Raw genomic sequence first — 115,343 nt, forward strand, 5'->3', positions numbered from 1 at the left:
CTGTTTGGGAGGACATTTATTTTTAGGAATAGAAAACCTAGAACCTCAGCAAAATATTTCTTTATTGATTCAAGTTCTTGAAGGAAGTGAAAATCCAGAAGTGGAGAGTTTTAAAGAAAATGAAAAAGTAAACTGGTCAATTTTATGTAATAATAAATGGAAAAGCCTTGAAAATGAGATTATTTCTAATAATACCGATAACTTTTTAAAATCTGGAATTGTAAAATTTTCTATACCAAAAGAAGCTAGTTTAAATAATACACTATTACCAGAAGGATATATTTGGATAAAAGCTCAAATGAATAAATCATTTGATGCAGTATGTAAGGTTATTAATATTCATGCTCAGGCAGTTCTTGCTACTTTTAAAAATAATGAAAATGAAGTAAGTCATTTAAAAAACGGATTAGCTGGTGACACTATAAAGAAAATGGTAACTCGTATACCACAAATTAAATCGATATCACAACCGTATAATACTTTTGGAGGAAGCACCCTAGAGTCTGACGATAATTTCTATCGAAGAATTAGTGAACGTCTTCGCCATAAGAATAGAGCTATAACTCTTTGGGATTACGAGCATTTAATTCTTCAACAATTTCCTGAAATCTATAAAGTAAAATGTTTAAATCATACTTCAAAAACAAGTTTTACTGCGGCAGGTCATGTTACACTTGTAGTAATTCCTGATACAGTAAATAAAAATGTGTTTGATATTTATCAACCAAGGGTAAGTAAAGCAACATTAAATAGTATTACTAATTATATAAATTCATTAAATACATTACATGTAAATGCAGTAGTAATGAACCCTATTTATGAAGAGGTAAGTATAGGATTAGAGGTTAGCTTCTATAAAGGTTTTGACGATAATTTTTATACAGAACAATTAAAATTAGATATCACAAAATTTTTATCTCCTTGGGCTTATGATGAAGCAAAAGAAATAACTTTTGGGCTTACATTACATAAAAGTGTATTGATTGATTATATAGAAAAACTATCCTATGTAGATTATTTACAAAATGTAAAAATGAATGGGGATGCTACTATTTATAAGATTACACCTAGTAATCCAAAGTCAATAGTAGTATCAGCAAAAAAACATACGGTAAGCACAGTATTAACTACCTGTAAAGGAACTAAAAAAATTATAGAGCAAACATGTCAGTTATAAACGAACCTATAAGTATTCCAAAAAATATTACTACTAAAGATGATTTAGATTTTTCTTTTTTAAGAAAAGAGGGGATTTCATATCTAGAAAGTTTTGGAGGTAAGTTATGGACTGATTTTAATTCTCACGACCCAGGAGTCACTATTTTAGAAATGTTATGCTATGCAATTACTGATTTAGGAATGCGAATGAATACACCTTTAGAAGATTTGTTGGCTTCTAAAAACCCTGATTTATCATTACAAGCTCAGTTTTATAAAGCTTCTGAAATTCTTCCGTCTAAACCAGTTAATGAGTTAGATTATAGAAAGCTATTTATTGATATAAAAGGAGTGAAAAATTGTTGGCTACGAATTTATGATAAACAAGTACATGTAGATTGTAAAAACAACAAATTAGCCTATAAAAAGTTTACTAATATTTTACCAGAATTTCAAAAGAAATTCAAATTAAAAGGGCTGTACACTTTATTAGTTGATTTAGAAGAAGGGTACTCAGATGAGTTGTTTTCAACTATTAAAACAATATATCATCAAAATAGAAATTTATGTGAAGATTTAATTGAAGTAAAACAAGTAGAAGAACAGCCAATAGCTATTTGTGCTAATGTAGATGTAGTTCCTGAAGCAGATGAAGAAAAGATATATGCCACTATTCTGTTTGAAATTGAAAATTATTTATCGCCTTCATTACAAGTTTATTCTGTTCAGCAAATGTTAGATAAAGAATATACTACTGATGAAATATTTGATGGCCCTATTTTAAAAAATGGATTTATTAATACTGAGGAACTTAAAAATGCAGATTTAAGAAAAGAAGTACGCCTTTCAGATATAATGAAATTGATTATGAATGTAGAAGGGGTTAAGCTTATTAAAGATATTTCAGTTGGTTTTTGTGATGAGAGTTTAACTCAAGAAAACAAGTGGGTAGTTTGTATTGATAAAGATAAAAAACCTGTTTTATGTGATAAGAGTTCTTTTAATTTTAGTAAGGGGTTTCTTCCTTTAAATTTAAATTATGAAAGAGTAAATACATATTTAGAACAACTAAAAGAAGACGATAAAGAAGCGCAAAAAATAGCTGATGCTGATAAAGATTTACCACTTCCTAAAGGAAATGTTGTGGCATCAAATGAGTATACTACAATTCAAAATGATTTTCCAGATACGTATGGGATTGGGCAAGAAGGATTGTCTGTTCATGTTACAAATGAAAGAAAATCAAAAGCAAAGCAATTAAAAGGATATTTAACTTTCTTTGATCAAATTTTAGCAACTTATTTTAAACATTTATCAGAGGTAAGAACACTATTGTCTGTTAGTGGGCAAGAGAAAAGAACTTACTTTACGCAAGCGATAAAAGATATTAAAGATTTTGAATCCATAGCTAATGAATACCCAGAATCAAATGATGCTGAGTTAACAAAATTACTATTAAGTCAGTTTGATAATAATATAGAAAGAAGAAATTCTATTTTAGATCATTTATTAGCACGTTTTGCTGAAAGGTTTGGTGAGTACACATTTATAATGAAAGCTTTGTATGGAACTGCTACTGATGAAATTGTATTATCAAATAAAGAAGCGTTTTTAAAAGATTACAAAGTAATAAGTAGTGACAGGGGATTGGCTTTTAATTATTATAAACAATCTGAAGAAGGGTTATGGGGTACAAATAATGTTTCAGGTTTTCAAAAGCGTATAGCTCGTTTAATGGGGATTTCTAATGAAAAAAGAAGGCATTTAACAGAAACTAACGTTGAAGTATATGACTTATTAAATAGCCATAATAAAACTGTTTATAGATGGAGGTTAAAAGATAATGATGGTGCTATTTTATTGTCAGCTACAGAAAGCTATACGAAGGTGGCATTTGCTATAGAGGAATTATATTTTGCAGTATTACAAATAGTTCAAACTAGTGAAAGTGAAATAGAAAAAGCGTTCGAAATTGGGATAAAAGATAATACAGAAATAGGATTTATAAGAATACATAAATCAACACCTTCAAAACCTTCTATTCCAGTAAAATATTCTTTTGATGTTATCAACCCTGAAAAACCAGAAAGTAGTTCTGATTATATTATAGCAAAACAATTCAAGTATCATACGAGTCTTAATGATTTAAAAGAGGCATTACTTGCTGTAGTTTCTTTTATGAAAAAAGATTTTACAGAAGAAGGAATGTTTTTAGTAGAGCATATGTTATTACGACCTGATGTAAATAGTAATGATTCAGTAAACTTTTTACCTATTTGTGCAGATGATTGTGCAGATTGTGGAACAATAGACCCATATTCATATAGAGTAAGTATTGTACTTCCAGGTTATACATATCGCTTTTCAAACCCTGATTTTAGACGCTACATGGAAGATGTTATTAGGCAAGAACTGCCAGCTCATGTTCTACCAAGAATATGTTGGGTAGGAGAACGAAAAGGTACAGTTGCTGATGATGATAACGATTTGCTACAATTTGAAGACTCTTATAAAAAATACTTGTTTGCTAAAACGAATTCGGAACAAAAACAACCTATAGAAGGGAATGAACTACAAGATTTAATGAACGCAATGCAAAAGTTAAATACTATTTATCCTGTAGGGAGATTAACAGATTGTAATGCGGAAGATGAAGCTTTAGATGGAAGAATCATATTAGGTCAATCTAGTATAGGAAATATAGCAGTAGAAAAAGAAAATAATAAAGAAATAAAGTCATAAAAATAGTACGTGTTTATTAATTAACACTGCCAAAACTTATTAGGTATGGAAACTAAACTAAAGCTAAAAGATATAACAACAGAGTACAGTAAATTTAATGCAAATCAGGTATTAACTGAAAAACAGTTAAATACATTCATTGATTATTTTGAAGATCAAAATCGTTTATCTAAATTAGGTTTAAGTGGTGTAGGACTTGTTTGTGGTTTTGAAGTATTACCTCTATTTAATACTGATAAAAATGCAGTTACTAGTATTGAAATTACTCAAGGAACTGCGGTTACAACTGATGGAGATTTAGTACAGTTTTTTGATTTAATAGCAAATAAAATTAAATCAAAAACATTTTCATTTTTTAAAAAATATGAAGATGATAAAGGTCAATATCCACGTTTTTTAAATTCTCAAGAAAAGCAGTTTAATTTATGGGAGTTACATAGTGAAAAGGATGATTCGTATACTGATTTAGCAAGTTTTGAAAACATACAAAAAATGACTGTTTTATTGTATCTAGAACAGTATTCAAAAGAAGATGTATTATGTAATAAACTAACCTGTGATAATCAAGGAATAGAGCAAATAAATAATTTACGTGTACTACTTGTAGATAGTGAAGATTTAGAAGCTATAGCTACTAGAGATGCTATTTTTTTAAAGCATAATTGGTATAAAATTAATAATGAATTACCAATAGTTGAGGCTAAAAGAGTTGTATTACATGAAAAAAACACTGAAACATTTTCTGATTTAAAAGCACAATTTAATGACGTTGTTAAAGACGAAAGTATTAGTACAGATTTAATTTTAGGATATGATGTATTACTATCAAAATTTCAAAAACCTTCAATTTCAGCAAAAATAAAATCATTGTTTAGCTTTAGTTCTTTAGCTGTTCCTTTAGATTTTCAATATAGATATGATGTTTTAAAAGATTTAATAGATACTTATAATGAAATAAAGGAACTATTACTTCATATTAATGTAAACTGTTGTCCGAGTATAGGAGCATTTCCTAAACATATTATGCTTGGTAAACTAAAAAAAGCTACAGTATATCCAGAGTTACGCCACCGTTTTTATAAATCAACTATTATAGGTAATGAAGATGAAAATCTTCAAAAAGTAGCGCTTTTAATAAATAGAGCAATTGCTATAGCTAATAGTTATATAGGAAAAGAAAAATCAGGAGAAATTGTAATTACTCCATCTCAAGCTCATACTTTTTTAAGTAACAAAGCTGTTCCTTTTTATTACAATGTCTCTTCAGATTTTTTAAAGAAATGGGATTTCAATAAAACAAAGAATTACAGGGAAAATCAAAATTTAAGCTATCATAAAAGTAAGTTGTCTTCAGCCTTAGCTATTCAAAAACCATTATCATACAATATAGATAAAAATGATTTTTACAGAATTGAAGGGCATCAAGGTAAAATGTATCGAGAGGCATTAGAAAAAATACTAAAACTTAAAAAAGATAATGGATTAAGTTTTGATGTTAAAACACTTTCAATTAATGCTACCGAACAAAATATTAATATTAATAAATACGAGTGTGAGTTTGAAGATTTGAAAATGCTTTTGAATGCATGGAGAACAGAACAGAATTGTATTTTATCAGAAGTAAGCAAAACATTTTCAGCATTCAAATTAACAGACCCTAAAGTTAATTCAGAGGTAGATAAAGTTATTTCTAGAAAAAACAAAGGTGATTTTCTTGACAAAGAATTAATGGTTGATTCTGTTCTAATGGATCGTACAGAAAGGTTCTCAAGAGAGTTAGATTTTAAAGAAGAAGTTAAACACCAATATGATACTAGTGTAAAAGAATATGAACTTTTTTTAGAAGAAGAAAATATAATTAAAAAGAGTTTGACTAAAGATAAAGACTCTCTTGGTTTTTTGATAGAACAAGTATTTGATAAAAATAAAAAAGGATCTGCAAGTGATATTATTGTAGCGTTAAATAAAGAAACTGTAGCTATTCGAGATAAAGATCTATGGAAAAAAGAACCAGAATTAAGCGATTTTATTTTAAAAGACGTTACTGAAACACTGGTGCATGCGTATGTTTTAGATGCTAAAGTGCCACTAAATATACGAGATATTGATACTAATGTTTTAGTGAATTATAAGTTAACAATTGAAGAGCTATGTAAACAAGTAAAAACATTACAAGCAAAGTATAATAGCACATCTTTAAAACTAACAATTAAACAAATATTGGGTTTATTAATAAATCAATTGTCAATTGTTTGCTGTTCAGGAAAAAAATTAGAGACACTACTTGTAGAAATAGATAAAAGAAAGAAGAAAATTTTAAAGAAAATACAACTTTCTGAATTTGTAAAACAACATCCAGGGTTAGAGCATAAAGCAGGTGTTATGCCTGGAGGAACTTTTGTAATGGTGTATGTTACAGAAAATGCTGCTGATAAAAACACATTTGATGATGTAGTGTTAAATATTGTATTTAGAAGACAACCTATTGATACAGGAAAAGAATTAGAAGAATTTTCAAAAAAAGAAAAAAAAGTATTAGGTAACACTAAAATTTTATATAAAAACGGGGGAGTAATTAATTTATGGAGTAAAAATTCAAGTGTAGAATTTTCGTTTGTAGACCGTAACTTTTTTGACTTTAAAAAAGAACGTTTTTTAGATAGAGATGTCGTTTTAGTGGGGAAAACACTTCCTGAAACGGTTAGCAATTTTTCAACTTTTTTAAATAGAACATGGTCTAGAGCAGGTTTGTCTAAAATCCTTAAGGCTGAAGAAACTTTAATGTTCAAAGACGGTTCAGTAGGAATGCAAATTTCAATTAAAGATCATTTAGTACCTAAAGATGAATACTTTTTTCAAATGTTTAATCCAGCAGTTTTAGGCAGTAATAAAAGGTTATTTTTTGATGAAAATCAAGTGATTATTGATAACGCAACATTGAAAAATACTGTAGTTGCAGATTTTTCTTTGCCATATATGTGTTGTTCAGATTGTACTCCAGTAAATTTTGTGATACCTAAAGAACCAGCATTTTTAAGTCTTCCTGTAAAAAGTGTTTGTTTGAAAAAAGATACAGAAGTAGTTCCTTTAGAGTTTTTAGTTAGGCCAATTGATGGAGAGGTGAAAGCAATACTACCTAAAGATATTCAATCTGGTGTTTTTAAAGATCCAAATGATAATAAGTATAAAATTGATATTACTAAAATAGCTAAAAGTGCATTAGCTAAACCCATCAAGTTTACGGTAAATGATGAACCTACAGATTGTGAATTAATAGTATACCCAGAATTAGAATTGTTTGTTGGTATAGAAGAACCTATTGAGTATAATAAAGAGAAAACATTAGCAAGAGTTACTTATGTTTTAGAATGGAAAGATACTGAGTTTGTAAATGAAGATTTTTTTAACTCAATTACCTATAGTTGGGATTTTATGGGGAATGGAACAAAAGTAAAACGCTCTCCTGTAAATAATAGAGTTATTGAAAATTATAAATTACCAATAAGTGAATTGTCTAATGAAGTTAATCCAGTATTAGAAATTTCATTGGGACCATGTCAAAAAAGTATTCCAATAAAAACGATAATTTTTGACACATTTACTCCTTCTGAATTAGCCATTCAGTCTTCATATTGTTTAGATTCTATGATTGAAAAAACAGCTAGAATTAAATTTTCTAATGTTAAAGGAGGCATAATACTTTTAGGAGATGATATCAAAGGATTAAAAATTGAGGGTGAAGAGTTAGTGATAGATGTGGCTGTATTTAGAGCGTTTGAACAAACTATAGAGTTTTTAGAAGATGGACAATCAACCAATGCAAGAATTGTAATTCATGAAGTAAAACAAATTTCAATTTTAGAAAGAAAAGAGTCAAGATTTATTTGGAAAAACGGACAATTGTTTTACGAAGCTGCTTTTGAAGGAGTGTTACCTGATGGTATTAAACCAATAGGTTTAACATATGGATGGAATGTTAATGGTGTAAAATCTAGTAATGAATTGTTTAATCCACATTTGTTGATTAAAGAGGGAGCAGAAAATGTATTTACAATATCATTAACCATTACAGATAATAATGGTTGCTCATCAACTGCTGAATTTATTAAAAGTATTTCATTTCCAAATTTCACAGTAACATTACCTGATGTAACATATTGTTTAAACGATAATACTCCGTATAAAGTAACTGTTGAGCCTGATTATGAAGGGGTACAGCTGTCAGGAGGAAATGTGAAGTTTAATAATGATAATAAAATTTGGGAGTTCATTCCTGCTAATTCAGGAATAACAAAATCAGGAGTAGTGACTATTAATATTATTGGAGCTTTTGCTTCAGGAACAGCTAATTTAATAGCAGCGCCTAAAGCTAATTTTACTCACAGTTTTGATGAAACTACCAAGAAGTTATCATTAACAAATAGTTCTGAAAAAGCAGATGAATATGTATGGACTATCAATGGAGATAAGAGAGATCCTCAAACTAAAAGAGTAACCATAACTGAAGACTTAAACAATTTTAATGAAGATACGATTGAAGTATCATTGACTGTGTTTAGCAAATGTGATGAGAATACTAAAACAGAGACTATTGAAATTAGAAATCCAAAAGAAAAGACATGTGAGGATAAAATTAAAAGTATTTTAATTCAAGAACAAAATACCTTTAAAGAGGAAGATAAATTAATTGAGTTAGATGATTTAGAAATAAAAAGAATAGTTGATAATGTAATAATACCAACTAAAGGGTTATATGGTTTGGTATTAGAAGAACTATCTGCTTATTTAAACGGCTCAAAGAATTCAATTTTAGAAAAGCAGTTTTTAATTTTATTAGATAATACTTCTGTATTATTAAATAAAGATAAAAGTAGTAGTGTTCTTAAAAAATATTATAGAAGTCAAGTAAAATTATTTATGAGTATTCTTCATTGTCAAGAAGTAAAGACTTTAGAAGATGCTGAGAAAAATATAAGTACTAGGTTAAAAAATATATTGAATACTATTGATACAGATTTAAGTGGCTTTAAAGAATCTGGAATTAAGTTAGATATAAATGACGTGTTACCAGAAATAATTTCTTTAAAAACATTTTTAGAAAACTGCGCTGAAATCAATAAATCGGAAAGTTTAAAGAATTTTATAACCAAGAATTTAATAACTAAGCTATGATTGCGAAAACTGAACATAGCATAGAAAAAGTTTTTGTTGAGGTAAACACAAAAAGTAAAAAAGTAGCGAATGAATATAAAAATTCAATGGAAGCTTTTTTACAGGAAGAAGTTTTTCCTCTAATCAATGAATATTTTAATTCGTTAGAAGTTGAATCAAATTCAGAAATGATTATTCAACAAATATCGAAACTGGCTATTGAAGTTAACGTGTCAAAAAGAAATAAATCATTATGTTTTAAAAATACAAAACAACAAATAAGGCAACAGTTTTTAGAAAAGTTAGAAGCAGTTTTAAATAAACCTGAGATGAATGAATTGGAAATTAATTCAGTAACTGTTTCGAATTCTAAAGTAAATACATTTTTTTATTTTTTAGAGAATGGCACTTTTCCTTGGTGGAATAATAATAATAATAAAGATTTTTTTTCTAAAAAAATATTATTTCAAATTACCGAAAACGAAAATTTTCAAATTAAGTTTTTAAAAGCTATTCAAAATGAAAAAGTAAAAAAACGATTAGTCAATCAATTTTTTGATAATGAACTTTGTTTGTTATTTCTAGGGATATTAAATAAACCAAAAGGATTAAATGAGGTTTTGTCATTCATTTCTAAAGCAAAAAAAATACCAGAAGAAAAGAGAAAAAGCATATGGTTTTATGTTGTGGAAGCAGTATTGGTAAAAGATTTTTTGAAGGTAGTTAAAGCAATTGAAAAAAATGATATTCAATTAAAAGATAAAAAGCAGCTGAATAAAATAGGTATTGAATTAAATGAAAAGCATACAGAATTACAAGGTGGATTTAATATAACTAGAGATGACTTAGGTAAGAAGAGTAATTTAAATTATGTTTTAGAATTTTTTTATGCAGCCTTGCCAGAATTAAAAGAGAATAAAGAAAGTGAAAAAGAAGATTTTGTTAATTCTAGTAGAGATAAGCTAAATGAAAAAAATATTAAAGAACAAATATTTAAAAAAGGAAAAGAGGCTATAAAAATAAATGATGTAGAGAAAGAAAAAGACTTTTTTTTAAGAAGCAAGGAGAAGTCATTACTTCAAGAAAAGGGAAGTTTTTTGCCTGAAAAGCCAGAAGAGTTAGTTTTAAAAACAAAAATAAACAAAGAGAATTTAAAATTAGAAGGGTTTCAAAAAATAAAAGAATCAACGAAAGAAGAGTTCAATAGAGCAAATGATAATTCGAAGACAGAAGAAATCAATCGTAGTACTAATAGAAAACCAAGGGAAGAGTCTGAAGTTTTGTCAAAGGGTGGTATAAATAAAGAACTTCTTTTTGAGAAAGAGAATGTGAAAATTAAGAAGGAAAATAAGGTTGATGTGGTTGATCAAAAAACTAATACAGTAACAAATAAATTAAACGTAGATAAATCTTCTGAAAAAAAAATAGCTAAAACACATAAAAAAGAACAAAAGGAGAAATTAAAGAATAAAACAGAAAACAGGAAAGAAAATGAATCCTCTAAAACAGTTAAAAAAGTTGAGAATGAGATAGAGAAGAGAGAGGATGAAATTCTAGAAAATAGAAAGAGAATTATTCATGATAGATTGTATTCTAATAATTTTAAGAAAACTGAAAGAAAGTTTGAATTAGATGTAAACAAAAGTGTAAAGAAGAATGAAGAAAGTGAATTAATAGTTCAAGAGAGAATTAACATTCAAGAGTCGTTTGATGAATTAAATATTCAAATAGTAAAAAATGAAACAGGAGTTGCTAATCAAGCAAAATCATATTTTGTAGAAAACGCAGGGTTAATTTTAATACATCCATTTTTAAAGCAGTTTTTTAATTCGTGTAATTTTTTAAATGCTGAGAATAAGATAATAAAACCAATTCAAGCAGTTCACTTGTTACATTATGTAGCTACAAAGAAAGAAAGACAGGTAGAGAGTAATTTAGTCTTTGAAAAATTTTTGTGCAATGTTCCAATAAATCATTCAATACCTAGAAATATTAAGTTGTCTGAAGAATTAAAAGAGAAAGCAGAAGAACTAATGAAAGCTGTAACTCAAAATTGGGAAGTGCTTAAAAAATCGTCTCCAGATCTTATTAGAAATGAATTTATACAAAGGGTAGGTAAATTAGATTTAACTAAAGATAACCCGAATATTACTATTGAAAGAAAAGTGCATGATATATTGTTAGATAAGTTACCATGGAATTATAGTATGTGTAAACTACCATGGATGAAGGGGTTAATTTTTACAAACTGGTAATTTTAAAATTGATGTAATGAAACGAAGAATAAGAAAAATACAACCACAAATAGTAAAAAAAGACTCTCTTTTCTTTAAACCAAATATCCAAACAAAATTAAAAATGGGTAGTTCTGGAGATAAGTATGAGGTAGAAGCTGATAAAATGGCTGATAAAGTGGTTAATAGTAAAAATGAAGGAGGTTTATTACAAAGAAAAAAGGTGGATGATGAGATCCAAAAGAAATCATTAGCATCTGAAGTAACACCATTAATCCAGAAAATGGAAAGTTCAGAAGAAGAAATAGTTCAAAAGCAAGAAGAAGAATCTGTTCAAACAAAGGAAGAGGAAAATATTCAAGAAAAAGAAGAGGAAGAAATACAATCTAAAATAAAAAATTCAAAATCAATAGCTAAACCACAGTCTTCTTTTGAAGGTAAATTAAGAAAAGGAAGTGGAGGCCAAAAAATGGATGCTCAAACGCTAAGTGAAATGGAGTCAGGCTTTGGTGCAGATTTTAATAACGTAAAAATACATAATGATTTGGGCGCATCTCAAATGAGTAAAAAAATAGGCGCGCAGGCATTTACACATGGAAATGATATTTATTTTAATAAAGGAAAATATAACCCTAATTCAAGAGAAGGAAAGCATTTATTAGTTCATGAATTAACGCATACTATTCAACAAAAGGGAATGGTACAAAAGAAGGTTCAAAGAAAACCTGACTCAGCAGTTCCTGCTAATAATCAAAAAGATAAAAATACTTTAGAAAAATATAAAACAGCATTTCCTTTTTTCTATGCTTATATGAATGATCACTTTGGAGAGTATTTAACTGGGAGTGAAAAAATAAAAAAGGCTTTACTTAAAAATTCCGTAGGTATTTTAACTCCTGAAAAAATTAAAGAAACAACTGATTTTGAAAATGGAAATGGTCCTAAAATAGAATTAGTAGAGTTTTCGAACCCAAATCAAAACGGAGAATATTTTTATCAAGGGAATACAATTAAACTAAATTACAAACTAGTAGAGAAGTATGAAGAAGTACTCTCTAATCCTAATGCAACTGCTGAGCAAAAAAATGCGATTAGTATAAGTTTGAATCAAGTTTTGATAAATGAATTTACTCATTATGGAGATGCTTTAGATGGTATAGATGCTATACAAAATAATCAAGGACAGGTGATAAATAATCCATTACCAGGAGAAGGGGCTGAGGGTAATTTTACTTCGACTTATGATGAAGGGAATGAAGCCGTAGCAGAAATTTTTGAATTTTATGGTTCGTCAATGATATATGGTTTACAAAACTATGCAGCACACGAAAAAGGTATTTACCTTGACCCTAACACCCTTAAAGAAATAGAAAAAGATCCTTCATTGATTGATAAAAGTTTAATACCTCCAATACCTAAAATAAAATAAAAAATGTTTGTAGCTAAACAAAATAATTCAAGTAAACCATCTTCATCATCGACTTCAAAGTCGAATAATTTTATACAGCCTAAACTAAAGGTGGTAAAGTCAGAAGATCAACAAGAAGCTACAAAAAACAAAAAACAAGAAAAAAATAAGAAAACTAAAGAAACACCAAAATTCTTTGCGGCAAAAGCACAAACAAAAGGATTAGATACGGTAATTAATTCTAAAAATAAACAAAAAGAAGAAGGTAAGGAGAATTCAAAAGAGAAAGAAACTGGAGATGAATTAGTCGTAAAAGAGGTAAGTGCAAAACAAGTTACTATAGAGAGCAGCAGTGGTGAAAATACAATAAAAGATGTAGCAAAAGGAAAAGGTGGAAAAGGATTGGTAGAAGCTAAAAATAAAGAAGAAAAACAAAAAGCTGAAGGTGAAAAAGAAAAAGGAGCTTTAGGTAAAAAAGTCGCAGAAAAAACAACACCAAGAAATCCAAAAGAAGATCCGAATTTTAAAAAGCTTGAAGGAAAACTAAAAAAAACATCAAAACAACAACAACAACACGAAGATTCAAAAACGTCAGCATCAGTAGCACAAAGTGCTGCGGTTTCTCCAGAGAATGAACGTGTGAGTATGGCACAATCTGGACAGGTTGAAGTAATGGCTGAAGCAGAACCAGGTACATTTAATGCGGTAGATTTTAAAGCAAAATTAATGAAACGCATTGAAGGAATGCAGTTGCCTAAAAATCAAGATGAAGCTGCTAATTTTGATGAGAATAATAATATTGATGAGGTAAATCAGTCTGCTACGCAAGATGTAGAAAATGAAAAAACTGCAGCAGCAGGGCCAGTAGAACAAACATCACAACAAGAGCCCAATGTTGGAGCAATACCACAACGAGAAGTAACACCATTACCTGCGGCTCCAATAGGGAATAAACCAGCAACGGCAAATCCAAAAAAGGCAATGCCTCCAAAACGAGGAAATGCAGAAGTTAATAAACCACTTGAAGATAATGTTGCTGAGGTAGACCAACAAATGGCAATGAATAAAGTAACTGATGAACAGTTAGAAAAATCTAACGAACCATCTTTTACGCAAGGTTTAGATGCTAAAAATGAAGCTAAAAAAGATGCGGCAACTGCGCCAGCACAATTACGTCAGAAAGAAAAAGGAGTACTTCAAAATGCTAAAGCTGGAGCGGCTGGAAAAGAGCAAGTAGGTTTAGCAGGAATGCATCAAGATAGAAGTAAACTATTAACTCAGGTTACAGGATCACAAACCAAAACAGGGGGGAAAGATACTTCGGAGCGTACCCGAATTGCAACTGAAATAAATAAAATTTATGAAAACTCTAAAACAGCTGTTGAAAAAATACTTACTGATCTAGATACTACTGTAAAAGCAACTTTTAAAGCAGGAACGGAACTCGCTAAAATGAAATTTGAAAATCATGTAGCTTCTAAAATGAGAGCTTATAAAGCGAGGCGTTATAGTGGTGTGTCAGGAAAGTTAAAATGGGTTAAAGATAAGTTCGCTGGGATGCCAGATGAAGTAAATGATTTCTTTGTTACTGGTCGTAAAGAGTATATTAATACGATGGATAAGGTAATAACTAAAGTAGCAGAGTATGTAGCAACTAAGTTAACTGAAGCCAAAACAAGAGTTACTACAGGTAAACAAGAAGTTCAGGAATATGTAACATCGTTGCCTCAAAACCTTCAAAAATTAGGAAAAGAAGCCGCAGAAGAAATCAATGATAAATTTGACGAATTAGAAGATTCTGTAAATAGTAAACAAGACGAACTAATTGATAGTTTAGCAGAGCAATACATGGAGGGGTTAAATGCTGTTGATGCACGAATCGAAGAAATGAAAGCTGCAAATAGAGGACTTATAGATGCAGCATTAGGATTTATAAATGGTATTATAGAAACCATTAAAAAGCTGAGAGATTTAATAGCAACATTATTAGCAGAAATTCAGAATGCTATGGATGTTATTATGGAAGATCCTATAGGTTTTGTTGCTACATTATTTGACGGAGTAGGAAAAGGAATTGATATGTTCATGGCTAACATTCAAAAACATATGTTAGGTGGTTTTGTAACGTGGCTAACAGGAGCTATGGGACCGGTAGGAATTACTATTCCAGATAATTTATTTAGTCTCAAAGGAATTTTCAGTTTGGTAATGCAAGTACTTGGATTGTCATGGGATTTTGTACGTAAAAAATCAGTACTACTCATGGGTGAACCAATGGTAGCTGCTATGGAAAAAGGCTTTGAAATGTTTCAGATTATTAGAGAAAAAGGAGTTTCTGGAATCTGGGAATATATCAAAGAGCAGTTTACAGATCTTAAAGAAACTATTATAGAATCTATAAAGAGCATGTTAATTACGCAAGTAATAGAAGCCGGTATAAAATGGTTATTAAGTTTATTAATTCCAGGAGCAGGGTTTATAAAAGCTATTATGGCAATTAAAGATCTTATTGTATTTTTTGTACAGTCTGCAATTATGTTAATTCCATCATTAATTCAAGCTATTAAATCGTTAGCCAGTGGTAATGTAGCAGGTGTTGCAAAAGCAATTGAAAAAGGATTAGCAATGCTATTACCACTTGTTATAAGTCTTTTTGCTAAACTAATAGGTTTAGGGGGGCTTGTGAAAAAAGTACAGAAAATAATTAAAAAAGTACGTAAACGTATAGATCGTGCGGTTACAAAAATGATTAAGAAAGCGAAGAAGAAATTCAATAAAATTTTAGGGAAAAAGAAGCCTAAAAAAGGACAAGCTAAAAAAATTAAAAAAGATAATAAAAAACAAAAACCAGATAAAATTACTGCCAAAGACAAGGCAAAGCATAAAAAAATAATTAATAAAATAGAAAAAAAGTTAAAACCAAAAGCGAAAAAAGGAGAAGCTTTTGATAAATTTTATGCGAGAAAGAAAAAAGAAGCAAAAACATTAGAAAACAAATATCAACCCCAATTAAAAAAAGGCATTAACCTAGATATTAAATTTAATGAATTAGCAAATGACAGAAAAGATAATGATGTTGATATAAATATAAAAATAGCTCCAAATACAGCAAGAGGTAAGTTTAAAGCAGATGGAGACGATTCAAAAGAACAAAAATTTAATCCATTATTACTAGAAAAAGTAGGTAAACTAATAACCAATAAAGACGGAACAATAGATAAAAGAAAGCTAGCAGTATTTAGAAAAGGAAGCCCTCAAAATAAATTTAAGCCAGAAACAGGTTCCGATTTTCAAGCGTATAGAATTGTAGAAGAAACAGAAGGCAAAAAAGTAAAATCTGTAATTATTTACCTTATGCCAAAAGCTAAAAAAGCAGGACTTAAACAAGTCTATATTGATGATAATGGTCATTTAAAAGAAGGGAAATCAAAAAAATATATTGCACCCCATAATCATTTCATTCCAAATGAAATAACATTAACAGAAAGTGGTGGAGTTTACAAAGCGGTGTATACCACAAAATATGCAGATGGATCAGATAAAAAAGATGGTAAAGTACCAGAGTTTGAAATTAATATTTCGTTTGATGAAGCAATTAAAGAAGTTCCAGACGCTACAGAATCTAGAAGTGTTAAAGGAAAGAACTTAAAATTAAAAGATGCTGATGGAATAGGAAGAGGTAAATGGGATGGAGGAAAAGCAGGAAAAAATAGTGATTTTCCAGGTTTTGATAACGCACATATTATTGGGGATCAATTTGGAGGGTCAGGTAAAAATTGGGCATTAAACATTCACCCATCATCTTCTACCTATAATCAAAAAGAAATGGCTTCTGTAGAAAATAGAATGTCAACTGCTTTTGGAGCTAGCTTTTTTAATATGGAAGTAAACGCTTTTCTTAAAGATGATGTTAATGTTTCTAGTTCTCTTAAAAAAATATTAGAAAATGAGTTTTTTGAAGATAATAAAGGAGAAAAAGTAAAAAAGAAAGAAAACGCAAAAATACAAAGTAAAGCAAAAAGCTCATTAAAAACAGCGCTACATAAAGCAATGTTGGTAGATATAGAAAAAGCACCTGCTAAATTTATGAAAACTAAATATAGTGCTAGAAGTATTTCGGGAGACGGAAAAACAGCACAAATTAAATTACAAGATAAATTAAAAAAACAAGGTGAAAGTAAAAAAGAATTTGATGGTTTCACAAAAAGAAATGAAATACATGAAGGAAAAGATAGAAGTAAATTACAAAAAGAGTTTTTTAACGATGAAAATAAAGAAATAGAAGCTTATGACGATTTTAAATTTGAAAATAAAGGAAAAGATGTATCAATAGGAAAGGATGCAGATTATGAAATAGCTTTAGAAAATTATAAAAAACGAGTAGCATCTGATGGAACCAAGACTACAAAAGCCAAATAATTAATGGAAAAACTAAAAACAGCATTAATAGAAAATAAGACTACTGGATTAATCGGATTTTTAAAGCAAATTATTTTAAAAAGGTTTGAAAAAGAATTTTATAATAATGATATAGTGGTAGGAGAAATAGTTTTTGAAGATTCCGACAAAGAGTTAGTTGATTTTATAAGAAAAAAGAAATTATCAGAAACAGAAGTGGTACTTCTTTTGTTAACTTATATTCCAAATATTTTACCAAACTTACTTTCAGAAAGTATATCTAAATACCTGCCAGAAGGAGGAGATTTTCCTGGTTTTGGAGGAGTCAAAGGAAAAAATCATAGAGGGATTTTACCCACCGGAGAATCGTTTTTGTATATCCTCTCAGGAAATGATATTGAATACAGAGGTGTATTGATAAATTTTATTTTAAATAATAGCGTTTTGTTTAAAGATAGTATAATAGAACTTGAAAAAGTTCCTTATGGAGAACCTAAAATGTCAGGTAAATTAATATTATCCGAAGAATATGTTCATTTGTTTTTAACAGGAAAAGAATTAAAACCACAATTAAGTCAAGATTTCCCTGCAAGTTTAATAACTACTGATATGGAATGGGGTGATTTAGTATTACAAGAAAAAACACTTAGTGATGTTAAAGAAATTGAGAATTGGCTAGCTTATAAAGAAGTGTTAATGAACGATTGGGGTATGGGAGCTAAAATTAAACCAGGATATCGAGTGTTGTTTTGTGGTGCTCCTGGTACAGGAAAAACATTAACGGCCAGTTTGTTGGGTAAGTATACTGAGCGTGATGTGTATCGAGTAGATTTGTCAATGGTTGTCTCAAAGTATATTGGAGAAACAGAAAAAAACCTGTCTAAATTATTTGATAAATCTATTGATCAAGATTGGATTCTGTTTTTTGATGAAGCTGACTCTATATTTGGTAAACGTACAAGTGTTAGAGATGCTCATGATAAATACGCAAATCAAGAAGTGTCGTATCTGTTGCAACGTATTGAAGCACATCCAGGGCTTATTATACTAGCATCGAATTTTAAAAATAATATAGACTCAGCTTTTACTCGTCGTTTTCATAATATTATAGAATTCGAAGCTCCAGGTTATGAAGAGAGAATTCAGTTATGGAGAAAGAATTTACCGATAAATATTGAGTTAGAGTCATCAATAACAGTTGAAGAACTAGCAAAAAAATATAGTATTACAGGGTCAAATATTGTAAATATTATTCAATATGCTTGTTTACAAACCATAGCAAATAACAAAAATAAAATTCAAAGGAAATATTTATTAGAAGGTGTAAAAAGAGAGTATTCAAAAGAAGGTAAAACAATTAATATTAGCATGTGATTTTCTGTTATTTCATTATAAAAAACTAATGAAAACTGAATATTTATTTTAGAATTGTGTAACTATAAAAATAATAAATTATGAAAAAAATAAATCAAGTAAACGGTATTCCTTTGCACTATGCAAGATTAACTAATCACCCTTATGGAACAAGAGGAGAGCAACGTGATTTTTTAATAGAGGAAAGTTTTTTTAAAGTATTGGAACAAGCTTTGCAAGAAGTATTTGAAAATTGCCCATTAGGAGTTCCTGAAGTAATAACTACGGCAGGAATATTTGTTAATAAACCAGGGCAACACGGTCATGGAAAGGCGTTTGATTTAGACGCAATTTTTTGGAAAGATAAAACCTTGGTTACAATGAATTTTGTACATCAAAAAGAATTGTATTTAGGAATAGAATCTTTTTTAAGAAAACATTTTGGGATTGTATTAAACTATCATTATCCAAATCATAAAGATCATTGGCATGTTGATACTAGTGTACCGGTAGATTACAATGAAAATTCAAAATCTGAAACATTATATCTTCAATTAGTTTTAAAACATATTTATAAAGAAGAAATTTTGGTAGATGGTATTTGGGGGCGACAAACTGCAGGAGTTGTGAAGGAGGTTTTTAATAAATTAAGGATTAATACACCTATTACAACCAAAAAAAACTATTTACAGTTTCTTGAAATCACAGGTAAAATAGCTTTCAAACTTTGTGAAGAACAAATATCAGCAACACATCTTTTAGATAACTTAACTGAGGTAATTGAAGATTTACCCGAACAAAACCGTATTACTGTTAGAGAAGCGTTTAATAGCTTTCTAGATCATAATGATACAGCACAGTGGCTTAATACTATTAAAGAAGAACATGATATAGATAGTTTAATTAATAGTTTTATAAATTAAGTAACTATATATTAGTTTAATGCTTAGTTTTGCTAGAAAAAGATTATGATATTGAAAAACTTAAAATTTGTAATAGCGTTTATTTGTAGTATAAATGTTTTTTCTCAAGAATATAATTTGCCAAGCGGACCCGTTGGTGGAGGAATAGGATATTCAAAAGTAATTAATGATACTTCAGGTTTTTATAGTGTTTCTAACTATGGAGATTTAGTTGAAGCGCTTAAGAGTAAACAAAAAATATATGTAAATGGTACAATTGAGGTTCCAGAAAATGTCATAATAAACATTCCTAATGGAGTTGTTTTAGCAGGTAATAGAGGAACAAAAGATACAGAAATTAGTAAGATAATTAAATCTATAGGTAATTTATCAAGTGATCCATTTATTATAACCAAAGGGATAGTAAGGATAACTGGTTTAATAATTGAAGGACCTTATAAAGATGTTAAAGCTGTAGATATACTTTCAAGAGGAATAAGTTCACGTGGAGAAGGTTTAGAAGTTGATAATTGTGAATTATTAGGATGGCCAAATTCAGCGATAGAATTAAAAACAGGTAAAACTACTAAAATACATCATAATTTTATACACCATAATTCACGAACTGGTTATGGTTATGGTGTTGAAGTAGATGGGGATTCAACACCACTTATTGCATATAATAAATTTGATTATAATAGACATAGTATTGCTGGATCTGGTAAATCAGGGCAAAAATATACTGCTGCATATAATTTGATTTTACCAAATGGAGAAGATCATAGTTTTGATATGCATTCTAATAAATATAATAATGACCCAAATAATGATTGTTTTTATTTAGATCCAACATGTAATTTTGCAGGGAATTCAGTACTAATTCATAATAATACTTTTCTATATAAAGGAGATAGACCAGATGTTAACTCTTCACCAGAATCTACTTATCCAACAATTAAAATAAGGGCTATTCCACAAAATAAAGCAACTATTTACAATAATTATTTTTCTGATTCTTCAAGAAAGCATGCGGTTAAAATCCAAATGACAGCAATAAACAATCAAGTTATAGAACAAAAATATGCAAAAGGATATTTTAATAACGATGGTTTAATAGATTATTTTCGAGCAGATAGAGGTATATGGTGGGTGAATTATGGAGGTACTCAAAATTGGGTAAAATATTCAACAAGTGGTTATAAACTTGATAATTTAATTATAAAGGATTTTAATAATGATGGTTTTGATGATATAATGCATCATGTATCTGATGATAAATGGACCGTTTCATATGGAAGTTTAAATGGTACTTCATCATGGGAAGATATTAATTCATCTAACAGTCATGAAAATAAATATCCCTTAGAAAAGGATGTCTCGTTGACTTATTCAACCCCAACTACTAAAGGTTGGAATCATTGTTATGGTGATATCGATAATTCTAAATATAAAATGAATGTGAATAACAATAAGTTTAACTCAACTATAACTATGATGTATGTTTCATGGAGTGGACGAAGTAATTGGAATATTATCTCTTCTTCATTATTTTATGGGGCAGATCAACCAATACTATTAGGAGATTTTAATGGTGATGGTAAAACTGATCTTTTTAGAGGAGATGGTGAAAATTGGTTAGTTTCATGGAGCGGAATGTCTGAATGGAAAATATACACGTCCAGTGGTTATAAGAGTAACGATCTTGTTATTAGAGATTATAATAATGATAATTATTCAGATGTATTAAGACAAGTGGATGGGAATTGGTGGCAGGTTTCTGAGGGAAGTGCTAATGGAACTAGTGAATGGAAAAGTATATATAATGGGCCCTATACAAATGAAGAGCATGTTAAAGATTTTGATGGAGATGGAATAGAGGATATGTTTACCGCAAATGGAATAAATTGGACTACAGTTTTAAGTACCTCTAACTCTGAGGTTGTATTAGGAGCAAGTGGTTATTTAATAAATGATTTGAAATTTGGAGATTTTGATGGAGATGGTATAACAGATATTTTGCATATGGGGAATCCACCAAAGTATAACCGTAGTTATTATAAATCTCAAGAGGCTAAAGAAAAAGATGAAGTAATAAATAGTACAAAACAAAAAAGGTTACCCCTAACAAAAAAGGGGGAATATAAAATATACCCTAATCCAACTTCAGAAAGAATAATTATAGATTTACCTATTCATAAGAAGTATAAGTTTAATCTGTTTGATAGTCAGGGTAAATTACTTCTACAGTTTTCTGAACATTGTGTTAAAAAGGAGATTGATATTTCAAATTTTAGTAAAGGTCTTTATTTGTTGCATATCATAGATGATGAATTAACAGTTAGTAAAAAAGTATTAATTTCAAATAAGAAATAAATACTTAAATAGAAAAGAGCAATTTATTAATTCAATTTATAGTTAATAAATTGTTCATCTAAAGCTTTTAGAAACTCATTAGAAATTTTAATTTTTGTTGTTCTACTAGGTAAATTTAACTCTATTTTTTCGTCAGCATCCCATATGGTAAAGTTTAACCCTTGTGATCCTTTATTAGTGGCAAATAAATGTTGTAAATCTTTAATAATATCTTCTTTTACCTTATCTAAAGGCATTGTAATGGTGATTTTTTTACACATTTTATCCATAATGTCATGAAGTAAATTAAAATCTGTAAAAGAAACTCTAGGATCCCCTTTTACTCCTTCTTTATTTGTCCAACCAGGTTTAATCATGGTTTTGACAAATAAGAATGAATTTGGAACCAAAAAATGTTTAAATTTCAAGTATTCTTCACCAAAAACTCTAAATTCAAAGCTGTCATTATAGTCTTCAACAATGTAAGAAGCCCATCCTTTACCAGCTTTAGATACTCGATGTTGAACATCGGTAACAATTCCTGCAAAAGTTAAAGCCAAACCTTCATATTTAGCAATATCTTTAAAATGTGAAAGAGAAGCATTACAAAATTTTAACTCATTTTTAAAATCATCTAAAGGGTGAGCAGAAATATACATTCCAATTACTTCTTTTTCTTTGGCTAGTAATTCCATTGTACCCCATGTTTCGCATTCAGGAATAATAGGTTCGGGTAGTTCTACAGCAGAGGCTTCCCCAAATAATGAAACTTGCGAAGAATTTTTGTTTTCTTGATATTTATTACCAAAACGAAGTGCTTTTTCTAAAAAAGTTTGATTTTTTTCGTCTTCAACAAAGTATTGTGCTCTATGTGTATTAGCAAAAGAATCAAAACCGCCTGCTAAAATTAACCCTTCAAAAGCTTTTTTGTTGGCTACACGTAAATCTACACGTTTAGAAGCATCGAAAATAGAATTGAAATTTCCATTTTCTCTACGTTCATCAATAATAGCTCGTACAGCATTAGCACCAACTCCTTTAATTGCAGCCATTCCAAAACGAACAGCCCCTTCTTTATTTACAGAGAACTTAGAAAAAGATTCATTAATATCTGGACCTAAAACCTCTAATCCCATGCGTTTACATTCTTCCATGAAAAATGATACAGATTTTATATCATTCATATTATTAGAAAGTACTGCAGCCATATATTCAGCAGGGTAATGGGCTTTTAAATATGCAGTTTGGTAGGCAATCCAAGCATAACATGTAGAGTGAGATTTGTTAAATGCATACGAGGCAAAGGCTTCCCAGTCTTTCCAAATTTTCTCTAACTTCTCTTCATCATGTCCGTTAGTTTTTGCCTGTTCAACAAATTTTGGTTTCATTTTAGCTAAAACAGCAATTTGTTTTTTACCCATGGCTTTACGAAGTACATCAGCTTCACCTTTTGTAAAATCTGCTAGTTTTTGAGATAAAAGCATTACTTGCTCTTGATAAACAGTAATTCCATATGTCTCAGCTAAGTACTCTTCCATAACAGGAAGGTCATATTCTATTTCTTCATCTCCATGTTTTCTTCTAATAAACGAAGGAATATATTCTAAAGGTCCAGGCCTATATAAGGCATTCATGGCAATTAAATCGGCAAAAACTGTTGGTTTCAGTTCTCGCATATATTTTTGCATTCCTGCAGATTCATATTGAAAAATACCAATAGTCTCTCCACGTTGGAACAATTCGTATGTTTTTACGTCGTCAATAGGGAAATTTTCAGGGTCTAAATCTACATCATGTCTAGCTTTAACAATCTTAACAGTATCTTTAATAAGGGTTAATGTTTTTAACCCTAAGAAATCCATTTTTAGAAGTCCAGCACTCTCAACTACCGAGTTGTCAAATTGAGTAACATACATGTCTGAATCCTTAGCAAGAGCTACAGGTACAAACTTTGTAATATCATCAGGAGTAATAATAACACCACAGGCATGTATACCAGTATTACGAACTGAACCTTCTAAAATTCGTGCTTTATTAATGGTTTCTGCCATTAAATCAGAACCATTAGATAAGCGTTTTAATTCGTTAACTAATTCAATTTCTTCTGAACGAAGTTTTTCTTTTAATCCTTTCTCATCTAAAGAAAAGATTTTTTTTAACTTCATTCCAGGAATTAATTTGGCAATTCGATCAGCTTCAAATAATGGTAAATCTAAAACTCTGGCCGTATCTCTAATAGATGATTTGGCAGCCATGGTACCATAAGTGATAATTTGGGCTACTTGATTTGCTCCGTATTTATCAATTACATAATCCATTACTCGACTTCTTCCTTCGTCATCAAAATCAATATCAATATCGGGCATTGATACACGTTCAGGATTTAAGAAACGCTCAAAAAGTAAATCATACTTAATTGGATCTATATTGGTTATCCATAAACAAAAAGCTACTACACTACCAGCAGCTGAACCACGTCCAGGACCAACAGAAACATCCATGTTTCTTGCCTCTCGAATAAAATCTTCTACAATTAAGAAATATCCAGGATACCCGGTTTTTTCAATAACTTCAAGTTCAAAATCTAAACGCTCACGAATACTTTCAGTAATTTCTCCGTATCGCTTTTTTGCACCTTCATATGTTAAATGGCGTAAAAAATTATTTTCACCACGTTTTCCTCCATCATCATTATCTTTTTCATCTCTAAACTCCTCAGGAATATCAAAGGCAGGTAATAATACATCACGAGCTAAGGTAAATGGTTCAACTTTATCTACAATTTCTTGAATATTTATGATAGCCTCTGGAAGATCAGCAAACAAGGTTTTCATTTCTTCCGAAGATTTAAAGTAATACTCGTCATTAGGTAAACCATAACGATATCCTCTTCCTCTTCCTTTTGGTGTTGCTTGTTTTTCTCCATCTTTAACACATAATAAAATATCATGTGCATTGGCATCTTCTTTTCCTAAATAAAAAGTGTTGTTTGTGGCAACGATTTTTACATCATGCTTCTTGGAAAATTCTAAGAGTGTTTTGTTAACTACTTTTTCATCTTCTTGCCCATGACGCATTAACTCGATGTATAAATTCTCGCCAAATTGTTCTTTCCACCAAAGTAAGGCTTCTTCAGCTTGAGCCTCTCCAACATTTAATATTTTACTAGGAACTTCTCCATAAAGATTTCCTGTTAAAACAATAACATCTTCTTTGTATTTTTTTATAACCTCTCTATCAATTCTAGGAATATAGTAAAAGCCATCAACAAAAGCGATAGAAGACATTTTCGCTAGGTTATGATATCCGTTTTTGTTTTTAGCTAATAGTACAACTTGATGTCCATTATCTTTCTGGCTTTTATTGGTGTGATCGGTACAAACATTAAATTCACAACCTATAATTGGTTTTATAATTTGTCCGTTTGGTTCTTCTCCTTTTTCAATAGCTTCTTTATTCGCAGCTTCTATTGATTTATTATGATTTAATACCGCTTGAACAAAATGAAAGGCAGCCATCATATTACCAGTATCAGTCATTGCAATTGCAGACATGTTGTCTTTTGCAGCTGCTTTTATAATGTTTCCAATTTGTATGGTAGATTGAAGAACCGAGTATTGAGTATGATTGTGTAAATGAGCAAACTGAACATCCTTTAAAGTTGCTAATCCTTCAGAAGTTGAAATAGTATCGCTAGCTTCTTCTTGAGAAGAATTTTGCTTGCGTATTTTTTCACTTTCCCTTTTAAGGTTTAAATGCTTTAACCCTATTACTTTAATTGGCATTGGGTTTACTTCCGAAAAACGTTTAAAGTAATCAGAAGGTACATCAAGTTTTTCTTCAGTATATTGACGTAAACGAATAAGTTCTAAAAAACATCTTGTTGTAGCTTCTACATCGGCAGTAGCATTGTGGGCTTCTCCAAACCCGCTACCAAATAAATGTTTATGTAGTTCGGTAAGTGTTGGTAATTTAAATTTACCTCCACGTCCTCCAGGTATTTGACAAAGTGTTGCGGTGTGTTCTGTACAGGTATCTAAAACAGGTAATTTTGTTAAGTTGTTTTCAACACCCAAACGATGGAACTCACACCCCATGATGTTTACATCAAAACCTACATTTTGACCAACAACAAATTTTGTTTTTCCTAAAGCTTCATTAAATAATTGTAACCCTTCATCTAAAGAGATCCCTTGTTCAATAGCTAAATCAGTTGAAATACCATGAATACGTTCAGCATCATAAGGAATGTTAAATCCATCAGGTTTTATAAGAAAATCATTATGTTCAATTAAATTACCCATTTCATCATGCAATTGCCATGCAATTTGAATACATCTAGGCCAATTATCAGTATCAGTAATTGGAGCATTCCAACTTTTTGGTAATCCAGTAGTTTCAGTATCAAAAATTAAGTACATCGGTATAGTTTTCTTATTGAAGAATTTCAAAAAACAATGTGTAAAAATACAAAGAATTTAGAATGTTTTCTCTAGAAGTTATTAACGATTAATTTTATAGAGAGAATATTGTTTTTTAGATAGCTGAAACCTGTGTTAGTTAGTGTGTTATCAAGATGTTAAGTTTTAAATAAATAAAAAAAAATCGATAAATTATCAGTTAATAAAAGTATATTTGTGCTTTAATATAATATTTTTTACAATGAAACAAGGAACAGTAAAGTTCTTCAATGAATCTAAAGGTTTTGGATTTATTACAGAAACAGGATCAAACACAGAGCACTTTGTACACGTATCAGGATTAATCGATGAGATTAGAGAAGGTGATACAGTTGAGTTTGAACTAAAAGAAGGAAAAAAAGGATTAAACGCAGTTAGCGTTAGAGTGATATAATTTTCACACTGATTTTATTTTCTTAAGAGCTTGTTTTTCAGGCTCTTTTTTTTATTTTAAATAGATGTATTTTTATAGTTGTATATGAGAAATATTTTATAAATTTGCGCACTTAATTAATAATCAAGGTACGTGTACCTTACAAATTAAAATTATGCCTGTAAAAATTAGATTACAAAGACACGGTAAAAAAGGAAAACCATTTTACTGGGTAGTAGCTGCAGATTCAAGAGCTAAAAGAGATGGACGTTTCTTAGAGAAATTAGGAACTTACAATCCAAACACTAACCCTGCTACCATCGATTTAGATGTTGATGGAACTGTACAATGGTTACAAAATGGAGCACAGCCAACTGATACTGCTAGAACAATTTTATCTTACAAAGGAGCTTTATTGAAAAACCATTTAGCTGGTGGAGTAAAAAAAGGAGCTTTAACTGAAGAGCAAGCTGAAGCAAAATTTACTGCTTGGTTAGATGAAAAAGCTGGTAAAGTAGCTGGTAAAGTTGATGGTTTAGCTAAAGCTCAAGCTGATGCTAAAGCAAAAGCATTAGAAGCTGAAAAAGCTGTTAATGAAGCGCGTATCGCTGCTAACACACCTGCTGTTGATAGTGAGGATGCTGTAGCAGAAAGCGGAGCAGATAGCGAAGAATAAAAACTATAGAGAGCGATGATGCAAAAAGAAGAATGCTTTTATCTTGGCAAAATCGTTAAAAAACATAGTTTTAAGGGCGAGGTAGTTATTAAGTTAGATACTGATGAGCCTGAACTTTATAGAGATTTGGAATCAGTTTTTGTCGATTTAGGCAATAACTTGATTCCATTTTTTATTGAAAAATCATCTTTAAGTAAAAGCACCATGTTTCGTGTTAAGTTTGAAGATGTAAATACTGAGCAAGATGCAGATGCTATTATGCGTGCAGGTATTTATTTACCATTAAACTTATTGCCTAAGCTTACCGGAAATAAATTTTATTATCATGAAGTAATTGGTTTTACTGTTATAGATACTAATTTTGGTGAGGTAGGTGAAATACAAAGTATTAATGATACTTCAGCTCAACCTCTATTTGAGATAGATAGAGATGGGAATGAAGTTTTTATCCCTATGATAGATGATTTTATCAAAAAAATAGATAGAGATAATAAAATTGTTGAAGTTACTACACCAGAAGGTTTAATAGATTTATACTTAGATTAAAAAGCAAATAATATCTTATTATTAAATATAAAGAGAAAAGTAAAACAAAAATAAGGGGAAAACTTTTTTTTGTAAGCTTACATATTCTTTATTCTTATAACATCGGTAATTTGGTAAGACATTCCGTTAAAGTTTTTTTTAATAAGAACGTTTTCTAACCAATAAACAGATCCTCTATAAAATAATGGAAAAAGTAAAAACTTCTCACGCTTCTTTTTAGAAGAATATGTAGCTCTTTTTTTAAATAATCTCATTTTAGTTTGGTTTGATTAAAAAAAAGGCTTGGTAATTATGGCGCGAAACTAGTTAATTTGATTTAGTTTAAAAAAAAACAAAAGTTAAATTTTAGGCACCAAAAGTTAAAAAATGTATTCAAAGAGGCTATCCTTATTGCCTTCTTGAATTTCTTTTAATCCAACATAGTTAAATCCGAGTTTTGTTAATAGTCTTTTTGATGCTTGGTTTTGAGGCATAGTAAAAGCTATTATTTTATCTTGTTTTAAAACTTCTTTAGTGTATATCATAATACATTCAGTAGCTTCAAAAGCATAGCCTTTTCCTCTTCCTATAGGCAGAAAAGCATAGCCTACATCATAATAATCAGTTTTTTCTCTACTTAGTAAGCTTGATACTCCAATTGGAATATTTCTTTCATTTTCGTAAACAGTAAAAAATCCTAGTCCATCTTTACATAAGTTTGGAATCATTTTTTGTTGTAAAAAAGTATGAGTTTCTTCTACTGATTTTAAGTTTTTATCATTGATGTTTTTAATAAAATCAGGGTCATTAAATAGCTCAAAATAAAAGGGAGCATCGTTTGCTTCAACCATTTTTAATGTTAGTCTTTCTGTACTCAATATCATGATTTAAAAATAGATAAATTCATTTAAAAATGTACATTTGTTTCTTTAATTTATAAGAAATGAGTTTACTACAGGAATTACAAGAAAGAAGTGGAAATCAATGTGAGTTGTGTGCTGCAAAAAATGATTTAAAAATATATGAAGTGCCACCAATTTCAACAGGAGGTGTAGATGGTAGTTTACTAGCTTGTGGTACTTGTATAGGGCAAATTGAAGAACCAGAAACTACAGAAGCAAATCATTGGCGTTGTTTAAATGATAGCATGTGGAGTGAGTTCAGGGCTGTAAAAGTGGTAGCATGGAGAATGTTACATCGTTTAAAAAGTCAAGGATGGCCACAAGACTTATTAGATATGATGTATTTAGAAGATGAAGAATTACGTTTTGCTCAATCTACCGGAGAGCATTTAGATGAAAGTGAAAAAATAATACATCGTGATGTTAATGGAGCTATTTTAGAAGCCGGAGATAGTGTTGTACTGATAAAAGATTTAAAGGTGAAAGGATCAAGCATGGTAGCAAAACAAGGTACTGCTGTTCGTAGAATTTCTTTAGACCATGAAAATGCAAAGTATATTGAAGGAAAAGTAGGGCCTACTCAAATTGTAATCATTACAGATTATGTAAAGAAAATGGCAGAGAAAGAATAAGGGAACAATTTGTAAATTGAAAAAAATAAACGGGTAAATTGTTACTAGTGAAATATTGTAGAGTGAAAGAATTAATTTTAAAAAAAAATACATTTGTAGCTAAATTACAGTGGATTAATTAAAAATTGCTAGAAGAATTAGAAATGTAAAAGAGGAATAAAAAAGTATTGCTAATTACCAAAAACAAACCAAGTACAAGAGAGGTAAAATTAACAGCTTCTTTTTATGTGAAATTAATGTTAAACTTTTATAAGAATAAAAGAATTAGCATAGTGTTGTTATTCAGCAAAGAAAAACTAAAATAAATAGTTATTTATATAAAAGGGCTTAAACAAAAACAAAAACAAAAACAAAAATTAAAATGAAAACAATAAAACAATTTTTTTTAGGATTAATATTGTTAATAGGTAATCAAGGGTATGCTCAATGGAGTAATACAAGTACTAATATAACATCAGGAACTGTTCAAGCAAATCAATTTAATATCATAGCTACAGGAGGCAGAGGGTTTTATCTTCAAAATTCAACTAGTGCAAACGAACCTTTTAGGATTGCTTTAGGAGGTAATTCAATATCTGGAGGAATCATGTTAGGAAGGGAAGATCGGATGAGTAAAATAATAACTCTATGGAATGTAGGTATTGGTACCACTTCGCCAAATGCAAAACTAGAAGTACAACACAGTAGTGTTAGAACAGTAGAGGTGAATCCTCAAAACCAGTTGGATGTTACAGGGAATTCTTCAATTACTATTAAAGAATTTGTTCCTAGTATTGAATTTAATGATTCTTCAAGTTCTTCGAGGTCAGCTTTAGCTTTCGCAAATAACAATAAATTTTTCATAGGTAAAAAAACAGGAACTAAAGTTACAGAAAGTAACTTGTTTAATGTAGATTTAAATAGTGGTAATGTAGGTATAGGTACAACAACTCCAGAATCGAACTTACAAATAGGTAGGTCAACTACAAGAGGTCTTATTATGCTTGGTGGTGGTAAAGGGTATTCTTCAATCGGTTCAACTAGATCAGATGGCGGGTTGATTTTAGGAAAAAATGTTTATGCTAGATATCAAGATGCTACTGATAATTTCAATGGGCGAGTAGGTAAAACTGCATCTACTGGTTTCACAGGGATTAAGATAGGTCAAAATGGTTTGATTAACTTTTTTGGTAAATCTGGAAATGTTACAGCAGATGAAATAGCTAATACAAGCCAAACAAGTAGAATGATGATACATACTAATGGTAATGTAGGCATAGGTACAACAACTCCAGATGAGAAATTAGCAGTAAACGGAAAAATACATACTAAAGAAGTAAAAGTAGATTTAGTAGGTTGGCCAGATTATGTATTTACAAAAGAGTATAACTTACCAACATTAACAGAAGTAGAAAACCATATTAAAACAAAAGGTCATTTAGCTAATATTCCATCGGCTAAAGAAGTGGAGAAAGCAGGAGGAATAGAATTAGGGTCAATGAATAAAAAGTTATTACAGAAAGTTGAAGAATTAACATTGTATACTATTCAGCAAGAAAAGAAAATAGAGAATTCAGAGAGAAATAATAAAAAACTACTTTCTATTATTGAAAAATTAGAAGAAAGAATGACCAATCTAGAAAATAATAATAAATAAATTTTAAACATCAAATTGATAATGAAAAAATTCTTATTTACGATAACATTTATATTAGCGGTTAATCTAGTCGCTCAAAACACCATTAATCAAAATGGACTTCAATCAACAGTAACAAACCCTTTTTCAGCAGATGCGGCACAACCAAAGCGGTATAAAATAGCTACCGTTTTGTATAACTCTCAGCATTGGCAAAATAGTAGTATTATTCAAGTTGAATTATTTAATATCCTCAGTGCATCTGGTTACGAAAAATATATTATTGAGTTAGGTAATGGTCAAGGAACAGGCGCTACATTACCAAAAACAATTCTTGTTGAATCTAAAGGTATTCAAAGACATACTAGATTGATATTGGGTAGTTCTGTTAATCATACTACTACATATGCTGGGTATATTAATAAAACTATTGATATATATGTAGATGTTAAATATTACAGTATTTATCAAGCTAAAATCACTCATTTAAGAAACAAAGTAGATTCATTTACTGCTCAAGGTCAAATAATAATTAACGAAATTCCTACTGGGGTTAATACAGCTGACTTTCAACCTCCAGTTGTAGAAAATACCAATATAAGTAATGTTTGGGAAAAAAATGGAAATGACATTACATATGACAATGGAAATGTTGGGATTGGAATTTCAAGTCTTACTACAGAGTTTAAATTAGATGTTAATGGTTTTGTTAAATTAGATGCATTAGCTTCACCTCATACAAATCTTAGAATTGGACATGATATAAATGATCGAATTTTTGCAGATAACAGTTCGAACAAACTCTATGGAGGTGGATTGTTTTTTAGAGTAACACCTGATGCTTCTGTATATGCACCTTTTAATTATATTGATTTAATGGCATTAACAGACAAAGGTACAGTAGGTATCGGAACTACAGATACCAAAGGTTTCAAATTAGGAGTAAATGGTAAAATAGCAGCTACAGAAGTTAAAATTGCTACGTACACTAATTGGTCAGATTTTGTTTTTGCTAAAGACTATAACTTACCAACACTTACCGAAGTAGAAAATCATATTAAAACAAAAGGGCATTTACAAAATATACCTAGTGCGACCGAAGTGAAAAAACACGGTTTCTTTTTAGGTGAAATGGATGCCAAATTGTTGCAAAAAATCGAGGAGTTAACCCTATACACAATACAACAAGAAAAGAAGTTAGATAAGCAGGCTAAAGAAATTGAAACCTTAAAATTACTAGTGAAACAGGTGCTAGAAAAGAAGGAATAGTCAAAAAATTAAAAATAAAAAAACTCGAAGTTATAAGGCTTCGAGTTTTTTATTTTTTGAAAGTATCTTTTGTTAGAGGAAACTATGCGGTAATATTTATTTTTCAGCGTTATAGTATACTTTATAAAACTTCATTTTTTTATCCTCATCATATCCTTGTTCTAAATATTCGGTAGAGGCATCAGGAGCATCAACATCAATTTTAATTTGGATATTTGTATCTAGTTTAATTTCAGTTTTAAATTTACTTTTTTCCTTTTTTAAAACAGGGTCTGATACTTCAAAATTATTTCTAATTAAAACATCGTTCAATTTTTCAAAATGTTTCTTGTAATCTTCGAACATGTCTTTGTGTTTATCATCTTCAAAAACTTCATCTTTAAAGCCATGATAATCTACACTTTCATGTTCCTTAAAATAGTCAACAGTATTTGCTAAAAATGAACTTTGTTCTTGCTTTCCTAATTCAGGTTTTATAATTTCTTCAGAAAAGTCTTTACACATTTCTAGATAATTTTGAGTATGTAGGTTTCTATCATCTGCAAACTTTACACTTAAAAAATTTTTTATCCAATATTGAGCATCGTAATTATTATTGTCAATAGATAAAACAACAGTTCCTTCTGTATCAGAAGAATTTAAAATTAAACAACCTTTATCTAATTTTTTTGTTGAAATACCTTTTTGTACTACAACATCAAAGCTTTCATCATCTAAATATGTTTGAAAAAAGTCAACCTTACTTTCAATTTTAAAAATACCAACAGCTTCTGTTAACACATCTTTATACTCAATTCCTTCAAAGTAAGCAACAATAACATCTCCGGTTTTTATATTGGCAGAGTTAGATTGTTCATATAGGTGGTTGACAATATTTTTTGAATTTTCAATAAAAACTTCATTATTGTCATCTTCAAAAATATCAGAAGTGTATTTATTAATTTCGTTTAAACGAACGTCAGCATGATGACTAAAGCGATAGCTTTGAGTAACAGTACCAAAATTTTTTAATAAAAAAGGCATTAATAATTCATAACTTTCTTCGTCAAAACGTACTAGACTTTCTGATAAAGCATTCTGGCCACTATTGTATTTATTAGCAACTTTATGAATAATACATTTATTAATTTCTGCACGTGTTCTTTTAATCATTTTCTAAAAAATTGAAAGACAAAAATAAGTATTTTAGTACCGTTAAAAATAATAGAATATGAAATTATTAGGAATAGGATCAAGAATTAATCACTCAGAATATGGTTTTGGTGTAGTTACTAATGTAGATAGTAAGCATTATTGGGTTACTTTTCAAGAAAATGGTTTAGAAACAATAGCTTTAAATGATGATTTTGATATTATTGAAGCTGTAAATCAGGAAGTAGATTCTGTAAGTTTTTATGAAGTTGAAAGTTCTTTGAGAAAAATTTTAAAGCAATGGAGTGATGTTACTGAGATAGTACCTATAGCTGATAAATTTAAAGGAGGTAATTTAATTATACAGCCAGCCGATACTAACTTAAGTTCAAAAGAAATACCTATTGATACTTTTTTTCATAAAGTGGTAATGGTTCGTGATCGGATTAGAGTAATGGAGCAAAAAATAAATGCTAGTAAAACTTTAGCAGATCAAGATAAAGTAGATTTACAACAATATATTACTCGAATTTATGGTAGTTTAACAACTTTTAATGTGTTATTTAAGTTAAAGTCTGATCATTTTGTAGGAGCAAAATCAAAATAGGCTATAATTTAAGTGTTAATTGCTCAGGTAATAACTTAAATGATTTTCTATGATGTATTGTTGCTCCAAATTCACGAATAGCATTACGGTGCTCTTTTGTTGGATAACCTTTATTTTTTTTCCAATTATATTGTGGAAATTCTTGATGAATTTTTTCCATATAATCATCTCTATATGTTTTAGCTAAAACAGAGGCAGCAGCAATACTCATATATTTAGCATCTCCTTTAATTATGGTTTCATGAGGGATTTCTTTATATTGTTTAAACTTATTTCCGTCAACAATAATAAATTCTGGTTCTACGCTTAATTGCTCTATAGAGCGATGCATTCCAGTAATAGAAGCTTGTAAAACATTAATCTCATCAACTTCATCTTGATAAATAAAAGATACTCCAAAAGCTAGAGCTTCTTTTTCAATATAAGGACGTAGTTCATAGCGCTTTTTTTCTGAAAGTTGTTTAGAGTCATTTAATAAATCATGGTTAAAATTAGGAGGTAAAATAACCGCTGCAGCAACTACAGGTCCAGATAAACAACCCCTTCCAGCTTCGTCAGTGCCAACCTCTAAAGAAAATCCGCTATAATTTAGTTTCAACATACTACAAATTAACAGTTTTCAAAGAAAATATTCACATTTTTTCTCATTTTATTATTATACTTTTGTAGATATGAAAAAAAGTTTCTTAGTATTATTTTGTGTAATAAGTGTGCAACTTGTTTTTTCTCAGGTTAGAGAATTAGATGGAGGTTTTGGAGGATTAGGAGGTGTTAATCAAAATAGAGATTCATTACCTGGAGGTGAAATTGATGTTGAGTTAAGTGGAAGAACAAAGTATACAGATTATAAAATTATTTCACATAAAAGGGATACTACTATTATTGATACAACTTTAACGATACAAAAAAACTATAAATTTAATTTTTTAAGGAAAGATAATTTTGAACTATTAGCATTTCATAACCAAGGACAGACTTTTAATAATTTAGGATATGATTTTAATACTACTTCTCAATTTCCTGATATAGGTTTTAGGGCAAAGCAATTTAATTATATAAATATTGAAGATGTAAAATATTATCATGTGCCTACCCCAACTACTGAAATTTTGTATAGAGGTGGTTTGGAACAAGGGCAGGTTTTAGAAACGTTGTTTACAGCAAACTTTTCCAAACGATTAAATGTGGCGTTAACGTATAAAGGAATACGGTCATTAGGTGCTTATAGGCGATCATTGGCTAGCACTGGAAATTTTAGAGTTTCTTTTCACTACGTAACACCAAAAGGGCAATACGCTATAAGAGGACATGCAGTAAATCAAGACTTTACAAATCAAGAGAATGGAGGATTAACAGCAGAATCGTTATTGAATTTTTTAACAGATAATCCTAATTTTAGCGGTAGTAGAGGTAGATTAGATGTTGAATTAAATGATACAGAAAGTGTTCTTGAAGGGAAGAGACTATTCTTCGAGCATACATTTAAATTACTCTCCTCAAAAGATTCACTTAATAATAGAGATTTTTCTAATTTAAAAGTAGGACACCAATTTACTAGAGATTCTAAATATTTTGAATTTAAACAAGTTACACCTTCAGATATATTTGACACTGATAGAGCAGTAGGGGTTTTAAACAACCAAACGGATTATTTACTTTATAATAATGAATTGTTTTTAGATTTTAACTCTAAATATGTCTTAGGACGTTTTAGAGTTAAGACAAGCTATACTAATTATGATTACGGGTATAAATATTTGCAGAATAATTTAGTTGGAATTGCAAACAATAAATTAAAAGGTAGTGCTATTTCATTTGGAGCAGATTGGAACGGGAAAATAAATAATTTTTATGTAAATGCTACAGGTTCTTTAACCCCTGGAAGTGGAAGATTAGCTGGAAATAATTTATATGCCGAAGCATATTATAAAAAAGATAGTTTATTTACTGTTAAAGCAAAACTTAGGATTAATAATAAATTACCTAATTTTAATTTCTTACTGCATCAAAGTATTTATAATAAGTTTAATTGGGAAAATAATTTTGCTTCTACTGGAACTAGAATTTTAGGAGGAGAGATTAAAAGTAAATGGGGAAATGCTTCTGTTGATTTAACCAATATAGATAATTATACTTATTTTGATGAACAAGGGCTTCCAAAGCAACATTCAGGAACTGTTAATTATTTAAAATTAAAGGTATCAAAAGAATTTTCATTAGGTAAATTTTCGCTAGATAATACCCTAATGTATCAAAAAGTAGCAAGTGGAGGTGAAGTGTTAAGAGTACCAGAATTGGTAAGTAGAAATACATTGTATTTTTCGGATAACTGGTTTAGAGGAAACCCTCTTTTTGTTCAAATAGGAGCTACTTTTAAATACTTTTCAAAATATAAGGCTAATGCATATAATCCATTACTTGGAGAATTTACGTTGCAAAACACCACTGATATTGGGTATCCAACTATTGATTTATTTTTTAACGGTAGGGTTAGAAGAACTCGAATATATTTTAAAGCAGAAAACATAAGCTCATTTTTCCTTGACAAGAACTACTTATCTGCTCCTTCTCATCCTTATCGTGATTTTACAATTCGTTTTGGAGTAGTTTGGAACTGGTTTATTTAATATATGGAAAAAGAACTTAGACAACATTGGAAATTATTTTTAATTGCTAGCTTAACATTGGGTTTAGCGCCTTTTAATCCACCTCATATAGTTGGGAAAATAAATTGGATTATGGGTGGAGGTGCTTTTTCAGGAGATAACCCAATGAAACTTATGGATTGGTTTGATGTTTTACTTCATGGTTTACCATGGATTTTACTACTTATTTCTATTTTACTAAATAGTAAAAGAAAAAGAAGTTAGTTTTAATAGGAGTAATACATGTTTATTATTATCATTAAAAAGAGTTTTTTAAAATATATTTTGTTTTTTTATTTACTAGTTAAATTTATGCTTAAAAAGTATAATTCTGTTTTATAATAAGCAAACAGCTAAGTTATTGGTTTATAAGGAGTATGAAAATTCGTTAAATCTACTAATTATTAACTTGTCTATATTTAATAGTACTTACAAGGCAATTGTCAAATTAGTTGTTTTATGTTTTTTAGTAGGATGTTAACCCTGTTTTTACAGTTTTTTAATATTTGAAGATAATTTTTAATTTAAAAATTAGTATAATTGTACCTGTAAAAAAACGATAGTTATTTAAATTTATCTACTACACATAAATAACTTTTTTATCAAATATTTTTTTAAAAATAGTATGCCTCATGTAATTGAGAGAGGCGAAGCCATGCTTAAAAATTAAACTGTAAAAAAATAAAGAAAAACTATAAGAAAAACGTGTTTTAATTTTTCAAAAAAGAATAAGAACTTTATGAAGTAGACTTGTTTAATTTTTAAAGAGAGTTTGACTATATTAAAAACAACTTTTTTTAAATTTCCTTCTAAATGGTTTCTTTAAGGAACTATAAATAACTCTAAAACATATCGATAAAAACTAGGTGAATAAGAAAAACAAAACGTGTTTTTTTTGTTAAACTACTGTTTTGTATTAGAGTAATGAGTTGTTGTTTTCATGATTTCTTAACAATTAAGAATATTTTTTGAAGAAATAAATACTAAAATTGTACCTATAATAAATTAATAGTTATTTAAATTTTACCTACTACAAATAAATAACTATTTACAAAAAACTATTGCATTTATAAAACAAACAAAAAGTACCTCATGTAAGTGAGAAAGGCGAAGCCTTGCATAAAAACAAACAAACAACTATAATCAATTTAAATAATGAACTACACTAGCGGTTGGCATGTAATATATGTCAAATCTCGTTGGGAAAAAAAGGTATATGAGTCTCTAAAAGAGATTTGTTTAGATACTTTTTTTCCACAAATTAAAACACTTAAACAATGGAGCGATAGGAAAAAAGTAATTTTAAAGCCATTACTTCCGTCTTACTTATTTGTTAATTTAAATTCTCCTACTGAATTCCATAAAGCATTGTCAGTTAATGGTGTATGCTCTTATATCCGTTTTGGTAAAGAGTACGCAAGAGTTACAGAAAATGAAATAGAAAAAATGAAATTATTAGTAAGTGATCAAAACATTACAGGAATTGAAGTTAATACAGAATTGCCAAAAATAGGAGAGGTTAGAAAAATAACTAACGGTCCTTTAAATGGTTTAGAGTGTGAAATTTTAAAAATAAATAGTACTAATAAAATTATTGTACGGATAGATTCATTACGACAAAATTTTATAGCAACATTACCTATAAGTTATATGAATCAACTTGAAAACGTATAACTATTAATGTAATAACTAACTTTTAGTATACATTATTTTACTTCTTATGAATAATAAAGCACATGTACTCTGTGTACATAATGGTGATCAAATGAAAGATAAAATTTGGTTAGAATGCTTACAATTAATACCAAATAAATATCACGCTGAAATTAATAAATTTCGATTTTGGGAAAGACGTCAGTCAAGCTTAATAGGAAAGCTATTATTAAAAAAGGCATTAAATTTTTTTTCAGTTGATAAAACACTTCTAGATATAAAGTATACTACTTATAAAAAGCCTTATTTAGAAGATGATTTTTCGTTCAGTATATCACATTCAGGTGAGTTTGTTGTTTGTGCATTTACTCCAAATAAAGAACCAATAGGTGTAGATATAGAAAAAATTGAAAGAAAAATTGATTTAAACAATTTTTCATCAGTATTAACTAAAAGAGAAAAGAATTCAATTACTCAGTCGAGAGAACCAATAACAACTTTTTATAACATTTGGACAATCAAAGAGGCGGTTTCTAAAGCCGATGGAAGAGGTTTGAATTTACCATTAAATACAATTGATACCTGTCAGAATTATATATCACTTGGAACTAAAAAATGGTACTACAAACCAATATCTGTTGAAGATAATTATAAATGTAATATAACAACTACCTGCAAAGATTTTGAAGTTAAACTGAAACTAACAACAATTAGTGAGTTGTTAGAATAAATATAGGGACTAGGCATGAAAATTCATCTACTATAAATCTAAAATTTCATTATTCAACAAAAGAAAACTTATGTAAAACTCATGCTTTACTTTTTTAGTAAAGATGTAAATAACTAAAACAATATAAACAAACTTATTATTATGGAAATATTAAAGAAATATCACTTATCTGAAACACCTAAAATTATCTCATCTTCTTTACCAGGAGAAAAATCAAAAAAAATATTAGAGTTACAAAAACAGATAGAAGGAAGTATCGTATCATACCCTAAAAATATGCCGATAGCTATAAAAAGAGCAAAAGGAAGTATCGTTGAAGATTTAGATGGAAATCAATTCATCGATTTCTTTGCCGGCTGTGGTGTTTTAAATGTAGGACATTGTAATGATTTTGTTTTAGAATATGTGAAAAAACAGCAAGAAGAATTAATTCACGCTCTTGATTTTCCAACAGAGAATAAGATAAGTTTGATTCAGAAAATAATAAAAAACCTTCCGAAAGAAATTAGAGATGACTATAAAGTGTGTTTTGGAGGACCAACAGGATCAGATGCAGTAGAAGCTGCTATAAAATTAGCTAAAATAAAAACAGGAAGAGATGGTATAATTTCTTTTAAAGGAGGTTACCATGGTATGACATGTGGAGCGTTAGCTGTTACTTCTGATATTGGTTTTAGAAATCATATTTCTTCACTGATGCCAAATGTTCATTTTGCTCCCTATAATTATTCTTATAGAAATGAAGATGGAAATAAAAATAATGAACTAGTTGCTTTTGAAGAGATGTTAACAAATAGTCATTCTGGAATATCTAAACCAGCAGCTATTATTGTAGAACCTATTCAAGGAGAGGGTGGGAATATTGTTCCTGAAGATGGTTATTTAGAAGAGTTAGTAAGAATAGCACATGAAAATGATGTGTTAGTTATTTTCGATGAAATTCAGTGTGGTTTTTTTAGAACAGGATCTTTTTTAGAATTTATGAATACCAAAGCGGTGCCCGATATTATAACTTTTTCTAAAGGCTTTGGAGGAATAGGCTTTCCTATAGCTGGTTTAATTTATAAGAGAGAAGTTGAAGCATGGAATCCAGGAGCTCATATTGGTACTTTTAGAGGGAATCAAGTTAGTATTTCTGCGGCAATTGGAGCTTTAGATTTTATAGAAAAGTATGACATCGCTGAGCATACTAAAACTATTGGGAGCTATTTAATGGATAAGTTAGAATTATTAAAAATAGATAACCCTTTTATAGGAGAAGTAAGAGGTAGAGGAATGATGATAGGTGTTGAGTTTGTTAAAAATAAAGAAAGTAAAGTGCCTTTTCCTGAGTTTGTAAAGAAATATAGGAAAGAATGTTTTGAAAGAGGACTATTATTTGAAGTAGGAGGACATTATGATAATGTTTTAAGACTAGTACCACCATTAGTAACTACAAAAGCTATTGTAGATGCAGCCATAGAAATAATGAAAGAGGCTATTACTGCTTGTACAGAAGAATACATGGAACAAACTTTAGCTTAACAAAATTACCTTACCTAACTAAAAAACATCCAAAAAAATGTTACCATTTAACGATTTGAATTCTGAAAAAAAACTTTCAGAAGATACATTAATGCATATTTTTAAAAAGCATTTAGATGAATCACCAAATAAAATTTTATACAGGTTTTTTGCCAATGGAGAAGAAGAAAATGATTCAAGAACATTTTTAGAATTATATAAAAAAGCTGAAATAATAGCTTCAAATATATTAAGATATGCTAAGCCAGGAGATCGTGTTTTATTATTGTATCCTTCTGGTTTGGAGTTTGCAGATGCTTTTTTTGGATGTTTATTAGCAGGTGTAATAGCTGTTCCTGCTTTTCCACCTCAAGGAAAACGAAGAATAGGACGATTAGAAAAAATAACAATAGATTGTAAAGCAACATTAGTACTTACAACTGATGTTGTTTATACTAAAAATATTAAGTGGTTTAGTAATGAGGTTTTTGCAAATGTTTCTTGGTTAAAAACAAATACGTTAGAGTTTGTTTTCAACCAAGTCTTTCCAAAAATAAATACGAGCACAATTGCATTTTTGCAGTACACTTCTGGTTCTACAGGAGATCCAAAAGGAGTAATTGTTAATCATGCTAACATAATCGATAACAGTGAAATATTTCAAGATTGTTTTAAAACAACAAAAAAATCAATAGGTGTTTCTTGGTTACCAATATACCATGATATGGGGTTAATTGGTAATATTATTCAGGCATTATTTGTAGGGTTTGAACTAATTATTTTACCGCCAACAGCTTTTATTCAAAAGCCTATAAGATGGTTAAGATTAATTTCTAAATATAAAGGGACAATGAGTTGTGCTCCAAACTTTGCGTATGACCTTTGTACAAATCAAATTAAAGAAGAAGATTTAAAAGAAATAGACTTAAGTAGCTGGGAAGTTGCTATTAATGGATCTGAACCAATTCGCCCAGGCACAATGGCAAAGTTTGCAGATCGATTTACGAACTACGGATTTAAAAGAGCAACATTATTTCCAGGTTATGGTATGGCTGAAACTACGCTGGTAGTTAGTGGTTGTGAGTACGATAAGGAACCAACTATTATTTCATTAAAGAAAAATGAACTTCATGAGGGGAAAGTACTTCTCAATTCTACACCTGAAAATTCCATTCAGTTAGTAGGAAACGGACCTATACATAAAAAGTTAAAAACAAGAATTGTAAACCCAGAAACAAAACAAATTTGTAAAGAAGATGAAGTAGGTGAAATATGGTTAAAAGGGAATAGCGTTACAAAAGGATATTGGAACAAAAGCGAATTGTCAAAAGAAATATTTGAAGCCTATACAAATAATGTAGAAGGAATAAAAAACGAGAATGATGGCCCTTATTTGCGTACTGGAGACATTGGTTTTTTAAATGGTAATGAAATATATATTTCAGGGCGTTTAAAGGAAATGATGATTTTTAATGGTGTAAACCATTTTCCTCAGGATATAGAAAGAACTGTACAGTTTGGTCATCCTGATTTACAAAATAATGCAGGAGCTGCGGCAACAATAAAAGTTAATGGAGTTGATAAGCTATTAATAATACAAGAGGTAAAACGTACTAGTATACGTGATTATGATGCTGAAAAAATTATAAAAACAGTTTGTCAGCTAGTATTAGCAGAACATGAGTTGTCTATATATAAAATTGTGTTAGTAAACCCTGGACGTATAAAGAAAACATCAAGTGGGAAAATACAACGATTAGGAACTAAAACAGCATATGAATCTGGCGATTTAGGTGGTGTTTTAGAAGAGTGGACAGCTGGTGAACAAATAGAGAAAAAAGAAAAAGAGTTAATAGAGAGTTGTAGTCAAAAAGCAGATAATAAAACTGAACTTATAACTTGGTTACGAGAAGAAATAAGTGATTTATTACAGATTACTCCTTCTCAGATTAATTTAAATGATTCATTTGCAACTTTAGGATTAAGTTCACTACAAGTAGTTCGTTTATCCGGAGTATTATCAGAATATATTAAAAAAGAGGTGTCTCCAACACTTTTTTTTGAATTGGAGACTTTGTTAGATGTTGTTGTTTATGTTGAAGCTGAATTAATAGATGACGAAAAAACGAATCATAATACGATTCATTCAATTACTCCTAGAATAGTTACAAATAGAGACAAGATACCGGCTTCTTTTGCTCAAAAAAGTATGTGGGTCATTGATCAAATAGCAGGAAGTATAGAGTATCATGTTTTTAAAGCTTTTACTATTCCTCAATCTATTGATGTGAATTTACTAAAAAGAGCGTCAAAGAAATTGGTAAAGCGGCATGAAGCTTTACGTACTGTATTGCAACCAAACGAAGAAGGAGATTTACATCAAAATATTCTTTCTGAGGATTCATTTGAAATGGAGTATGTAGAGTTAGATTCAAATGAAAACAGTAAAATTCAGGAATTAATTAGCTTACCTTTTGATTTATCATCAGATTATCCATTTAGGTTATTTTTAATAAAAGGTACTTCTAATGGATATAAATTACTTTTAGTAGCACATCATATAGCGTTAGACGGATGGTCAGGAAAGATAGTTTTAGATGAATTAACTACAATTTATTCTGCTTTATTAGAAGGAGAAAAAGATGGTTTAAAACCTTTATCAATTAACTATGTTGATTATTCGTTTTGGCAAGAAGAATATTTTAAAGGAAATGTTTTAGAAAATTTATTGAAATACTGGGAAGTTCAATTAAAAGGAGTTACTCCTTTAACATTACCCTATGATTTTCCAAGGCCAATAGTTCAAAGTAAAAAAGGAAGAAGAGTTGCTTTAGCCTTAGATGATCAATTGATTTATAGTTTAAAAAAGTGTGCTAAAAAAGAAGAAGTTACATTGTTTATGTTAATGATGTCTGCTTTTAAAGTGCTCTTGTATAGATATAGTGGAGAAACAGATATCTGCGTAGGTACACCAGTAGCGAATAGAACAACTAAAGATCTAGAATCCTTAGTAGGAATGTTTGTAAATACATTAGCATTAAGAAGTGATTTAGACAACAATCCATCTTTTACTACTTTGTTGAAGCAAGTAAAACAAACCAGTATTCAGGCTTATGCACATCAATTGGTTCCGTTTGAAAAAATAGTAGAGAAAATAGCTCCAGAAAGAAACATGGGATATAATCCTGTGTTCCAAGTAATGTTTGATATGCAAATAGATTTGGATATGGAGAACTTAAAGTTTGGAACTGAACAAATAGCTAGATACAATATAGACCATACTACAAGTATGTTTGATTTAACTTTTACAGTTGAAGATCATGGTGATGGATTATTACTTCAGGCAGAATATTGTACTGATTTATTTACAGAAGGTACTATCAGTCGAATGCTTAGTAATTATCAAAAATTACTTAAAAGTATAGTTAGTAATTCTACTCAAAAAATTAATTCATTATCGCTTTTATCTTCTTTCGAAGAAAATTTATTATTAGGAAGAATATCTACATCTGAAGGATTTAATTTTAATCCGAAGGCTGTTGATTTGAATAATGATTTACCAATAAATATACATTTTGAAAATGTAGTAGAAGAAAATTTAACATCGATAGCAATACTTCATAATGAAATATCATGGACTTATAACAATTTAAATATCTATGCTAATCAAATTGCTCATCTGTTATTAAGTTTAAATATTCAAGAAGAAAATTGTGTAGGAGTATATTTAGAAAGAAATGCAGAGTTTGTAGGTAGCATGATGGGAATAATAAAATCAGGAGGAGTATATACTCCTTTAGATACACTGAATCCACCATCACGAATTGAAAAAATGTTAAAGGAGAATACTTTTTCAGTTTTAATTACAACATCGAAACTATTGTCAGAATTAAAAATAATTAAGGATATTCCTATTGTTTTAATTGATGAGGCCTTTATTGAATTAAAAGAAGTTTACGAAAAAGAGGAGTTATTTCTATATGATAAAGAAAATTTAAAAAACCAAAAAACAACAAATCCAGTAAATAAGAATCGAATGGATAGTTGGGCCTATGTATTGTATACTTCAGGTTCAACTGGAGCACCTAAAGGAGCGATTACTAAACATGCTGGTGCAATGAATCACCTCTTAGCAGAATATAGATTATTAGACTTGTCAGATGGTTTCCGTTTTTTACAAAGTGCAGGTATTGGGTCAGATATCTCAGTATGGCAAATTTTAGGACCTTTATTAAAAGGAGGGATAAGTGTTATTGTTGATAAATTTGAATTACTAGATTATGAAATGTTAATATCAACAATAAATCAAACCAAAGTAGATATCGTAGAATTTGTTCCTACTTATATGTGGGGTTTATTGTCTTATATTAAAGAAACTAAAAAACCAGTAGCCTTAGATTTACAGTGGGTTATGTTGGTTGGAGAAGCTATTCCTGTAGCTTTAGTTAATGAGTTAAGAGAGCTTTACCCAGAAGTTCGCCTTTTGAATGCTTATGGACCATGTGAAGCTTCAGATGATGTAATTCAATATGAAATTAAACAGGAGTTACTTGAGCAGCAGTCAAAAGTGCCAATTGGTAGAGTAATACCAAATATGAATGTTGCTATTTTAAATGATAGTTTAGGTTTATGCCCAATAGGAGTTGTTGGAGAAATTTGCGTTAGTGGTATAGGTGTTGGGGCTGGTTACTTAGGGTTACCAGAAAAAACTGCGAATAGTTTTATAAATAACCCATTTCCTGATTTGTTAGGAGATGTTATGTATAAAACAGGCGATATGGGACGATGGTTACCAGATGGAAATATCGAATTTTTAGGAAGAGAAGATCATCAGGTAAAAGTTCGTGGACATCGTGTTGAGTTAGAAGGAATCGCTTCAGTAATTAGGAAATCTGATAGGGTAGAAGATAGTTATGTACTAGTATATAATGATGACAAAGGAGAGGAATTAGTATTGTGCTTTTTAGTGTTAAGTAAAATAGGGAAAAATTACGATGAACATACAATAGCTAAGGTGTTAAATGATTTGTGTAGTAAAGAGCTACCAATTTATATGCACCCTTCACAATATTGTATTATTGAAGACTTTCCTTTGAACTTAAGTGATAAAGTAGATGGTAAGAAATTATTAACTATATATGAATCAGATTTTTCGGGTGATAGAGTACTACAAACAAATAACTACCAAGCACCGAGCACTAAATTAGAAGAAAAATTAACAGCTATATGGCAGAATTTATTAGGCATTTCTCAAATAGGTATTTATGATAATTTCTTTGAGTTAGGAGGTCACTCGTTGTTAGCAACTCGTCTGGTATCAGTAATTCGTAAAGAAATGGATACTGAAGTTACTATAAGGTCGATTTTTATGAATCCTACAATTGAAAGATTGAGCCTTCATATAGAAGAGTCTTCTGAGCAAGCTGTATTGCCAAGTCTTGTAACTCAAGTAAGAGGAAACCGTATTCCATTGTCTTTTAGTCAAGAGCGCTTGTGGTTTATAGACCAATTACAAGGAAGTAGAGAGTACCATATGTCTGGTAGGTTAAAACTCAAAGGAGCCTTAAACATTTCAATACTAGAAAAATCATTAAATAAAATTATAGATCGTCATGAAGTATTACGAACAATAATAAAGTCAGAAGATGGTATAGGATATCAAGAAGTTCTTTCACTTAATGAATGGAAATTAAGTTCAGCTATTGTAAATGAAAAAGAAGAAATTGAAAATGATATTATTGAGTTTTCTGCAATTCCTTTTGATCTTTCTAAAGATTATATGTTTCGAGCACGTGTTTATGATGATGGAACAAACGATTATGTATTAGCTGTTGTTTTTCACCACATAGCTTGTGATGGTTGGTCAGAAAGTATTTTCACCCAAGAGTTAGTTACAATATATAGTGCATTAGTAAAACAGGAAGAAATAAATATACCTCCATTATCATTACAATATGCTGATTACGCAATATGGCAACGTAAATATTTACAAGGTGAAATATTAGAAAATCAGTTGTCTTATTGGGAAAAAGCGTTATTAGATGTATCCTCATTGTCGTTACCTTTAGATTATTCAAGACCGTCAGTTCAAGATACTTCAGGTAAAATGGTAACTTTTGAATTAGATAAAAGTTTAAAGAATAAAATTAATACACTTTGTAAGCAAGAAGAAGTAACCTTATTTATGCTTCTACTATCTGCTTTTAAGGTGCTTTTATCAAAATATAGTGGGCAAGATGATATTTGTGTGGGTACTCCAATAGCTAATAGAACGCAATCAGGAGTTGAAAGTATGATTGGCTTCTTCATAAATACGTTAGCATTACGAACTGATTTAAGTGAAAATCCAACTTTTAAAGAAGTTTTACAACGTGTGAAAGAAGTAACCTTAAAAGGTTATGATAATCAGTTAGTTCCTTTTGAGAAAGTAGTAGATAGAGTGGTAGAAACTCGAGATATGAGTATATCTCCTTTATTTCAAACAGTATTTGTTTTGCAAAATACACCAGATGTATTAGATACGAATCTTGATGGATTGGATGTTTCATTACATGCCGATGAAAACACCAATGCAAAATTTGATATTACATTAAATGCAGAAGAGCATAGTGAAGGAATTTCATTGAGTATAGAATATTGTACAGCTTTATTTAAAGAAGAAACAATTCATCGCTTATTTGCTCACTATAAAGAATTATTAGAAAATGTAGTTGTTGATAATAATCAACCAATAAATGAACTATCAATACTTACAAAAAAAGAAGAAAATAGTTTGTTGAATGTTTTTAATACTCCATCAGTTTTATATCCAAAAGATAAAACTATAATAAGTCTGTTTGAAGAACAAGTCCAAAAAACACCACAAAAAGTGGCTTTGGTATTTGAGGGAAAAGAAATGACCTATGAAATGTTAGATAAACAATCTAATCAGTTAGCTAGGTTTTTACAAAAGCAAGGAGTAACTGTAGAGGATTTAGTAGGGATTTGCATTGAACGTTCTTTTGAAATGATAATAGGATTGTTAGGGATTTTAAAAGCCGGAGGTGCTTATGTACCAGTTGACCCTAATTATCCTAAAGATCGAATTGAATATATTTTAGATGATTCAGAAGTATCTATAGTATTAAGTACAACACAAAGTGTATCTGCTATTGAAAATTTATCAGCGTTAAATATTGTTTTATTAGATAATGATTGGGATTCTATTTCTCTTGAGTTAGAAACTCAATTAAAACCAGAGTATACGCCCGAGAATTTAGCGTATGTAATTTATACATCTGGAAGTACAGGGAAACCAAAAGGAGTGTTATTAACACATTTGAATGTGGTACGATTATTTTTTCATGAAGGTAGTTTGTTTGATTTTAACGAAGATGATGTATGGTCTATGTTTCATTCTTTTTGCTTTGATTTTTCAGTATGGGAAATGTATGGAGCATTATTTTATGGTGGGCGTTTAGTAATTATACGAGATACAGAAACAAGGGATACAACTTCTTTTAAAAATACATTAATAAAAGAAGGTGTTACTGTTTTAAATCAAACCCCAGGAGCGTTTTATACATTACAAGAAGAGTTCTTTAGAACTACTGAAAAACATAAAATTAGGTATGTCGTTTTTGGAGGTGAAGCATTAAATCCTTCGTATTTAAAACAGTGGAAACAATCTTATCCTACATGTAAATTAATTAATATGTATGGAATTACAGAAACTACTGTACATGTTACTTATAAAGAAATAACAGAAAAAGAAGTAGAAGATACCAAAAGTACTATTGGAAGAGCAATTCCAACACTAAATTGTTATATAGTTGATGATAATTTACAGCTTTTACCAGTTGGTATTATTGGAGAATTATGTGTTTCAGGATCTGGGTTGTCTAGAGGGTATTTGAATCGAGAAGAATTAACTGGAGAGAAATTTGTTTCAAATCCGTATGATACAGATAAAGAATCAAAATTATATAAGACAGGAGATTTAGGACGCCTATTGTGTAATGGAGATATTGAATATGTTGGGAGAAAAGATGATCAAGTAAAAATAAGAGGTTATCGTATTGAGTTAGGTGAAATTGAAAATGTATTATCAACTTGTTTAGATGTTAGGCATTGTTGTGTTTTAGCAAAAGAAGATTTGCATAAAGTAAAATATTTAGTTGGGTATGTGGTTGTTGATGGAACTATAGAAAAAGATGCTTTACAAAATTACTTGAGCTTAAAGCTTCCTGATTATATGGTGCCACGAATTTGGGTAGAATTAGAAGAAATGCCTTTAACTAGTAATGGTAAAATAAATAAGAAAAAACTACCATTACCAGATGTTTCTAAATTATCGAGTAATGAATATGTAAGCCCTAGAAATGAAGTAGAATCAGTATTAGTAGAGATTTGGGAAGAGTTATTAGAGTTGGATAAAGTAGGAGTTTATGATGACTTTTTTGAATTAGGAGGACATTCTTTGTTGGCAACACGATTGGTATCGATGATTCGAAAGAAGATGGAAATTGAAGTTGCTATCAAAACTATTTTTATGCATCCTACAATAGCAGGATTAGAAAAATATTTAGTAATAAATTCAAGGAAAACAATATTACCAACTATTGTTTCACAAGATAAAACAGCGCGTATTCCGTTATCTTTTAGCCAAGAAAGATTATGGTTTTTAGATCAGTTACAAGGAACAGATGAATATCATATTGTTGGAGGTTTAAAGTTAAAAGGGAATTTAAATTTAACTGTTTTAGAAGATTCATTAAAAATGATTGTGGATCGTCATGAAGTTTTACGAACAATAATTCATACAATAGAAGGGGTAGGTTATCAGGAAGTTATATCGTCAGAAGCTTGGGAGTTGACAAAAGTTACGCTAACCAATAACGATAATGAAAAAGAAATGGTAGCTAAGTTTATAGGTAGTCCATTTAATATTTCTGATGATTATATGTTTCGAGCATGTATTTTTCAAGTAAGTCAAAATGAGTATACGTTAGCTTGTGCTTTTCATCATATAGCAAGTGATGGATGGTCTATTCCAATTTTTATAAATGAGTTAGTATCCATTTATGAAGCGTTACGATTAAATAAATCAATAACATTACCTAATTTATCAATTCAATATGCTGATTATGCATTATGGCAAAGGAAATTTATTGAGGGAGATTTTTTAGAAAACCAATTAGCATATTGGGAAAATAAATTAAAGGGAGTTTCTGTATTATCGTTACCTACAAATAAAGTACGTCCGTCTGTTCAAAGTACAGTTGGAGCAAGCATTAATTTCGAATTGAATAAATCATTAAAAGAAGCTATTGTAAAAGTTAGCCAAAATGAAGGAGTTACAGTGTTTATGTTTATGTTGTCTGCTTTTAAAGTGTTACTATATAAATATAGTGGGCAAAATGATATTTGTGTAGGAACTTCTATAGCGAATAGAACACAATCTGGAGTAGAAGATATGATAGGCTTTTTTGTAAATACATTAGCCTTAAGAAGTGATGTTAATAATGATCTTAGCTTTAAGAAGTTGTTAGCAGATGTTAAAGAAACAACCTTGGAAGGGTATGATCATCAATTGGCTCCTTTTGAAAAAGTAGTAGATCGAGTAGTAAATACTCGTGATATGAGTATGACTCCATTATTTCAAGTGATGTTTGATTTGCAGAATACTGCTAAAAATGAGCAAATTAAATTAGGGGAATTAACTGCTGCTCCTTGTGACTTTGAAGAAAAAACATCACAGTTTGATATTACGTTAGTAGCTACAGAACATTCATCAGGAATTTCATTGCGTATGGAATATTGTACTGATTTGTTTGAAGAAAGTAGTATAAAACAAATGCTACTACATTATCAAGAGTTATTAATTAATACAACAGAAAACGTTTCTCAGAGCATCGATAATTTATCTGTATTAACGACTGAAGAGGAAGATTTGTTGTTAGGGCGAGTAGCAAATTCAGAAGGAGTAAACTTTAACCCGAAAGAACAAGATTTAGGCAATACTTTACCAATAAATGTTCATTTTGAAAAGATTGTAGAAAAACATTCAACATCTATTGCAGTAATTGATAAGGAGGTAACGTGGAATTATGAAGAACTAAATAGTTATGCCAATCAAATAGCCCATCAATTATTAACAATAGGAGTAAAAGAAGAGAAGAGTGTTGGAGTATACTTAGATAGAAGTGGAGAATTTATAAGTTGTATGCTAGGTATATTAAAATCAGGGGGAGTTTATACTCCTTTAGATACCCAAAATCCATCTTCACGTATAGAGAAAATGTTGTCAGAGAATGAGTTCTCGGTGTTAATAACAAGTTCAGCGTTATTATCAGAGTTAACTAAAGTTTCATTGTCAAATGTTATAGTAATTGATGAGTTACCAACTCATTTATTAGATAGTATAGAGGTTCAAGGAATAAACGTTTATGACTCTTTATTTGTAGAAAAACAACCTACAGTAAATCCACCCAATGTAAATAGAATGGATAGTTGGGCTTATGTATTGTATACATCAGGCTCAACAGGTGCACCAAAAGGAGCGATTACACGTCATGACGGAGCAATGAACCATTTATTAGCAGAGTATAAACTATTAGAGTTAGCAGATGGTTTCCGTTTTTTACAAAGTGCAGGAATAGGTTCAGATATTTCAGTATGGCAAATTTTAGGACCATTATTAAAAGGAGGAGCAAGTGTAATTGTAGATAAATATGAGTTGTTAGATTATGAGTCATTATTAGAAACGATTACCCGAACAAAAGTAAGCTTGGTAGAGTTTGTTCCAACTTATATGTGGGGCTTATTATCTTTTATAAAAGAAAGTAAAAGAGCAATAGCATTAACAACATTAGAATGGATAATGCTAGTTGGTGAAGCAATTCCAGTAGGACTGGTGAATGATTTACGACGTATTTATCCAGAAATTCGTTTGCTTAATGCTTATGGACCTTGTGAGGCATCTGATGATGTAATTCAATTTGAGATAACTGAAGACTTTCCAGAGAGTCAATCAAGAGTTCCAATAGGTCGCGTAATACCAAATATGAATGTTGCTATTTTGGATGATAATTTACAATTATGTCCAATAGGAGTTACTGGTGAGTTATGTGTAAGTGGAGTAGGAGTAGGAGCAGGTTATTTAGGATTACCAGAACGTACATCTCAGAGTTTTATACCCAACCCATACCCAGATTTATTAGGAGAGGTACTTTATAAAACAGGAGATTTAGGAAGATGGTTACCAGATGGAAATATAGAGTTTTTAGGGCGAGAAGATCATCAAGTAAAAATACGAGGACATCGAGTAGAGTTAGAAGGAATCGCTTCTGTATTAAGAAAGCCAGAATCAATAGAGGATATTCATGTTTTAGTTTATAAAGATGAAGCTGATAAAGAATTGTTATTATGCTTTGTGGTATTAAGTACTATAGGTTTAAATCATGATGAGGGTTCAATAACAGAGTTGTTGCATGAGTTGAGTAAGTCTGAATTACCAACATATATGCATCCATCACAATATTGTATAGTAGAAGAGTTTCCTCAGAACTTAAGTGATAAGGTAGATGCAAAGAAGTTATTGTCAATATATGAATCAGAATTTTCAGGAGAACGATCAATTCAAATAAATAATTATGTTTCTCCGCGCAATGAATTAGAAGAACACTTGGTGAATATTTGGCAAGAATTATTAGGAGTTTCACAAGTAGGAGTTGATGATAATTTCTTTGAATTAGGAGGAGATTCTATTATAACCATTCAAGTGGTTAGTCAAATTAAAAGGTTAGGATATCATATTAAACCTCGTGATTTATTTGAAAATCAAACTATTTCAGAGATTTCAAATGTTGTAACTAATGCAGTTTCTGTAAACCTAGGAGAACAAGGAACCTTAAAAGGAGATAGTTTATTATTACCTATTCAACAACTTTATTTTAAAGATGAGTATGTAGAGAGTGTAGCTAATAATCAATCAGTACTGGTTTCAGTTGATAAATTAATTAAACCAAGTTCAATTCAAAAAGCACTAGAATTATTAATGGAGCATCATGATGCTTTACGTTTTCAATATCAACAAATAGATACTAGTTGGAATCAGTCTTATGGAAACGATAAAGGTGTTTTAGAAAAGGTGAACTTATCAAATATCGATTTAGGAAAATTACCAGAATCGATTACTAAAACATGTGAACTATATCAGGAAAGTTTGGCTATTAATTCTGGAAAGGTTTTTAAAATGGTTTTAATAAAGACCCCAGAAGGAGAAGAAAAAAATCGATTGTTTATGGTAGGGCATCATTTGGTTATAGATGGAGTGTCTTGGCGTATTTTATTATCTGATTTAAGTCGTATTGTAGATGGGTTAGAACAAGGAAAAACTTTAAATTTAGGTGTAAAAGGGAATTCTTACCGTGAGTGGGGACTAGCTTTACAAGAGTATGTAACTAAAAAAACTATAGCTTCACAAGTAGGGTATTGGTCTAAAATTCATACATCTTATAAAACACTACCTATAGATAAAAAAACAGTAGCTAAAAATCTATATAGCGATATTGTAGAATATCAAATGATTTTAGATGAAGAAAATACTTCATTGTTGTTGCAAGAAATAAATCAAGCTTATGGTACCACAATCAATGACGTACTATTAGGGTGTTTAGGATTAACAATTAGTAAGTGGAGTAATAATGAAGAGGTTATTATTGGTTTAGAAGGGCATGGAAGAGAGGAAGTTTCTGAAGGAGTTGATGTAAATACTACAATAGGTTGGTTTACTACTTTGTATCCCGTTTGTTTATCTATGAAAAAGGAAATGTCTTTAGGAGATGTATTAACTAGCACAAAAGAGAATTTACGACGTATACCAAATAAAGGACTGGGCTTTGGTCTTTTAAAATATATGCACCCATCTCAAGAAATAAGAAATCGTTTATCAGCAGTTCAATGGGATATTGTGTTTAATTATCTAGGGCAATTAGATAATGCCATTGAAACAAATTCTTGGATAACAGAAGCTACAGAATTTCAAGGAAATGAGATAGGGGGTTCAACACCATTTAATAATAAACTGGAAATTAATGGAGGTGTTAAAAATGGAAAACTTCAACTTTCTTGGAGCTATTCATCAAAAGAATACGATGTTGAAACAATAGTAGAATTAGCAAATTCTTATGTGTCAAATTTGAAAGATTTGATACGTCATTGTAAAGAAAAAGAAACTAGAGTATATACACCTTCAGATTATGGTCTTGAAAAAGAAATAAAACATGAAGAATTAAATAAATTTTTAAGTACTACAACCACAGATTTAGAAGAAATTTTCAAAATCTAAAAACCAACTTCAATATAAAAGTAATGAAAAATTTTATTATAAAATTACAAGGATTACATCTGTTTTTAGTAGAAAAAAATGGAGAATTATCTCTTAATATGGATAAAGAAAAATTTAATAAAGATCCATATGATTTTAATGAAGATCCAGAAGGAATAATTCCTTTTATGAAAAACAATAAATTAGAGTTAATTGCATATTTAAAGGAAAAGCATAAAAAACCAGAAGCTATATATAAATTAAGTCCTTTGCAAGAAGGATTGTTATTTCATAAATTATATGATGAAGATTCAAGCGCCTATGTTGATCAGCTTGTTGTTGATTTACCTAGCGAATTAAATTTAAATGCATTTGAATCTTCATGGAATTATGTAATACAAAATCATACTATTTTAAGAAGTTGTTTTTTGTATGAAGAATTTAGTATTCCTGTGCAATGTGTGTATAAAGATGTAACCATGCCTTTTACTGTGGAAGACTATAGTAGTTTTTCACCAACAAAACAGGATAAGAAGTTAGCAACTTTTTTAGAAGATGATCTTAAAAAAGGGTTTGTGTTTACAGAAGCTCCTTTACTAAGAGTTGCAATTATAAAAATTAGTGATTCGAGTTATAAAATGGTATTCACAAGTCACCATATTATACTTGATGGATGGTCCTTGTCTATTTTATTGGAAGAGTTTTTAGAAACTTATGAATGTTTAGTAAAAGGAAATTCAGTACCGCATAGAAAAGAAGAACAGTATGAAGATTATATAAAATATATTGCTGAAAGAAATATTTTCGATGAAGAAAAGTTTTGGAAAACATATTTAAATGAATTGACTTCACCTTGTTTATTACCGTTTTCAAAAAGTATATCTAGTAATAAAGAAATTGGAAAAGCAAAAGAAAACGTATTAATAATTGATGCTGATTTTACAGAACGTTTAACAAAATATGCTAAACAAAATCATTTAACTATTAACACATTAGTTCAAGGAGCTTGGGCTTTGTTACTTTCTAAATATACTGGCGATTTAGATGTTGTTTTTGGTGTAACAGTTTCTGGACGTCCAGCAGAACTAGAAAACTCTGAAGATCGAATAGGGTTGTATATTAATACATTACCACTTTATGCTAAGTTAGAAGAAGGTGCTTTGGTTTTAGATTGGCTTAAGTCGTTGCAACTAGGACATATGAAATCTAGAGAACATCAGTATACAAATCTTGCAGATATTCAAAGATTTAGTGGTATTCAAGGAGACTTGTTTAATAGTATACTAGTATTTGAAAATTACCCTATTTCTGAAGCATTAAAAGAGGAAGATAGTATTCTTGATATTGGGAATATTATGGTTCAAGAGCAAACTAATTACCCATTAACTATTGATGTTAATCTTGGAGGAAAAGAGTTGAATATTCAATTTAGTTATAATGTAGCTTTATTTGATGCTAGTACTATAATGATGATACAAAATCATTTTAATACGGTATTACATCAAATAATAGAAAATCAAGATAAAAAGATATCAGAAGTTTCCATATTAACGACTGAAGAGGAAGATTTGTTGTTAGGGCGAGTAGCAAATTCAGAAGGAGTAAACTTTAACCCGAAAGAACAAGATTTAGGCAATACTTTACCAATAAATGTTCATTTTGAAAAGATTGTAGAAAAACATTCAACATCTATTGCAGTAATTGATAAGGAGGTAACGTGGAATTATGAAGAACTAAATAGTTATGCCAATCAAATAGCCCATCAATTATTAACAATAGGAGTAAAAGAAGAGAAGAGTGTTGGAGTATACTTAGATAGAAGTGGAGAATTTATAAGTTGTATGCTAGGTATATTAAAATCAGGGGGAGTTTATACTCCTTTAGATACCCAAAATCCATCTTCACGTATAGAGAAAATGTTATCAGAGAATGAGTTCTCGGTGTTAATAACAAGTTCAGCGTTATTATCAGGGTTAACTAAAGTTTCATTGTCAAATGTTATAGTAATTGATGAGTTACCAACTCATTTATTAGATAGTATAGAGGTTCAAGGAATAAACGTTTATGACTCTTTAGCTATAGAAAAACAAGCTATTGTTAATCCATTAAATGTAAATAGAATGGATAGTTGGGCTTATGTATTGTATACATCAGGCTCAACAGGAGCACCAAAAGGAGCGATTACTCGTCATGATGGAGCAATGAACCATTTATTAGCAGAGTATAAACTATTAGAATTAGCAGATGGTTTCCGTTTTTTACAAAGTGCAGGAATAGGTTCAGATATTTCAGTATGGCAAATTTTAGGACCATTATTAAAAGGAGGAGCAAGTGTAATTGTAGATAAATATGAGTTGTTAGATTATGAGTCATTATTAGAAACGATTACCCGAACAAAAGTAAGCTTGGTAGAGTTTGTTCCAACTTATATGTGGGGCTTATTATCATATATAAAAGAAAGTAAAAGAGCTATAGCATTAACAACATTAAAATGGATAATGTTAGTTGGTGAAGCAATTCCAGTAGGATTGGTGAATGATTTACGAAGTATTTATCCAGAAATCCGTTTGCTTAATGCTTATGGACCTTGTGAGGCATCTGATGACGTAATTCAATTTGAGATAACTGAAGATTTTCCAGAGAGTCAATCAAGAGTTCCAATAGGTCGCGTAATACCAAATATGAATGTTGCTATTTTGGATGATAATTTACAATTATGTCCAATAGGAGTAACTGGAGAGTTATGTGTAAGTGGAGTAGGAGTAGGAGCAGGTTATTTAGGGTTACCAGAACGTACATCTCAGAGTTTTATACCCAATCCATATCCAGATTTATTAGGAGACGTACTTTATAAAACGGGAGATTTAGGAAGATGGTTACCAGATGGAAATATAGAGTTTTTAGGACGAGAAGATCATCAAGTAAAAATACGAGGACATCGAGTAGAGTTAGAAGGAATCGCTTCTGTATTAAGAAAGCCAGAATCAATAGAGGATATTCATGTTTTAGTTTATAAAGATGAAGCTGATAAAGAATTGTTATTATGCTTTGTGGTATTAAGTACTATAGGTTTAAATCATGATGAGGGTTCAATAACAGAGTTGTTGCATGAGTTGAGTAAGTCTGAATTACCAACATATATGCATCCATCACAATATTGTATAGTAGAAGAGTTTCCTCAGAACTTAAGTGATAAGGTAGATGCAAAGAAGTTATTGTCAATATATGAATCAGAATTTTCAGGAGAACGATCAATTCAAATAAATAATTATGTTTCTCCACGTAATGAGTTAGAAGAACACTTGGTGAATATTTGGCAAGAATTATTAGGAGTTTCACAAGTAGGAGTTTATGATAATTTCTTTGAATTAGGAGGGCATTCTTTATTGGCTACACGTTTAGTGTCAACAATTCGTAGAGAATTGGAACTTGAAATAGCGATAAAAGATGTTTTTGTATATTCAACTATAAATGACTTAGGAATACACTTGTCAAAAAAATCTGAGGGCGTATTATTACCAGTTATTGTTTCTCATAGAAAAGAAGGACGAACTCAATTATCATTTAGTCAAGAGCGTTTATGGTTCTTAGATCAATTGCAAGGTAGTATAGAATATCATATGCCAGTTGTATTAAAGTTAAAAGGAAAAATAGATGCTTCTATTTTGGAAATGACGTTAAAAACAATAATAGAGCGTCATGAAGTATTACGTACCGTTATAAAATCTGAAAATGGTATTGGATTTCAGGAAGTTATTTCTTCTGAAAATTGGCATTTACCTGAAAGTAATTTAGAAAAAGAAAGTGTTGAAAAAACAATTTCCAATTTTATGGAGTCTCCTTTTGATTTGGAAAATGATTATATGCTTAGGGCTAAGATTTACCATTTAGAAGACGATCAATGTTTGTTAGCGATGGTGTTTCATCATATTGCAAGTGATGGTTGGTCAGAAGGTATTTTAATAACTGAATTTGAAGAAATATACAATTCATTAAAATTAAATAAAAATACTGAATTACAAAGTCTAGAATTGCAATATGCAGATTATGCAGTGTGGCAACGTGAATATATAGAAGGAGTTGTATTAGATAAACAATTAACTTATTGGGAAGAAAAGTTAAAAGGAATAACATCTTTGTCATTGCCTACAGATTATCCAAGGCCTTCTATTCAAAGTACTGAAGGGTATAGTGTCGATTTTAAGTTAGATAAAGAAGTAAGCAAAGCAGTAAAAGAGTTGTGTAAAGAAGAAGGGGTTACATTGTTTATGGTATTACTCGCTGCTTTTAAGGTTTTATTATCAAAATATAGTGGACAAGAAGATGTCTGTGTTGGTACACCAATAGCTAACAGAACACAATCAGAGTTAGAAGGAATGATTGGGTTCTTTGTAAATACTTTAGCACTTCGTACTGATTTGAGTAATAATCCTAGTTTTAAGGAAGTATTAAAGGCAGTAAAAAGTACAACTTTAGAAGGGTATGATAATCAACTAGCTTCTTTTGAAAAAGTAGTAGATAGAGTAGTTGATACTCGAGATATGAGTATGTCTCCATTATTTCAAGTTCTATTTATTTTACAAAATACACCTCAAGACTCAGAAATAAAACTAGAAGAATTATCTGTTTCTGATTATGAGTATAAAGAAGTTACTTCACAATTTGATATTACATTAAATGTTGAAGAACAAGCTTCAGATATTATTTTGAGTATGGGCTATTGTACAGCGCTTTTTAAAGAGGAAACTATTAAAAGCATGTTGGTTCATTACCAAGAATTGTTAAGGAGTATTATTACAAATAAAAATCAAAGCATAAATAAATTATCCATATTAACTACTGCAGAAGAAAATGAATTAAAAATTAATTTTAATAATACTTCAGTAGATTCTCCTAAAGAGAAGACATTAGTTGATTTGTTTAGAGAGAATGTAGGTAGAACACCAAATAAAGAAGCGATTATATTTGAAGGAGTTTCATTGACTTATAAACAATTAGATGAAGAATCTAATAGATTGGCTAATTATATTTTATCTAAACATAAAGTTGCTTTAGAAGATTTAATTGTAGTAAAATTAGAAAGAAGTAATGATCTTATCATAAGTTTTTTGGCTGTTTTGAAAACAGGAGCAGCTTACCTACCTATTGACCCTAATTACCCACAAGAACGTATTTCATATATTGAAAAAGATAGTAAAAGTACCATAGTTATTGATAAAGAGTTTTTGGATCTCTTTAAAGAAGAAAAAGCAAATTACCTTTCAAGTGCACCAGAAATAGAAATAACAAAAAAATCTTTAGCATATGTAATTTATACATCAGGTTCTACAGGGAATCCAAAGGGTGTTATGATTGAGCATAAGGGTATTGTGAATACTGTTTATACACAAATTGACGCTTTAAATATTAATGAGAAAACTCATTGTTTGCAGTTTGCTAGTTCATCTTTTGATGCATCAATTTGGGAAATATTCTTACCACTTTTAAGTGGGGCAAAGTTGTTTATTATTGAAGAAGACAAAAAATCTGATTTAGATTATTTTGCAAATTATTTAAGTGAAAATAATATAACTATAGCAACTTTACCTCCTGCTTTTGTAAAGCTAATGCCTATTGATTCTTTACGTTCTTTAGAAGTGTTAATAACAGCAGGGGAGCAAGCTCCAATTGATGAAGCACTTGAATTTGTAAATAAGGGAGGAAAATATATTAATGCCTATGGACCAACAGAAACAAGTATATGTGCTACTACTTTTCAAGATGATTTTACAGATAAAATTCCTATTGGTAAGCCTATAGGAAACACAAGTGCTTATATTTTAAGTGATACTCAACAATTACTTCCAAAGGGTGTTGTTGGAGAATTATGTATTGGAGGAGCAGGATTAGCACGAGGCTATATTGATAGAGAAGAATTAACAGAAGAAAAATTTATAGCTAATCCTTTTGTTAAAGGAGAACGTATATACAGAACAGGAGATTTAGCAAAGTGGTTACCAGATGGAAATATAGAATTTTTTGGTAGAACTGATGATCAGGTTAAAGTTAGAGGGTATCGTATAGAATTAGGAGAGATAGAGGCAGTTTTATCAATGCATTCTGTAATTAAGAACAATTGTGTATTAGCTGTTAGTGATACTGAAGGTACTAAAAGGCTGGTAGGTTATATAGTAAAAGAAGGTCTTGTTGAGAATGAGGAAATAGAAACTTATTTAAAAACAAAGCTTCCTGAATATATGGTTCCAACAACTTGGGTAAGTTTAGAAAAAATGCCATTAACAAGTAATGGTAAAATTGATAAAAAGAGTTTAGAGAAAATCGAATTATCTGGTATATCTCAACAAGAATATGTGGCTCCAAGAAATAAGATTGAAGTAAAACTTGTTAAAATATGGGAAGAGTTATTAGAAATAGATAAAATAGGAATACACAATAACTTTTTTGAGCTAGGAGGTCATTCATTATTGGCAACACGATTAGTTTCTATGATTCGTAGTGAATTAAAATTAGAAGTAAAAATCAAAGCTATTTTTGAACATACAACTATTGCTAATTTAAGTATTCATTTAGCTGAATCATCAAAAACACTCTTACCAGCATTAGTAGTTCAAGAAAAAACAAACGATATACCATTATCATTTAGCCAAGAACGTTTATGGTTTTTAGATCAGTTACAAGGAAGTGCTGAATATCATATACCTATAGTACTTAGATTAAAAGGAAAATTGAGTATAGAGAATATTGAAAAATCATTAAAAACTGTTATTGAAAGACACGAGGTTTTAAGAGCGGTAATATATGCTAAAGAAGGTGTTGGCTATCAACAATTTTTAGAATCAGAAAAATGGAATTTAATCACACATTTATTAGATGAAAAAAATGAAGAGGAAGTAATAACTTCATTTTTAGAAGAACCATTTAATTTATCGGAAGATTTTATGCTTCGTGCCTGTCTATATAATCTTGGAGATAATAATTATGTTCTAGCTTGTGTAATTCATCATATTGCTAGTGATGGATGGTCTCAAGGTGTTTTAGTGTCAGAATTTATGAGCACATATAAAATACTACAAATCAAAGAAGAGCCAGTATTACCAAAGTTGAAAATTCAATATTCAGATTATGCTCTTTGGGAACGAAAATATATTGAAGGAGAAATTTTAGATACTCAATTGTCATATTGGGGAAATAAATTAAAAGATATTACACCTTTAATATTACCAACGGATTATATACGACCATCAATACAAAGTAAAGAAGGAACTGCAATTCAGTATCAGTTAGATAAAGATTTAACAAAAGCTTTAGTTGATTTTAGTAAAAAAGAGGATGTTACTTTATTTATGACATTGCTGGCAGGATTTAAAGTTTTACTATCTAGGTACAGCGGTCAAGAAGATATTTGTATTGGAACAACAATAGCCAATAGAACACAGTCTGACGTGGAAGATATGATTGGCTTTTTTGCAAATACATTAGCATTAAGAACTGATTTAAAAGGAGCTTTGACTTTTACAGAAATTTTATCTAGAGTTAAAGAAACAACTTTAGAGGGTTATGAGCATCAGCAAACACCTTTTGAAAAGGTTGTAGATCGTGTTGTTGATGATAGAGATATGAGTATGAGTCCAATATTCCAAGTGTTGTTTACACTTCAAAATACTCCGGAAGAAAAAGAAGAAATAGAACTAGAAGGAATAACTTTTTCACCATATGAATACGAAGCGAATACATCACAGTTTGATTTAAATTTAACAATAGAAGAAAATGAATTAGGATTGTCGTTAGATATGGAGTATTGCACTGATTTGTTTAAAGAAGAAACAATTAATCGCTTTTTGCTTCATTATCAAGAGTTGTTGAAAAATATAATTACTGGTGCTGATCAAGAGGTAAATAAATTGTCTTTTTTAACAAAAGAAGAAGAGCATCAATTATTACATATTTTTAATGATACGCATGTAAATTATCCTTTAGATAAAACATTTGTTGAGCTCTTTGAGGAACAGGTTCAAAAAGCGCCAAACTCTATAGCGGTTTCTTTTGGAGAAAAGAAAATTACATATAAAGAGTTAGATCAAGAAACCAATCAATTAGGATATTACTTAGAAAGTATAGGAGTTAAAGAAAATGATTTAGTAGGAATATGTTTAGATCGTTCTGAAAATATGCTGATAGGTATATTAGGAATCTTAAAAGCTAAAGGAGCATACGTACCAATGAAACCAGATTTTCCTGAGGCACGAATAGAGCATATATTTGAAGACGCTCAATGCAATGTAATATTGGTAGATGAGAAAGGAAAGGATGCTGTTGGTGAGTTGTCGAATAAAATAAACATGGTAATGCTATCAGAAAGTGATAAAATATACCAAAGTCAACCTCAAGTACCGCTAAAAGTAAAAAGCAAGCCATCTTCATTAGGATATGTCATTTATACATCTGGAAGTACAGGAAAACCCAAAGGAGCAATGATTACGCAGCAAGGAATGTTAAATCATTTACTTCTTATGATAGATGAATTAGAAATGGATGCTACTAGTGTAGTTGCATTTACAGCACCATTTACTTTTGATATTTCTGTTTGGCAAATGTTAAGTGGTTTGTTATGTGGAGGTAAAATAGAAGTGTATAGTGAGCGTCAAATATCTGATCCATTCATATTACAAGAGTCATTATACAATGAAAATGTTAGCATACTTCAATTAGTACCTTCATATGTTTCTGAGTTGTTAAATGCTAATTCAGAAAAGAAGCTAGAAAAATTAAAATATTTCTTAGTAACAGGTGAAGCTGTTCAGTATTCATTATTATCTAAGTGGTTTGAGTATTATCCATCTGTAGCAGTTGTAAATGCTTATGGCCCAGCTGAAGCTGCTGATGATGTAAGTTTACATATTATGAGAGAATTACCTAGTGAAGGAATTGTTTCAATAGGTAAACCTGTAGCAAATATGCAGTTGTATATTGTGGATACTTCAAGTAATTTATGTGCTTTAGGAGTTGTTGGTGAAATATGGGTAGGAGGTATTGGAGTTGGACAAGGTTATATTAATGATAAAGAAAGAACAGTAAAAAGCTTTATTGAAAATCCTTTTATAAAGTCAGAAAGTAAAGTATATAAAACTGGTGATTTAGGAAGGTGGTTACCAGATGGAACTATAGAGTTTTTAGGAAGACAAGACGATCAAATAAAAATTAGAGGATATCGTATTGAGTTAGGAGAAATAGAAAATATATTATCACAAGAACCTACAGTTAACAGTTGTTGCGTTATAGCTAAGCCAGATTCTTTAGGAAATAATAGATTAGTTAGTTATGTTGTAACTGAAGGGAATTTTGATAGACTATCAATACAGAATTATTTAAAAACCAAGCTTCCTGATTATATGGTTCCACAAGTTTGGGTAAATTTAAATGAAATGCCATTAACTAAAAATGGTAAAATTGATAAAAAAGAGTTACCAGAACCAATAGTTTCTTCTGCTTCTGCAATTGATGATGAAGGACCAAGAAATGAAATAGAAGAAAAATTAATAGTTATTTGGCAAGAATTATTAGAAGTTGAAAAAGTTGGGATCAATGATAGTTTTTTTGAACTTGGCGGGCATTCAATACTAGCAATTCAAATGGTAGTTAGGATGAATGATGTATTACCAAGAGAAATAACGATTGCACATATATTTGAATATCCAAGTATAGCTTCTTTGCGTGAATATTATGCAACCGACGTTGAGTTTAAAAAAGATGTTTTAGTTGCTTTACAAAAAGAAGGAACAATGAAACCAATATTTTGTGCACCACCAGCTGGAGGAGACTCGATGGGATATTCTAAGTTGTCAAAACAATTAGGTAATGAACAGCCTTTGTATGGATTTCAATGCCCTGGTTTAGATGGGAAAACGCCTTACATAGAAACTGTAGAGGAACTTGCTACTTTGTTTATAAATGAAATGCAAAGTGTTGATTCTGAAGGGCCGTATCGTTTAGCAGGCTATTCTTTTGGAGGTGATATTATTTATGAGATGATGCAACAATTGTATCGTAATGGGTTTGAAGTAGAAGAGTTGTTTGTATTTGAAGCTGTAGCACCAGATTTTATTGAGGAAGATGAATTAGATGATAAAGCGTTTAATCAAGTAGCACACTTTTTAGTAGAGGAAATAAACGGGTTATTTGATACTAATATTGAAGTTGATAGTAAAATGTTAAGGGGGAAAACAAAAGAAGAACAATTAGAAATTGTTTTTGATTTGGCTAAAGAGTCTCCAAACTTAGAGGCTATTGAAGAGCAAATGCGAGGTAGAGTTAATGTTTTTATAGCGAATAACTTATCTAATTATATTCCTAAGGATATAGAAAAGAGAGATGTGCCTGTGTATGTATTTAAAACTATAGAAGAAGGCATAGAAGGAGAACTTGGCTGGCAAAAATTCATGGATAGAGAGGTAACGGTATTTTCGGTTCCTGGTGATCATGGAACGATGTTAGAAGAACCGCATGTTCAATCGATAGCAACTCACATGAAGCAACTTTCTGTAAAAGAATTTGTAACTGCTTAATTAAAAAAGCAAAATTGTTTTTTACTAATTCTTTCTGATTTTTTAAATAATGAAAAAATATTTCTTGTATTTAGGCCTAATAATGTTTTCATTATTAGGTACTGAATTAACTGATTTTTGTTTAGGTGTTTGGGTGCTTAAACAACCAAACCCGTCAATTACATCTTATTCATTTATTTGGTTTTTTGAAGAAGCTCCAGCAGTTTTGTTAGCTCCATTTATAGGTAGTTTAGTTGATAGGTGGAGTAAAAAGAAAATGATTATTTATGGGCAGGTAGTAGCTGGTATTGGTACTCTTATATTGATGTTATTATATAACAGAGGAGAGCTGAAACCTTGGCATATTATGATAGTTTCTGGTATAGGCTCTATTGCAAGTATGTTTGTTTTTACTGCTTTCTATGTTGCTACTACAGCTTTAGTACCTAAAAGTAAATTAGTAAATGCTCAAGGAATATCATTAGGTTTATTTGGTTTAATAAATGTTGGGGTTCCTATGGCTGCTCCTGCATTGTATAGGCTAATGGGAATGGATAAAGTTTTTTTGATAGATATCGTTACTTTTTCTGTAGCTATACTTGTTTTTTTTATGATACAGTTTGTGGTTGTTGAAAAAACAGAAGAAAAATTTAATATGAAAAACGACTGGAAGCTAGTGAAAGGCTTCTTGGTTGAGCGACAAGGACTTATTAAGTTACTAGCGTTCTTTTTTATTATTCATTTTTTAATTGGTTTAGTACAAGTATTGTTCACTCCTTTAATATTAGATTTTGCCGATGAATATGCTGTTTCAACGATAATGACAATAGTAAGTTTAGGTATGATTGTAGGTGCCTTAATAATGGGAGGAGTAAAGAAATTTAAAAAGCCTATTCAAAAAATTATGTACGCCAATATTTTTGCTGGAATTCTTATAGCTTGTTTATGGACAAGCGTGAATACATATGGTTTAGCAATATTAGGAATGTCAATAATTATACTATTTACAATTTCAGATGTTATAAATGAAGCATTTTATTTAGCAATTGCCCCTGTAAAATTAATTGGAAGATTAGGAGGTTTTGAAGAGTTATTAGTTGGTGCAGCTGGACCATTAGCTTTTTTATTATCCGGAGTATTGGTAGATACTTTAAAAAATATGGTTACAGCTTTTCCAAAAACAGTAGTTAATTATTTTCCAGGAACCAGTGTTACACTAGCTATTATAATTGTTTTTACTGTCTCTGGAGTTTTGCTCTTTTTGATTTCACTATGGTTTAGTAGAACAAAGTCAATAAAAAATCTAGATCTAATGTATGATATAGAGATGGATAAGAGTAGTCAAAAGAACAATGAAGACAAAATAAAAAAGAGAACCAAAATATAGATAAAGAAAAAGAAGTAGCATTCGCTAACACTTTAGATTAAAAAGACAAATAACTAAATAATTAAATAATAATGGATAAGATAGAAGAATTAAAAAAACTAAAGTCTTTTCAACACATTCCTATTGAAAAAAATATGAATAGAAGTATTTTTTATAAGGAATATGTAAATAAAAATAAGCCTGTAGTAATAAGAGGAATGACAAATAAATGGAAAGCTCTGAATTGGGATTCCGAATACTTTAAATCAAAAGGAAAAGAGCAAGAAGTAGCTATAAAAGTAGGAGATATAAGTGAAGGTAAAAAAGAAAAAATGCAGCTTAGTTCTTATGTGGAGCAGCTAGAGGAGTATGAGCAAAATCTTAAAATGGGGTTGAAGGCAACAAAGCCAGGGTATTTACATGACCTTCCTTTTTTTTACATGTTTCCAGAGTATTTATCTGATATAAATCCTTTTCCTAAAGAACTATTACCTAAATGGTACTGGTCTAAATGGCAAAACTATATTCAATTTTTTATGGGGTCAACAGGTAGTTTAACTCCATTGCATTTTGATACGCTATTGACAAATAATTTATTCTTCCAGGTTGCAGGTAGAAAGAAATTTATATTGATAGAAGCAAACCAAAAAAAGGATTGCTATATGGAAGGATGGAGATGGGCAAAATTTGATCCTCAAAATCCAGATTATGAAAAGTTCCCTCAGGCAAAAGGGGTTAAGATAATGGAGGCAATATTAGAGCCTGGAGATATTCTTTTTATGCCTTCAGGAATGCTTCATCAGGTACATGGATTAAGTCAATCGGTATCATTTAATATTGATTGGCATACTTCAAAAAGTGCAAGAAAAGGAGTGGCTACTTTATGGAAAGGAGCGCCTCTTAAAAATGTGTATTACAATGCATTAACATATGCAGGTCTTGGACTTAAAGTTCCAGAAAAAATTATTTTTCCACTTTATAAATCATATTTAAATTATGTTAGTTAATCTAATACTTCTTATAATCAGTTATTTAATAAATTATATCTAATCAAAAAAGAAAAAATGAAAGTACCTAGAGTAAAAAGTATATCAGAAGAAAGTTTTATTGAAAACTATATCGTAGGAAATACACCAGTTATTGTGACTGATGGTATGGAAAACTGGGATATGGAAAAATTTACACCAGAATATCTTATAAAGGAATTTGGTGATGAGAAAGTTCAGGTATATAATGACTTATTTGATTTACAAACTGTACAGTCATTAGAAAAGTATATCAATACTAACTTTTTTAGAAGTGAAGCTGATGGGCCGGCAAAGCAGTACATGAGATGGTATACAAAACTAAAAGAAGTTGAGTTTTATTGGTCAGATAGTGTTTTTGATAGATTAAAAAATGCATGGAGTCAACCTTATTTTATACCAGATACATCATTGGTGATTCCAAGTAATAAAAATGCTGAAAAAAGAACTATTAATGAGTATGGATACCCATATAAAGGATTGTTTATCTCAGGAAAAGGCTCTAGAACAAGATTGCATAAAGATCCATTTGTGAGTAATGCTGTTTTGTGTCAATTTCACGGGCAAAAAGAAATATTTTTATACAGTCCTAAAAAGGAACAGGATGTGATGAGTAAAGGAGCATTTGTTGATGTTAAAAATCCAGATCATATAAAGTTTCCAAATTTTTCTAATATAACACCTGATTATGAAGATATATTATCACCAGGAGAGATTATACTTTTTCCTTCAGGTTGGTTTCATGATGTAACTAGTGTATCTGATAGTATTTCAATTACATGGAACTTTTTGCATGCTACACAAATAGATAAACTTTGTAAGCATATTAAAAATAATCCAGAAGATGATCAATTAGAGATAGCTCGTTTTTTTCTTAAAGACGAAATCTCAAAAGAAATGAAAGCTGAGGAGTTGATAATGTTCTTTAAAAATAAGTTTGAAGCTCAAAATGTAGTACTAGGCTAAGGATAAGTAATTATTTAAAAATGGAACAAGCTTTAACAACAACTAAAACTAAAATAATAGCCTTGCCATATGCAGGGGGGAATAAATATTGTTACAGAGCAATTCAAGAATATGTACCAAAAGATATTGAATGGGTAACATTAGAGTTACCTGGAAGAGGTGAGCGATTTACTGAGGAATTCATTGAAACAATAAATGAAATGGCTGAGGATCTTTTTGTTCAATTAATATCAGCTGTAGGCGGGAGTGAATATATTATTTACGGACATAGTATGGGAACATTATTAGGATATGAATTGCTTAAAAAAGCAAGAGAGGAAAAATTTAAATTACCTAATAGTTTGTTTTTTACGGGAAGAGGAGCTCCAGAATACGACAAAATTGTAAATAAAAAATCTCAACTCTCTGAAAAAATATTTTGGAAAGAAGTAAATGAAATGGGTGGTTTGCCAAAAGAAATTTTAGCAAACGAAAGCTTATTAAATTTGTATTACCCAATCTTAAAATCTGATTTTAAATCAATAGAAAATTATAAATATAAAACGGGGAGCTTACCATTTATGATACCTATTCAAGTATGTTTAGGTACAGAAGAAATAGGAGAGGGAAAGAATAAAACAACGATTACAGAAATGAAAGCATGGGGAAAAGTAACTTCTGGTCCATGTAGTTTTGAAGTATTACACGGTGATCATTTTTTTATTTTCAAACACCCTAAAGCTATTGTTCAAAAATTATGTTATGCTGTTGAAAAAAGTAAGCAGCTGTCTGTGATTTAATTACAAATAAATTTATTTAAAATAACGTATTGAACCTTTTGAATTACTCATAAATTTAAAAGTGTTCAGTAAATAGTAATGCTATAAACTTAACCAAATGAAAGTATTAAAATTCGGAGGAACTTCACTAGGATCAATTGAAAGTTTGTCTCAAGTAAAAGACATCCTTGAAAAAAAGAATGAAGAAATAATTGTTGTTTGTTCTGCAATGTCTGGAGTTACAAACCAATTAGTTTCTATTGTAGAGGATGTTAAAAATAACAATACAATACGTATAAAGGAATATTTATATAATTTAGAAGGAAAACATATTGATGTTATACATTCTTTAATTGTTGATAATGAAGTAAAGGAAAAGCTAAAAAAAGAAATTTCTAATATGATTAAAGAAATTTCAGAATTGACTAAGCAGCAATATTCAGAATCTTTAAAATCTAAAATAATAACTTATGGGGAAGCGCTTTTAACTCAAATATTTTCTGAGTACTTAAATGTTTCAGGAGTACCAAATACATTATTAAAAGCAAAGGATTTTATGCTGGTTGATTCTATAGATAAACCTAATATAGAAAAGGTTTCAACAACATTAAAATCAGTATTAGAGCATTTACCTAAATCTGAAGTATATATCACACAAGGTTTTATTTGTAGAGATGAAAATGGAATTATAACAGATCTTAAGAGAGGAGGGAGTGATTATTCGGCAACAATTATAGGCGCAGCAATAGATGCAGAAGAAATAGAAATTTGGACAGATATAGATGGGCTTCATAATAATGATCCTAGATATGTTAATAATACAGAGTCAGTGCCTTATTTGTCATATGCAGAAGCATCTAAATTGGCACATTTTGGTGCAAAAATATTACACCCAAAAACTGTTTTACCTTTGGCAGGAAAAGATATTCCAGTAATATTAAAGAATACATTTATGCCTAGTAAAACTGGAACAGTTATATCTAGTGATGCTTATACAAAAGGTGTAAAGGCTATTTCTGGAAAAGATAAAATAACCATAGTTAAAATTGAACCTAAAGTTGCTTTAGGTGGACATGGTTTTTTAAAAGAGATATTTGAGATTTTTGATAAACATAAAACTTCTATAGGAGTTGTAATTACCTCAGAAGAGTCAATATCATTAACTATTGATGATACAAGTAATCTTGTAGAAATTGTTAACGAAATTGAGGTTCATGCTGAGGTTAATATTGATTTATTAAATACTATTATTTGTATTGTTGGGAATTCTATAATTGATGATGAAAAAACACATAAAATATTTGATATACTAAAACATATACCTGTTAAAATGATATCTCTTGGTAAAAATGATAATAATGTTTCCGTAGTTATTGATACAGAATCTAAAGTTGAAGCATTAAAGTATTTACAAGAAAAACTTTTTTTACGAGAAAAAGCATTCGCATAATTATTGCGATATAGATAGATTAGATAGAAACAAAAAAGACTTTACAATTTGTAAAGTCTTTTTTTTGCTCCTCCTCTTGGACTCGAACCAAGGGCCCTCTGATTAACAGTCAGATGCTCTAACCAACTGAGCTAAGGAGGAATGTTCATATAGAACAATCTATGTAAAATTTGGAAATTATCGGCTTCCAAGTTGCCTTCTGCTCCTCCTCTTGGACTCGAACCAAGGGCCCTCTGATTAACAGTCAGATGCTCTAACCAACTGAGCTAAGGAGGAATTTAAGATAATGTAAATCTTAAAATGCGAGTGCAAATTTAAGCGTTTTTTTAATATCTGCAAATAAAAAGTGATAAAAAAATAAATAAGAATGAATACTATTTGAAAATCAAATCGTTATTAAACGTTTTTTTGAATAAAATTCTTTCAAAATATATTAGCTTGTGCAAAAAAGTATCAGAAATTAAGAATAAAAAAAAACCTTGTTTTTCTTAAAAGTTGTATTTTTGTGGTCATTATTCTTATATAAAGAAAAGTATAACAAAAAATATGGACAAGTTTTCGTTCTTAAACGCAGTACATACAGGTTTTATAGGTGATTTGTACGAACAGTATCAAAAAAACCCTGATGCGGTAGAACCAAGTTGGAGAAGTTTTTTTCAAGGATATGATTTGGCAAATGAAGATTATTCGTTAACAGACGAAGAAAATTCAATTGAAATTCCTGAAGAAGTACGTAAAGAATTTTTGGTAATTGATTTAATAAATGGATACCGTACTCGCGGGCATTTGTTTACTAAAACAAATCCAGTTAGAGAAAGAAGAAAGTATGAACCTAGCCTAGACTTAGAGAATTTTGGTTTAAATAAATCAGACTTATCAACAGTCTTTAATGCTGGAGATATTTTAGGTATGGGGCCAAGTCCTTTATCACAAATAATCTCTCACCTTAAAGCAATTTATTGTGATAGTATTGGGGTAGAGTATATGTATTTAAGAAACCCTGAAGAATTAAAATGGTGGCAAAGTCGTTTAAATAAAAACGATAATCACCCTATGTATGATTTAGAAGGGAAAAAATATATTCTTACTAAACTAAATCAAGCTTCTACATTTGAAAGTTTTTTACAAACAAAATATGTTGGGCAAAAACGTTTTTCTGTTGAAGGAGGTGAAACATTAATTCCAGGTATAAGTGTAGCACTTCGTGATGCTGCTGAAAAATATGGAGTAGAAGAGTGTGTTTTAGGTATGGCACACCGTGGTCGTTTAAATACATTGGTTAATATATTTAAGAAACCTGTTCGTGATTTATTTAGCGAATTTGAAGGTAAAGATTTTGAAGACCAAGATATTGATGGAGATGTTAAGTATCATTTAGGATTAACATTAAGTAAAGAATATAAAGGCGGACAAAAAATGAAGATGAATTTGGTTCCAAATCCATCACATTTAGAAACCGTAGATGCGGTTGCTGAAGGAATTGTTCGTGCAAAAGTTGATTTAGATTATAAAGGAGATAATGGTAAAATTTTACCAATATTAGTTCATGGTGATGCCGCAATTGCAGGTCAAGGTATAGTGTATGAAGTTGGTCAAATGATGAATTTGAACGGTTATAAAACAGGGGGAACAATTCATGTTGTAGTAAATAACCAGGTTGGATTTACAACCAATTACTTAGACGCTCGTTCAAGTACTTATTGTACAGATGTTGCTAAAGTAACGTTGTCTCCAGTATTACATGTAAATGCTGATGATGCAGAAGCTGTTTGTCATGCTATGGAAATGGCTGTTGAGTACAGAACTAAATTTAAAAAAGATATTTATATTGATTTATTAGGATATCGTAAATATGGTCATAACGAAGGAGATGAACCACGTTTTACTCAACCTAAATTATATAAAGCAATTTCAAAGCATAAAAATGCAAAAGAAATTTATGCTGCAAAATTAATTGAAGAAGGTAGTATTTCTTCTGACTACGTAAAACAGATAACTGATGAATTTAAATCTCATTTAGAAGCTGAATTTACTGAGTCTAAAAAGAAAACTACTTCTAAGATTCAAGAATTCATGCCTGAAGTATGGGATGGTTTTGTTCGTAAGCAATTACAAGATATGCTTCAACCTGTAGATACTTCGTATTCTGTAGAGGCTTTAAAAGGAATTGCAAAAGTAATTTCGACTACACCAACTGGACATAAGTTTGTGCGTAAAGCTGAACGTATTTTAAAAGGACGTGAAAAAATGGTCTTTGAAGATAATTCATTAGACTGGGGAACTGCAGAAAACCTAGCTTACGGAACTTTATTAGAAGAAGGGTATAATATTAGAATTTCAGGAGAAGATGTAGAAAGAGGAACATTCTCTCATCGTCACGCTATTATGCGAGATGAAGAAACTTTAGAACGTGTTAATTTATTAAACACAAATCCTAATAATAAAGGTGAGATGACTATTTTTAACTCTCACTTATCTGAATATGGAGTTTTAGGTTTTGATTATGGATATGCAATGGCAGCTCCAAATACGTTAACTATCTGGGAAGCTCAATTTGGTGATTTTGCTAACGGTGCACAAATAGTGTTTGATCAATATATATCTTCTGCTGAAGATAAATGGAAATTGCAAAACGGATTGGTAATGTTATTACCTCATGGCTATGAAGGTCAAGGACCTGAGCATTCTTCTGCAAGAATTGAACGTTTCTTACAGTCGTCAGCAATAGATAACTGGACTGTAGCAAATTGTTCTACACCTGCTAATATTTATCATATTTTACGTCGTCAGATGAAACGTGATTTTAGAAAACCTTTGGTTGTTTTCACACCAAAAAGTTTATTGCGTTTACCTAAAGCTGTAAATACAATTGAAGAATTAGCAAATGGAACTTTTCAAGAAGTAATAGATGATACTGTTGATACTTCTAAAGTGAGAAAAATGGTGTTTTGTTCAGGGAAATTCTATTATGATTTATTAGCTGAACGTGAAGAACTAAATAGAGAAGATGTTGCTTTAGTTAGAATAGAGCAACTATTCCCATTACATAATGATCAGATTAAAAAAGTGATGGATAGATATCCAAATGTTGAGCGTTATGTTTGGGCACAAGAAGAACCAAAAAATATGGGTTCTTGGGGGTATATGTTAGAGCGTTTTGAATTAGCAAAATTAGAGTGTGCGTCTAGAGACTATCATTCTGCACCTGCTGCAGGTTCAAGTGCACGTTACAAACGTCGTCACCAAAGAGTTTTAGATAAGGTTTTCGATTAAATTAAGAAAGAAAGTATTTCAGAATAAAAATAAAAAACATGAGTGTTTTAGAAATGAAAGTTCCTTCTCCGGGGGAATCAATTACAGAAGTAGAAATAGCAACTTGGTTAGTTGAAGATGGTGATTATGTTGAAAAAGATCAACCAATTGCCGAAGTTGATTCTGATAAAGCAACATTAGAGTTACCTGCGGAAGAAAGTGGAATTATTACTTTAAAAGCTGAAGAAGGTGATGCTGTTGAGGTTGGGGCTGTAGTATGTCTTATTGATATGAGCGCAGCTAAACCAGAAGGAGGGTCTTCTACTGAAGCTAAAAAAGAGGAGGCACCAAAGGCTGAAGCTCCTAAGGTTGAAGTTAAAAAAGAAACCTATGCAACAGGTACTGCTTCTCCAGCTGCTAAAAAAGTATTAGCAGAAAAAGGAATTAGCGCTTCTAGTGTGAAAGGAACAGGAAAAGATGGGCGTGTAACTAAAGAAGATGCTGTAAAAGCTGTACCTTCAATGGGAACCCAACCAGCAAACGGTTCAAGAGGTACTGAACGTAAAAAAATGTCTATGTTGCGTAGAAAAGTTGCGCAACGTTTAGTAGCTGTAAAAAGTGAAACAGCGATGTTAACTACGTTCAACGAAATTAACATGCAGCCAATTTTTGATTTACGTAAGCAGTATAAAGAAGATTTTAAAGCAAAGCATGGAGTTGGGTTAGGGTTTATGTCTTTCTTTACTTTAGCAGTTGTTAGAGCTTTAGAATTATATCCTGATGTAAATTCAATGATTGATGGTGATTTCCAAATTAAACACGATTTTCAAGATATATCTATTGCAGTTTCTGGTCCTAAAGGATTAATGGTTCCTGTAATAAGAAATGCAGAAAATTTATCTTTTAGAGGTGTTGAAAGTGAAGTAAAACGTTTAGCATTACGTGCTCGTGACGGCCAAATTACGGTTGATGAGATGACTGGTGGAACATTTACTATTACTAATGGAGGTGTTTTCGGATCTATGTTATCTACACCAATTATTAATCCTCCTCAAAGTGGAATTTTAGGAATGCATAATATTGTAAACCGCCCAATGGCTGTTAACGGTGAGGTTGTAATTCAACCAATTATGTATGTAGCATTATCTTATGACCATAGAATTATTGACGGACGTGAGTCTGTTGGTTTCTTAGTAGCTGTTAAAGAAGCTTTAGAAAATCCAGTAGAGTTGTTAATGGATAATAATCCTACAAAAGCATTAGAAATGTAAGCCGATTTTAGGTTTCATAAATATAAAAAATCCTGCACAGTTTGTGTAGGATTTTTTATTTCATGAAATTTTGCTACATTGGATATTATTACTAAAAAATCATGATTTTATAACAAATAACTTAAGCTTAAAAAGTTTTAATTTGAAAGTATTTGATTGTAGAGTATTAAGAAAATAAATTGAAAAATACTAAAGTAGAATAAACCTATAGAATGATTGAAAATAAAGAGCTAGAGCTTGCTTTACAGTTTATAGAGAAAACAGACAGGAATCTTTTTATTACAGGAAAAGCTGGTACAGGAAAAACTACTTTTTTGCATAAAATTAAAAGTGAATCCTTAAAAAGAATGGTTATTGTTGCTCCGACTGGTGTTGCAGCAATCAATGCAAAAGGAGTTACTATTCATTCTTTTTTCCAAATGCCATTTGGTCCTATTTTACCAAATCAAATAACAAATACTTCTAATCAACAACGTAAATTTTCGAAAACTAAAATTGATATTATAAAATCGTTAGATTTAGTTGTTATTGATGAAATTAGTATGGTTAGAGCTGATTTATTAGATGGAATAGACCAAGTAATGCGTCGATATAAGAATAGAAATAAAGTGTTTGGTGGTGCTCAGGTTTTAATGATTGGAGATTTACAACAGTTGGCCCCGGTAGTAAAACCAAATGAATGGAGTTTGCTTCAGCAGTATTATAAAACTGTTTATTTTTTTAGTAGTAAAGCATATCAAGAAGCAAATGTAGTTTCTATTGAGTTAAAATATATTTACCGTCAAAAAAATGAGAAATTCATTAAAATTTTAAATGAGATTAGAAATGATTCTTTGTCAAAAGAATCTGCTAGTATTTTAAATGAACATTATAATCCTACCTTTTCTCCAAGTAAAGAAGATGGATATATAACCTTAACAACACATAATAAAAGAGCGAACTCAATTAATGATTCAGAATTAAAGGAATTAAAAACAAGAAGTAGTTATTTTGAAGCTGAAGTTTCTGGAAAGTTTAATGAGAATTCGTATCCTAATAGTGAAAAGTTAGAGTTAAAAGTTGGAGCTCAAGTAATGTTTATAAAAAACGACTCTTCACCTGAAAAAAGATATTTTAATGGGAAAATAGGAATTGTTACTGATATTTCTAGTGATTCAGTTACAGTACAGTGTAGGAATGAGATAGATGAAATTATTACAGAAAAAGAAACTTGGGAAAATATTAATTATTCAATTAATGAAGATACTAAAGAAATTAAAGAAGACATAGCGGGTTCTTTTTCTCAAATTCCATTACGATTAGCATGGGCAATAACTATTCATAAAAGTCAAGGTTTAACGTTTGAAAAAGCTGTTATAGACGCAGAAGCTTCTTTTGCTCATGGACAAACTTATGTGGCTTTGAGTAGATGTACTTCTTTAGAAGGATTGGTATTAAAAACACAAATTTCTAGTAATGCAATAATTAATGATAAAACGGTAAGTTCATTTAATGAAAGTGTTGAAGAGAATCATCCTAATGAACAAGTATTAAATGAATCTGAAAAGCAGTTTCAATTAAATCTAGTTTCTGAATTGTTCGATTATCAGTATTTATTGTATCCAGTTACTCGTTTAATTGATATTTTTTATAAGAATAAAACAAGTATAAAAGGTGAGGTGATTGATTATTTGCAAGTTATAAAAGATGAAGGGGTAGTTACTTTAATGAAGGTTTCCAATGGGTTTAAAAATCAATTAAGTCAAATGTCTAATGATGAAGTTTTACCAGAACATAGTTCAGTTATTCAGGAACGATTTATAAAAGCTGTAGATTATTTTTTAACGCAAACAAATGATAAAATACAAACACCATTAGATGCTATTTCTTTTTCGTCTGATAATAAAGCAGTAAAAAAAGATTTCTCTAAACAGTTTGATGCCTTACAGGAAAAACTTGAAGAAAAGTTATTTGCGTTAAAAAAAATGACAAAGGGTTTTAAAGTACAAGAGTATTTACAAGTAAGGGCGAATGCTGTATTGCAAAAAACAGCACCTACTAAAAAGAAAAAACTTTCTTCAAAAAGAGACCCGATTTTGGCTTTAAAATTACGTGAATTAAGAGATAATATTTCTAAATCTTTAAGTATTCCACATTTTCAAGTATTTACGCAAGAAACATTATATGCAATTTGCGATGCATTACCAAGAACTAAAAAAGAATTGTTAAAGGTAAATGGAATGGGGAAAATTCGTGTTAATAAACACGGGGAAGAAATTTTAGAGGTTGTAGAAGAATACTGTAAAGAGAATGGTATAAATAAGTTAAATGAACAAAAAAAGGAAGATAAAAAGTCAACTAAACAAATTAGTTTTGAGTTGTTTAAATCTGGAATGTCCTTAAAAGAGATAGCAAATGAAAGATCTTTAACAGTGGGTACCATAGAAAGTCATTTGGTTAGTTTTATACCTTCTGGAGAGGTTGATGTTTTAGAGTTAATTTCCTTAGAAAAGTATAAAAAAATAATTAAAGATATTGAAAATACTGAATTTGAAAGCTTGTCTGATCTTAAAGGTAAACTAGATAAAAGTTATTCTTATATGGAACTTCGTATGATTTTACTGTCTATAGAAAAATAAATAACTTTATTGAAGTTGTTAGCTATTTATAGAAGAAAGTGTTGAAGTTAATTGAAGTATTTAAAAAATAAACGAAGCATAAAATATTATTTTATGCTTCGCTTTTTTTTAAGGGGAAAAATTAAAAGGGGAGTTGTCTATTGTTTCATTATTTTTCGTTTAAATCCCAGTTATAATTTAAATAAACAACTTCGGCATTGTCATTAGCTTTTATTTTAGAGTATTTATTGATATAATCTACTAAGCTATTTTTTGAAGTAAAATCTTCTTGATACCATTCAAAAACTTTGGAAACTTCTACTTTATTTAATGAGATTTTATTTTTGGTTGAATCGTTAATGAATTTTTTCATTAATGCTTCTAATTTAGCATTAATGTTTTTTTCAGTAAAAGCATAAGGAGGGAAACATGGTCCAGATTTTGAAGCTGCATTTAATCCAACATGTACTCTTGCATCATCATGCCATCTTCGTAAAATCTTATGTTCAATATAATCTAAAGTGTATTCTTTTTTACCAACTTTAGCAATAGGTAGCTTCCATGCATTTTTACCTTGTCTTTTAATTGCTGTTATTTTTTTAAGAGGGTAACTATCTAAAACTAATTTAATAGTGTACGCATTGTAAGCATTCATCCAAAAAGCTTTAGCTTTATTTGAAGACCATCTCTTGCCTGGTATTGTGTTATCTAAGTGTTTAAGGTATATATCTAAAAGAGCACGATTTTTACGTAGTCCTTTGTAATCAACATTACCCTTGTTGTCAACATATGTTTTTAAAAGTGCATTAAAAACATCAGTTTGAGCTTGTGTTTGTATACTTATAAAAAGTAAGCAGATTATAATAATAGTTTTTCGCATAATTTTTTGATTATTGATAAATTGTATAGTTCCTTGGACGAATAAGAATTTAATTCATTACATGATGGTTCTTAAAATATTGAATTTTAACGTTCCTTTAGGAGCGGTATTATCTTTTAATAATACAGGAAGGTCTATTTAAAGTACTGTATAATAATTTTATGTATGTTGTTGTTAATGAAGTCTTTGTTGTTTTTTTTGTTATGGATTATTGTTTTGATGATTAATACTTTATCATATAAGTTTAGAGTACTTAAGGGGAGGAGTTAATGTTTTTTGTAGTATTACTTTATTTAAATTAATCTAATAATAATCTTTTTCAAATTTAAATAGAAGCCATTTTTTGAGTAAGTAGTAAAATCGATTTTACGATTTTTTATATTGATAACTTTATTAGATTAATTAAAGGAAATAATTACATGAAAAAAAGTGAAATTTAATATTATTAATGGCTTTTTCACTACATAATAATGATGAAGCTAAAAGAAAATTTTTGAAATATTTAATAAAGTGAGAATGAGTTGTAATTGGGTAAATACTGGTGGTTCATGGAAAATAATTGGTTTGTGATTAATCAATAAGAACTTTTTTTTAAGAATAATATTGTAAAAAATTAACGTTTTTTTGTTAAAAACTTTAATAATCAGTAATTTAGTCGTGATTAATTAACTAAATAAACCCTTCAAAAATGAAAAATTACTTTTTAAAAGTAGTCATTTTGACTGCTGTGCTTTTATGTACAAAAAATTTAAATGCCCAGAAGGTATTTAAAATAGGTGATGAGTTCGATTCTGATATTAAAGTCACCAAAAGTTATCAAAAATTTAAAAGAACTGCATCAAAAATTAATGAAAAAGAATTAGTTTACAAAAAAGAATTCTTTTCAGAAAATTCTTCTTACATCAAAATTTATTTTAAAAATTTCGATTTAGCTCCTGGAGATTATGTAAAAATCACAGGTAGTAAAAGTAAAGAGTCTATTATTTATGGTGGACAAGGTAAAATTGTAGATAATAATATGACTATGATCAGTGATTTTTGGTCAAAAGTATTGTTTGATGAGAAAGTAGAAGTTAAGTTGTATTCTTCAGGAAAGGCAAGTAAGCATAATGGATTTGAAATTAGTAAAGTAGCTTATGGTTATAGTGAAGAAAGAATAATGAAAAAATTGGCTAATCAAAGAAGATCTATCTGTTCTAATGACGATAAAGAACGAATTTCTTGTTATCAAGGTACTGAAATGTATGAGAAGGCAAAAGCTGTATGTAGGTTATTAATTGGTGGTAGTTCTTTATGTACTGGATGGTTATTAGGTAATGAAGGTCATTTAATGACTAACAATCACTGTATAGGATCTGCTTCTGATGCTCAAAACACAGATTTTATGTTCAATTATCAATATGATGGATGTTCAGGTTCTACAAATGCACAGTCTAATGTAGTGGCATCTTCAGCTACATTTGTAAAAACAAATTCATCACTTGATTATACATTAGTTAAGTTACCTGTTAATCCTACAAATACTTATGGTTTTTTAAGCTTAAGTTCTGCTGTTACTTCAAAAGGAGATAGAATATATATTCCTCAACACCCAGGAGGAAGAAGAAAAGAGATTTCTGTTAAGTCTGATAGAGATGCTACTCCTGATGGTTTTTCTAGAGTGTTTGAAAGTTCTTCTGGATCTGGTCAACAAGTAAGATATTATGCAGATACTGAAGGAGGAAGTTCTGGGTCTCCAGTATTAGATTATAATTCTAATTTAGTGATAGCAATTCATAACACAGGTGGTTGTCCTAATGGGTCTTATGGAAGGTCAGATAATTTAATTAGTTCAATTGGTTCTGATATGCCAGCTAAAGGAGTTGATAATAATGGTGGTGGAGGAAATCCACCAGGTGGTAGTTGTAGTAATACAGTATCTTCATTTCCTTACAATCAAAGTTTTGAAAACACTATAGGGAACTGGAAGCAAAGTACATCTGACGATTTTAATTGGGCTACTAGATCTGGATCAACACCTTCAAGCAACACAGGACCAACTTCAGCCAATGCAGGGAGTTATTATTTATATATGGAATCTTCCTCTCCAAATTATTCAAACAAGTCAGCAATAATAACTTCTCCTTGTTTTGATTTAAAACAAGCTAGTAATGCTTCTTTATCATTTAAATATCATATGTATGGTACTTCAGCTATGGGTAACTTAAAGGTAGAAGTAAGTATTGATAAAGGTGTAAATTGGACAAGTGTTTGGCAAAAATCAGGAAATCAAGGAAATTCATGGCAAACAGCAAGTGTTAATTTAGATAGTTATGTAGGTAAAGATGTTCAAGTAAGATTTAATGGTGTAACAGGAACAACTTGGCAAGGTGATATGGCTATCGATCAGTTATCTGTTTCAACAGGAAGTACTGGAGGTGGAAACTCTACTGTAAGTTTAGAGATAACTTTTGATAATTATTCTTCTGAAACAAGCTGGGAAATAACTAATAGTTCTAATACTGTTGTTGCTTCTGGTAATAATTATAACAGTCAAGCAAGTGGTTCGAAAATTACTGTAAATAAAACTTTACCTAATGGATGTTATAGTTTAATATTTAAAGATTCTTATGGAGACGGTATATGTTGTAGTTATGGAAATGGATCTTATAAACTAACTAATAGTTCTGGAACTGTTTTAGCATCAGGAGGTCAGTTTACAAGTACAGATACTAAAGCTTTCTGTATTGGAACAAATGCTGTAGAAAATGCGGTAGAAGTTTTTACACCTACTTCAGTTGTTATAGATGACTTAATGGTGTACCCTAATCCTTCTAACAGCGTATTGAATATAATTATACCAGAAAGAAAATTAAACGGTTCTTATCGAATAGTTAACTTAACTGGGGCAGTTATTAAAAAAGGATCATTGTCTAAATCTATATCTGTAGAGGAAATAAAAGCAGGATTTTATGTATTAGAGGTACAAAGTACTAAGCATTCTTATTCTAAGAGTTTTATAAAAACTAATAAAAACTAGTGAATTAAATAAATCAGTCTAACAAAAAAAAGAGCTCAGAAATATTTCTGAGCTCTTTTTATTATAATAGTAAAGAATTGATTATAAATCGAATCCTATGTTAACTCCTAGTTTGTTGGCAATAAGCTTGTTAATTCTCTTTTTAACTTCTGGTATTTTTACGCTTTCTAAAACAGTGTTGGCAAAAGCATACATTAATAAAGCTTGGGCTTCTTTTTTAGGAATCCCTCTTTGCTGCATGTAAAATAATGCTTGGTCATCAAGTTGACCTATAGTACATCCATGAGAACATTTAACATCATCAGCAAATATTTCTAATTGAGGTTTTGCATTAATGGTAGCTTTATCACTTATAAGTACATTGTTGTTTTGTTGGTAAGCGTTCGTTTTTTGAGCTTCTTTCTCTACAACAACTTTTCCATTAAAAACTCCAGTTGAGCGCTCTCCAAAGATACCTTTGTAATCTTGATGACTTTCACAGTTAGGTTCTATATGATGAACTAATGTATGATGGTCAACATGTTGTTTTCCTTCTATAATTGTAATTCCTTTTAATATAGAATCTATTCGCTCTCCCTTTTGGTAAAAATTAAGATTATTTCTTGTAATATTACCTCCAAATGAAAATGTATGAACAGAACAAACGCTTTCTTTTTGTTGCTCAATATAAGTGTTGTCAACTAAAGAAGCATTAATGTTGTCGTTTTGTATTTTGTAGTAATCTACAGTAGCATGAACATCTGTGTAGATTTCAGTAACAGAATTTGTTAAAACAGCATTGTCTGTTAAACTTTGATGGCGTTCAATTATTTGAACATGCGCATTATTTTCTACAACAACTAAGTTACGAGGCTGTAACATAGTTGCATTTTCTTTACCAGTGGTAAAGTTAATAATTTGAATAGGTTTTTCAACTTCAACACCTCTTGGTATGTGTATAAAAGCTCCTTCGTTAGCAAAAGCAGTATTTAAAGATGTTAAATTATCTTGCTTAGCTATTTTATTGAAATAATTTTCAATTATAGGTTTGTATTTACTTTTTGTAAAGGCAGCAGATAATAAACAAATATCCATTCCATCATGAGTTGTGTTTGATAAAAATGAACTGTATTTACCATCTATAAAAACAACAGCATAGCTATCAATTTCATGTATGAAATACTTCTTTACATCAGCTAATTCAATTGCTATGTCATTATCTGGGAAAAGACTATAGTCTTCTTTTAAAACTGAATTTAAAGATGTGTATTTCCAAGCTTCTAATTTTTTAGAAGGGAAGCCTAAGTCTTCAAAGTTTTGTAAAGCTTTTGTGCGAATATCATGAATATCAGAATTGATATTGATTCCGTTTTCAAAAGCTACATATGATGATATTAATTTTTCTTTCAACTCCATTGTTGTTAGTTTAAAAGTGTATAAGTTTAAAAAGTTATTCTTTTAAACTTCTTAACTATTTACCTCTTCCTTAATCCAATCATAACCTTTAGCTTCTAATTCTAAAGCTAAAGAAGCATCACCAGATTTAACAATTTTTCCATTGTGTAAAACGTGTACAAAATCTGGTACGATATAATCTAATAAACGTTGGTAGTGCGTAATTACAATTACAGCATTGTCTTTAGATTTTAATTTATTTACACCATTTGCTACAATACGTAAAGCATCAATATCTAAACCAGAATCAGTTTCATCTAAAATAGCTAGTTTAGGCTCTAACATAGCCATTTGAAATATTTCATTACGCTTCTTTTCTCCTCCAGAAAAACCTTCGTTTAAAGAGCGCGATAAAAATTTACGGTCTATTTCTAATAATTCAGATTTTTCACGAATCATTTTAAGCATATCTTTAGCAGGCATTTCTTCTAAGCCTTTTGCTTTACGAGATTCGTTTATAGCTGTTTTAATAAAATTAGTTACGGTAACACCAGGTATTTCTACTGGATATTGAAAAGATAAAAACACACCGTTATGAGCTCTTTCTTCTGGAGCTAGTTCGCTAATGTCTTCACCATTTAATTCAATAGTTCCGTTAGTAACGTCATATTCTTCTTTACCTGCAACAATGTTTGCAAAAGTACTTTTACCAGCACCATTTGGCCCCATTATAGCATGAACTTCACCAGCTTTTATTTCTAAATTTAGCCCTTTTAAAATAGCTTTATCCTCTATCTGTGCGTGTAAATTTTCTATTTTTAACATCTTAATATTTATGCTGTTTGCTTTTGGTTTTTAAACCACAAGCGTGTGATTTTTACAATTAATATATTATGTGGAATTAATTTTATTGGAATTTATCCAACACTTCCTTCTAGTGAAATCTCTAATAATTTTTGAGCTTCAACAGCAAATTCCATAGGAAGTTTGTTTAAAACTTCTTTACTAAATCCATTAACAATTAAAGCGATTGCCTTTTCAGTGTCAATACCTCTTTGGTTACAATAAAACAATTGATCTTCTCCAATTTTACTTGTAGTAGCTTCATGTTCTATTTGAGCTGATTTGTTTTTTACTTCAATGTAAGGGAATGTATGTGCACCACATTCATTACCCATTAATAAAGAATCACATTGAGAGAAATTACGTGCGTTTTCAGCTCTAGAATTTATTTGAACTAAACCTCTATAGCTATTCTGAGATTTTCCTGCAGAAATACCTTTAGATATAATTGTAGATTTAGTGTTTTTTCCTAAATGAATCATCTTAGTACCAGTATCGGCTTGTTGATGATTGTTAGTTACTGCAATTGAATAAAACTCTCCTACTGAGTTGTTTCCTTTAAGAATACAACTAGGATATTTCCATGTTACAGCAGAACCTGTTTCTACCTGAGTCCAAGAAATTTTTGCATTTGTTTCACACAAACCTCTTTTGGTAACAAAATTGTAAACTCCTCCTTTTCCTTCTGCATTACCAGGATACCAGTTTTGAACTGTAGAATATTTTATTTCGGCATCATCCATTGAAATTAATTCAACAACGGCTGCATGCAATTGGTTTTCATCTCTACTTGGAGCGGTACATCCTTCTAGGTAAGAAACATAACTTCCTTTGTCAGCAACAACTAAAGTTCTTTCGAATTGACCAGTACCTCCTTCATTAATTCTGAAATAGGTAGATAACTCCATTGGACAACGTACCCCTTTTGGAATGTAACAAAAAGAGCCATCAGAGAAAACAGCTGAATTTAAAGCTGCATAGAAATTATCTGTAGTTGGTACTACTGTTCCTAAATATTTTTTAACTAATTCAGGATGTTCTTGAATAGCTTCAGATATAGGCATGAAAATAATACCTTTTTCAGCTAAAGTTTCTTTGAAGGTAGTTGCAACAGATACAGAATCCATTACTATGTCAACAGCAACATTTGCTAACTTCTTTTGTTCATCAATAGAAATTCCTAAACGTTTAAAGGTGTCAAGTAATTCTGGATCAACCTCATCTAAACTATTTAATTTTGGTTTTTCTTTTGGTGCTGAATAATATGCTATTTCTTGGAAGTTTGGTTTTTCATAATGAACATTTGCCCATTCTGGTTCTTCCATTTGTTTCCAAACTCTAAAGGCTTCTAAACGCCATTCAGTCATCCATTCTGGTTCGTTTTTCTTTTTAGAAATTGCACGAACCACTTCTTCATTTAACCCTTTTGCAAAGGTTTCACTTTCTATATCTGTATAAAAACCATATTCATATTCTTTGGTTTTTAATTCTTCTCGTAAATCGTCTTCAGTGTATTTACTCATCAGTTCTAAGTTCTGTTTTCAATAAGTTTATAAAGAGAAACTTTCTCCACACCCACAAGTTCTATTGGCATTAGGATTGTTAAAAACAAAACCTTTACCATTTAAACCCCCTGAGTATTCTAAAGTTGTTCCAACTAAGTATAAAAAGCTTTTTTTATCAACAATAATTTTTACATTATTATCTTCAAAAACTTTATCGTCTTCTTGTTCTTTTTTGTCAAAAGTTAAATCGTATGATAAGCCTGAGCATCCTCCACTTTTTACGCCAACCCTAACAAAATCGCTAGTAGCGTCAAAGCCATCATCAGTCATTAGTTGAACAACTTTCTTTTTTGCTGTGTCTGAAACTTTTATCATAATTTAAAGTAGATTAAATCTAAATGAACTGCAAAGATAATCACAAAATATGATTTTTATCATTTTTTGAAACTAATATCATTTATAAGACTATAAAATTTGTTGATACTTTAAATAGTTATTCTTGAAATTTGGTGTTATTTATGAAGTCATAATCTGATAAGGATAATAAAAAAGCTTTTAAATCTGCTTTGTCTTTTTCAATTAATTGAACGCCTCCTTTATCTACTTTTTTCATTAGAGGGTCAATTGTTGGCGATGATTTTAAGCCTTCTGAGTAATGATTAATAACTTCTTCTAAAGTAGAAAACCTTCCATCATGCATGTATGGAGCAGTAAAAGCTAAATTTCTTAGTGAAGGAGTTTTAAATTTACCATTATCGTTAGAGTCTCCAGTGACTTTTCCGAAACCTAAATCTGCAAAAACATTATCAAGGCCATTGTTATGAAATTTATTATCTGTCCAAAGTGGATTGTTATTACTTCCATGACAGTGAAAACAATCTCCTTTGTTTTCATCCATAAAAACATTGAATCCATTTAATTCTTCTGGAGTTAGTTGTGCTTTACCAAGTAGATGTTTATCGAACTTTGAGTTCGCAGAGATTAATGTTCTTTCAAATTGAGCAATTGCTTTAGTCACGAGTGTAGAATCAATTTTTGAAGTTCCAAATGCTTGTTTAAATAATATAGGATATTCAGGATGTTTTTGTAGTTTTTTTTCAACATCAGCCCAAATACTATGCATTTCTATGGGGTTTCTAACAGGTTCAAAGGCTTGTCTTTCTAAACTAAGCTCTTTTCCATCCCAAGTAAAACGATCATCAAAATTCCACGCTAAATTAAATAAAGGCATAGAATTTCTCTTGCCGAATACTCCATCTACCCCATCACTAAATCGAGTTTCATCACTAAATGCTTTTTGAGGATTATGACAACTGGCACAAGATTGTGTGTTGTTTTTAGATAAAAGTTTATCGAAAAATAATTTTTTACCTAAAGCAATTCCTTCCTCAGTTAAAGGGTTTGTTGAAGGAATTACTGGAGCGATTAGTTTTTGTTTAAGTATTTCTGGTATTTCTAATTCTGTAGGTTTAGGAATATATTCTTCTTCTTCATTTTTTGAAGAACAACTTATAAAAATTATAAAAAGAAATATACTTAGCTTCTTCATTTGATTTTATTGACTAACTCCTCCTAAACTAAATACATTTCGACCGTTGTCAGATATCTGTTTTTGAGCTTCGAAATTACCCATTAACATTACGTTTAAAATATTTAAATCCCATTCATTTGGAACTTTAAACCATTGAGATATGTCCATGTTAATAGTAATAGTAGCATTGTTTTTTATAGATACAGTACCAAGTTCAACAACAAAAAAGGTGTCTTTACTTTCTTTTGTTGTTTGATCGTAAGCTTGAATTGCATGAAAGTTATATGGTTGAGGATTTCCATCTTTATCTGAATACTTCCCGTCAAGTTGCATAAAGTGATAACCACCATTTAGCATAGCAGGAACTTCCCAAGAAGCAGTGTTTAAATCTTTATATACACCATCTTTATTATCTTCAGTATTAAAACCAAAAGTAAAAGAAAGATTATAGGTTCCTTCAGATATTTTTTGTGATAATGCATGTGTTAAGTTGTTAGAGTCATCCAAATCTACTAGCTTATATCCATCAAAATTAATTTCTTTTTTATTTCCATCAGTAAGTGTAATTCTAGAAATCAAATAGCGTAAACGTTCTATGCTTTGTTTAACGCCTTTTGAATTTTCGAATTCTATTTTATTAAAATCACTTTTGGTTACATCAGTTCCCCCCCAATTATGAGTAAATTTAAGGTCAACAGAAACTTCCTTAATTGGTTCGTCATTATCAGAACTACAAGAAAAAAGGAATAAAGATAAAAATAGTATAGCGTAATTTTTCATTGGTTTATTTGTATTTTATTATAAGTAGGTCAGAAAAACCTTTGTTGTTTGTTATATCATTATTGTTACTAGAGCTTTCTCCAACTCCAACAATAGTTCCGTTATTGAGTTCAACTACATCATAGCAAAAATCTATTTCTGTACCTCCAATTGTTTTTTGCCATAATAAGCTTCCATCAGTAGAGATTTTTAAAATCCAAGCATCGTTTTGTCCTTTATTAGTAATACCATTGTCTGCGCTTCTTGAACTACCAGAAAGTAAGTAATTTCCATCGCTCATTTTTTTAATAGAATTTCCAACATCAAAGTTGTTCCCACCAAAATTCTTTTGCCATACTAAACCTCCATTTGAGTTAATTTTAATAACCCAAAGATCTGCTCCTCCTTTATTATTTGTAACATCCTTGTCGGTACTTCTTGTATTTCCAACAATTAAAAAATTATTATCATTGGTAGAAACAATGGCTTTAGCTTCATCAATTTCTGTACCTCCAAAGTTTTTATTCCAAAGAAGTTTTCCTTTTTTGTTAATTTTAATAACCCAAAAGTCATAAGAACCTTTATTGTTTGTGATATCAACATCACTACTGTCAGAAATTCCAGCTATAATGTACCCATCATCTGTTTTTACTATTCCATGTGGTGTATCAGTAAAAGTTCCGCCATAATATTTGCTCCATTCTATAGCACCAAGACTATTTAACTTTAAAGCCCACATGTCACCACCAGCATGTTGAATAGCAGAAGATTTAGAGTTTCCTAAACCTCCTGAAGAAGTGACGTCTAATTCACCAGCAATTAAAAAACCATTATCATCAGTTTCAATAAGAGTAGTGCCAATATCTTTACCAATATATCCAAATGTTTTTTGCCATATGATAGTTCCAGTTGGATTAAGTTTTACTAGCCAAAAATCTCTGTCTCCAGCATTATTAGTAATGTCTATATCATTGCTTTTGGTGTAGCCTAAAATAGCATATCCTCCATCGGAAGTAGAAATGATTTTTTCACCTCTATCATCATTAGATCCCCCATATGTTTTTTTCCATTCTAATTTATCATCTGAAGAAAATTTAAGAACAGTATAATCAAAACTGGTATTGTTTTTCTGAGAGAAATCTATGTCGTTACTTTGAGTGTATCCTAAAATAGCATATCCTCCATCTGGTGTTTTAATTACAGATTTTGCTACTTCATTTTTAGAACCTCCTATAGTTTTTACAAAATCTAATTGTTCTAAAAAAGAAGTAGATTTAAATGTAATACCTTCTTTAGTACAACCTAGAAGAACTAAGAAGAGTAAAATATATTTAAAAATGTTTTTTACCAATTACAGTTATTTAAGAATTAGTTTTTTTGATGTTCTACCGTTTATTTTAACAAGATAAATGCCTTTTGCATTTTGATTTATAGGTAGGACGAATTTTGTTTGATTAATATTTTTCTTAGAAAATATTTTTTTTCCTAAAATACTGTATACTTCAATTGATTTTATAGTGTTGTTTTGAGCAGTAATTATAGGAGAGGTATTAGTTGGGTTTGGATTTATTGAAAAACTACTTTCTTTTAAGTTTTCAGAACTTGAAGAAAGCGTTCCACTTTTTCGAATAACAAAAAGCCCTCTATTAATGTCATTGATAATAATATTACCACTAGCAAAATAAGGGTATACGCTCCAAGCACCGTCAAAAGCTGTATTATCATCAGCAGGATAGGTGTCAAAGTATCCTGTTTCAGTCATTGAGTTTGTTGAAGCTGCTATATTGGTAATATCAAAAACTCTTAATCCAGCTCTATAGCTAGCCATATAAAATTCATTTCCTTTAACGTATCCGTTATGGTCAATAGCTTTTGAAGCTCCAAGATAGGTTGAAGATAATTTTGGAGCATCCAAATCTTGAAGATCAAAAATTAAAGTTCTAGTGTTCATACCAAGATCTTTTTCGTCAGTTTCATCACCAAGAATAAAAAATCGGTGATCATCAGTAAACCAACCTTGATGAGTATATCCAATTTGTGGGTAGTCTATATTTGAAATTTTTTTCACATTTGCTTTATCAGTAACATCTAAAATAACCACTTCATTTTCGTTACTACCTATGTAAATTTCTTTTCCTTTATATGGTGTGTCTGGTCCATTGTAGGTTACAACTTGAGCATCATGAGAATATCCGTCTGCAGTATAATTACCTAAATCTTTAGGGTTTTTAGGGTCTGAAATATCTACAAAAATTGGTCCACCACCATTAGTGCTTTTGCATCCTACTAAATAAGCAACAGCTGTTGCTTCATTAATAACAATGTTATGACAACTACCTACTCCAGTATAAATTTTATCGGCGGTAAAATTTTGTGGTGTAGTAACGTTTCTTAATTTAGTTAAATCAAAAACCTGCATTCCATGATTACCAACATTATCAGCAACAATAAAAGCATGGTTATTGTATATTTTAACATCTCTCCAGTAATGACTGTTCGCATTTGAATCTAATCTTCCTAAAAAAATAGGATTAACAGGGTCAGTAACGTCAACAAAAGCAGTACTATTGGTCATTGCTGCAATAGCATATTCTTTGTTTGTAGTAGAATCTGTCCATCCCCAAATATCACTTCCGTCCGGGTCATTTCCATTAACACTTTTATTACTGTTAGCCAAAGTTGATACAGGTATGTTTGATAGTAAATCAAAACCCTTACAAGGGTAATCGCCAGCTTTTCCACTAGAACAAGGTGTTTGCGAGAAGGAAACACTTGTAAAAAATATAATAGAAGAAAGTAAAAAAAGTATTTTTCTTATCATGATATAATTTTTGGATTAAGACAAATTTATGAAATATATAAAGATTATGTGTATAAGTTTAACAATTAAGTAAGTAAACACCCTAAGAGAAAAATTAAACCTTAAAAAAGGATGTTGTATAATTCTTGTTTAGTTTACATTCCTAGTAGTATCTTTGCAAGATGTTAGAAGATAAAAATCAAGAAAAAACGTCGTTGTCTGAACTAGGTGAGTTTGGCTTAATAAAACATTTAACAAAACACTTTTCATCATATCATAAAACAACAATTAAAAGTGTTGGAGATGATGCAGCTGTAATAGATTCATCTGAAAAACAAACAATAGTAACTACTGACTTATTAATCGAAGGAGTTCATTTTGATTTAAGTTACATGCCTTTAAAGCATTTAGGATACAAAGCAGTAATGGTTAACTTATCTGATGTATATGCAATGAATGCTGAAGCTGAGCAAATAACTGTATCTATAGCTATATCAAATAGGTTTCCATTGGAAGCTTTAGAAGAATTATATGCTGGAATTCAATTAGCATGTAATACTTACAATATTGATTTAATTGGAGGAGATACAACTCCATCTACAAAAGGAATGTTACTTTCAATAACAGCAATAGGTAAGGCTAATAAGGAAGATGTAATTTATAGAAGTGGAGCAAAACCTACTGATTTAGTAGTTGTTTCAGGTGATTTAGGTGGTGCGTATTTAGGATTACAAGTTTTAGAAAGAGAAAAACAAGTATTTCAAGTAAATCCAGAGAATCAACCTGATTTAGATAATTATACCTACATTATTGAAAGGCAATTAAAACCAGAAGCTCGTAAAGATATTCCTGAATTATTAAAAGAATTAGATGTTAAACCAACATCTATGATTGATATTTCAGACGGGCTATCTTCTGAAATAATGCATATTTGTACGCAAAGCAAAACGGGATGTAAATTATATGAAGAGAAATTACCTTTAGACCCTCAAGTAATTTCTACTTGCGAAGAGTTTGAAATTGATGCAACTATGGTAGCTCTAAGTGGTGGAGAAGATTATGAGTTGTTATTTACAATTTCAATAGATGATTATGATAAAATAAAAGGGAATCCTAATTTAAGTGTTATAGGTCATATTACAGAGGAGAATCAAGGTATGAATTTGGTAACAAGAGCAAACCAAGAAATAGAATTAAAAGCTCAAGGTTGGAATTCGTTTAAAGGATAAAAAAATAAGAAGTCGTTTTTAACGGCTTTTTTTTATGCATTGATTTTTTGAAATGATTAAATTAAAAAGAAAACTTATTTAGTTGTTTTGATAAGAACTTATATAACTATCAAAAGTTGATTTATTTGTTATATAGTTGTAGATAGATATGAATTCTTTAATTTTATTTTTTTGGTATAAAAATTGTATATTAGTCAAACGAAAATGAGTATTAATTAACAAAAAATCAAAAAAAGAATGGGAATTTTTTCATTTATTAAGAATGCCGGAGCTAAAGTTTTTGGAATCGGAAAAACAACAGAAGAGGAAGCTGCTGAAAAAGCTTCGAAATTAGTAGATGCTGTTAACGCTTTAGAATTATCTGTAACTGATTTATCAGTAGATATTGACGATGATAAAGCAACAATAAACGGTGAAGCTGCTGATTTAGCAACTAAAGAAAAAGTAGTTTTAGTAGTTGGTAATACTGAAGGTATTGCATCTGTTGAAGATAATATGACTGTTGCTGAAGTTGAAGAGATTAAGGAAGAGGATATGGCACAGTTTCATACTGTTGTTAGTGGTGACACTTTAGGGAAAATAGCGAAAACATTTTACGGAAACGCTATGAAATACCCAGTTATCTTTGAAGCAAACAAGCCAATGTTATCACATCCAGATAAAATTTACCCTGGACAAGTGTTAAGAATACCACCTTTAGTGGACTAATCAAAAGTTAATCAACCAAAGGAAAAAGCACTACATTATGTAGTGCTTTTTTTTTGAAGTTATTTTAGATGAAAAAGAAGTGGAAAGTTGAATTTTATTCTCAATTTTGCACTTTATATTTTTACGTATGAATGGTAGAACTTTAGCCTTAATAGCCCTCTCTATAACTGCTTTAATTTATGGAATAACTTTTACTATAGCTAAAGAGGTAATGCCAAAACATATTTTACCTTACGGTTTTATAGTAGTAAGAATAGGAGGAGCAGCTATTTTTTTCTGGATAACAAGTTTGTTTATTAAACAACAGAAAATTGAGCGTGAAGATTATAAAAGAATAGCCGTTGCAGCTTTTTTTGGTGTTTGTTTAAATATGTTAACTTTTTTTAAAGGGTTAAGTTATACAACGCCTATTAGTGCTTCAGCAATAATGGTAACCGCGCCAATATTGGTTCTAATTTTTTCTTCCATATTAATAAAAGAAAAGATAGTACCTATAAAAATACTAGGAGTTATTATAGGGTTAATAGGAGCAGTTATTCTAATAATTTATGGAAATACATCTAGTAAACATGGAAGTAATGTGGTTTTAGGTAACTTTTTAGTGTTTATAAATGCAGCTTCTTACGGTTTGTACTTAGTGCTAGTAAAAAAACTAATTAATAAATACAATCCGATAATTTTTGTTAGGTGGTTGTACCTCTTCGGTTTTATAATGGTATTGCCTTTCGGATTTACTGAGTTAATGAATATTGATTTTAATACAATGGATACATCAGTTTATTTAAAAATTGGGTATGTTGTATTTTTTTCAACTTGTATTACTTATTTATTTAACCTTTTTGCATTAACAACATTAAAACCAACAACAGTAAGTGTGTTTATATATTTACAGCCAGTATTAGCTACAATGTTTGCTTTGTTTAGAGGAAGTGATAGCCTAAATGTTGTAAAAGTAATAGCAACGTTACTTATATTTTTAGGGGTTGCTTTAGTAACAAAACAAGTGCCAAAAACTACTAATAAATAAGTGTATCTTTGCACTTCATTAAATTGAAAATATGATACAGTCTATGACAGGATACGGTAAATCCGTATTGCAGTTACCTACCAAGAAAGTAACTATTGAAATAAAATCGCTTAACAGTAAAAATTTAGACTTAAATACTCGTATTCCATCTTACTACAAAGAAAAAGAGTTAACGGTAAGAAAAAAGTTAGCTAGTAGTTTGGTTAGAGGAAAGGTAGATTTTTCAATTTATGTAGAAATGACTGCTGATGAAACTTCAACAGCTGTAAATAAAGGAGTTGTTAAAGAGTATATGGAGCAATTAAGAAATATTGTTCAAACAGGTTCAAGTGATGATGTAGAGTTGTTACAAATGGCAATAAAAATGCCAGATGCATTAAAAACTGAAAGAGAAGAATTAGATGTTGAAGAATGGAAACAAATAGAAACTCATATTGAAGTTGCTGTAAAAGAAATTGTTCAATATAGAAAAGACGAAGCAAAATCATTAGAAGAAGATTTTCAACAAAGAATTGAAAATATAAAAACTGCTTTAGAAGAAGTTAAAAAGCTAGATGGTGATAGAATAGATCATGTAAAAGAAAGATTACAAAAAGCGTTAACTGATTTGAAGGTAGAGGTTGATGAAAATCGTTTTGAACAAGAACTTATTTATTATTTAGAGAAGCTAGATATCAATGAAGAAAAAGTGCGTTTAGCAAATCATTTAGATTATTTTTTACAACAATTAGCTACTGCTGACTCTAATGGAAAAAAATTAGGTTTTATTGTTCAAGAAATTGGAAGAGAAATAAATACAACAGGATCTAAAGCTAATTTTGCACCAATTCAAAAAATTGTGATCCAAATGAAAGATGAGTTAGAAAAAATTAAAGAGCAAATTTTAAACGTATTATAAAAATGGTGAAAGATTTTCAAGGTAAATTATTTGTGTTTTCAGCACCTTCAGGATCAGGAAAAACAACAATTGTACGTCATTTATTGGCTCAAGATAGGTTTAATTTAGAATTTTCTATTTCAGCAACCTCTCGTGAACCTAGAAGTAATGAGAAAGATGGAGTAGATTATTATTACATTTCATTAGCAGATTTTAAACAAAAAATTAAAAGTGAAGAGTTTTTAGAGTGGGAAGAAGTATATAGAGATAACTTTTATGGAACACTAAAAACAGAGGTAGAACGTATTTGGGCAAAAGGAAAGCATGTTATTTTTGATATAGATGTTGTAGGAGGACTTCGTATAAAAGAAAAATTTCCAGAACAAACATTAGCTGTGTTTGTAAAACCACCAGATATTAATGAGCTTATTAGACGTTTAAAAAATAGAGGTGAAGAAAGTGAAGATAAAATTAACATGCGTGTAGCAAAAGCTTCTGTAGAACTAGCAACTGCACCTCAGTTTGATAAAATTATAAAAAACTACGATTTAGAAGTAGCATTACAAGATGCTGAAGATTTAGTAGATGAGTTTTTAGGTTTAAAAAAAACTACTAAGCATTAATATACTTATTTTATGAGTAAAAAAGTAGGATTGTATTTCGGAACATTCAACCCTATACACATGGGGCATTTGGTTATAGCAAACCATATGGTTGAAAACTCTGACCTTGATGAAATATGGATGGTGGTAACACCTCATAATCCTTTTAAGAAAAAAAGTTCACTTTTAGATAACCACCATCGTTTAGAAATGGTGTACTTGGCAACTAAAGAGTATGATAATATTAAACCGTCTGATATTGAATTTAGTTTGCCTCAACCTAATTATACAATTAACACTTTAACTCATATTTCTGATAAATTTCCAACATACTCATTTAGTATTATAATGGGAGAGGATAACTTAAAAAGTTTCCATAAATGGAAAAATTATGAAGCTATTTTAGATGATTATAGTGTTTATGTTTATCCTAGAATATCAGAAGGGATTATTGAGACTCAGTTTGATAATCACATAAAAATTAATAGAGTAGAAGCTCCAATTGTTCAAATTTCTTCTACAATGATTCGAAATGCTATAAAGCTAGATAAATCAGTACGTCCACTCCTTTCTAATGAAGTATGGAAGTATATTGATGAGATGAATTTTTATAAAAAATAAACTTTTTTTAAAACTTTTTAAAACTTCTTAGGTCAAAGAACTGATTAACATTAAAAATTAGTAATTATGACTTTAAGATTTGTAAAAAGAAATTTATGTTACCTTGCATTTTTAGGACTTTTAGTATTCACTTCATGTGAGTCAAATAGTAATGAAGAACTATTAAATAATGATTTAACAACCGAAGAAGCATTAAAAGTTGTTTTAGCAGATGATATATCATCAGATGTCGATGATGTTATTGAAGATGATTCTGTAGAAAGTGAGTTAGCGTCAAGAGGAACAACAACTAGTAATCATCCATCTTGTTTAGAAAGAACTGTTGAAAATACCACAAACGGTAAAATAGTAACTTTAGATTTTGGAGCTGGTTGTGAAGGGAAAAAAGGGCGAGTTTTTGCTGGGAAAATTATTATAGAATATGTTCGTGAAAATGATTCATTTTCTAAAACCGTATCATTTGAAAACTTCTCAGTTAATGGAAATGCTATTGAAGGAGGAATGTCGGCAACCAAAGTAAAAGAAAATACAAATGGTAATCCTGAGAGAACGCATACCGTTGATATTACAATTACATTAGAGTCAGGAGAAACTATTGTTAAAAAAGGAGAAAAAGTAAAAGAAAAAATAGCAGGTGCTGATACAAAAGATAGGGGAGATGATGTGTTTTTAATTTCAGGTTTTTGGGAGTCAGTTAATAAAAATGGTGATGCTAAAAAAGCACAAATAACAACTAGCTTAAGAAGAGAATATGCATGTAAATATATTGTTAGTGGTGTAGTTGAATTAACTAAAGGGACTAGCAAATATGTATTGGATTTTGGTGATGGTTCTTGTGATAATTTAGCAACAATTACTGATGAAGCTGGAAGGGTTAAAGAAATAACGTTGAAAAATAGAAAACGTAAATAGCAGCAGTTTAAAAGCCAAATTGAGATACTTAATTTGGCTTTTTAAAATAAATTAACTATTTTATTAAAACTTTTTTCCTTTTAAAGGGTCTAACAATCAACACTATTCTATAAGTACTATGAATGAAGCTAACTTTATAAAAGAACTATCAAGTAAAAAGTATAGAGATAGGGCTTTTACAAAATTATTAGATTTGTATCAGGAAAGATTGTATTGGCATATAAGGAAAATAGTAGGGACTCATGAAAATGCAGATGATGTTCTGCAAAATACTTTTATAAGAGTGTATAAAAGTTTGTCAAAATTTAAACAAGAAAGTTCTTTGCACACTTGGATGTATAGAATAGCTTATAATGAATCTATTCGGTTTTTAGAGAAAGAAAAAAAGAAAAGCTTTTCATCATTACAGGAAGTAGATGATGCTTTTTTAAGTAATTTAAAAAGTGATGTGTTTTTTGATGGGGAACAAGCTCAAATAAAATTACATGAAATATTAAGTGTATTAACTGAAAACCAAAAAAGAGTTTTTCAGATGAAATATTATGATAATTTAAAGTTTAGGGAAATATCTAAGCTTTTGAAAATTAGTGAGAGTACAATTAAAACGCATTATTATGCAGTTGTAAAACACATAGAAAAAAACATTACTACTATTGAATATATAGAAAAAATTAAAGCATAGTTTGTAATGAGCGTACAAAGTGATAACTTTATCTATCGAAATACATTAGATGTGAATTCAGAAAAAATACATAAAAAAGATTTAGGACTAAGTGTGCCAGACGGTTATTTTGAAAAATCAAAAAACTCAATACTTAGTGAAACTATTGGTCAAAATAAAAAAGGAAAAATCATTTTTCTTTCTAAGAAAATGTACATTTGGTCTGCAGCTGCAGTAATAGCATTATTATTTGTTTTGGCTGTATATAATCCTTTTGATAATGTAGGCTATGAATTAGAGAATGACATTTTAATAGCATCTATTATAGAAGAAGAATCTGATATTGATGATTTGTTAGATGAATATGTAAATGAAGAATTACTTACAAAAGAAGTTTTTGTAGAATAGATTACAACTTTTTTAGAATATAAGGGTCTAAAGAATAGAGTTTAATAAGATAAAAGATGAGAAGTTTGAAAGTTATAGGAATTATTTTAATATCACTTTTTTTAAGTGTGTTTAAAGTGTATTCTCAAGATTTACAAGGAGAGTTAAACCTTTCAGAAGAGCAAAAAGAGTTATTAAAGACTCAAAAAAAATTAATAAAAAAACATAGGAAAGCGTTTAAGGAAACACTTTCACAAGAACAATTAACAATATTAAAAAATAGTTCTTTAACAAAAGTAGAAAGACAGATAGCTTTAAAAAATACACTTACTTCTTTCCAAAAAAGAATTATAAAGCAAAATAATGTGAGTGTAAAAAATGTAAAAGCTAAGTTTAGAGCAACATTAACACCAAAGCAACGACAACAATTAAAGCGAAGGGTTGGGAATAAAAAGAAAATGGTTAGAAAAAATATAAAAAAAAATTTAAATAGAGAGAAAAGAAGAAGAATAAGGAATTGATAAGATTTTTTTAAACTTGTTTTATTTTAGTGGTTGAAAGTTCAACCACTTTTTGTATTTTTAAATTATCATGAAAAAACTATGCTTAAAATTTTTGTTACTATTTAGTGTTATAGCATCATATGCTCAAGAAAAACAAAATGAAAGTAATGAAGTAGATGTAATAACAGAAGAAGATGAAATCTTAGATAGTTTATTTAATGATGAAACTATTGAAGACTTATTTAAATTATCTGAAAATTTAGATTTTTTACATTTTTCAATTAATTATAATAACAAAACATATTTTTCTGGAAGAGATATTGGAATAGACCAATTTTCTATAACTCCTCAAATAAACTATATTCATTCGAAAGGGTATTTTGCAGGAATTTTTGGTGTTTATTATAATGAATTAGAACCTAAATGGGATTATACTTCAATAACAGTTGGTTATGGGAAACGATTTGGTAAGAATAAACAATTTAGGTGGTCAACTTATTATGATAGGTATTTTTTTAGTGAACCAAGCAACAATCCTTTGAAGAACGCAATAAATTTTAGTTTAGAGTTAGACAATAAATCAAGAACTTTAGGAACTGAATTAGCTACAAGTTTATTATTTGGAAGTGAGAGTTCTATTCAAATAGTATCGTCTAGTTATGGTGAAATTTCATTAACGAAAGGAAAGAAAAATGAATTAAAATTTAGACCAGAATTACGACTTATTGTAGCTCAACAAACAATTCAATTAGCGCAAACTTTTACTTTTAGAGATCGAGTTTTTACTGTGTATAAACAAAACAATGAATTTGGGTTATTGAATGCACAGTTTTTATTACCTCTTCAATATTCCTATGCCGGATTTGATTTTGAAGCAGGGTATATTTTAAATCTTCCATCAGCTTTAGAAGGAGAATCTAACCTTAAAACTACAGGAACATTTATGTTTTCTGTAGCATATTTATTAGGATTATAACAAAATTTTAATACTTCTGTAAGAAAAGAATTGAAAAATTTTCGTTGTATATTTGAAATCCAAACTTACTATATTACTTAACTGTGGCCAAAAAACATAAAAAAGGAAAGTTAAAACAGAAGCTAACAGACAAATACAGATTGGTTATTTTAAATGAAGATACTTTTCAAGAGCGATTTTCTTTAAAATTATCAAGATTAAATGTATTTGTTTTTGGTGGTTTGTTTTCAATATTATTAGTGATGTTAACAACACTAATAATAGCTTTTACTTCATTAAGAGAATATATACCGGGATATTCTTCAACATCATTAAAAAAGAAAGCAACCCGTTTAATTTATAAGGCAGATTCATTAAAACAAAAATTAACAGTTTTAGAGAATTATACAAGAGCTATTAAGCCAGTTTTAACAGGAGAAATAGAACCAGAAAAAATAGACTCTATTATAAGTGATGGAATGGGAGTAGTTTTAGATGAGAAACTATTACAGCCTACTAAAAAAGATTCAGTTTTTAGAGAAAAAGTAGAAAGTAAAGATAGATTTCCTTTAACCGAAGGAGGTTTAAATAGAGCAAAAAACGTATTCTTTTCTCCATTAAAAGGAAACATGTCTCAAGAATTTGATGTTAACGAAAAACATTTTGCTGTTGATATTGTTGCTCAAACTGGTACTCCTGTTATGGCAATTGCTGATGGTACAGTTATTTTAGCAGAGTGGACTGCTGAAACTGGTTATGTAATTATGTTACAGCATACTAATAAGTTTATTTCTGTTTATAAACACAATGGAACATTGTTAAAAGAACAGGGAGAAATAGTAAAATCAGGTGAGGTAATAGCAAATGTAGGTTCAACAGGTGAGTTATCTACAGGACCGCATTTACATTTTGAGTTATGGAATAATGGGTACCCAGTAAATCCAATAAATTATATAGATTTTCAGTAAATGAGTATTAAATCAAAATTAGCAATACCTTTTGCTAAGCAAGTAAGAAAACGAGTTTATAAATGGGCTAATAATCCGCATCAAACTCAAGAAAAAGTATTTGAGTACTTAATAACTGAAGGGTGTAAAACGGCTTTTGGAAAAGATCATGATTTTATATCTATTAATACTTATGAAGATTTTAAAAAACGTGTGCCTGTAAATGATTATGAAGGTTTACGAAGTTATGTTGATAGAATTGTAGAAGGAGAAGAGAATGTACTTTGGAAAGGTAAACCTATTTATTTTGCAAAAACATCTGGAACAACATCTGGAGCCAAGTATATTCCTATAACTAAAGAGTCAATGCCAACTCATATTAAGGCAGCACGTAACGCATTGTTATTTTATATAGCAGAAACTAAAGATGCTAGTTTTGTTAATGGAAAAATGATATTTCTTCAGGGAAGCCCTGTGTTGGAAGATAAAAATGGTGTAAAATTGGGGCGTTTAAGTGGTATAGCAGCACATTATGTGCCAAATTATTTGTTGAAAAATCGTTTACCAAGTTGGGAAACAAATTGTATTGAAGATTGGGATACAAAAGTAGATAAAGTTGTTGAAGAAACATTACCGGAAGATATGACGGTAATTAGTGGGATTCCATCATGGGTTCAAATGTATTTTGAAAAACTAATTGATAAAACAGGAAAAACAATTTCTGAGATATTTCCGAATTTTAATTTTTTCGTGTATGGGGGAGTGAATTTTGAACCGTATAAGAATAAATTTGAAGCGCTTATAGGAAAGAAAATAGATTATGTAGAGTTGTACCCAGCATCAGAAGGATTTATAGCGTATCAAGATTCTCAAACGGAAAAAGGAATGTTATTACAGTTAAATTCAGGAATTTTTTATGAATTTATTCCAGCCACTGAATTTTTTGAAGATAGTCCAACAAGAATATCATTAAAAGATGTAAAAATTGGAGTTAATTATGTAATCATTTTAAATACTTCTGCCGGTTTATGGGGGTATAATATTGGAGATACAGTAGAGTTTACGTCACTAAAACCTTATAGAATTAAGGTAACTGGACGTATTAAGCATTTTATTTCTGCTTTTGGAGAACATGTTATAGGAAAGGAAGTAGAAAAAGCATTAAATGAAGCTATTATTGGTACCGATATAAATGTTAGTGAATTTACGGTAGCACCGCAAGTAAACCCTGAGGACGGCTTACCTTATCATGAATGGTTTATTGAATTTGAAAATGAACCAAACAATATTGAAGAATTATCTTTAAAGATTGATGCTTCTATGCAAGCACAAAATATATATTATCAAGATCTAATTGAGGGAAAAATATTACGTCCACTAGTTATTAGAAAAGTAAAAAAAGGCGGATTTCATGAGTACATGAAATCTATAGGTAAATTTGGAGGACAGAATAAAATACCTCAGTTGTCAGATAATCGTAAAATTGCAGATGTTTTAAATGATTTTCTGCTTTAATTATAAATAAATAAAGAATGAAAATAATAGCTACAAGTATAGGAGAACGTAAAGAAGTAGATTGGAAAGGAAAAACGATTACTACTGGTATTTTTAAATTTCCTGTTGAAAAAGCTATTTATTTAGATGTTGAAGAAATAAAAGGAGATGCTATTTGTAATAGAGAAAGCCATGGAGGAGTAGATCAAGCTGTATATGGGTATTCTCAAAAACATTATGAGTATTGGAAAGAATTTTATCCAGATTTGGAATGGCAACATGGAATGTTTGGTGAAAATTTAACAATTGACGATTTAGATGAAACTAAGATTCATGTAGGAGATACTTATAAAGTAGGGGAGGCAATATTAGAAGTAACTAAGCCAAGAGAGCCATGTATGAAACTTGGAGTTCGTTTTAATAATATGAAAATTGTAAAGCAATTTTGGCAACAGAATTATTCAGGAATTTATTTTAAAGTTTTAGAAACTGGTTTTGTAAAATCTGGAGATCAGTTTATACAGATAAAATCATGTACTGACGCTAAAACTATTGCTGAGGTATATAATGAAAAAAGAACTAAAAATAAATCTTAATTATCTGACCAAACAGCGAGCTCATTTCCAGAAGGATCAGTAAAATGAAATCTTCTTCCACCAGGAAATGAGAAAATATTTTTAGTTATTTTTCCTTCAAATTTGACAATTAAATTTTGAATGCTTTCTAAGTCTTTATGATATAATACGACCAATACCCCATTTTTTATTTTTTTTTCAGATTTTTCAAACCCTCCTTCTACACCACTATTTGAAAAAGCAACATAGTTAGGGCCATAATCGGTAAAAAATCACTCAAAAGTATTGGTGTAAAATGTTTTTATCTTTTCAAGATTACTAGCTGTAAATTCTATATAATTTATGTGATTGTTGGTATTCATTTACTATAGTTTTAGTCAATGTAATTTCAGTGAAAGATAGAACTAAAAACTAAAGGTTATACATTACTTTTCTCTTTTTTAGTAGGTATTCTTTTTCTAATGAATTATTTACATTTTTTAAAGAAATATCAATATATTTTATAGCTTCTTTAATTTTTCCAGTTTGATAAAAGAACTCGGCTTTGGCTCCAAAATATAAATAAGAGCGTTGCCCTAAATCAAGAGGAGTAATTTTATCAAAATAGTAATTCGCTTTAATATAGTTTTTACTTTGTAAACACACTACAGCCATACTTAATAAATGTGAAGTAGTTGGTTGTAGTTTATATAAGTGTTGATACCATTGTAATATTTTATTCCAATTTGTTTGCTCAAAGTTAGGTGCTTTAATATGTTCAGCTATTATAGCAGCTTCATAATGATAACAAGAAAATTCATCGTTTTCTACAGCTTTATTCATCATTGCATTTCCTAATTGTATTAAAGGAAAAGACCATTTGTTTCTATCTTGAGTTTTTAAATCGAGTAATTCGTTTTCAGTATTTATTTTTGCATCTAAGCGAGCGGCATGAAAACACATTAAAGCAAACAATGCATAACTAGCAGAAATATTTGTGTGCTTATTTTTTAATAACATTTTACATAAACGCATAGCTTCACCGCACAATTCTTTTTGGATTAAAATTTCTTTTTTATTAGAATGAAATCCTTCATTAAAGATGAGGTATAAAATTTCTAGAACACTTTCAATTCTAATAGGTAATTGATTTCCAGTTGGTATTTTGAATTGTAAGTTTGTTTTCTGAATGTTTTGTTTAGCCCTTAATAATCTTTTTTTTATGGTTTCTTCTTTAGTCAATAAAGCAGAGGCTATTTCTTTTATACTAAATCCAGAAATGGTTTTTAAGGCAAATGAAATTCTATCTTTTGCATTTAAACTTGGATGACAAGCAGTGAAAATCATTCGTAATTGAGCATCCTCAATTTCAGTATCTAAAAAAAGGTCATTGATGGAAATAGCTTCAATACCATTTTTAATTTCCGGGATATATTTCTTTTCAGCTTTTAATTTTCTAAATAAATCTAAAACTCTATTTTTTGCAGCATGAGTTAACCATGCTTCAGGATTATCAGGTTGCTGATTACGCCAACTTGTACTTGTTTTTAAAAAAGTATCTTGAACAGCATCTTCTATAATTTCAAGATTAGATAATCCAAAAATTCGAGTTAAAACAGCAACCATCTTCCCGCTATGATGGCGGAAAAGATGATCTATGAGTTTAGAATCCATTAACTGTCAAATACCATAATTTCACGAATTTCTACCGTGTTTCCTAAGTCGTAATCAGGGAAATCTTGCGCAATTTCTTGTACTGAATCAAAATCACTAGCTTCAACTAAATAATAACCCCCTACAATTTCTTTAACTTCAGCTGAAGTTAAATCTGTAACTGTTCTATTTTGTCCAACAATACGTCTTATTTGTGATGTTAAAGCTTCTCCACCACGTAAGATACCAGCCTTTTCCATTTTCTCGCTCCATGCAAACCATTTTTCCATGCGATTTTGTATTTCTTCTGGAGAAAGTCCAAGATCAGTGTATTCAGTTCCAACAAAAAGCATCATAAATTTTTTCATCATTTAAAGTTTTAAAGTTTTGTATTAGTAAGACGTTTTCCAAAAATAAAAAAGGACACTTTTTTTAATTTTATTTCAAAATTAAATTATGAATACTAATTTAACTAAATAATTTTAATGTGGTTTGGCGTAAAAATCTTTTAAAGAGTTTGTATAGATACAATAATTGATTTTAGAACTCCAAAAATCAATTTTCCTTGGATTAGGAGCTTCAGTTGGTACTAGCATTAGGGTTGTTTTATCATTTATTTTCTGTTGATTAATGTCAGTTCCAATTAAGTTTCGATGATCTAGGCTAGTATCTAAATAGTATAAATAATCATATACAAACTCAGTATATGATCTTTTTGATACTTCTTTTAAGCTAGTTAGCTCTAGGTTTTCATAGTTATTAGTTAATGCATTTTGAAACTCAACAGCATTTAAAGGAATATTATTTAAAGCAGGCATAACATTGAACTGACCATCTACAAATGCCCATTTTTGTATATCATTAATAAAAACCTCAGTAGCTACATGTCCGGGAGAAGATTTTCTTGTTTCTACATCTTTAGTTTTTAAATAAATAGTTCTAGCCTTAAAACCTGCATTTTCTAATTGGGCTTTTAGTACGATTGCATAGGCAAAGCAAGGAAATCTACCTCCAGCTTTAGCTTCATCTAAAATAGTAATTGGGTCTGATTTACTTGGTGAGTTATTTCCGCTATGTTTCCATCTAGCATTTGTCCAATCTAAAATTTTCACGATTTTTTCAGTGTCGTTAGATTTTTGATCGATTAAGTTTTGGATAGGGTATTTTGAAGCAAGTTTTGTTAGATATTGATTTTCTTTGTTGTTTTCATACAAAATAAAGAGACTGTCATTTTTAGAAGTAATGTTATGTTTTATTTCTTCCCTCGAAAAAGAAGTCCCTTTAATTATTGTATGTGCATATATAGAATCATTTAAGTGTACATAAAAATCATACGATTTCCCTTCAAAAACATCAAAAGAAATGCTATCCATGTCTGTTTTGAAAACGAACTTTTCAGGATTGGAAAGGCATTGTATTTTCAAAGTATCATGCTTTACTTGTGGAGCAATAGACCATCTTCCGTTATACCAGTTTTCTGCAATTTTAAAGCTAGTATTTACAGTTGATGCATTTATTACTGGATGATTGTTGTATGTTTTTGATTCTTTACAAGAAATAAATAAGCCTGTTAAAATAAGTACTAAAAATAGTTTTTTCATAGTTATATATTGTGTTTATTTTATAGACTATAAATATACTTATAAGGTTGCCTTATTTAAATTTTTCTTAACAGAATATCTCCACTAACGGTTTTTAATTTTAAATAAGCAGTACCGTTTTTTATGGTTCCTTGAATTTTATTACGAGATGATCTTTTGCTTTTTTGATTAAAGTCAATATCTAAATCTGAGTACACAGTACCAGTTAATGTTCTTGCTTCAAAAGTAGCATCAGCTACAGCAACATCAATATCACCACTAACAGTTTTTAAATACATGTTTTCTGAGTGTTTTTTTATATCAATATTACCGCTAACTAAATCTAGCGTTAATTTCCCTTGATATGAAGAAACGGCTACATCACCTGAAATACTTTTAACTTTTAAAGTCATTTTTTTAGGTACATAAATAACATAATTAATAACTATATTATTATGGTTAGAACAAAAATTGTAACTGTTACAACCTTTACCACTGTGAGTTATAGTAACTCCTTTTTTATGTTTTTTAAATAAGTTTCCAAAATCAGATTTTACATTATAAATAGCTCCCGTTTTTTTGGTTTCAAATTTAAAGTAGTCATTGTCTTTATTGTCGTTTATATTAACGTTAGCAACTACTGAGATTTCATTTTTATTCCAATTTTGAACTTCTATAGTGTTAGCAAATTTGGTATTTACATACACTTCTTCAATAGAGTTAGAATTTTGTTTTGTTACTGCTTTTTTTTGAGCGGTTAGGTTACTAAAAGGCAATAGTAATCCTATGAATAAGAATAAACTTTTCATTTTTTTAGATTTTAAATTACGTGTGAATTAGTTTTTTAAGAGACTATTTTTTTCTAAGATAGATGTCTCCCATTGATGATCTTAATTTAATTTGCACACCACCATTATTAATGGTGCTTACAATTCTTTTTCTACCACTTACATTTTTTAAACCTTCTTTTGTAGGAATGTTAATATCAAAGTTGGTATACACTGTTTTGTTAGTTTTTATTTCTAAATCTGCTTTTGTTGAAGCAGGAATAGCAATGTCAATTTCACCAACAGATGAACTTATACTAATAGGAGATGATTGATTTACTTTACTAAAATCGATATTAATTGCTCCTGTACTAGAGTGGGCAGTAATAGGTCCAGTAACATTTTTCATGTTTATTTGACCAACGTTTGAGTCAGCTTCAATTTCAGAAGAAAACCCTTCAATATGAATGCTTCCTAGGTTACCTGAATCTACAAAAAGATTAATGTTTTTTGGAAGCTCAAGCTGAATTCCATGTCGTTGGAAACGAGATTTTAAATCTTTAACAATTAAGGTGCTTCCTTCTTTTGTTATAGAAAAACCAAACCCATTAGTGTTGTCTTTACCTCCTGGGTAAATAGCGGTTAATCCTTTTCTTTTATCTTTTTTCTTTTGATGATGTTTGTTATTTGAGTGTTCACGATCATTATCTTCTTCACATTGATTGTCAGAATGATTACTGTGATTTTTTAATAGTAATGAATTTGTATTCGTTGCTATAACTTTAATTGTAGTGTTTGATAAAATATGTACTTTTTTTACTCCTTGTAAAGAATGTTTGTGTTCTTTGCCTTGAGAAAAAGCAGTGCTTCCAATAAATAATAATAATAGGACTATTTTTTTCATGATGTTTTATAATTTTAATTACAATAAACTTGGTATGTTGTATTGTAGTTCTTGTTTAACATAATTTGGTGTTTCTTCGTTTTCTAGTAGTTTTTTCATGGGTTCGAGCGCTCTTTTTTCTTGTATTTTAGCTAAAATTTGAATTAATTCAATTTGAATAATGGCTTCTTTTTCTGTTTGCAATGCTTTAATTAAAGCTGTTTTCACAAGTTCTAATGATGAAAATTTTGAAAGTGCTTCTGCTGCAGCTAATCGCACATTAACATTTTTATCATAGAATAGCTTATTAACTATGGCTTCAATTATTTCTGTATTATTTTCCGAAAACTTTTTTGAATTTGTTACTCCTAAAATTCGTTTACTAGCCGATTGGTTATCTAATAAAGCAAAAAACTGTTGTTTCTGTTGTGTTTTTTGCTGACTAGCAATTGATGTTTTTTGTTGATTAGACTGCCTACCAATTAAAAAAGCACTTAAAACTATTAAAATACTTGCAGCAATTTTTATATACGATTTCCAATCTGGTTTAGACTTTAATGAAATAACTTTAGTGTTTGCCTCTTTGATTTCTTTAGCTAAAAAGTTTTCAAAGTTCAATTTTAATGTTTCACCAGGTTTTTCTATTTCATCATTAGATATAATTAAAAGAATATCTTCTAATTTTTTTAATTCATTAGTACAATTATCACAAACTCTTATATGAGTTTCTATTTTTAAATGCTCTTCTTTTGAGAGTTTATTATCTATATAATCAATAAGTTGATTTTGTACGTCGTTACAATTCATAATATGTTTTTTTATCAACCTTCTATAGTTTGAAAATACATGTTTTTTAATTTCTTTAAAGCCCTATGTGTTTTGACTTTTATAGCTCCTGCTGAACTTCCTAAAATCTCAGCAATTTGTTCGTAATTTATTCCCTGATATCTATGCATTACAATTAATTCTCTATCAGAAACACTCAACTGTTGTAATGATTTTTGTAAATGCTCAATTGCTTCTTTATTTCCTTCTGAAGCTATTTCTTTATTCGAGCTTATTAAATCATCATTAATAATATTGGCTCTTTCTTTTTTGTTTTTTTGATAGTGACTTGTAAAAATATTTCTTGCTATTGTAAATATCCAAGACGCAAAATTTCCACTTTTATAAGATGATTTATATTTTAATATTTTTATAAATACTTCTTGTGTTAAATCTTCACTAATCGTTTTATCACGTAACATTTTCTTGAAAAAATTATAGATGCGAAGATGATATCTATCAAAAATGATGGATAGCTTTTCTAGGTCTCCATTGGCAACTAGTAACATAAGTTCTTCGTCTGTTAAGTTTTTCAATGTGTTAGTTTTGGTTAGTTTCTATCTTTAAAACCATCAATTTACAAAAAGGTTACACTTAGGGTGAAAAAAAATTAAAGAATAAAAAAACTCACCATTGGGTGAGTTTTAAATTATAGTTGATTAAAGTTAAGTTTTACTTAAAGTTATTTAGTTGTATTACAGCTTTCACAGTATGCTTTGCGTAAGTATTTGTCTTCAAGCAACTGAAAGGTAACACCACCTTCTAGTGAAGGATTAAAAAGTTTACAAAAACGATCTTTATTCATGTTAATGGCATTTAGCATGATAGTTCTGTATTCAGTCGTTTCAGTATATGCTGTATTTATGATCGTTAAATTTAAATAATAAAATAGTAAATCTTCATCTATGGTAATACTTCTAGCTTTTTTATCTAATAGTTCAATAGCACTATCTATATTGGCATAATGAGTTAAAAATTGAGCTAAACTCAAGTAGTCATAGTTTGAAAGAGGAAACTTTTTATAGTTGTTTAAAATATACTTTACAGAAACATCTTTTTTAGCATAGTCTCTTTTCCTCATTTCTTTTTCTGCTTTTACTATATGAAAGTTTACAAGCATTCGGTCTATTAATTTTTGATTAATGCCATGTTTTTTTAAGTTGAAAATTTCCTTTTTAAAATTATTTTCATTGAATGACTTTGCATTGTTTCTCCAAATAACAAACTTTAAAACAGCTAAATTGTATTTTATTCTTTTGTTTTTTGGTGCTATTTTTTCTAATTGCTCTAATTCATGAGTAACAATTAATGTTTGACTAATATTGTTTAAATACTTAACCATACTATTTTTGGTAAGTAGGGTGATGTATTTTTTTTGCCTAGGAATTTCCATTTTAGTTAAAACTTCTGGAGAATATCTTTCAGCTAACTTTCCTATAATAGTATTTTGAATGTTTATTGCTTGTTGTATATCGTTATTAACAATGTTTTCATTAAAAAGCGTTACCAATTTAGTGATTGGCATGTCTTTATATTTATCAATTTTATCGAGTTCTAAAGTAAGTACCGCTTTTCGATGATTTTTTAAATAAGGCTCTAAATCAGTAGCTACTTTACCTACTAATTTCTTTTTTATTTCTTTTTTTGATAAATCTGTAAAATCAGTATAAGCAGTTTCTTCAATGTCATTTAAAAACTCTACCCAATTTTCTGAGGTTTTAACTTCTGTTTGGATATGAGGTTTTTGAAAGGACTGTAGTGCTTTTGCAATACTACTAGCACGTTGATTTTGTAGTTCAGTATTTCTTTTTAAACTTCCTTCAACTGATGCATAAGCTCTAATATTAATTTTTTTAATGTTAAAATCTGTTAGTTGTAAAGAGTCATATAAAGGTTTAATATCTTCAGGTAAATAAGTGGCTTTATTTTTTTTGAAAGGGATAGTGAATTTTAGCGTTTTATATTTTTTTACAAATTTATCTTTTTGAGTAGTTATGCTTTTTGTTTTGTACACTAATGAGTCTAAATATACTCCCATATCTAGTAAATCCCATGGGTATGATTGTAAATTGTATATATAGTAATATTCGCATAATGTTCTATTTGCTAAAAACAAAATATTAAATTCTAATTCATCTTTTGCAAGCGGTTTGGGTATTTGTCCTACATATACTCTATACCTTTTTTGATAGGGCTTTAAACTTCTTCGTAACTGTTTTGCATATACAGGTTTTAATAAAAGACCTCTTACTTGTTGTGGCTTTACATCTTCATTACATTCATATCTTGTTTTTGGTACAATATCTACAGCTATACCATCACCTGTTTGTTTAAAAAGTTGTGTAAACCACTTTTTGTTATTTATTTCAAAATATAGTTTCGTACCTTCTCTTTTAATACCAAACTTTATTTCTTTAGGTTTTTGCCTAAACATTTTTGAAAAGTATTGGCACTGTTGACTTCTTTCACTTTGAGTAGTTTGTATTTTTATACCATGTTGGTTTTGACCAAAACATAGACTGTTTAAAAATAGCGCAATTAGTAGTAGGTAGTTTTTCATAGTTTATTTTATTGAATATAATTTTAAGTAGGATGTTTATTATTTTTAAGTGCAATGCAACTTGATTTTAATTAATTTAAAATTAAAAGAAGTTGTTTAGTCTCTTCTAAAAGAGATAGCAATATTTCAATTTTAATATTAAATTCATCTTCAAAATATGGATGTTTTAAAAAGATTGTGTTATTTTTTATATTATATAAAACAGAAACTGTCATGTCATGTGCTCCAGCAATATGTGCATAAAACTTATCTCCGTAGGAATTAAATCCACCAAGTTTTTTAATTATGTAACTTTCTATTTCTGGTAATGATTTGGCCATTATACATTCAAAACTTTTTAAACGACCTATTTCATAATCAATATTGTCTATTTTTTGATTACTTAAATATTCATTTAAATAGTTTAATTTTCCTTTTGAAGCTATAAAAACTAAACCATTATATTTTGACCAACTTATTTCTTTTGAAATATTTTTTATTTTCATTTTATCATTCTGGAAATATAAACTTTATGCTTTTCTTAAATTAACTAACTATTTTTATTGTTGTTTATTTTTTTGTTACCATTTAAAGTTTTATTGTAAAAAATACTCTTTTCGGTTATCTTGAATTATAAACTTTTCTGTTAAAAGTTCTACTAATCCATTACATAATTCAAGAATTAGTTTGTGGTTGTTATTATTTTTAAGTTTCCTTTCTATTTGATAATAATTCAAATAGCCATCTCTTTCAAATAAAAATGATAGTATTAATGTTTTAAGTTCTTTCATTATTTATACTAAAATAGATGTACTGTTATTATAATGTTGACTATAGTTCGGTTATCTGTCAGTACTTTCTAAAATGGCAAGCCATTCCATAATTAACTCTTTAAAATCAGATGTAGGTAATTCAAAATCAGAATGACCTAAATCACTCTCTATTAATTTAGTATTACTTTGCTCTATATAAGCTAGTCCAACAACATCTGCTCCTATATCATTGAATTCTAATTTTCCATTTATAACGGAATCAATTTCAGGTAATAAATCTTCTTTTATTTCTTCTATATTATCCCAAAAGCTGATAAAGTGAGAAAGAATTTGTTTTTTGTTATCTGTTGTTACAACAGATATGTTCTTATTAATAGATAAGTTATATTTTTTTAATAATTTCATAATTATAAACTTGGAAAGGCTGTTTTTATATCACTTGAATTATCTAAATATATTTTAATTAGTTCTTGAAACTCCAAAACACCAATTAGTATAATATCCGCCTTCTAATTCTATTTTCTCTAAGTCGGCTAGGGTAAAAAACGACTCTCCATACAAGGATATGATATGATTGGGGTTTAACTTTAAGTATTCTAATGAAAAGTCATACATCAAATGATCATAATCTGCCTGATCGGTTACTCCTAGTCTATAATAGGATTTATCTTCATCTTTAACCTCTATTTGGTCGTTTTCAAGATTTAAATAAAAATAATCTTCATTCTCTTGATTAAGAGTTTTATATTTTTTAGAAATATATAATTCAAAATATTTTGGATTAGAAGTTTTTTCAATGCTTAAATTTACCTCACTAGTTTCGCAACATTTCTCAATGCTATCTAGAATGCCCTTGGGTAATACCTTCTTTTTTGTTAAAATAAGTAAAGCCATTAATCTATTATTTTTATGAGTTTATCTAAAAGGGCTTTAATGACTATTTACCAAATTACCTAATTGAAAATCTTCACTATTTGTATGATTTTTAATTTTCAATTTAGTGTTTGATTATGTCTAGTTTACTAGTTTTAGAATTGTTGTTTTTAAGCCCAAGAGATTTTATATCTTTTCTCGTTTTTCAAAAACTGTAGCCAATCTTAACTGGTTTTTTATTTATTAATATTACAATTTTAGTAGAAAGATATTTCCTTATCGAAAACAGCCTGTCTTTAAAAAGGCTGTTCTTACTTTTTATTTTAAATGTTAGTTAGTAGAAGTTATTCTTTTTTTTATACTTTCTAATAGTTTTTTATCTTGCTTTTTTAAATTATACTCTTTGAGTTCATAAAAATTATATAAACTAGGAGAATCTTTGTCGTATGATTTTATTTCTAAAATTAAACCGGTTAAATTAATGTTTTTGTTTAAATCAAGAATTTCATAATTATTAAAAGGAATTTTTATTTTGTCATTAACATAAACTTCATTAACATCTATAAGCTCACCTAAAGAAGATTGTCTTATTTCAGTGATAACTATTTTATAGGCTTCAATACCGTTGATTGTTTTTTTATCATTTCTGTCTACTTCAATTTTATGTTTTATGTTCCATTTCTTTTTTAAACCTTCAGTAACCTCAAAAAACCTTTTGTATTCTTTATTATTTTTATAAAAGAGGGTATGTTTTTTTTGTTTTTCAGGAATAAATAAAATTTTAGTATCAGCAGTTTTTATTAATACAGTATCAGGATAGATATTTAACTCTACATTAAATGAAAGGTTTTTGAAGCTTTTTATTGCTTCAAAAATTCCTTTGGTTATTAAAGTATCTTCTTTGGTTTCGTTTTGAGCATAAAATTCATTTATTGCAGAATTATCCATTTTTAAAGTTAAAGAATACTTTAAATACCCATCTGTTATATTTTGAGTTAAAGCTTTTACACTCAATAAAAATAGGATTATTAAAAATGTTTTTTTTATCATTTTTACTTTAGTTATGATTGTTTTGGGGTTATTCTTTCACTCTCCATGTTTTATCTCCCCAGTTTTTATATAGTTGAGAAAATTTAACACCATCTAAATATTCTTCAGGCTGCATAACTTCTTTAAGTGAACTAACAAAATCAAATATATTATCTGTAATTTTTGTATGAGTATTTGGATATCCATCAGGATCATAATAATAAATGAAATCTTTTTTGTCTCCTTTTAATCCTAGTAAAATGCCTCCAATAGCACAATGACCAATAGTTAGGTAATCAATATCATCTTTATCTTCTATTTCTTTTGAAAATAATATTGAGTCTTCAATGGAGTTAAAACCTGAAAAATCAATTTCAGGTTTTAACGAAAAAGTAAAATAACTAAGATACCTTTCATCTTTAAAAGTAGGATGATAAAACATTTCATATGAAATACTATTCTCTCCAATTAAAAAGTTATTGATAAATATTTTGTATAAAGGAGGGAAACAGATATTATTTTTTTTCTCTAAACAGTTAATGTTATTGAATTCTTTTTCTTCTTTTGCTTTTAATAATTCAAATGATTTTCTCATAAATTTATATTTTCAAAAATCGTAGCCAATCTTAACTGGTTTTTTATTTATTAATATTACAATTTTAGTAGAAAGATATTTCCTTATCGAAAACAACCTGTTTTAAACAGGCAGTTTATTATTGTTTTTTAATTAGTTATTATTTCTAATATAATCTGATAAAGCTTTTTTAATTAATACTTTTAAGCTTTCACCATCATGTCTAATCATTTCTTTGTTAGATTTTGGAAAAGTAATCATAATTGTATTTTGATTATTTTCTCGTTCACCATCCATTTTTAAAATAAAAATATCTCCAGAATTTTTAATTTCTTCTAGACAAGTAAATAGTTCATCGATTGTTGCTTGTTTTTTGTTTATTATTTTTTTTATATTCATTTTAATATTCTGGAAACATAGATTTTATAGCATAAAAGGCAGAATACTTATTACTTAGATATATCATGTTTTCTTAAATTAACTAACTATTTTTTAGATACCATTTAAAGCTTTTTTTAAGATAAAGGCTCTTTTTGGTTGTCTTGAATTATAAACTTTTCTTTTAAAAGTACATTTAACCCATTACCTAATTCAAGAATTAGTTTATACTTGTTGTTATTTATAAGTTTCCTTTCTATTTGATAATAATTCAAATAGCCATCTATTTCAAATAAAAATGATAGTATTAATATTTTAAGTTCTTTGATTATTTATATTAAAATAGATGGCTTGTTATTATAATGTTGACTATAGTTTGGTTATCTGTCAGTACTTTCTAAAATGGCAAGCCATTCTATAATTAACTCTTTAAAATCAGATGTAGGTAATTCAAAATCAGAATACCCCACATCACTACCCAATAATTTAGTAGTAGCTTGCTCTATATAAGCTACTCCAACAACATCAGCTCCTATATCATTGAATTCTAATTCTCCATTTATGACTGAATCAATTTCTGGCAATAAATCTTCTTTTATATCCTTAGAGTTATTCCATAAATCCAGATATTGAGCTAATATTTGAATTTCTTTTGAATCAGATATAATATGGATATAATTACAATCTGTTTTTTTTAGTTTTAATTTATATTTTTTAAGTGCTCTCATAATTATAAATTTGGGAAGGCTGTTTTTATATTTCCTAGATCATCTAAAAATATAGTGATTTTATGACCTGTGGTGGTGAAACCATTATATTTATTTCCATTTATTAGTTTTTTGTTTTTGAATGAGTAGGCTATTTCAGCTTGTATTTTTTCAGTACTCCAGTTATTAGGAAAGAAAGTTGATTTTGTTTTTTTTACTTTCCAGTTTGTACCTTGAGCATTTGTAAAACCATTTATTTGTTTTTCTACTTTTGCTTTATAAAAACCATCTCCTAAATTTTCAATTTGTGTCCCTGGTTTTATTCTTGCAGTACCATTTGAAAAAGCTTTGTTAGAATGAATACCAGTAACCGTATAAATATTTTGACCAGCTGCATTTTTACCTGTTATAGTGATGTCTCCTTTAAATGTATGATCATTAAGTTTAGTGTTTGTTTCAACTTTATTAAAACTCTTTATAAAATCTGGGTCTTTTCTTAACTGTTCAAAAGCTTTGTCACCTAGATCATCTAATTTTTTACTACTTTTGACAAAGGACTCCACAGCATCTTTTCCTGAAACAATAACCCCATCTGATTTGTCTAGTAATTTTAAAGTATTTCCATTTATAGATGTTTTAAATCCTTTAGCAAGTGCTTTTCCTAAATTTCCTACATACTTGTAGGCTATTTTAAATACTTTGGCAACTTTTTTAATGAGTTTACCAAATTTAAGAAGTGCTTTCATTACTTTTCCGGCAGGTATGATTCCTATAATGGCAAAAGCGAGTTCTGTTGTTCCACTAGTATAGCTACCTTTTTTAAAATCAGAAACAGCAGTTACAAAAGATTTTAACTCACTAACACCTGGGATAAGTTCAGGTATCATTTCTTTTAAAACAGACACTATAATTTGCCCAAAAGCTTTCCATTCTTCTACAGTTTTAGGGAGTTCTATTCCTAAACTTTTTAAGCTTGGTAAAAAATTAATGAATAATGAATTTTGAACAACTATATTTTGTTCAAAAAAAGATAAACTTTCAAAGTTAGTAGTATTCTTATTTTTAAGAATGTTAATGATTTCTACAGTTTTTTTAACCATTTCAGAAGCTTCTCCTGAATTTATAGTAGTTGCTTCTAAGGAAAGATTAACTAATGAACTTCCTAATTCTTTAAAACTATTACTTCCTTGAAGAAAATATCCTACATTTCTTAAATAAGCGTATTGAGTTTCTACAGTAGTCATTCTTGATGGTACATTTTTTAATGCGTCATCAATTGAATTAATTCTAGTAAAACCTTTTACTGGAATTGTATTAACAACTGCTGATGTAGATGATGTTGTGTTGTTATCTGGGCTGTATGAGTTTCCTGAGCCACCAGTATTTGTACTTCCCCCTGAAGTTCCTATATCAGTTCCAGAGTTACCACTACTTCCAGTGCCACACACATAGGTTCTAGAGTAATTCCAATTATCTTTACCGTAGTTAGCACATTTTCCGTTAGCACTGTTATATACCCCATGGGTATTACAAAAACGTAATGTTGCACTAGTTTCCCAACCACAATCAGGGTTTGCCATTTTAAATTGCAAAGGATTCTTTATTCTTTCTAAAAGACTT

At 29.5% G+C, this 115,343-nt stretch carries 78 protein-coding genes and 2 tRNA genes (2 of these 80 running past the window's edge); 46 read left to right on the top strand and 34 right to left on the bottom strand.

Going from position 1 to position 115,343, the window contains the following annotated elements:
* The 9 genes from BLV71_RS07570 to BLV71_RS07610 form a co-directional block, all read left to right on the top strand.
* Positions 1-1,177 carry the 3' end of a baseplate J/gp47 family protein gene (locus tag BLV71_RS07570; protein ID WP_093869959.1) on the top strand. The gene continues 2,006 nt to the left of window position 1, outside the view, so the window shows 1,177 of its 3,183 coding nt (coding positions 2,007-3,183); its start codon lies beyond the left edge, outside the window; its stop codon occupies positions 1,175-1,177.
* The gene (locus BLV71_RS07575) at positions 1,165-3,900 is read left to right on the top strand and encodes a hypothetical protein (protein ID WP_093869960.1); all 2,736 of its coding nucleotides are present in this window, start codon (positions 1,165-1,167) and stop codon (positions 3,898-3,900) included. Before BLV71_RS07570 ends, BLV71_RS07575 begins: the two co-directional genes overlap by 13 nt.
* A 45-nt stretch (positions 3,901-3,945) precedes the next feature.
* Entirely contained in the window at positions 3,946-9,072 is a 5,127-nt protein-coding gene (locus BLV71_RS07580) for a PKD domain-containing protein (protein ID WP_093869961.1), read from the top strand.
* Entirely contained in the window at positions 9,069-11,306 is a 2,238-nt protein-coding gene (locus tag BLV71_RS07585) for a contractile injection system tape measure protein (protein ID WP_093869962.1), read from the top strand. Before BLV71_RS07580 ends, BLV71_RS07585 begins: the two co-directional genes overlap by 4 nt.
* A gap of 16 nt (positions 11,307-11,322) precedes the next feature.
* A complete protein-coding gene (locus tag BLV71_RS07590) occupies positions 11,323-12,714 on the top strand; it encodes an eCIS core domain-containing protein (protein WP_093869963.1) in 1,392 nt (463 codons plus the stop codon).
* Positions 12,715-12,717: 3 nt separating this feature from the next.
* The gene (locus tag BLV71_RS07595) at positions 12,718-17,112 is read left to right on the top strand and encodes a DNA/RNA non-specific endonuclease (RefSeq protein WP_093869964.1); all 4,395 of its coding nucleotides are present in this window, start codon (positions 12,718-12,720) and stop codon (positions 17,110-17,112) included.
* Positions 17,113-17,115: 3 nt separating this feature from the next.
* Positions 17,116-18,465 carry an ATP-binding protein gene (locus tag BLV71_RS07600; protein WP_093869965.1) on the top strand — a complete coding sequence of 450 codons (1,350 nt, stop codon included), beginning with the start codon at positions 17,116-17,118 and terminating at the stop codon, positions 18,463-18,465.
* 80 nt (positions 18,466-18,545) lie between these two features.
* Positions 18,546-19,367, top strand: a complete 822-nt coding sequence (locus tag BLV71_RS07605; protein ID WP_093869966.1) for a hypothetical protein — start codon at positions 18,546-18,548, stop codon at positions 19,365-19,367.
* A gap of 51 nt (positions 19,368-19,418) precedes the next feature.
* A complete protein-coding gene (locus tag BLV71_RS07610; RefSeq protein ID WP_176974371.1) occupies positions 19,419-21,719 on the top strand; it encodes a T9SS type A sorting domain-containing protein in 2,301 nt (766 codons plus the stop codon).
* 26 nt (positions 21,720-21,745) lie between these two features.
* Here BLV71_RS07610 and dnaE read toward each other — a convergent pair whose 3' ends face one another.
* Complete coding sequence (gene dnaE, locus BLV71_RS07615; protein WP_093869968.1) at positions 21,746-26,119, bottom strand: DNA polymerase III subunit alpha; 4,374 nt, start codon at positions 26,117-26,119, stop codon at positions 21,746-21,748.
* 241 nt (positions 26,120-26,360) lie between these two features.
* Here dnaE and BLV71_RS07620 point away from each other — a divergent pair, with 241 nt between their 5' ends.
* The 3 genes from BLV71_RS07620 (at position 26,361) to rimM (ending at position 27,753) form a co-directional block, all read left to right on the top strand.
* Positions 26,361-26,552, top strand: coding sequence for a cold-shock protein (locus tag BLV71_RS07620; RefSeq protein ID WP_093869969.1), 192 nt, complete (start codon positions 26,361-26,363; stop codon positions 26,550-26,552).
* 154 nt (positions 26,553-26,706) lie between these two features.
* Complete coding sequence (locus BLV71_RS07625) at positions 26,707-27,207, top strand: 30S ribosomal protein S16 (RefSeq protein WP_093869970.1); 501 nt, start codon at positions 26,707-26,709, stop codon at positions 27,205-27,207.
* Between the two features lie 18 nt (positions 27,208-27,225).
* Positions 27,226-27,753, top strand: coding sequence for a ribosome maturation factor RimM (rimM, locus tag BLV71_RS07630; protein ID WP_093869971.1), 528 nt, complete (start codon positions 27,226-27,228; stop codon positions 27,751-27,753).
* 77 nt (positions 27,754-27,830) lie between these two features.
* Here the strand turns inward: rimM and BLV71_RS18565 are convergent, their stop codons facing one another.
* Positions 27,831-28,007 carry a hypothetical protein gene (locus tag BLV71_RS18565; protein WP_158530874.1) on the bottom strand — a complete coding sequence of 59 codons (177 nt, stop codon included), beginning with the start codon at positions 28,005-28,007 and terminating at the stop codon, positions 27,831-27,833.
* A gap of 105 nt (positions 28,008-28,112) precedes the next feature.
* Entirely contained in the window at positions 28,113-28,610 is a 498-nt protein-coding gene (locus BLV71_RS07635; RefSeq protein ID WP_176974372.1) for a GNAT family N-acetyltransferase, read from the bottom strand.
* Between the two features lie 65 nt (positions 28,611-28,675).
* Between BLV71_RS07635 and BLV71_RS07640 the strand changes: the two genes are divergently transcribed.
* The 3 genes from BLV71_RS07640 (at position 28,676) to BLV71_RS07650 (ending at position 32,150) form a co-directional block, all read left to right on the top strand.
* Positions 28,676-29,266, top strand: a complete 591-nt coding sequence (locus BLV71_RS07640) for a PhnA domain-containing protein (RefSeq protein WP_093869973.1) — start codon at positions 28,676-28,678, stop codon at positions 29,264-29,266.
* A 361-nt stretch (positions 29,267-29,627) separates the two neighbouring features.
* On the top strand, positions 29,628-30,902 hold the full coding sequence (locus BLV71_RS07645) for a tail fiber protein (RefSeq protein WP_093869974.1): 1,275 nt from the start codon (positions 29,628-29,630) through the stop codon (positions 30,900-30,902).
* A 21-nt stretch (positions 30,903-30,923) separates the two neighbouring features.
* Entirely contained in the window at positions 30,924-32,150 is a 1,227-nt protein-coding gene (locus BLV71_RS07650; RefSeq protein ID WP_093869975.1) for a hypothetical protein, read from the top strand.
* A gap of 96 nt (positions 32,151-32,246) precedes the next feature.
* Here BLV71_RS07650 and BLV71_RS07655 read toward each other — a convergent pair whose 3' ends face one another.
* The gene (locus tag BLV71_RS07655) at positions 32,247-33,302 is read right to left on the bottom strand and encodes a nucleoid-associated protein (RefSeq protein WP_093869976.1); all 1,056 of its coding nucleotides are present in this window, start codon (positions 33,300-33,302) and stop codon (positions 32,247-32,249) included.
* A gap of 58 nt (positions 33,303-33,360) precedes the next feature.
* Between BLV71_RS07655 and BLV71_RS07660 the strand changes: the two genes are divergently transcribed.
* Entirely contained in the window at positions 33,361-33,888 is a 528-nt protein-coding gene (locus tag BLV71_RS07660; protein ID WP_093869977.1) for a hypothetical protein, read from the top strand.
* 1 nt (position 33,889) lies between these two features.
* Here the strand turns inward: BLV71_RS07660 and BLV71_RS07665 are convergent, their stop codons facing one another.
* Positions 33,890-34,489 (bottom strand): ribonuclease HII, encoded by a 600-nt coding sequence (locus BLV71_RS07665; RefSeq protein WP_093869978.1) that lies wholly within the window; start codon positions 34,487-34,489, stop codon positions 33,890-33,892.
* Between the two features lie 70 nt (positions 34,490-34,559).
* On the opposite strand from BLV71_RS07665, the gene BLV71_RS07670 reads away from it, so the two are divergent.
* The 12 genes from BLV71_RS07670 to BLV71_RS07725 all read left to right on the top strand — a co-directional run bounded on the left by BLV71_RS07670 (position 34,560) and on the right by BLV71_RS07725 (position 69,834).
* Positions 34,560-36,515, top strand: a complete 1,956-nt coding sequence (locus BLV71_RS07670) for a putative porin (protein ID WP_093869979.1) — start codon at positions 34,560-34,562, stop codon at positions 36,513-36,515.
* 3 nt (positions 36,516-36,518) lie between these two features.
* Positions 36,519-36,758 carry a hypothetical protein gene (locus BLV71_RS07675; RefSeq protein ID WP_093869980.1) on the top strand — a complete coding sequence of 80 codons (240 nt, stop codon included), beginning with the start codon at positions 36,519-36,521 and terminating at the stop codon, positions 36,756-36,758.
* A 930-nt stretch (positions 36,759-37,688) separates the two neighbouring features.
* Positions 37,689-38,207, top strand: a complete 519-nt coding sequence (locus tag BLV71_RS07680) for a UpxY family transcription antiterminator (protein ID WP_093869981.1) — start codon at positions 37,689-37,691, stop codon at positions 38,205-38,207.
* A 91-nt stretch (positions 38,208-38,298) separates the two neighbouring features.
* Positions 38,299-38,916, top strand: a complete 618-nt coding sequence (locus tag BLV71_RS07685; RefSeq protein ID WP_176974373.1) for a 4'-phosphopantetheinyl transferase family protein — start codon at positions 38,299-38,301, stop codon at positions 38,914-38,916.
* 141 nt (positions 38,917-39,057) lie between these two features.
* Positions 39,058-40,440, top strand: coding sequence for an aspartate aminotransferase family protein (locus tag BLV71_RS07690; protein ID WP_093869983.1), 1,383 nt, complete (start codon positions 39,058-39,060; stop codon positions 40,438-40,440).
* A 37-nt stretch (positions 40,441-40,477) separates the two neighbouring features.
* Complete coding sequence (locus BLV71_RS07695; RefSeq protein ID WP_093869984.1) at positions 40,478-53,749, top strand: non-ribosomal peptide synthetase; 13,272 nt, start codon at positions 40,478-40,480, stop codon at positions 53,747-53,749.
* A gap of 23 nt (positions 53,750-53,772) precedes the next feature.
* Positions 53,773-64,290, top strand: coding sequence for an amino acid adenylation domain-containing protein (locus tag BLV71_RS07700; protein ID WP_093869985.1), 10,518 nt, complete (start codon positions 53,773-53,775; stop codon positions 64,288-64,290).
* A 49-nt stretch (positions 64,291-64,339) separates the two neighbouring features.
* Complete coding sequence (locus BLV71_RS07705; RefSeq protein WP_093869986.1) at positions 64,340-65,656, top strand: MFS transporter; 1,317 nt, start codon at positions 64,340-64,342, stop codon at positions 65,654-65,656.
* 71 nt (positions 65,657-65,727) lie between these two features.
* Positions 65,728-66,642 (top strand): cupin-like domain-containing protein, encoded by a 915-nt coding sequence (locus tag BLV71_RS07710; protein WP_093869987.1) that lies wholly within the window; start codon positions 65,728-65,730, stop codon positions 66,640-66,642.
* A gap of 57 nt (positions 66,643-66,699) precedes the next feature.
* Positions 66,700-67,626: a cupin-like domain-containing protein gene (locus BLV71_RS07715; RefSeq protein WP_093869988.1), complete on the top strand. Its 927-nt coding sequence runs from the start codon at positions 66,700-66,702 to the stop codon at positions 67,624-67,626.
* Positions 67,627-67,646: 20 nt separating this feature from the next.
* Positions 67,647-68,405, top strand: a complete 759-nt coding sequence (locus tag BLV71_RS07720; RefSeq protein WP_093869989.1) for a thioesterase II family protein — start codon at positions 67,647-67,649, stop codon at positions 68,403-68,405.
* Between the two features lie 97 nt (positions 68,406-68,502).
* Positions 68,503-69,834, top strand: coding sequence for an aspartate kinase (locus BLV71_RS07725; RefSeq protein WP_093869990.1), 1,332 nt, complete (start codon positions 68,503-68,505; stop codon positions 69,832-69,834).
* A 67-nt stretch (positions 69,835-69,901) separates the two neighbouring features.
* Here the strand turns inward: BLV71_RS07725 and BLV71_RS07730 are convergent.
* A tRNA-Asn gene (locus BLV71_RS07730) sits at positions 69,902-69,975 on the bottom strand.
* A gap of 61 nt (positions 69,976-70,036) precedes the next feature.
* Positions 70,037-70,110 (bottom strand) — tRNA-Asn (locus BLV71_RS07735).
* Positions 70,111-70,368: 258 nt separating this feature from the next.
* Here BLV71_RS07735 and BLV71_RS07740 point away from each other — a divergent pair.
* The 3 genes from BLV71_RS07740 (at position 70,369) to BLV71_RS07750 (ending at position 76,975) form a co-directional block, all read left to right on the top strand.
* Entirely contained in the window at positions 70,369-73,107 is a 2,739-nt protein-coding gene (locus BLV71_RS07740; protein ID WP_255405274.1) for a 2-oxoglutarate dehydrogenase E1 component, read from the top strand.
* A 38-nt stretch (positions 73,108-73,145) separates the two neighbouring features.
* Complete coding sequence (odhB, locus tag BLV71_RS07745; RefSeq protein WP_093869992.1) at positions 73,146-74,357, top strand: 2-oxoglutarate dehydrogenase complex dihydrolipoyllysine-residue succinyltransferase; 1,212 nt, start codon at positions 73,146-73,148, stop codon at positions 74,355-74,357.
* Between the two features lie 212 nt (positions 74,358-74,569).
* Positions 74,570-76,975, top strand: a complete 2,406-nt coding sequence (locus BLV71_RS07750; RefSeq protein ID WP_093869993.1) for a helix-turn-helix domain-containing protein — start codon at positions 74,570-74,572, stop codon at positions 76,973-76,975.
* A gap of 148 nt (positions 76,976-77,123) precedes the next feature.
* Here the strand turns inward: BLV71_RS07750 and BLV71_RS07755 are convergent, their stop codons facing one another.
* Positions 77,124-77,834, bottom strand: a complete 711-nt coding sequence (locus BLV71_RS07755) for a DUF547 domain-containing protein (RefSeq protein WP_093869994.1) — start codon at positions 77,832-77,834, stop codon at positions 77,124-77,126.
* A 688-nt stretch (positions 77,835-78,522) separates the two neighbouring features.
* Here BLV71_RS07755 and BLV71_RS07760 point away from each other — a divergent pair.
* On the top strand, positions 78,523-80,853 hold the full coding sequence (locus BLV71_RS07760) for a trypsin-like peptidase domain-containing protein (protein WP_093869995.1): 2,331 nt from the start codon (positions 78,523-78,525) through the stop codon (positions 80,851-80,853).
* 81 nt (positions 80,854-80,934) lie between these two features.
* Here the strand turns inward: BLV71_RS07760 and sufD are convergent, their stop codons facing one another.
* From sufD to BLV71_RS07800, 8 genes are all read right to left on the bottom strand, one after another.
* Positions 80,935-82,248, bottom strand: a complete 1,314-nt coding sequence (sufD, locus tag BLV71_RS07765; RefSeq protein ID WP_093869996.1) for a Fe-S cluster assembly protein SufD — start codon at positions 82,246-82,248, stop codon at positions 80,935-80,937.
* A 51-nt stretch (positions 82,249-82,299) separates the two neighbouring features.
* Positions 82,300-83,052: a Fe-S cluster assembly ATPase SufC gene (sufC, locus tag BLV71_RS07770; RefSeq protein ID WP_093869997.1), complete on the bottom strand. Its 753-nt coding sequence runs from the start codon at positions 83,050-83,052 to the stop codon at positions 82,300-82,302.
* A 92-nt stretch (positions 83,053-83,144) separates the two neighbouring features.
* Positions 83,145-84,593 carry a Fe-S cluster assembly protein SufB gene (gene sufB / locus BLV71_RS07775; protein ID WP_093869998.1) on the bottom strand — a complete coding sequence of 483 codons (1,449 nt, stop codon included), beginning with the start codon at positions 84,591-84,593 and terminating at the stop codon, positions 83,145-83,147.
* A 27-nt stretch (positions 84,594-84,620) separates the two neighbouring features.
* Positions 84,621-84,950: a HesB/IscA family protein gene (locus BLV71_RS07780; RefSeq protein WP_093869999.1), complete on the bottom strand. Its 330-nt coding sequence runs from the start codon at positions 84,948-84,950 to the stop codon at positions 84,621-84,623.
* Positions 84,951-85,068: 118 nt separating this feature from the next.
* Positions 85,069-86,124, bottom strand: a complete 1,056-nt coding sequence (locus BLV71_RS07785; RefSeq protein WP_176974374.1) for a cytochrome-c peroxidase — start codon at positions 86,122-86,124, stop codon at positions 85,069-85,071.
* A gap of 6 nt (positions 86,125-86,130) precedes the next feature.
* Positions 86,131-86,886 (bottom strand): MbnP family protein, encoded by a 756-nt coding sequence (locus BLV71_RS07790; RefSeq protein WP_093870000.1) that lies wholly within the window; start codon positions 86,884-86,886, stop codon positions 86,131-86,133.
* Positions 86,887-86,890: 4 nt separating this feature from the next.
* The gene (locus BLV71_RS07795) at positions 86,891-88,216 is read right to left on the bottom strand and encodes a hypothetical protein (RefSeq protein WP_255405135.1); all 1,326 of its coding nucleotides are present in this window, start codon (positions 88,214-88,216) and stop codon (positions 86,891-86,893) included.
* 6 nt (positions 88,217-88,222) lie between these two features.
* Positions 88,223-89,686, bottom strand: a complete 1,464-nt coding sequence (locus tag BLV71_RS07800) for a choice-of-anchor B family protein (protein WP_093870001.1) — start codon at positions 89,684-89,686, stop codon at positions 88,223-88,225.
* A gap of 161 nt (positions 89,687-89,847) precedes the next feature.
* Here BLV71_RS07800 and thiL point away from each other — a divergent pair, with 161 nt between their 5' ends.
* The 14 genes from thiL (at position 89,848) to BLV71_RS07870 (ending at position 101,184) form a co-directional block, all read left to right on the top strand.
* Entirely contained in the window at positions 89,848-90,894 is a 1,047-nt protein-coding gene (gene thiL / locus BLV71_RS07805; RefSeq protein WP_093870002.1) for a thiamine-phosphate kinase, read from the top strand.
* 237 nt (positions 90,895-91,131) lie between these two features.
* Positions 91,132-91,602: a peptidoglycan-binding protein LysM gene (lysM, locus tag BLV71_RS07810; RefSeq protein WP_093870003.1), complete on the top strand. Its 471-nt coding sequence runs from the start codon at positions 91,132-91,134 to the stop codon at positions 91,600-91,602.
* A gap of 127 nt (positions 91,603-91,729) precedes the next feature.
* The gene (locus BLV71_RS07815) at positions 91,730-92,629 is read left to right on the top strand and encodes a DMT family transporter (protein WP_093870004.1); all 900 of its coding nucleotides are present in this window, start codon (positions 91,730-91,732) and stop codon (positions 92,627-92,629) included.
* A gap of 43 nt (positions 92,630-92,672) precedes the next feature.
* Positions 92,673-93,527: a YicC/YloC family endoribonuclease gene (locus BLV71_RS07820; RefSeq protein WP_093870005.1), complete on the top strand. Its 855-nt coding sequence runs from the start codon at positions 92,673-92,675 to the stop codon at positions 93,525-93,527.
* Positions 93,528-93,529: 2 nt separating this feature from the next.
* Positions 93,530-94,129, top strand: coding sequence for a guanylate kinase (gmk, locus tag BLV71_RS07825; protein ID WP_093870006.1), 600 nt, complete (start codon positions 93,530-93,532; stop codon positions 94,127-94,129).
* A 12-nt stretch (positions 94,130-94,141) separates the two neighbouring features.
* Positions 94,142-94,729, top strand: coding sequence for a nicotinate (nicotinamide) nucleotide adenylyltransferase (nadD, locus tag BLV71_RS07830; protein WP_093870007.1), 588 nt, complete (start codon positions 94,142-94,144; stop codon positions 94,727-94,729).
* A 66-nt stretch (positions 94,730-94,795) separates the two neighbouring features.
* On the top strand, positions 94,796-95,641 hold the full coding sequence (locus tag BLV71_RS07835; protein ID WP_093870008.1) for a hypothetical protein: 846 nt from the start codon (positions 94,796-94,798) through the stop codon (positions 95,639-95,641).
* Positions 95,642-95,759: 118 nt separating this feature from the next.
* Complete coding sequence (locus tag BLV71_RS07840) at positions 95,760-96,323, top strand: RNA polymerase sigma factor (RefSeq protein WP_093870009.1); 564 nt, start codon at positions 95,760-95,762, stop codon at positions 96,321-96,323.
* A gap of 6 nt (positions 96,324-96,329) precedes the next feature.
* Positions 96,330-96,710, top strand: a complete 381-nt coding sequence (locus tag BLV71_RS07845; RefSeq protein WP_093870010.1) for a hypothetical protein — start codon at positions 96,330-96,332, stop codon at positions 96,708-96,710.
* A 56-nt stretch (positions 96,711-96,766) separates the two neighbouring features.
* Positions 96,767-97,210, top strand: coding sequence for a Spy/CpxP family protein refolding chaperone (locus BLV71_RS07850; protein WP_093870011.1), 444 nt, complete (start codon positions 96,767-96,769; stop codon positions 97,208-97,210).
* Between the two features lie 70 nt (positions 97,211-97,280).
* A complete protein-coding gene (locus tag BLV71_RS07855; RefSeq protein ID WP_093870012.1) occupies positions 97,281-98,168 on the top strand; it encodes a hypothetical protein in 888 nt (295 codons plus the stop codon).
* An 83-nt stretch (positions 98,169-98,251) separates the two neighbouring features.
* On the top strand, positions 98,252-99,115 hold the full coding sequence (locus BLV71_RS07860) for a M23 family metallopeptidase (protein ID WP_093870013.1): 864 nt from the start codon (positions 98,252-98,254) through the stop codon (positions 99,113-99,115).
* On the top strand, positions 99,116-100,609 hold the full coding sequence (locus tag BLV71_RS07865) for a GH3 auxin-responsive promoter family protein (RefSeq protein ID WP_093870014.1): 1,494 nt from the start codon (positions 99,116-99,118) through the stop codon (positions 100,607-100,609). It abuts the gene before it with no gap.
* 17 nt (positions 100,610-100,626) lie between these two features.
* Complete coding sequence (locus tag BLV71_RS07870) at positions 100,627-101,184, top strand: MOSC domain-containing protein (protein WP_093870015.1); 558 nt, start codon at positions 100,627-100,629, stop codon at positions 101,182-101,184.
* Here BLV71_RS07870 and BLV71_RS18830 read toward each other — a convergent pair.
* The 18 genes from BLV71_RS18830 to BLV71_RS07960 all read right to left on the bottom strand — a co-directional run.
* Positions 101,181-101,339, bottom strand: a complete 159-nt coding sequence (locus BLV71_RS18830) for a VOC family protein (RefSeq protein ID WP_255405136.1) — start codon at positions 101,337-101,339, stop codon at positions 101,181-101,183. The two genes, BLV71_RS07870 and BLV71_RS18830, sit on opposite strands and share 4 nt — an antisense overlap.
* Positions 101,340-101,574: 235 nt before the next feature.
* On the bottom strand, positions 101,575-102,816 hold the full coding sequence (locus BLV71_RS07880) for an RNA polymerase sigma factor (protein ID WP_093870016.1): 1,242 nt from the start codon (positions 102,814-102,816) through the stop codon (positions 101,575-101,577).
* Positions 102,816-103,151, bottom strand: coding sequence for a YciI family protein (locus tag BLV71_RS07885; protein WP_255405137.1), 336 nt, complete (start codon positions 103,149-103,151; stop codon positions 102,816-102,818). The genes BLV71_RS07880 and BLV71_RS07885 overlap by 1 nt, the downstream gene beginning before the upstream one ends.
* A gap of 126 nt (positions 103,152-103,277) precedes the next feature.
* The gene (locus tag BLV71_RS07890; RefSeq protein ID WP_093870018.1) at positions 103,278-104,396 is read right to left on the bottom strand and encodes a transglutaminase domain-containing protein; all 1,119 of its coding nucleotides are present in this window, start codon (positions 104,394-104,396) and stop codon (positions 103,278-103,280) included.
* A 56-nt stretch (positions 104,397-104,452) separates the two neighbouring features.
* Entirely contained in the window at positions 104,453-105,184 is a 732-nt protein-coding gene (locus tag BLV71_RS07895; protein ID WP_093870019.1) for a DUF4097 family beta strand repeat-containing protein, read from the bottom strand.
* 43 nt (positions 105,185-105,227) lie between these two features.
* On the bottom strand, positions 105,228-106,046 hold the full coding sequence (locus BLV71_RS07900) for a DUF4097 family beta strand repeat-containing protein (RefSeq protein WP_093870020.1): 819 nt from the start codon (positions 106,044-106,046) through the stop codon (positions 105,228-105,230).
* 18 nt (positions 106,047-106,064) lie between these two features.
* Complete coding sequence (locus tag BLV71_RS07905) at positions 106,065-106,832, bottom strand: HEAT repeat domain-containing protein (RefSeq protein WP_093870021.1); 768 nt, start codon at positions 106,830-106,832, stop codon at positions 106,065-106,067.
* A 14-nt stretch (positions 106,833-106,846) separates the two neighbouring features.
* Positions 106,847-107,386 (bottom strand): RNA polymerase sigma factor, encoded by a 540-nt coding sequence (locus BLV71_RS07910; protein ID WP_093870022.1) that lies wholly within the window; start codon positions 107,384-107,386, stop codon positions 106,847-106,849.
* A gap of 146 nt (positions 107,387-107,532) precedes the next feature.
* Positions 107,533-109,410, bottom strand: coding sequence for a hypothetical protein (locus BLV71_RS07915; protein WP_093870023.1), 1,878 nt, complete (start codon positions 109,408-109,410; stop codon positions 107,533-107,535).
* Between the two features lie 71 nt (positions 109,411-109,481).
* Positions 109,482-109,895, bottom strand: coding sequence for a hypothetical protein (locus tag BLV71_RS07920; RefSeq protein ID WP_093870024.1), 414 nt, complete (start codon positions 109,893-109,895; stop codon positions 109,482-109,484).
* A 90-nt stretch (positions 109,896-109,985) separates the two neighbouring features.
* Complete coding sequence (locus BLV71_RS07925) at positions 109,986-110,180, bottom strand: hypothetical protein (protein WP_093870025.1); 195 nt, start codon at positions 110,178-110,180, stop codon at positions 109,986-109,988.
* A 51-nt stretch (positions 110,181-110,231) separates the two neighbouring features.
* Positions 110,232-110,567 carry a hypothetical protein gene (locus BLV71_RS07930; RefSeq protein ID WP_093870026.1) on the bottom strand — a complete coding sequence of 112 codons (336 nt, stop codon included), beginning with the start codon at positions 110,565-110,567 and terminating at the stop codon, positions 110,232-110,234.
* Between the two features lie 54 nt (positions 110,568-110,621).
* Positions 110,622-111,056 carry a hypothetical protein gene (locus BLV71_RS07935; RefSeq protein ID WP_093870027.1) on the bottom strand — a complete coding sequence of 145 codons (435 nt, stop codon included), beginning with the start codon at positions 111,054-111,056 and terminating at the stop codon, positions 110,622-110,624.
* 309 nt (positions 111,057-111,365) lie between these two features.
* Positions 111,366-112,085, bottom strand: a complete 720-nt coding sequence (locus BLV71_RS07940) for a hypothetical protein (protein WP_143032769.1) — start codon at positions 112,083-112,085, stop codon at positions 111,366-111,368.
* Between the two features lie 28 nt (positions 112,086-112,113).
* Entirely contained in the window at positions 112,114-112,659 is a 546-nt protein-coding gene (locus tag BLV71_RS07945) for a hypothetical protein (protein ID WP_093870029.1), read from the bottom strand.
* A 132-nt stretch (positions 112,660-112,791) separates the two neighbouring features.
* Positions 112,792-113,037, bottom strand: coding sequence for a hypothetical protein (locus BLV71_RS07950; RefSeq protein ID WP_093870030.1), 246 nt, complete (start codon positions 113,035-113,037; stop codon positions 112,792-112,794).
* A gap of 359 nt (positions 113,038-113,396) precedes the next feature.
* A complete protein-coding gene (locus tag BLV71_RS07955) occupies positions 113,397-113,744 on the bottom strand; it encodes a hypothetical protein (RefSeq protein WP_093870031.1) in 348 nt (115 codons plus the stop codon).
* Between the two features lie 2 nt (positions 113,745-113,746).
* On the bottom strand, positions 113,747-115,343 hold the 3' portion of the coding sequence (locus BLV71_RS07960) for an EndoU domain-containing protein (protein ID WP_093870032.1). Its footprint extends 503 nt past the window's final position; 1,597 of the gene's 2,100 nt are visible here — the last part of the coding sequence; its start codon lies beyond the right edge, outside the window; its stop codon occupies positions 113,747-113,749.

Origin of the sequence: Tenacibaculum sp. MAR_2010_89 (assembly GCF_900105985.1) — a bacterium.
In the GTDB taxonomy this organism is placed as follows: domain Bacteria; phylum Bacteroidota; class Bacteroidia; order Flavobacteriales; family Flavobacteriaceae; genus Polaribacter; species Polaribacter halocynthiae.

Excerpts from the sequence above, each read along its gene's own strand:
- BLV71_RS07655 (WP_093869976.1), bottom strand. The coding sequence starts at position 33,302 with ATGATTAAAAGAACACGTGCAGAAATTAATAAATGTATTATTCATAAA.
- BLV71_RS07625 (WP_093869970.1), top strand. The coding sequence starts at position 26,707 with ATGCCTGTAAAAATTAGATTACAAAGACACGGTAAAAAAGGAAAACCA.
- BLV71_RS07675 (WP_093869980.1), top strand. The coding sequence starts at position 36,519 with ATGGAAAAAGAACTTAGACAACATTGGAAATTATTTTTAATTGCTAGC.
- BLV71_RS07890 (WP_093870018.1), bottom strand. The coding sequence starts at position 104,396 with ATGAAAAAACTATTTTTAGTACTTATTTTAACAGGCTTATTTATTTCT.
- BLV71_RS07715 (WP_093869988.1), top strand. The coding sequence starts at position 66,700 with ATGAAAGTACCTAGAGTAAAAAGTATATCAGAAGAAAGTTTTATTGAA.
- BLV71_RS07665 (WP_093869978.1), bottom strand. The coding sequence starts at position 34,489 with ATGTTGAAACTAAATTATAGCGGATTTTCTTTAGAGGTTGGCACTGAC.
- BLV71_RS07670 (WP_093869979.1), top strand. The coding sequence starts at position 34,560 with ATGAAAAAAAGTTTCTTAGTATTATTTTGTGTAATAAGTGTGCAACTT.
- BLV71_RS07915 (WP_093870023.1), bottom strand. The coding sequence starts at position 109,410 with ATGAAAAACTACCTACTACTAATTGCGCTATTTTTAAACAGTCTATGT.
- BLV71_RS07955 (WP_093870031.1), bottom strand. The coding sequence starts at position 113,744 with ATGAGAGCACTTAAAAAATATAAATTAAAACTAAAAAAAACAGATTGT.
- BLV71_RS07660 (WP_093869977.1), top strand. The coding sequence starts at position 33,361 with ATGAAATTATTAGGAATAGGATCAAGAATTAATCACTCAGAATATGGT.
- BLV71_RS07820 (WP_093870005.1), top strand. The coding sequence starts at position 92,673 with ATGACAGGATACGGTAAATCCGTATTGCAGTTACCTACCAAGAAAGTA.
- odhB (WP_093869992.1), top strand. The coding sequence starts at position 73,146 with ATGAGTGTTTTAGAAATGAAAGTTCCTTCTCCGGGGGAATCAATTACA.
- BLV71_RS07930 (WP_093870026.1), bottom strand. The coding sequence starts at position 110,567 with ATGAAATTATTAAAAAAATATAACTTATCTATTAATAAGAACATATCT.
- BLV71_RS07750 (WP_093869993.1), top strand. The coding sequence starts at position 74,570 with ATGATTGAAAATAAAGAGCTAGAGCTTGCTTTACAGTTTATAGAGAAA.
- BLV71_RS07845 (WP_093870010.1), top strand. The coding sequence starts at position 96,330 with ATGAGCGTACAAAGTGATAACTTTATCTATCGAAATACATTAGATGTG.
- BLV71_RS07835 (WP_093870008.1), top strand. The coding sequence starts at position 94,796 with ATGACTTTAAGATTTGTAAAAAGAAATTTATGTTACCTTGCATTTTTA.
- BLV71_RS07790 (WP_093870000.1), bottom strand. The coding sequence starts at position 86,886 with ATGAAAAATTACGCTATACTATTTTTATCTTTATTCCTTTTTTCTTGT.
- BLV71_RS07725 (WP_093869990.1), top strand. The coding sequence starts at position 68,503 with ATGAAAGTATTAAAATTCGGAGGAACTTCACTAGGATCAATTGAAAGT.
- BLV71_RS18565 (WP_158530874.1), bottom strand. The coding sequence starts at position 28,007 with ATGAGATTATTTAAAAAAAGAGCTACATATTCTTCTAAAAAGAAGCGT.
- nadD (WP_093870007.1), top strand. The coding sequence starts at position 94,142 with ATGAGTAAAAAAGTAGGATTGTATTTCGGAACATTCAACCCTATACAC.
- BLV71_RS07815 (WP_093870004.1), top strand. The coding sequence starts at position 91,730 with ATGAATGGTAGAACTTTAGCCTTAATAGCCCTCTCTATAACTGCTTTA.
- BLV71_RS07705 (WP_093869986.1), top strand. The coding sequence starts at position 64,340 with ATGAAAAAATATTTCTTGTATTTAGGCCTAATAATGTTTTCATTATTA.
- BLV71_RS07950 (WP_093870030.1), bottom strand. The coding sequence starts at position 113,037 with ATGAATATAAAAAAAATAATAAACAAAAAACAAGCAACAATCGATGAA.
- BLV71_RS07580 (WP_093869961.1), top strand. The coding sequence starts at position 3,946 with ATGGAAACTAAACTAAAGCTAAAAGATATAACAACAGAGTACAGTAAA.
- BLV71_RS07640 (WP_093869973.1), top strand. The coding sequence starts at position 28,676 with ATGAGTTTACTACAGGAATTACAAGAAAGAAGTGGAAATCAATGTGAG.
- BLV71_RS07780 (WP_093869999.1), bottom strand. The coding sequence starts at position 84,950 with ATGATAAAAGTTTCAGACACAGCAAAAAAGAAAGTTGTTCAACTAATG.
- BLV71_RS07935 (WP_093870027.1), bottom strand. The coding sequence starts at position 111,056 with ATGGCTTTACTTATTTTAACAAAAAAGAAGGTATTACCCAAGGGCATT.
- BLV71_RS07755 (WP_093869994.1), bottom strand. The coding sequence starts at position 77,834 with ATGCGAAAAACTATTATTATAATCTGCTTACTTTTTATAAGTATACAA.
- BLV71_RS07870 (WP_093870015.1), top strand. The coding sequence starts at position 100,627 with ATGAAAATAATAGCTACAAGTATAGGAGAACGTAAAGAAGTAGATTGG.
- BLV71_RS07605 (WP_093869966.1), top strand. The coding sequence starts at position 18,546 with ATGAAAAAAATAAATCAAGTAAACGGTATTCCTTTGCACTATGCAAGA.
- BLV71_RS07840 (WP_093870009.1), top strand. The coding sequence starts at position 95,760 with ATGAATGAAGCTAACTTTATAAAAGAACTATCAAGTAAAAAGTATAGA.
- BLV71_RS07880 (WP_093870016.1), bottom strand. The coding sequence starts at position 102,816 with ATGGATTCTAAACTCATAGATCATCTTTTCCGCCATCATAGCGGGAAG.
- BLV71_RS07865 (WP_093870014.1), top strand. The coding sequence starts at position 99,116 with ATGAGTATTAAATCAAAATTAGCAATACCTTTTGCTAAGCAAGTAAGA.
- BLV71_RS07585 (WP_093869962.1), top strand. The coding sequence starts at position 9,069 with ATGATTGCGAAAACTGAACATAGCATAGAAAAAGTTTTTGTTGAGGTA.
- BLV71_RS07855 (WP_093870012.1), top strand. The coding sequence starts at position 97,281 with ATGAAAAAACTATGCTTAAAATTTTTGTTACTATTTAGTGTTATAGCA.
- sufB (WP_093869998.1), bottom strand. The coding sequence starts at position 84,593 with ATGAGTAAATACACTGAAGACGATTTACGAGAAGAATTAAAAACCAAA.
- BLV71_RS07720 (WP_093869989.1), top strand. The coding sequence starts at position 67,647 with ATGGAACAAGCTTTAACAACAACTAAAACTAAAATAATAGCCTTGCCA.
- BLV71_RS07885 (WP_255405137.1), bottom strand. The coding sequence starts at position 103,151 with ATGATGCTTTTTGTTGGAACTGAATACACTGATCTTGGACTTTCTCCA.
- BLV71_RS07895 (WP_093870019.1), bottom strand. The coding sequence starts at position 105,184 with ATGAAAAGTTTATTCTTATTCATAGGATTACTATTGCCTTTTAGTAAC.
- BLV71_RS07940 (WP_143032769.1), bottom strand. The coding sequence starts at position 112,085 with ATGATAAAAAAAACATTTTTAATAATCCTATTTTTATTGAGTGTAAAA.
- BLV71_RS07680 (WP_093869981.1), top strand. The coding sequence starts at position 37,689 with ATGAACTACACTAGCGGTTGGCATGTAATATATGTCAAATCTCGTTGG.
- dnaE (WP_093869968.1), bottom strand. The coding sequence starts at position 26,119 with ATGTACTTAATTTTTGATACTGAAACTACTGGATTACCAAAAAGTTGG.
- BLV71_RS07575 (WP_093869960.1), top strand. The coding sequence starts at position 1,165 with ATGTCAGTTATAAACGAACCTATAAGTATTCCAAAAAATATTACTACT.
- BLV71_RS07925 (WP_093870025.1), bottom strand. The coding sequence starts at position 110,180 with ATGAAAGAACTTAAAACATTAATACTATCATTTTTATTTGAAAGAGAT.
- BLV71_RS07945 (WP_093870029.1), bottom strand. The coding sequence starts at position 112,659 with ATGAGAAAATCATTTGAATTATTAAAAGCAAAAGAAGAAAAAGAATTC.
- BLV71_RS07785 (WP_176974374.1), bottom strand. The coding sequence starts at position 86,124 with ATGAAGAAGCTAAGTATATTTCTTTTTATAATTTTTATAAGTTGTTCT.
- BLV71_RS07600 (WP_093869965.1), top strand. The coding sequence starts at position 17,116 with ATGGAAAAACTAAAAACAGCATTAATAGAAAATAAGACTACTGGATTA.
- BLV71_RS07920 (WP_093870024.1), bottom strand. The coding sequence starts at position 109,895 with ATGAAAATAAAAAATATTTCAAAAGAAATAAGTTGGTCAAAATATAAT.
- BLV71_RS07710 (WP_093869987.1), top strand. The coding sequence starts at position 65,728 with ATGGATAAGATAGAAGAATTAAAAAAACTAAAGTCTTTTCAACACATT.
- sufD (WP_093869996.1), bottom strand. The coding sequence starts at position 82,248 with ATGGAGTTGAAAGAAAAATTAATATCATCATATGTAGCTTTTGAAAAC.
- BLV71_RS07690 (WP_093869983.1), top strand. The coding sequence starts at position 39,058 with ATGGAAATATTAAAGAAATATCACTTATCTGAAACACCTAAAATTATC.
- BLV71_RS07900 (WP_093870020.1), bottom strand. The coding sequence starts at position 106,046 with ATGAAAAAAATAGTCCTATTATTATTATTTATTGGAAGCACTGCTTTT.
- BLV71_RS07905 (WP_093870021.1), bottom strand. The coding sequence starts at position 106,832 with ATGAATTGTAACGACGTACAAAATCAACTTATTGATTATATAGATAAT.
- BLV71_RS07800 (WP_093870001.1), bottom strand. The coding sequence starts at position 89,686 with ATGATAAGAAAAATACTTTTTTTACTTTCTTCTATTATATTTTTTACA.
- sufC (WP_093869997.1), bottom strand. The coding sequence starts at position 83,052 with ATGTTAAAAATAGAAAATTTACACGCACAGATAGAGGATAAAGCTATT.
- BLV71_RS07850 (WP_093870011.1), top strand. The coding sequence starts at position 96,767 with ATGAGAAGTTTGAAAGTTATAGGAATTATTTTAATATCACTTTTTTTA.
- thiL (WP_093870002.1), top strand. The coding sequence starts at position 89,848 with ATGTTAGAAGATAAAAATCAAGAAAAAACGTCGTTGTCTGAACTAGGT.
- BLV71_RS07760 (WP_093869995.1), top strand. The coding sequence starts at position 78,523 with ATGAAAAATTACTTTTTAAAAGTAGTCATTTTGACTGCTGTGCTTTTA.
- BLV71_RS07645 (WP_093869974.1), top strand. The coding sequence starts at position 29,628 with ATGAAAACAATAAAACAATTTTTTTTAGGATTAATATTGTTAATAGGT.
- BLV71_RS07695 (WP_093869984.1), top strand. The coding sequence starts at position 40,478 with ATGTTACCATTTAACGATTTGAATTCTGAAAAAAAACTTTCAGAAGAT.
- BLV71_RS07700 (WP_093869985.1), top strand. The coding sequence starts at position 53,773 with ATGAAAAATTTTATTATAAAATTACAAGGATTACATCTGTTTTTAGTA.
- rimM (WP_093869971.1), top strand. The coding sequence starts at position 27,226 with ATGCAAAAAGAAGAATGCTTTTATCTTGGCAAAATCGTTAAAAAACAT.
- BLV71_RS07685 (WP_176974373.1), top strand. The coding sequence starts at position 38,299 with ATGAAAGATAAAATTTGGTTAGAATGCTTACAATTAATACCAAATAAA.
- BLV71_RS07650 (WP_093869975.1), top strand. The coding sequence starts at position 30,924 with ATGAAAAAATTCTTATTTACGATAACATTTATATTAGCGGTTAATCTA.
- BLV71_RS07590 (WP_093869963.1), top strand. The coding sequence starts at position 11,323 with ATGAAACGAAGAATAAGAAAAATACAACCACAAATAGTAAAAAAAGAC.
- gmk (WP_093870006.1), top strand. The coding sequence starts at position 93,530 with ATGGTGAAAGATTTTCAAGGTAAATTATTTGTGTTTTCAGCACCTTCA.
- BLV71_RS07595 (WP_093869964.1), top strand. The coding sequence starts at position 12,718 with ATGTTTGTAGCTAAACAAAATAATTCAAGTAAACCATCTTCATCATCG.
- BLV71_RS07620 (WP_093869969.1), top strand. The coding sequence starts at position 26,361 with ATGAAACAAGGAACAGTAAAGTTCTTCAATGAATCTAAAGGTTTTGGA.
- lysM (WP_093870003.1), top strand. The coding sequence starts at position 91,132 with ATGGGAATTTTTTCATTTATTAAGAATGCCGGAGCTAAAGTTTTTGGA.